Consider the following 115,343-nt stretch of genomic DNA (forward strand, 5'->3'; position numbering starts at 1 on the left):
AAGGCGAGGGCGCCGCGGCGCGGAGGCGACCGGGGACCTCGGGCGATCTGCTGGGAGTCCGTCCCTACCGTCGCGGCGATTCGCTCCGACGCGTCCACTGGCCCCAATCGGCCCGGCACGAAACGCTCATCGTCTGCGAACTGGAGTGCCGGGCGACCCCCGTGGTCCAGGTGGTGCTCGATCTCGACGCCGCCGCGCACGCCGGGACGGGGCCGGAGTCGTCCCGCGAATGGGCGATCCGCGTGGCCGCCAGCTACGCCGAGGACTGGATCGGGCAGGGGGCCGAGGTCGAGCTGATCTTCGGAGCGAAGATCGTCTCCGCCGGTCCGGGTTCGACCGTCGCCCGCCGGAATCGCGTCCTCGACGCGCTGGCGCGGATCGACGAGGAGCCCGCTCCGCCGCTCGGCGACCTGCTGCGGAGCCCGGCCTGTCGGGCTTTCGAGGGCGGGCTGCGGATCATCGTCGCGACCGACAGATCGGCCGCCGGGTCGGTGGCCCCGGAGCGACCCCGATCGGGCCCCCCCGAGCGGTTCATCATCATGAAGGCCGATGCGTTCGGACCCGACGAGGACGACGGACGAATGGTCTCGGCCCCCCCTGCGTGGTTCCGTCCCTGGCTCTTGCTGGACGACCCTGATCACGTGGCCGCCCGCCTGCGAGGCGGTTGGAAGGAGCTTCCGTCCCATGCCCTCTCGTGAATTCGAGGGTCCGAGGCTCGGGGCCGTTACGCTGGCCCTCGCGGGGCTGGCGGTCGCAGCCGCGGAACTCGCGATCGCCGAACCTGACGCCTCGCCTTACTGGTCGTTGACCAGGGCTTTCGCGTGGTCCGCGACCGCCATCCTCCTTTCCCTGGCGACCGCGCGTTCCTGCCGGGATGGACGCTCAGGGGCCCGTCACGGTCGATCCGCCGTGCCCGCCTGGTACGTCGTCGGGCTCGTCGCGGCCTTCGCATACCCGACGTTCCTGGCGATCTTTCGGGCGGCGTGGACCGGACGTCCGGGGCCGATGGAGCTGGCGCTGCTGGCCTCGCTCAGGAACCTGACGCTCGGCCTCGCCGCCATGTCGCATCGCGGGCCGTTCGCCCGACTCGCGGCGCTCACGAGCCTGTTCCTGATCCTGGCTTCCTCCTCGAAGGCCGAGGGGCCCCTGGTCGTGGGGCTGGTCGCGGGATATTCGGTCGCCGGGGCCGTCTGGTTGGTCCTCCTGGACTGGCGAGGATGCCTGACGCCGGTCGGCCCGGCCGGGCGACGCCCTTCGCCGGCCCTCGCGATCGTCTCGGCGTTCTCGATGATCGGGCTGGGGGTCGCGGTGGTGGCCGCCGGCCCGACGCGGGTGGCGGTAGCGCTGGCGGGCCTCTTTCCCAGCTCCGGCGGCACGGACTGGGATGATCCCGACGCCCTCGGCGGGGTCAACGACGGCGCGAACGAGGTGAAAGGATCCACGAAGCCCGAGAGCATCGGCTTCACCGACAGCGACGTCTATCTGAAGAGCGACCGCCCCAGCCTCTACGACGCCTTCAACGACATGTACGGCGAGCCGGTCAAGCCGAAGAAAGTCGACCGCATGGTCTCGATCGACAACAAGAACATCGCGTCCCAGAAGGAGGCCCCGGCCGAGAATCTCCGAGCCGGAAGGGAGTTCGCCGCGGTCCGTCGCCGCGAACAGCGCCAGGCGGATCGTCCCCCCGTCGCCCGCGAGGCCGACGCCCTGCTGTACGTCAAGGGGCCCACCCCGCTCCACCTGCCGCTCACGGCCTACGATCGTTTCGACGGCCGGGATTGGTCCGAGGCGCCGCCGAGGAATCTCTCGTGCCCCCTCGTCGCCGAGGACCGCGGAGGTCCCTGGTTCCGTCTCGATCGACCGATCACGGCGAGCTTCGCCGGGCCGGTCCACCATCAGATCAAGATCGGCAAGCTCGACTCCAGCCCGCTGCCGATGCCCCCCCATCTCGTGGCCTTCCGCGTCGGGGCCGTCAATCGAGCGGACTTCTTCGACTCCGCGACGGAGGGCCTGATCCGGATGGTCGGTCGGACGGTCCCGTCGGGAACCGTGATCGACACCGAGGCTCACGCGCTCGACCCGGAGCGGCTGCGGCGGTGCGGGTTCGCGCCATACGAGCCGACGGACGATGAGCCCCGCTGCGCGACGGCCCGCGACCTGGCCCGTCGCTGGACCGTGGACAGGCCCCAGGGTTGGCCTCGCGTCGAGGCGATCGTGAGAGGGTTGCGGCGCCACGCCGTCCTCGATCCGGACGCGACCGCCCCGGCCGATTGCCCGGACGTCGTCGAGCACTTCCTGACCTCGGGTCGCGGGCCCGACTACCTGTTCGCGAGCGCGGCCGTCGTGATGCTCCGGCAGACGGGGCAGCAGGCCCGCCTGGTCTCCGGGCTCTACGCCCGCCCCGCGGCCTACGACCCGCCCACCCGCCACACGCCCGTGACCGGCCAGGACGTGCACGTCTGGGCGGAAGCCCTGGGACCGGGCGGCGTCTGGATCACGGTCGAACCGACGCCCGGCTACGAAACCACGCCCCCCCCGCTGGACTTCCGTCGCGCCGTGATGGCGAGGCTGCGAGCCGCCTGGGAGCGCGTCGCCTCGCATCCGTGGACCTCGCTCCTGGCCGCTTCGTTGCTCCTGGCGGCTTTGCGTCATCGTCTTGAACTGGCCGATGCGGCGGCGACCTTCAGGTGGCGCATCGGTTCGCGGGGCGAGCCGCGCGACGTGGTCCTCAGGACGATCGGGCTCCTCGAAGCGAGGGCCCGGCTGGGAGGAGCGGCCAGTCCGAACGGCCAAACCCTGCGAGGGTGGTACGGCCCGATCGGCGTCACGTCCGACGGCCAGGACGGCGACCTGGCCCGGCTCATGGGGCTCGCGGACTGGGGGCTTTACGCTCCGGTGGACGCCGAGCCTCCGGAGGTCGGGGAGGGGGGGCCGCCGGCCGCCTGTCGCCGCGCCCTCCGCAACTGGACCCTGAAGCGTTTCCGGGCGCACGCCCGCTCGGTGGATGGCAGGAGGACCCGAGGATGATGATCTGGGCAACGATCCCCCACGCCCCGAGGAAACGGGACGAGGAACGATTCGATCGAGGCGCTCCGCCGCACGCTGAACGCCTCGCTGAGGGGCAAGGCCGAGGTCGTGGAGATGGTCGTCGCCTGCCTTCTGGCTCGCGGTCACCTCCTGATCGAGGATCTGCCCGGTCTGGGCAAGACCACCCTGGCGAAAACGCTCGCTTCCGCCGTGGGTGGCCGGTTCGCCCGCATCCAGTGCACGCCCGACCTGCTCCCCGGCGACGTCACCGGCTTCCGGGTCTTCGATCCCAAGACCCGCGACTTCGAGTTCCAGCCTGGCCCGGTCTTCGCCGAAGTGCTCCTGGCCGACGAGATCAACCGGGCGACGCCGCGAACGCAGAGCGCCTTGCTCGAAGCGATGGCCGAGCGTCAGGTGACGGTCGACGCGACGCCCCACGCGCTGGCGGCCAGTTCCTTCGTCATCGCGACCCAGAATCCGGTCGAACAGCACGGCGCTTACCCGCTCCCCGAAGCCCAGCTGGACCGCTTCGCGGTCAAGTTGAGGATCGGATACCCCGACCGCGAGGACGAGCGGGCGATGCTCGACGCAGCCGTCGGCCCGGCCTCGCGCGAGGCCGCCGCGACGGGACCGATCCTCGGCCCCTGCAAGCTTCAGGACCTCCAGCAGCGCGTCGCGAGGATCGCCGTGGACTCGTCGGTGCGCGACTACCTCGTGGACGTTGGCCGGGCGACGCGCGCCCATCGCCAGGTGGTGCTCGGGCTCAGCCGTCGTGGATTGCTGACCTGGCAACGCATGGCGCAGGCGCGGGCGTTCCTGGCCGGTCGCGAGTTCACGACTCCCGACGACGTGCGGGACGTGGCCGGGCCGGTGCTCGAGGTCCGACTCGGCGTCGAGGCCGAATGGGCCCCACGGGTCCTGGCCGAAGTCCTGGCGTCCGTCCCCGTCCCGGTCACCGTGGTCCCCGCGGGTCGGCGGACCTGACAGTCGCGTTCGGTTTATCCCGCCTCGGCCCCGGCCTTCCCATCCCCGTCCCACCCCCCAGACTCGTCGAGAGCCAGTCGATGAATTTCGCCGCAACCTTCTCGGCCGGGTTCGCGATCAAGGTCTTCGAGACCCTCGCGGACTCCTCGCTCTATCTGCTGCTCGGATTGATCGTCTCGGCCCTCCTGCGAGCGGCCGTCGGGCCGGCCCGGCTTCGAGCCTGGTTCGGCGACCACCGTTGGTCGGCCCTGCTGCGGGCCTGGGCCGCGGCCGTCGTTCTCCCGGTCTGTTCGCTCGGCGTGCTCCCGGTCCTTCACGAGCTGAAAAGGTCGGGGTCCGTCGCGACGCGTTGCTGACGTTCGCCGTGGCCGCTCCGCTGTTCAACCCGCTCACCCTGCTCTACGGCCTCTCCTACCTCGGCCCGGGATTGCTCTTGCAGATCGCGCTCGGCTCCACGGCGACGGCGATCCTGGCGGGAGCGGTCGTGGGGCGCGGGACGATCGATCCGAATCCTCCCGATGAAGCGCGACCGGCGGCCGGCGCGCCACGACTCGCGGCCGCGTCGGTCCAGGCGCTTCGCGCCGCCAGCGGTTCGCTCTGGATCGACCTGACCGTGGGGCTGGTCGGGGCGGGCCTGGTCGCCGCGACCGTCTCGCCGAGCTGGCTGGCCGAGGGGACGTCCTCCGGCGACCCCCGGGCCGTGCCGCTCCTCGCCGCGATCGCTCCCGGATCTTACGTCAGCCCCGAGACGGGTATGACCATGCTCCCCGAGATGCTCAAGTTCCGACAGTCGGCCGGGGCCATGTTCGTCCTTATGGTGCTGGGGGTCGGGATGACGATCGGCCACCTGAGCTGGATCGGGCGATCCTTCGGCGGCCCGGTTGCCGCGCGATGGCTCGCCGCCGCCGTCTTGCTTGGCGGCTTCGGGGCCGTCCTGATCGATCGTGCGCACTCTCCGGTCGGGGTGGTGAACCCGGATAACGACCATTTCGAGGCCTGGCCAATCCCGTGGCGTCGGGGGGCGGCGAGTTCATCGTGGCGGCCTTTCGTGCGGCGTGGGATGGGACGACCGGTCTGCATCGGATGACGCTCGCGGCCTTCGCGCTGACCGTCGTCCTCGGCCTGTTGCTCCGATCGGGCCGCCTGGGGGGCCGATCCCAGTTCGAGGACTGGGCCGACCCGAATCCGCCCAGCACCGGATTCCTGGAGGAATCGGAGGCCCCGAACCGGGGGCTCGTCGACCGCCCCGTTCCGGGCTGGATGCTCACCACGACCGGCCTCGCGGCCCTGGGCCTCGCCGCGTACGTCGCCGCGTGCGCCTACTCCCCCTCGCCGGAGGAGGTGTTCCGGGACATGGCCGTCATCAAGGCCGACTATTACGGGGAGATCGGCGCCGCCGCCCGGGAATCTCCGCTGCACCACCTCGATCTGTTGGAGCGTCAGACCGCGAGGCTTGGGATCGGCTCGGCACTCCGACTTCGATCCCCCGGCGCCGAGGCGCAGGAGAGCGCCTCAGCGTTGCGACGCGATCTACTCAGGCTCCGAGAAGCCACGGCCGTCCATGGCCCCGAAGACGCCCGCCGGGTGTTCCAGGAGGTCCAGACCACCTACGACCGCTGTAAGAAGGCCTATGGCGTCCATTGAGGGCGACCGCGGCGAGCGTCGAGATGGACCGGACGACCGAGGAGCGAATCCATCGGTCTGATGCAGGAGGGAGTGGAGACGAAGGGGATCGAACCCTCAACCTCCTGGTTGCAAACCAGGCGCTCTCCCAATTGAGCTACGTCCCCGGAGAGTCGAGCATCAACCTCGACGAGGGCATTTTATCGACGCGTCTGCGTTTTGGCTAGCTGGGATGAGGGCCCGGCGACTTGCGACGGGGGACGCTGGACTACTGCGAATGGATCCACTCCTGCACGGCGAGTGTCGCGCGGGCGCGGCTGGGGTAGGGCGAGGCTTGCCACGAGGGGAGGCCGGCGGCCGGGTTGGACATCTCGTCTATCCACTGCTTGATCAATTGCGGCGACTGGCTGACCATCGCGGCGCGACGGAGTCGGCCGTTGGGCAAGGGCTGCTCGAAAAGGACCGCGTAGTAGGGCATCGGATCGTAGCCCTTCTGCTTGGTCAGCCGGTTCAAGTAGGCGTGGATCGTCTTGTCCAGCTTCCCCAGGTCGTCGCCGAAGGCGTTGCGGAACTCGCGGACGTGATCGTCGGCCGACCTCGGCTCCAGGGGCGGCACGGCGGCCATGAGTCGGAGGAACCGCGTGAAGTCGTCGCTGCGCTTCATGGCCAGGTAGTGCGTGATCGACCAGGCCAGTGCGTATTCGGTTGGGGTGAGGTCGCGACGCCGGATCATCGCCTCGACCAACGGCTGGCCGGGTTTGCGGAAGAGCGACTTGGTATGGACGTCCTGCCCTCGCATCGAGAGCGAGACCGGATCTTCCACCTCGCGCAGGGTCGCCATGTGGAGGTTGTTGATCTGTCCGAGCCCGTCCCAGGCGGGGGGGCCTTTCCGCGAGGAGGCGGGTGTGGAGCAATACTCGGCCAGCCCCTCGACCAGCCAGGCGGGCCAGTTGCTGAGCCGAGGCTGGACTCCGATGTTCTGGAGGATCTGGTGCGTCCCCTCGTGGGCGACCATCTGGGGCTTGAGCAGGGCCGCGACCTCGGGACCCGGCCCGTCCCCCGAGGCCTGCTCGTAGAAGAGGATTCGGTTCGTGGCGATCTCGTAGTACGCCTGGACGTCGGGAGGGACTTCGCGATAGGCGCGGAACTCGTCTTCGGTCCGGAAGATGACGGCCACCAGCGGGAACTCCGCCTCGTGAACGGTCACCTCGTGCTTGCGGAAGGCTTCGATCAGCCGGCGATAGAGTTCTTCGAGCAGAAGGCCGTTGCTGATCGCGAAACCGGCGTCGGGCGACTGGTGGAGGATCAGGTAATGTTCGGTCCGATGGAGGCCGAACTCCGCGAAGGCTCCCGTCTGCAAGCCTTTCGCCATCTCGTCGGCCGTCATCGGCTGGAAAGGCTCGTCGGTGGGGACGAGCATCGACGGGATGCCGAGCCAGCCGTCCGGCAGCATCAGGAACGACTTCCCCTCGTGATGGCCGTGCAGCCGCGCCACGACCTGACGGCCGTCCTCGGCCCGAACGAGGAATCGCCGCTCCTCGGGGATCGGCCGTGAGGCGGCCAGCGCCTCCGTAGCTTTCGCGCCGAAATCGGGAGGAGTGAGCAAGGCGGGCTCGGCCGGCGCGGGCCTCGACGTGAGGTCGTCGAGTTCGGCGGCCCGAAACGCCAGGTCCTGGATGGCGAGCCACCACGGAGGGCCCGGAGGCTCCGGGCCCCGGATCGCGCTGAAGGCCCTACTGATCTCGGCCAGAAAAACGGGGGGGGATCCGGACGCCGCGACGGCGATTCGTCCGAGGACCGGCTCCATGCGACGGAGATTGCGGAGGGGGGCGAGCGATTCAGGAGCGTACATCAGGTCCGGCCGAGGCGCTGAAAGACCCGGCTCGACTCGCGAGAGAGCCGGCGTGGACGCCGTCGGCCAGGGGAGGGCGGGCGAGGCGGCCGAGGTCCAGGCCGCCGTCGACCAGACGGCGATCGGGGCGGCCAGCATGAGGAACGCCGTCAATTCCAGCAATCCCCTGGCGCCCACGAAGGCGCGACGGGATCGCGGCGCCGAGCACGACGCGTGCGACGTCGGGGCCTGGGACGTGGTCTCGCCAGAAGATTCGATTCGGACGCGGAGGGCCGGCAAGGGCGTCGCGCAGATCGGACAGACGCGCCGGCGTTCGACATCGGGACGTCGGATGCGGATGGCCTTGCCGCAACCGACGCAGGTCGTCACCACGGGTTCCATGGCCGTCGTCTCGCGGATCAACGGATCTGAATGAATTCGGCGAAGGGTGAAGGTCCAATCCTAGCACCGGGGTCGACGGCCGGGAAGCGTCTGTCCTCGGGTTTCGGCCGATTTCCTTACTAAGCTGATGTAGAGGGTTTCGGCGAGGTCTCGCGGCATCAGGCGAGGATCGACTTCACCACCTTGCCGTGGACGTCGGTGAGGCGGAAGTCTCGGCCCTGGAACTTGTAGGTCAGCCGGGTATGGTCGACGCCGAGCTGGTTGAGGATGGTGGCGTTGAGGTCGTAGACCTCGACGGGGTCCTCGACGATGTTGTAGGAAAAGTCGTCGGTCGTCCCGTGCACGATCCCCGGCTTGATCCCGCCGCCGGCCATCCAAATGCTGAAGCATCGCGGGTGGTGGTCGCGGCCGTAGTCGGTGGCCGTGAGGGCGCCTTGCGAGTAGATGGTGCGGCCGAACTCGCCGCCCCAGACCACCAGGGTGTCTTCGAGCAGGCCACGCTGCTTGAGGTCGGAGATCAGGGCGGCCGAGGCCTGGTCGGTGTCGCGGCACTGGGCCCGGATCTGGTTCGGCAGGTCGGAATGCTGGTCCCAGCCCATGTGGTAGAGCTGGATGAACCGCACCCCGCGCTCGGCGAGCCGGCGGGCCAGCAGGCAGTTGGCCGCGTAGCTCCCCGGGCGCTGGACGTCCGGGCCGTAGAGGTCGACGACCGACTTGGGCTCGCCGCTCAGGTCGGTCAGCTCGGGGACGGAGGACTGCATCCGGTAGGCCAGCTCGTACTGGGCGATCCGGGTGAGGATCTCGGGGTCGCCAGTCTCCTGGTGGCGGAGGCCGTTCAGCTCGCCGAGGTCGTCGAGCTGACGGCGGCGGAGTTCGGGCGTGCACCCGGAGGGGTTGGCGAGGAACAGCACCGGGTCCTTGCCGCCCCTCAGCTTGACCCCCTGATACCGCGAGGGGAGGAAGCCGCTGCCCCAGAGCCGGTCGTAGAGCGGTTGATCGGTGCGGCCTCGCGAGAGGAGGACCACGAACGACGGCAGGTCCTGGTTCATGCTCCCCAGGCCGTAGGCGACCCACGAGCCCATGCTCGGCCGCCCCGCGAGTTGGGATCCGGTCTGGACGAAGGTCACGGCCGGGTCGTGGTTGATCGCCTCGGTCTGGACCGATCGGATGATGCAGAGGTCGTCGACGACCTTCGCGGTGTGGGGGAGCAGCTCGCTGATCCAGGCCCCGCTCTCGCCGTGCTGGGCGAAGGGGAAGATCGAGGGCGCGACCGGGAAGTTCTTCTGGCCAGAGGTCATCGTGGTGATCCGCTGGCCCATGCGGATCGAGTCCGGCAGCTCCACGCCGCGGCGGTCGCGGATGGCCGGCTTGTAGTCGAACAGGTCCATCTGCGACGGAGCGCCGGACTGGAACAGGTAGATGACCCGCTTGGCCTTGGCGGGGAAATGCGGGAGGCCCGGCATGGCGCCGACGGCCCCGCCGCCGGCCGCTTCGGGCGTCGCGGCGTCCTTCCCCGAGGCGTCCCGGCCCAGGAGCGAGCCGAGGGCGACGGAGCCGAGGCCCAGCCCCGAGCGCGACAGGAACAGCCGGCGATTCATCTCTTGCGCGATCTGCAGCTCGTCCACGAGTCGTCCTTCCTTCGGCTCGCGCCGGTCATTCGAGCGTGATCGTCTCGTCCAGGTTCAGGATGACGCCGGCCGTCGCGGCGTAGGCGGCTAGTTCGACGGGGTCGATCGACGCCGGGATGGGCCGCTCGCCAAGCCGGATCAAGGCGTTCGCCGCAGCGGGGTCGGCGCGGAACGCCTCCAGGTAGTGCGTCAGGCCGGTCAGCAAAACCCGGCGCTCGTCCTGGTTCGGCTCTCTCGCGGTCGCGCGGCGGAACGCGTAGGCGATGCGATCTTCGGGGGCCGTGCCCCCCTTCTCGATCATCAGGGCGGCCAGGCTCCGCGCGGCCTCGACATACACCACGTCATTCAGGAGTTCGAGCGCCTGCAGCGGGGTGTTCGTTCGCGCCCTCTTGACCTGGCAGATTTCGCGGCTGGGGGCGTCGAACGTGGCCATCACGGGGTGGGGGACGGTCCGCTTGCGGTAGATGTAGAGGCTGCGGCGATAGAGCCCCTCGCCCTTGTCCTGGACATACGGGCCCTCGCCGGCGCCGCCGGCCAGCTCTTCCCACAGGCCCTCGGGCTGGTACGGCTTGACGGAGGCCCCGCCGAGACGATCCGCGAGCAGGCCGGAGACGGCGAGCACGTTGTCCCGAACGGCCTCGGCGCCGAGCCGGAACCGGGGCCCTCGGGCCAGGAGCCGATTCTCCGGGTCGCGCTGGACCAGCTGGGCAGGCGCCCGCGACGACTGCCGATACGTCGCGCTCGTGACGATCAGGCGATGGAGGTCCTTGAGGTCCCAGCCCATGCGGACGAACTCCGTCGCCAGCCAGTCGAGAAGCATCGGATGCGTGGGCGGCTCGCTCTGGAGGCCGAAGTTCTCCGACGACTTCACGAGCCCCTCGCCGAAATGACGCTGCCAGACTCGATTCACCGTGACCCGCGCGGTCAGCGGGTTTTCCGGGGAGACCAGCCAGCGGGCCAGGGCCAGCCGATCGTGCGCCACCCCTGCGGGCAGGGAGGGCAAGCTCGACGGGACGTCGGCCGTGAGCGACCGCGAGGTATCCGGCAGGTCGTACTGGCCGCGCTTGAGCGGGTGCAACGGCCGGGGGGTCGGGGCGTCCTCCATGATCATCACCGTCGGGACCGCCTTCTCGACCTCGGCCTTCTGCGCCTGGAGTGCGGCCAGGCGGGCGGTCAGGGGGGGCAGCTCCCGGTCGACGTGCTCGCGATAATAGCGAGCCAACAGCCCCTTGCGGGTGGCCGTGCGATCGGGATCCGCGCTGCGGGCGACGTCCAGGATGGTCGCCTGGAACAGCCGTCGCGCCTCCTCGGCGGGGACGTTCCGGCGGTCGAGGCGGACGTCGGCCAGCTCGCCCTTGAGCGGGAGGCTGGCCGATCGCCGGCCGATCCGCAGGGGTTGATCGGAGGCGAGGGTGTTCTTCAGGCCGTCGGCCTCGACCTCGGTCGCGGCAGGCTCGCCGTCGACGTAGACCTTGACCCCTTCGGCCTTGCCGGAGCCGTCATAGCTGACCACGACGTGCGACCAGGGTGCCCTCGGGAGGGCGTCCTTGGTCTTGACCTTGATGGCGTCGCCGGGCCAGGCGTGGATCAGGTGGACCGTGACCTTCCCTTCGAGGATGCAGACGTCGAAGCCGCGGAAGGCCGCCTGGTCGTCCATCTGGCTCAGGCAGGCCCCGTCGCCGAGGGGGCGGACCCAGAACGCGACGGCCAGCGGGTCGGCCGGTTCGAGCTTCCATCCCGGCCCGGCATCGACGTGCGACTCGGCCTGGCCGTCGAGCGCCAGGGCCCGTCCCGTCGGCCCGTCGACCCAGGTGGGCTCTCCCTGGCCGCGATAGGTCCCGCCCGACTTCAGGTCGCCGGCGAGCGGGAAGCGAAGCCCCCAGTCGGCCGAGTCCGCCGGGGCGGGCTCGCTTCGGAGCGTCTCCTCCCAGGCGGACCGCCTGGCGTCGAGGCCCGCTTCGGACTTCTGTACGGCGTCCGTCGCCTCGGCGACCTCCGCGTCGAGCCGCTTGATCCGCGCCTCCTGCTCCGCCGAGGGGACGGCGATCAGCGGGGGGACGTTGCCGCGGGTTTCGGTGTAGACACCCTTCTCGTTCACGTTGTTGAAGAAGCCGAGGAACTCGTAGAACTCGTCCTGGGTGACCGGGTCGTACTTGTGGTCGTGACATCGAGCGCAGCCCAAAGTCAGGCCCAGGAAAACGGTGGAGGTGGTCTCCACGCGGTCCACGGCGTTCTCGATGCGGTACTCCTCCTCGATCGAGCCAGCCTCGGTCACGGTGCGGTTGTTTCGGTTGAAGCCGGTGGCGACTTTCTGAGCCAGGGTCGCGCCCGGCAGGCGGTCGCCCGCGATCTGGTCGATGGTGAACTGGTCGAAGGGCTGATTGCGGTTGAACGCGGCGATGACCCAGTCGCGCCAGGGCCACATGGTGCGGGCGAAGTCGTTCTGGTAGCCGTTCGTATCGGCGTAGCGGGCCGCGTCGAGCCAGTCGCTGGCCATGGCCTCCCCGTATCGCGGCGAGGCCAGCAAGCGGTCGACGAGCTTCTCGTAGGCGTCCGCGGAGTGGTCGGCCAGGAAGGCGTCGACCTCGGCGGCGGTCGGCGGCAGGCCGGTCAGGTCGAGCGTCAGCCGCCGGACGAGCGTCGCGGGGTCCGCCTCGACGGCCGGATGCAGCCCTTCCCGCTCCAGGCGGGCCATGACGAAGCGGTCGATCGCGTTGCGGGCCCAGTCGGGACGTGCGACGGCCGGCGGTTCGGGCCGGACGGGGGCCTCGAAGGCCCAGTGCTTCCCCCACTTCGCGCCGTCGTCGACCCACTTCGTGAGGATGGCGATCTGCTCGGCCGTCAGCGCCTTGCCCGACTTGGCCGGGGGCATCTTCTCATCCGCGTCGTCGGTGGTGAGCCGGCGGATGAACTCGCTCTCGTCGGGATTCCCGGGCTCGATGATCGGGTCGTCGCGACGCAGGGCGCTCTCCGCGACGTCGAGGCGGAGGTCGGCCTTGCGGGTCCCGGCGTCGGGACCGTGGCAGAGGAGGCAGTTTTCCGAGAGAATGGGCAGGACGTCGCGGCTGAAGTTCGCCGAGGGGGGCTCAGCCCGCCCGGCGGGGGTCGCGAGGACCGCCAGCAGGCAGGACGAGGCCACGATAGATCGATACGGAGGCATGCGGGGAGGCGCTCCTCGGGTCGGTCTCGCATCGAGACGTTCGCATCGTTCGGCTCACGATTTCTTTCCATCGATTATGGCCGACTCATCAAGCCCGCGACAACCGAGGATCGACCCGACCGCCTTCGCCGCCCCCGGCGCTCTCATCATGGGGGACGTCGAGATCGGCCCGGATTCCAGCGTCTGGTATCACGCCGTGATCCGGGGCGACACCGAGGCGATCCGCATCGGCGCGTCGACCAACATCCAGGACCAGACGATGGTCCACGCCGACCCCGGGTTCCCCTGCGTCGTCGGCGACCGGGTCACGGTCGGCCACCGGGCGATCCTCCACGGGTGCCGCATCGAGGACGATTGCCTGATCGGCATGGGGGCGATCCTCCTGAACGGGGCGAAGGTCGGCGCTGGCTCGGTCGTCGGGGCGGGGGCCTTGCTGCTGGAGAACGCGGAGATCCCGCCCGGATCGCTGGTCGTCGGCTCGCCGGCCCGAGTCCTGCGGCTCCTCGCCGAATCGACACGGTCGAAGATCGAGCACTCCTGGCGGCACTACTGCGCGCTCGCTCGCCGCCACCGAGAGGGCGATTACCCCCCGTTCACGGCCGCGACCGAGCATCGCTGACGTTCTTCAGGACCCGCCGGCCAACCGTTTCTTCTCGACGCGGCGGGCGAAGCGGTCGGCGTCGATCACGCGGCGTTTGTGCAATCCCCGCGCGACCGGCTCGACCGCGTCGGACGCCTCGACATGGAAGGTGACGACCGGCCCGTCGACGTGGATCACGCGCGCCCGGCACGTCACCCGCCCGCCGATCGGGGTGGGGGCGAGGTGCTCGATGTCCACGAGCGTGCCCACGCTCCGCTCGTTCTCCTCCAGGCAGGCCGCGAGGGCGTCGCGCGCGACGTACTCCAGATAGGCCACGAGCCACGGCGTCGCCAGCACCGCGGGCATCCGGCCGTCGGCGAAGTTGATGCAATTCTCCTCGACGACCTCGACCACCATCTCGCCCGTGAGGCCCGTCCTCGGCGTGTGCTTCACGATCACTCTCCGCATTACATGGCCGGTCGGGAATCGAGAATGATTCTTGATTGGAGGGTCGCCGATAAGATATAAGAGTCCTGGCCGCGTGGCGAGCCCGGGCCGTTCGGAAATCGCTCGCCTGATAGCCGGGCCGGCCGTCCTCGCCACGACGATTCGGGGCGATCGGCCGCGGCTTTCGTATGCTCGGGAAGGACGGCGATGACGGCGTCTCTCGCTGGAAAACCCCGGAAGGTCGTCCCGAAGATCCTCGCGGTGATCCACGCCGACGGGTGCACCGGCTGCGAGGCTTGCCTGGAGATCTGCCCGGTCGATTGCATTTTCAAGGTCGCGGGCGAGGACCACCCGCGCTTGCAGGCCTTCTGCGACATCGACCTCGACCGCTGCATCGGCTGCCAGCACTGCCGGCAGATCTGCCCCCGGGACGCCATCGAGATGGTCCCCACCCCCGAGATCGCGGGTCACGTTGCGGCCAAGGGGGGCCCGCCCCGGTACGTCGACGAGACCTGGGACGCCCTGGTCGACCAGGCCCGTCGCAACGCCGAGGAGTATCTCGCGAAGAAGCACCGATGACGCGACGGCCGAGCCCCGAATTCGGCCCGGTCCGCGACGAGAAGACCGTTCGGCACCGCACCCCTCCCACCCGGAGTTCGTTCATGAAACTGACGCGATCGCGCCCGATCTGGATCCCCGGCCTCCTGCTGCTCGCGGGGTCGGCCCTCCTCTTCTACTCGATCACCCCGGTCCAGGGCGGCCCGCGCGTCCTCGCGATGCTGCAGGACGAGCCGAACAAGCCCCCCGACGAGGACCCGGCCAGCCCCGCCGAGTTCCTCTGGCAGCGCCCCGATCCCAGCCTGATCCAGGACGAGCCGCTCCAGGTGACGGTCCCCAAGGGCCTGCCCCCGCTCGCCCCCAAGAGCGTCGTGCCGGTCTCGAACCCGATCACCAAGGGCAAGTTCGAGCTGGGCCGCCAGCTCTACTTCGACCCCCGCATCTCGCTCGACGGCACCGTGAGCTGCGCCACCTGCCACAACCCCGACAAGGGCTGGAGCGACGGCGGCAAGACGGCCACCGGCATCGACGGCCAGCGCGGCAACCGCAACTCGCCGACCGTCTTCAACACGGCCTACGGCAAGAACATGTTCTGGGACGGCCGCTCCCCCAGCCTGGAAGGCCAGGCCCAGGGCCCGATGGTCAACCCGATCGAGATGGGCGAGCAGAAGCACGAGGACGTCGTCAAGCGGCTCCGCCGGATCCCGGCGTACCGCGAGCAGTTCCGCAAGGTCTTCGGCACCGACGTCACTCTCGACGGCATGGCCAAGGCCATCGCGACCTTTGAGCGGGTCGCCGCGCTCAGCGGCAACTCGAAGTACGACCGCTACATCAACGGCGAGTACGACGCCCTCAGCGAGAGCGAGAAGCGCGGCATGGTCCTCTTCGGCCTCCGTCTCGACCCGGAGGACGAGTACGAGCCGACCGTCGAGCTGCAGAAGGCGAAGTGCACGCTCTGCCACGTCGGCGCCAACTTCTCCGACGAGGAGTTCCACAACCTGGGCGTCGGCTGGGACGAGGCCAAGAAGAAGCACGCCGATCCCGGCCGCTGGGCCCCCGAGCCGATCGGCAACAAGACCGACCTCAGCCTGGGCTCGTTCAAGACCCCGACCGTCCGCAACGCCGAGCTGACCGGCCCTTATATGCACGACGGCAGCATGAAGACGCTCGAAGAGGTCATGGACCACTACAACAAGGGCGGCACCCCCAACCCGTCGCTCGACAAGGACATGGTCCCCCTGAAGCTGACTCCCGAGGAGGTCGCCGACGTGATCGCCTTCATGAAGGCCCTCACCGGCGAGGTCAAGACCACCGCCGAGCTGATCCCCAACAAGCTCCCCCCCGGCCCCGACGGCTCCACCCCGGACCCGGTCGCCGCGCTGACGCCCCCCGGGACGTGATCGGCCGGGAGCCCTTTCCCCCGCGATGACATCCGACGCCCGCCGCTCCCTCCTCGGGGCGGCGGGCGTTCGCACGCGCGGAGATCGGTCCGGATCGGTCGAGATGCGACGACACCCACGCCTCGTGGTAGGATAGCCTCGGACCGCCGGCAAATTCGCCCCCGCCCCTCGGGCCTCGAGACGCCTTCATGAACCGCGACTCCCTGCTCTCCAAGGCCCTGGTGTTCGGCTGCCTGGCCGCACTCCTTCTCGTCTGCTTCCACAGGGTCCTCTTCGAGGGCCACCAGTTCGCTTACCGGGACGCGGCCCACTACTACTATCCGCTCTACGAGCGCGTCCAGCGCGAGTGGAACGAGGGACGTTGGCCGCTCTGGGAGACCGAGGAGAACGCCGGTATGCCCCTGATGGGGAATCCCACGGCGGCCGTCCTCTATCCCGGTAAGATGGTCTACGCCGTCATGCCTTATGCCTGGGCCGCGCGGCTCTACATCGTCGGTCACGTCACCCTCGCGTTCGTCGCGGTGCTGATCCTGATGCGGTCCTGGAGGGTGAGCTGGACCGGCGCGGGCCTGAGCGCGCTTTCCTACGCGTTCTGCGGGCCGATCCTCTTCCAGTATTGCAACGTAATCTATCTGGTGGGCGCGGCGTGGCTGCCGCTGGGCTTCCTCGCGGTCGACCGCTGGGTGCGATGCGGCGGGAGGCTCGCGCTGGTGGGCCTGGCGATGGTGCTGGCGATGCAGACGCTGGGCGGGGATCCCCAGTCGGCCTACCTCCTCGGCCTGGGCGCCCTGGCCTATGCGGCCGCCTCCGCGTGCACCTCGGGGCGCGGCTTCAAGGAAGGAGAGGCGGTGCCCGCCGAGGCGCGTCCCGGGCTCCCCTGGCGCGTGATCCTGGTCGTCCTGGCCCTCGGGACGGCCTGGACGTTCGCGACGCTGGAGCTGGCGCGGATCCTTCCCGGGCTGCGGCCCCCCAAGCTCCCGGACAAGCCGACGCCGCCGCTCCCGTGGATGCTCTGGGCGCCCGTCGTGGTGCCGATCGTCTGGGGCGTGGTGCTGGCCCTCTATTTCGCCCGCAGGAAGCCGACCCCGGAACGACGGACCTTGCTGCGGCTGGCGATCGGCCTGGGGGCGGCGGGGATGCTCGCCGGGGCCCTCACCGCGGCGCAACTGATCCCGGTGGTCGAGTTCACCCAGCAGACGACACGGGCCGCGGCCGGCGGGCCGCACGAGATCTACCCTTTCAGCGTCGAGCCCTTCCGCCTGGTGGAGATGATCTGGCCCAACGTCTTCGGTTCCTACTTCAACGGCAATGCGAGCTGGGCCGACCTCATCAAGATCTCGGCGGATCGCAGCAAGGTGTGGGTCCCCTCACTCTACATGGGCGGCGTCGTCGTGCTGCTGGCGTCGGCCGCGACCGCCTTTCGCCGGGGCGCGGCGGCTCGGGTCTGGCTCTCCTGGATGGTGCTGGTCACGCTCGTGGGGAGCTTCGGCGAGTACAGCAGCCCGATCTGGGCCTCGCGGCTCCTGGAAACCCACATCGGCTTCGGCTATCCCGGGATCGGCCCGTTCGACCCGCCCAACGAGCCCCCCCTGCGCAAGGACGGCCGCCTCCGCGACGGCGACGGCGGCGTCTACTGGGCGATGACGACGTTCCTGCCGGGCTTCCGCCAGTTCCGCTTCCCCAGCAAGCTCATGACCTTCTCCATCCTGGGGATCGCCGCGCTGGCCGGCTTCGGCTGGGACGACCTGGAGCAAGGGCGGTCACGATGGGCTCGCCGGGCGTCCATAATGCTGCTGGTCCTCTCGATCGCGGGCGTCCTCGGCTGGTTCGCCGCGAGAGGCCCCGTCATGCGGGCGTTCGAGGCGGCCGAGCTGGCCAGCGGATTCGGGCCTTTCGACCCGGTCGCGGCCTATGCGGAGACTCGGACCGCCCTCGCCCAGGGAGCGGCCGTGTTCGCCGCGATGCTGGCGATCCTCGCGGTCCGGCCCCGGCGACCCGGACTTGCCTGCGCGGGGGTCCTGGTCCTCCTGACGATCGACCTCGGGGCCGCGAACCGTCGGATGATCGCCACCGCGCCTCAGGCCTGGTTCGAGGACCAGCCGGAGGTGCTCGCTCACATCAAGGCCGCCGAAGCGGCGAAGCCCGCCGACGGCCCGTATCGCATCCATCGGTCGCCCATCTGGAGCCCGCCCGGCTGGCCCACGACCCCGTCGGACGATCGCGTGGGCGAGTTCATGCAGTGGGAGCGCGCCACGATCCAGCCCAAGTACGGGATCACCCTGGGGGTCGATTACACGCACACGCTCGGCGTGGCCGAGCTGTACGACTACGAGTGGTACTTCGGCGGCTGGCTCTTCTCGACCTCGCCCGAGTTCGCCCGCAGCATCGGCATCGCGCCCGGCCAGAAGGTCGTCTATTTCCCGCGACGGTCGTTCGACATGTGGAACACGCGCTATTTCATCCTACCGTCGTACACGAACGACTGGCTCGACGAGAATCGGGGCTTCGCCGCGTTCCTCGCCGACACCGAGGTCGTCCACCCCAGGCCGGTCCAGCCGGAGACCCCGGAGTCGCGCGAGGCCGCCCGGCAATGGCTCATGACGAAGGACTACCAGATCCGCCGCAACCTGAAACAGTTCCCCCGCGCCTGGGTCGTGCGACGGACCCGAGGCCTTCCGCCGCTCCGAGGCATGTCGCCCGAGGCCCGGACCGGGCCGATGATGGAGATCATGTACGACGACCTCGACCCGATCTGGCGGGATCCGACGATGGTCTCCTATGACCCGAAGCAGATCGCCTGGATCGAGATCGACGACGGCGCGGCCCTCGCCCCGTTCACGCGCGGCGGCCCCGCCCGCCCATCGGAGAAGATCGAGGTCTCCTACCCGCGATCCGACCGCGTGCAACTCGACGTGACGCTCGACGCCCCCGGCCTCGTCGTCCTGGCCGACGTCTACTATCCCGGCTGGAAGCTGACGATCGACGACCGGCCCGCGCCGGTGTATCGCGTCAATCGCATGATGCGCGGGGCCGCCGTCGAGGCGGGGACGCATCGGCTTGTGTATCGCTATGAGCCGGAGTCGTTCCGGCTCGGCCTGATGATCTCGATCGCGGGGCTGGGCGCGACGCTCGGGCTCGCGGCGTACGCCTCGCGACGGCCTCGGACCGCCCTGCCGTGGAACGAGCCCGTCGCCGGAGAAGGAGGCTGAGACGATGACAAGGAAGCGATCGATCCGAACGGTCGCCGCGTGCGGTCTCGTCGCCGTGGCGAGCCTGGGGAGCGTCCGAGGCCAGACCCCGGCGCAGCCCAGGGTCGCGCCGGGGCCGAACGAGCCGGACTGGGTCGTGGTCTTGAAGGACCGCTACGGGTTGGCGATGTTCGACGACCTGCTCAACCCGGTCGTCGCCACGGCCGCCGAGACCCCCGGCCTGTTCCGCAAGGCCGGCGAAGGCCCGGTGACCTACCGGCCGATGATCGCCCTGGGGCTGGAGACCCGCAACCGAGGCGGCTGGTATCGACCGACTCCCGACGGCGCGCCCGCGAAGTCGGAGACGTGGACCTATACGTTCAAGAACACGACGAAGGACCTGGAGTCCGACGTCAACCTGCCGCCGCCGCTGGAACCAGGCGCGAGCCTGGAGTTCGACCCGGGCGACGCCCCGTTCGGAGTCTGGGTCTCCAACGACGGACTCGAAGACGGCGGGGTCTTCTCGGAGCCGGCCGTGGTGGCCCGCGTCAACCGGCGGCTCGCCTCGCAGCCGTACAAGGCGATGATCTATCCCAACAGGGACAAGGCCACCGGGAAGCGGATCCCCGACAGCTACCTGATCGGCTGGGAGTATTCGACCAACGACGACTTCCAGGACGTCGTCTGCCGGATCGACAACGTCGTGCTCGTCACGCCGACGAAGGCCGCCGAACCCGCTCGCTGACGGCTCGACGGCCTTCGCCCTCGGCATGTCGTCAGGGCTGCTTCGGCTGCTCCGGCTTCGGCTCCGCGGGCGCGGGGACCTCGACCGAGGGAGCCTCGACGGCGACGTCGGCCGGCTTGGGCTGCTCCTCGGCGGGAGCCGGCGTCGTGGCCGGGGCAGGGGCTGATGCATCATCCTTCTTCGGCGGGACGGGCTTGCCGAGCTTTTCCAGGTAGTAGGCGATCAGGGGCCGCACCGTGAGGTCGGGCGCGAGCTCCAGGGCCTTCGTGTAATGCTCGACGGCACGCTCGGGCTCGCCCGCTTCGAGCAGGCACTGACCCAGCTCAAACTCCCAGTCGGCCTCGCGGTTGATCATGCCGGGGGTCGACATCGCGTCGTTGGTCGCGGCCGTCAGCTCGCCCCGAAGGCTCCGGCCGGTGATGCCGAGCGCCTTCGCGCTGCGATCGTAGGCCACTCGGGGGATCGCCCGGCCCTGCCACAGCGAGGCAGCCGACGGGTAGTTCCCCCAGAGCTTGTAAACGAGGCCCTGCCGGTAGGCCGCCAGGTCGGGCTCGCCCAGGTTCGCGTCCTCGACGCCCGCAGACGAGAGCAGCTCCAGGGCGCGCTCGGGCTGGCCGGTCCCGCAGTAGAGGTCCAGCAGCTGCGGCTTGACGATCGTGGGGCTCATGTTGCCCCGTTCGGCGTCCTCGAACTGGATCATCGCCAGGCCCGCAGCCCCCTGGGAGAGCGCGAAGTTGCCCAGCTCGATCGGGCCCGCCTGGCGTTCGATCTGGAGATTGCTGAGCGCCTGGCTGATCTGCTCCACCTGCTGGTTGAGGGTCTCCAGCTGATTCTGATAGGCGACGCGGGCCTCGGGCTCCAGCTCGCCGGGCCGCGCCGCGTCCAGGAACGCGCGGAGCTGGTCGCGCGCCAGGTCGACGAAGCCGAGCTGACCATACGTCTCGAACAGCTCGAACTGGAGCGTCATCAGCTCGCGACGTTCGGCCTCGCTGCGCGGCGGCGGGGTCGTCTGGATGGCGTAGTTCAGCGAGGTCACGATCTGGCGGAGCCGGCCGCTCATGATCGCGCCGCCAGGCTTGATCGCGGCGATCCGGTCGCGATTCTCCGGGGTCAGCTCGATCCCGCTGATGAGCGCCGCCTCTTGCTGGGCCAGGCTGCGATAGGCGAGGACGAGCAGGCGATACGCGGAGTAGTCGTCCGGATTCTGGGCCAGGGCGGTGCGGGCCTCCCGGATCGCCAGCAGGCAGCGGGCGGGGTCGGGGGGGGCGGGGGCGCCGTCGGCGTCGATCCCGCCGCCCAGCCATCGCCTCGCGGCGTTCACGTGAGCCCTGGGGGGGGTCAACGCCCGGCTCTGGAACACGTCGTCGATCCAGTTGACGGGGGTCGGCGGGCGGTCGGGCGAGGGGGTCGGCGAGGCGACCTTGTACGCCCGCGACTCGGGGTCGAGCCGGTTCGCCCGGAAGGTCGCGACGTCGGGCTCGGCGGCGTCGGCCCGCCCGAACATGACGACGCGGCCGTCGTCGTAGAAGGGGATCCAGTTCGGGCTCTGCGAGAGTCGGCGATAGGTGTTGGTCGCGGTCGCCGAGTCGAGCATGACCGTCGAAATCCCGTATTCGTCGAAGACCGGCTTCCAGACCGAGGGGTCGTCGTCCCGCAGCGAGTTCAGCAGGTTCCGATGCTGCTCCAGGAGCGAGTCGGGGAACAGCCGCGAGCGGTTGTCGACGAACACCTTGCGGGCCGATCCGGCCTTCCAGAGCAAGGCGTCCCCCTGGCTCGCGCTCCAGTTGAAGACGTTGCCCTTGATGTCGTCGCGGGACGCCAGGTATTCGGCCGACTCGAACGCGAAATCGTTGGGGTCGAAGCCGAGCCCGAAGCGCGGGTCGCCGGGTAACTTGGTGTAGCCGGTGATCGAGATGCTGACGCAGAAGAAGAGCGCCGCCAAAGTCACGAGCCGGCCGCCGGTCGACCAGACCGTCCAGCCGCCTCCGACCCGTCCCGCCACGCCGAATCGCCGCTGGTACCACTCCTGGCCGTTCAGGGCCGCGGCGGCGGCCGCCACCACCGCGAACTCCGCGCTGTACCGCATATAGACGCCCCAGGCGACGGCGGCGAACGCGAAGGGGAGGAACCGCGCCCAGGAGAACGCGGCGGCGTTCAGGGCGAACGTCGACGCGGCCAGGACGACGACGGCGAGGTAATAGAGCGTCAGCAGCTGCCAGCCGCCGGGATACTGGGTGCGGATCGTCTTGCCGAAGTACGAGAGCTGGTCGAGAGTCGTCGGGGCCCCGCTGGTCGTGAACAGGCTCGTGACCGGCTCCAGCGCGGCCGGGTAGATCTTCACATGAGAGGGATTCAAGAGCACGATCGCCGCGCACGCCAGCAGGACCGAAGCCGCGAACCCGACGCCGACCGGCGGCCGGGCCTCTTCGTCCCGGTTCGGGCCCGGGGAGGAGCTGACCCGCGACCCGTCCAGGAGCTTGCCGAGGGTCGCGAAGGCGAGGATCCCCAGGCCCAGGATGAACGACTCGTCGACGTTCGCCCATACGAGGAACAGCGGCGGCAACGCGTAGAGGGCGCCGGCGCGATTCTGGCCGAAGGCCCTAAAGAGCCAGAGGGCTTCGAGGGCCAGGAACAGGACGCCCCACGTCGAGGGGCCGACCACCGCCGGCTGCGCCACGCCGCCGAGCATCAGGCCCGCCGGGCCGATCACCGCCCCCAGGGCCAGCGCCGTGCAGACGGCCGTCCACCAGAGGCCGGGGCCGCGATGGCGGACCCGGAGCAGGACGAGCGCCGAGGCCAGCCGCACAAGGGCCGTCAGCCCCACCAGGGCTCCGGTCGCGATCTGCTCGGCCGAGGCGCGGTTCGCGGTCGGGTCGTCCGGGGCCTCGGGGACCAGCCCGTAGACCAGGTTATAGAGCCCCGCGTGCGCCGCCTGGAAGAGCCAGGGGATGTTGACCCAGGTCCGCCCCGCCTCGGTGTAAGAGAACGAATCCGCGAGGATCGGCGTGCCTTTCGCGAGGATCTCTCGGCCCACGGTGAGGTTCGCCCAGAGCGGCGAATGACTCGTCCGGATGCACGAGGTGACTAGCGCCAGGAGGAGCACCGCCCCCATCACGTAGAGGTCGTAGTAGGCGTTCCATTCGGAGACCCGTTCGGGGGTCCAAGGCTCCGGCTCCGGCCCCGAATCGGCCTCCGAATCGTTCGGCTCGGGGGCCTCGTCGAGCAGCGGGTCGACGTCGTCGTGATCGCGCTTCTTGTCGGGAGCGGGGGAGGAGGCGTCGGGTCGTGTCATGAGATTCAGCCGGCAAGAGAATCCGAATGATCGCGAATTCGACCAAGGTCGAGCGACGGCGTCTTTCACGCCGGCCGACGAGGTGAGAATTCATGCTAGGAGCCGTCGCGGAGGGCGGTCAAGGGGGGTGGCCGTCGGCGGTCGTTGACTTCGCCTCCCCTTCACCTAGAATGCGTAGGTTCCGAACGGCGGCCTGCGAGCCATCCCCTTCACCTCGCCGGCCCCGCTCCCTCCAACACTCCTTGCGATACCTCGCCGATGAAACTCCTCACCGCCATCCCGGTCCACAATGAGGAGAAGTACCTGGAAGAGGTGCTTCGCCAGGTCCTCCAGTACGCCGGCGACGTCCTGGTCGTCGACGACGGCTCGACCGATCGGACCCCGGAGCTGCTCGGCCGCTTCCCCTCCGTCCAGGTCGTCCGTCATCCGACCAACCTCGGCTACGGCGCGGGCCTCCGGACGGCCTTCGCCCACGCCCTCGAAGGCGACTACGACGGCCTGGTGACGCTCGACTGCGACGGCCAGCACGAGCCCGCGCTCATCCCCTCCATCGGCGCGCGGCTCGACGGGGCCGACATCGTCTCCGGCAGCCGCTACCTCCAGGTGTTCGACCCCTCGCAGCGTCCGCCCGAGGAACGACGGAAGATCAACGTCGAGGTCACCCGCTGGCTGAACGAGTGCCTGGGGCTGAACCTGACCGACGCCTTCTGCGGCTTCAAGGCGTACAACCGCCGGGCTCTGGAGTGCTTCGAGGTCACCGACCTGGGCTACGCGATGCCGCTCCAGATCTGGGTCCAGGCCGTGCGTCACGGGCTCAGGATCGTCGAGGCCCCGGTGCCCCTGATCTACTTGGACGAGTCCCGGGCCTTCGGCGGCTCGCTCGACGATTCGAACTATCGGCTCAACCACTACCGCCAGGTGTTCGCCGACGCCCTCAAGGCCGCGGGCCTGGAAGTGGCCGGAGGCTGTCGCGGATGAAAGGCACCCGCCTGCGGGCTCCCTCGACCGACGGCGGCCTGCTGGCGACGCCCCCGCTCGATCAGGCCGCCGCGCTCGTCGACGCCAACCAAGCCTGGGCGTCCACGTGGCGGCACGATTTCCAGGGTCGGCCGGCCGACTGGCTCCGCCAACAGGTTCGAAGGCAGGCCGCCGCCGAGTCCCGCGCCTATCTCGCCGAGATCGGCGTGGAGCCTCCTGCCGCCCGCATCGAAGAGCCGGCGGGCCGCGGCGCCTGGATCGTCACGGGGCATCAGCCCGAGCTTTACCATCCCGGCGTCTGGGTCAAGAACTTCGCCGCCGCCGGCGTCGCTGCGGGTGAGGGGGCTTCCGCCCTGAATCTGATCATCGACGACGACATCCCCAAGTCCTCCTCGATCCGCGTTCCGGCGCTCAAGAACGGTCGCCTGAGCGTCCGACGGATCGAGTTCGACCGCTGGGAAGGCGAGGCGCCCTACGAGGACCTGCCCGTCCGGGACGAAGAGGCCTTCGCGTCGTTCCCGACCCGAGTCCGCGACGAGTTGGACGGCCTGATCGCCGACCCGCTGATCGACCGCTTCTGGACCGAGGTCGCGCGGTACCGCGAGAGCGGGCTCCCCCTGGGGCTGCGGTTGGCGGCGGCGCGGCGGCGTGTCGAGGCTTCCTGGGGGATCTCCAATTTCGAGGTTCCTTTCAGTCGAATCTGCCAAACCGAGGGCTTCGCCTGGTTCGCCTGCCACCTGCTGGCCCATCTCGCCCGATTCCAGACGATCCACAACCGGGCCCTGCTGGAGTACCGCGAGCTTTATAAGATCCGCAGCAAGAACCACCCGGTCTCGGCGCTCCGGCGTGAAGGGGACTGGATGGAGGCCCCTTTCTGGACCTGGCGGGCGGGCCGACCGAGGCGACGCCCCCTGATGGTCCGGCAGGACGCCCATTCGATGCAGCTGCGGATCGCCGATGAGGCCGAGCCCTTCCTGGAACTTCCGCTGTCCCCGGAACGCGAGGCATGCTGCGCCGTCGAGCGGCTCCTGGAACTTCCCGCGACCGGTGTCAGGCTTCGCACCCGGGCCCTGACCACGACGATGTTCAGCCGATACCTCCTCAGCGACCTGTTCATCCACGGCATCGGCGGGGCGAAGTACGATGAGCTGGGCGACGTGGTGGCGCGTCGCTTCTTCCAGGACGCCGAGCCCCCGGGCTTCCTCACCCTGTCTTTAACGGCCTGGCTCGGCCTGCCGGAGTCGCCCGCGACGCCTCGGTCGCTCGCCGAGATCGATCGCCAGATCAGGGACCTGGAGTACAACCCGGACCTCAACCTGTCCGGCCCCCAATCCGACGCCCACCGAGACCTGATCGCGGAGAAGCGGTCCGTGGTGGCCGCCGAGCCCCCGACGCATGAAGGGCGCGTCGCCCGGTTCCGCAAGATCCGGGCGATCAACGAGGCGCTCCGCCCCCTGGTCGCCGATCGCATCGAGGTTCTGAAGGGCGAACGGCTCGCGATGGTCGAGGAGTTGGAGGAAAACCGCCTGGCCCGGAGTCGCGAGTACGCGGTCGTCCTGCATTCGCAGGGTCGGCTGCGTCCCTTGCTCACCGATCTGGCGAGGCCTGCCACGGTCCCGGCTATCGAGGCCGTCGAATCCTGACAATCGTTCCGGTCCTCCTGGGGCGGGGAAAAACCGCCCTTCGTCGACGGTTTTTCCCTCGGTCCCCCTTTTCTCACGCCGTAGAATGGGGTATGCGCGGCGGCGCGTCGTGAGCAGCGATGCGCACGCCCATTCCACGGTTGACAGTCCCCGCCCCGGCGGCGCGTCCGAAAGATGGTCGACCCGATGAAAGCCTCCACACCGGAGACTCGGCTCCCGTTTCGTCGAGGATCGGTCGAATATTGCCTGGGGACCGAGGCCGACCACGAGGCGGTGTACCAGACGCTGCTCCACGTCTTCCACGGGCCGGACCGCGAGGCGTTCCTGGGCGCGCTCAGCGACCCCGCGTACCGCCCGGAACAGCGACTTCTGGTCAAGGTCGACGGCCGGATCGCCTGCCACGCCCACCTGACCGAGCGCGAGATCCGCTACGGATCGGTGACGCTGCGGATGAACGGCGTGGTCTGGGTCGGCACGCTCCCCGAGTATCGAGGCCTCGGCTTCGCCCAGAACCTGATGCGGCTGGCCGACGAGCGGACCCGGGCCACAGGGGCCGTGGTGCAGGCTCTGACGACCCGGATGCCGCGCTTCTACAAGCCCCTGGGCTGGGGCGTCTGCGGGCGGAGCACGTTCGGCCAGACCCTCAGCCGCAACCTCCCCCAGGCCGCCGACGGCGTGGTCGAAACGAAGGGAGGGGGGTGGCACGTCCGCCCCTGGAGGCAGGTCGAGCTGGGCGACCTGATGGCCCTCTACGACATGCAGTTCCAGACGACTACCGGGACCACCGTCCGCTCGGAAGAGTACTGGCGATGGTTGATCGGTCGGCGCTACGCCCACGTCATCTGGGTCGCATGCCAGGGCGACGCCGTGCGCGGCTACGCCTTCGTGAAAGACCACCGCATCCTCGAGATCGCGGCCGACCCGGCCTATCCCCAGGCGCTTCGGGCGCTGCTCGGCCGGGTCCGGGCGGAGGCGCTTGAGCGGGCGTACCCCGAGGTCACGATCAACGCCCCGATGGACCACCCGGCGCTCGACGCCTGCCGATCCGTCGGGGGTAAGGTTTTCGATCAGGACGCGGTCGATGGCTCCGTATCGATGTACCACGCCCCGGACGTCGGCCGATTTCTGCGGGCGATCCTGCCCGAGCTGAGCCGTCGAGTCCAGGATTCCGGCACCACCACCCCCGTTGAACTGGGCCTCACGGTGGACGATCACCGATGGCTGATCCATGCCGACGGCAAGGACTCGCGGGTCGAGCCCGACAAGCTGAGCCGTCGTCACCTCGCACTCAGCTCCGGGACGTTCGTCCGGCTCGCGATGGGCCACGTCGGGGTCGACGAGGCGGCCAACGAGGACGGATTCGTCGCCTCCACCGCCACGGCCCTCGACGCCGCCCGCATCCTCTTCCCGGTCCAGCCCATCTGGCGCAGCCCGCTCGACGCGGCGACGGCCTGAGTCGGCCCCGATCTCGGTTCGCCTGCGGATCGGCGCGGCCGCCTACGGGAAGAGTTGGCGTCGGGTGAAGTAGCGGCGGACGGGGGGCGAGTTCAGGTACGCCGCGAAGAGCGCGTAGATGATCATGAACGTCACGCCGTACATGATCCGCTGCTGGTCCAGGCGGTCCACGAGCGGCTTGTATTCGTAGTCCGCCAGTTCCCCGATCGTCCCGTCTTCGATGGGGGCCGTGGCCCGCGTCACCAGGTCGCTCTGCTCGGCGAAGTTGGCCTCGAAGATGGGCAGCCCGATCATCGCGATCACGTCGACGATCGCGCCCAGCGTCAGGGCCAGGATCAGCACCTTCACCGACTTCCCGCGCAGGAACTGGGCGGCCCCGTACACTCCGTAGCCGGCCACCACGGCCAGCATGAGCCAGCCGTACTGGTAGACTCCGGCCTCCACCCGGACGGACTGGATCAGGGAGAGGATCGCCAGGATCAGCCCCGCGAGCCCGCAGAGCATCCCGGGGATGGCGATGTGGAGCGGGATCCCCGAGGGGGGCGGGGGGGGCGGCGGGTACAGGTCGTCGTCGAGCCCGACGTGCATCCCGGTGTCCTGATCGGTCCCGCAGGTGGGGCAGATCGACATCCCCCGCGGCACCGAGCCGTGACAGCGGGTGCAGCGCCTGGCCTGGGCGCGCGCCTCCGCGCCGACCGGCTTCTTCTTGCGGCGGGGCTCGTCCTTGAAGAGGGCGGCGGCGTCGCCGATGGCCGCCGGCGGCGAGCCGACGCTCTTCTCCGCCTCGCCCGCCAGCATCGGCAGGTCGAAGGCGTCGCGAAGGTCCCCCTCGGCCCGGGGCGAGGGCAGGTCGTCCAGGTTCGGCAGACCTTTGGGAAGTTCGTATGTGGAAGTGTTCGCCGCGTCGGCCTCGCCGGGCCGCGTGGACGCCGAGTTGGCGTCCTTGGGCGTGACCGTGAACCTGTGCTGGCACTTCGGGCACTTCAGGCGCTTGCCCGCCGGCACCTGATCGGGCAGGTTCAGGACGGCTCGACATTGCTCGCAAGTAATCGTGCGCGGCATGATCCCATCGCCTATCGTTTCGATTGGCCCCGTCCTCTGGGTCTCCGCCGCCGCACCGTTGGGCGGGGGACGGGCGCACCGCCCCCAACCTTCGATCGAGCCGACCCCTCGAATTCTACCCTATCTACGTGCGACGCAAGAACAACTTAATCGAGAAGGCCAGGAGGGCCGCGACGAGGATTCGGCGGCCCCGGAACTCAGACAGGGGCCGGGTCGCGGCCGGCTTCGGCCTCGAAGGCGCGACGGACGACGTCGTGACGATAGGCGAACATCTTCCGCAGCCTGGACTCGATCATCGCTCCGCCGAACAGGGTGCCGAGCATCCCGAGGGGCGGCCGGTAATCGACGACGTCGCGGAGGATCGTCCCCCCATCGCCGTCGTCCAGGAACTCGTGACGATGGACCCAGGCCGCGAACGGGCCTTTCACCTGGCGGTCGACGAACAGCCGACCGGGGATGTACTCGATATGCTCGGCGACCCATTCGACGGGAAACGGCCCGACGTGCATGCGGATGACCGCGCGGGCGCCCACGTCGAGCGACTTCGGGGTCTCGACCACCTCGACCGGCTCGCCGGGGGGGAGGAGCCGTTCAAACGCGTCGGGGCGTTCGAAGAACGCGAACACGGCCTCCGGGCTCGCCGGGATCCGGGATTCCTTGATGAAGCGCTGCATCGACTTCGACGCCCTCGGCCACGCCCGTCCTCGCCGCTCGTAACAAGCTATGGGATTTTTAACGATCTGTAAATATGGAAGACCTAGCCGACGCTTACGGGTCGTCCCGACGATTCGAAGGCCGCGCGGGGACCTCCGCGCGGGTCGACGGTCGGTCGTGGGGTAGACTCGTGTCGGGACGTTCCAGGCCGCCGATCACGCCCTTCCCGGCGTCGGCGAGTCCTTGACTGGGCGGCTCGGCCAGGGTTAGCCTTGAGGTCGAACCGTCGGCCGAGAACGTCGCCGCGCCCCGCCCGATCGCGAGCCCGCGTCCCGCGTCGCCTCGCCCCGCCGGGCCGATCGCTCGCGGCCGTCCCCTCCGCCCCTTGTCCCGAGCACCGGAGACTTCTCGAATGCAGAACAAACCGCTGGTGAACCGTCGCACCTTCATGGAGACGGCCGGAGCCGCGACCGGCGCCGCGATGGCCGCCGGGACCTTCGCCCATCCCGCCGTCGGCGCCGTCAAGGGCGCCAACGAGCGGATCAACGCCGCCATCCTCGGCCCCGGCGGCCGCGCCCAGGAGCACATCCGCATCCTGAACGCCCTGAAGGAAGAGACCAAGCTGGTCGACATCATCGGCCTCTGCGACGTCTGGGACGGCAACGACGACATCAAGCGGGGGCTCTACCCCTCGGCCAAGAAGTGCGGCCTCGACCCCGAGGGCAAGGACAAGGACCGCATCACCAAGGACTACCGCAAGCTCCTCGACAACAAGGACATCGACGTCGTCCTGGTGGCCACCCCGGACCACTGGCACGCCAAGATGTCGAGCGACGCCATGGAGGCGGGCAAGGACGTCTTCTGCGAAAAGCCGATGACGCACACGATCGAGGAGGCCCGCAAGCTCGTCGAGACCGTGAACCGGACCAAGCAGGTCTTCACCGTCGGCGTCCAGTCCACCGCCGACCCCCGCTGGCGCGAGGCCAACGCGCTGATCACCGAGGGCAAGATCGGCAAGGTCATGCAGGGGCAGACCTCGTACTACCGCAACAGTAACGTCGGCCAGTGGCGGTACTACAAGCTCTCGAAGGACATGACCCCCAAGACGGTCGACTGGAAGATGTTCCTCGGGACCGACTTCGGCCTGGCCCCGGACCAGCCGTTCGACCGCGCCCGCTACGCCCAGTGGCGCTGCTACTGGGACTTCGGCGGCGGCATGTACACCGACCTGTTCGTCCACCAGCTCACCCACCTGATCCTGGCGATGGGCGTCCGCCTGCCGCGCCGGGTCGTGGGTGCCGGCGGCCTCTACCTGGAGTATGACGGCCGCGACGTGCCCGACGTCGCCACCGTGGTCGCCGACTACGACGAGGGCTGCCAGGTCCTCATCTCGGCCACCATGGCGAACGACGTGCAGCTCCCCGAGGTCATCCGCGGGCACACCGCGACCGTCCGCTTCGACCCCACCCCCAAGGGCGGCTACTCGGTCGTCCAGCAGAAGCTGGAAGGCCGCCCGGCCCCTCCGGGCGCCAACCAGGGCGAAGGCGGCGACAAGTTCACCCCCGAGCAGCCCCGCGAAGACACCCGCGCCCTGTGGGAGCACTTCCTGGAGTGCACCCGCTCGCGCAACCCCGAGACCCTCTGCCCGGTCGAGCTCGGCTACGCCGCGATCGCCACGGTCAACCTCGGCGTCAAGTCGTACCGCGAGGGCAAGGCCTTCTACATCAACAAGGAGAACGGCGAGGTCGTCGACGCCGACTCCGCCTGGGCCGCCCGCTGGGAAGAGCGCAGCAAGCTCCGCGGCAAGCCCAACCAGGTCATCGGCTGGAAGGCCGGCGACACCGGCTCTCTCCTCGAAGCCCCCGAGTACCAGAAGCTCGGCGGCGAGTGGATCGACGGCCGCGACCCGTCCGAGAGCGCCTGATCCAGGCCGGAGCTCCGCCGCGCCGGCCCAAGCCGGCGCGGCCTCCCCGCTTCATCGGAAGCCCCGAAGGTTCGGCTCGCAGGCCGGCCCCTCGGGGCTTTCTTCGTTCCCCGAAGCGACGAAGCCTCGCCTCAGTCGGTCCGGTCGAACCACTCCCCGCCGACGCAGCTCTTCTCCAGCGCCAGCAGTCCGCGACCCTGACGACGAAGGACGACCAGGTCGGCGGGCTCGCCGACGGCCAGCTTCGGCTCGGGACGGCGCAGCAGGCGGGCCGGATTGACCGTCACCGTGTCGAGCAAGGGCCGGGGGAAGCTCGGAATCACCTCGTCGAGCACGCGAAGCCCGGTCTCCAGGCCCTGGGTCGAGCCGGCGAGATACGGCGTGCCGGCGAGCACGATCTTCCCCGAAGGATCGACGTCCCACGCCCCGTAGTTGCCGGCGGGGAGCCCGGCCAACCAGCCGGCGTCGCTGACCAGGATCAGCCGCTCCCAGCCCTTGGCGCGGGCCAGCACGCGGAGGACCTCGCGGTCCAGGTGGTGGCCGTCGGCGATGAGCGAGGCGAAGAGCCGGTCCTCGGCCGCCTGCAGCCAGATCGGGTTGGGATGCCGAGGAAGCTCGGACGCGATCCCGTTCCCCAGGTGCGTGCTCAAGGTCGCCCCGGCGTCGACCGCCTCGCGGATCGCCTCGCGATCGGCGGCCGTGTGGCCGAGTGCGATCACGACGCCCGAGGCCACCGCCCGGCGGACGAACTCCGCCGATCCCGGACGCTCGGGCGCGAGGGTCATCAGCACCACGCGCCCGCCGGAGGCCTCCTGGAACTCCTCGAACAGGGCCCACTCCGGGTCACGCATAGCCTCGGCCGGGTGCGTCCCCTTGTAGCCGGTCCGGTCGGACAGGAACGGGCCTTCGAGATGGACGCCGACGACCATTCGGTCGACGTCCGGGTTCGCCTCGCAGGCCTCGGCGACCGTTCTTAGTCCGTGCAGGGTGCCCGCCACGGGCGCGGTGATCAACGTCGGGCAGATTCGGGCCGCCCCCAGCCCGCGCTGGGCGCGGATGACGGCGACGACCTGCTCGACCGTGATCGACGGGCTGGAGAACGAATGCCCCCAACGGCCGTTGGTCTGGATGTCCCAGAACGCCGGGGCGAGGACCGGTTCGTCAGCCGAGCCGGCGGGGCTTTCGCACTCCTCCACCCGCTCGATGATTCCGTCGCGGATCTCGACTTCGATCTGTCGCGGCGCGTCCCAGTCGCGTCCGGTCAAGATCATGGGGTCGGAGCCTTGGCCGAAGCGCCGTCGATCCCCGTCGTGCGACCGGTCTCGCGGCGGTTCAGGGCGGCGCCGATGAAGTCGCGGAAGAGCGGGTGGGGTTCCGTCGGCTTGGACTTGAATTCGGGATGGAACTGCACGGCGACGAACCAGGGGTGATCGGCCAGCTCGACGATCTCGACGATCTGGCCGTCCGGGCTCTTGCCCGAGGCCACCAGGCCGGCCTTCTCCATCGCGTCGCGGTAGGTGTTGTTGAACTCGTAGCGGTGGCGGTGACGCTCGGAGATCTGTTCCACGCCGTAGGCCTTCCGGGCAAGCCGGTCGGGCTCCAGGGAGCAAGGCCAGGCGCCGAGCCGCATCGTGCCGCCACGCTTCGTGACCCCGTGCTGGTCTTCCATGAGGGCGATCACGGGATGGTCGCAGTCCTTCTCGAACTCGGTGCTGTTGGCGTCTTCCAGCTCCAGCACGCTGCGGGCGAACTCGATCACCGCGCACTGCATGCCGAGGCAGATGCCGAAAAACGGGATGCCGCGGGTCCGGGCGTAGCGGATCGCCTCGATCTTCCCCTCGATCCCCCGCATGCCGAACCCTCCGGGAACCAGGACGCCGTCGACGCCCCCCAGCAGCGCGTCGGCCCCGCGTGCGCCGACCTCCTCCGCCTCGATTCGGACGACCGAGACCCGCGAGCGGTGGGCGATCCCCGCGTGGTCGAGCGACTCGTACACCGACTTGTAGGCGTCGCGATGCTTCATGTACTTGCCGACGACCGCGATCCGGACCTCGTGCTTCGGGTTGATGACCCGGTCCACCATGTCGGTCCAGGCGGTCAGGTCGAGCGGGCTGGCCTTGAGGGCGAGCCGCTTGACCAGCAGGCTGTCGAGGCCGTTCTTGACGAAGCTGAGCGGCACCTCGTAGATGCTGTACTGCTTGTCGCGCTCCTCGATGACCGCCTTCTTGTCGACGTTGCAGAACAGCGCGATCTTGTCCTTGTCGTCGGCCGGCAAGGGCTGCTCGGTGCGGCAGATGAGGAAGTCGGGCTGAATGCCGATCTGTCGGAGGGCGCCGACGGAGTGCTGCGTCGGCTTGGTCTTCAGCTCGGCCGCCGCCTTGAGATAGGGGACGAGCGTCAGGTGGATGTACACGCAGTTCTCGCGGCCGACGTCGATCGCGAACTGGCGGATCGCCTCCAGGAACGGCAGGCTCTCGATGTCGCCGACGGTCCCGCCGATCTCGGTGATGACCACGTCCACGTCGTCGGTCGCGAGCTGATGGATGGCGGCCTTGATCTCGTCGGTCACGTGGGGGATGACCTGCACGGTCTTCCCCTCGTAGTACCGCCCCTCGCGCTCCTTCTGGATCACGGAGAGGTAGATCTTGCCGGTCGTGTAGTTGCAGTCCTTGGTGAGCGTCGCGTGGGTGAACCGCTCGTAGTGGCCCAGGTCGAGATCGGTCTCCGAACCGTCGTCGAGGACGTAAACCTCGCCGTGCTGGTACGGGCTCATCGTGCCCGGGTCGACGTTGATGTAGGGATCGAACTTCTGGAGCCGCACCCGCAAGCCGCGCTGTTCCAGAATCATGCCGATCGAGGCGCAGGTGAGCCCCTTGCCGAGCGAGCTGACCACGCCGCCCGTCACGAAGATGTGCTTGGACATCGCCTAACCTTGTGGATGAGCTTGTGCCCGGTGGGTAAAAGCTAAGTATACCGGGCGTTCCCCAAGGACGCGACGCCGCCCGCGCCGGATTCCCTTCCAGCGGGCCCGACGGTGCGGGTGGCGTCGCATCGGGGACGAGACCCCTTCAATCCGCGGGGGGCCGGGCGTCCTTCACGCAGCGGAAGCCCAGGTGCGACATGCCGGAATCGGTCGCGGTGCCTCGGCGGGCGCTGGGACGGTAGTTGGAGCAGTAGTTGCCGCTGCAGAGGAACGAACCGCCCCGGGTCACGCGCTTGGGCTGGAACGGCTCGTCGGGGTCGTAGCTCTTCTCGGGGCCCTTCGGGTCGACCGTCAGCGGCGAGTCGCCGGCCAGGCGATAGGTGTCCGGCCGATACCAGTCCGAGCACCACTCCCAGACGTTGCCGATGGTGTCGTAAAGGCCGTAGGAGTTGGGCGGGAACGACTTCACTGGGGCGATGCGCGGGTAACCGTCCTGGTCCTCGACCACCTCGGGGAAGCGGCCCTGCCAGGTGTTGGCCATCCGCTTGCCTTCAGGAGCGAAGACGTCTCCCCAGGCGAACTTGGATCCGTCCACGCCCCCACGCGAGGCCCGCTCCCACTCGGCCTCGGTCGGCAGCCGCCTGCCGGCCCACTTCGCGTAGGCCTCGGCGTCCTCGAACGAGACGTGGACGACGGGGTGGTCGTCCTTCCCGTCGATCGAGTCGTCCGGACCTTCGGGATGCTTCCAGTCGGCGCCCAGGACCCACCGCCACCAGTTGGACAGGTCGTCGAGCCCGCCGGGGGGGAGGGCGCCGACGGGGGGGGTGAAGACCAGCGAGCCGGCGCCGAGCTGTTCGTCCGGGGGCTTGGGCGTCCCCGGCGGGAGTTGGAGTTTCATCACCTCCCAGTCGACGGGGCGCTCGGCGGTCGTCCTGTAGCCTGTCGCCTCGACGAACTTGCGGAACCGGGCGTTGGTGACCTCGGCCTCGTCGATCCAGTATCCGCCGACCTGCACGCGGTGAGCGGGACGCTCGGAGTCATGGGCGTCGGCGTCGTTCGTCCCCATCGTGAACTCGCCGCCGGGGATCCAGACCATCCCCTCGGGGGCCGGCCCGGCGGGCGTCGATTCGGGCTTCGGTTCGACCGTCGCGACGGGAGCGGTCGCGTCCGCTCCCGGCTCGACCGCGACCGACGAAGGCCCGCCGAGGGAGCCCCCGCCCGAGGGACTCGGCGCCTCGTCCCGTCCGCACCCGCAGACCGAGCCGAGCAGCGACAGGGCGACGAGCGGGGCGAGCGAGGCGGCCTGAATCCTGAGTGATCGCGTCATGATTTTCCGGGGTCTTCGGGCCAGCCGGACGCCCGGCCCTTGTTCTCGGCTTCGAGCCATTCCTGGAGCGGTTCAAAGTACGCAACGAGGGGTCGCGCGGTCAAACCCTCGCCGGTCGCCTCGCGAAGCACGGCGTTCCAGTCGCGGGTGGCGCCGAGTTCCAGGATGCTCCGCAGGAACGCGCCGACCTTGGCGTTGCCGTAGTAATTGCACTCGCGCGGATCCTGCTTGAGGATCTCGCGGGCGATGTGGTCGTGGAGCTGGAACTTCAGGACGGTGCCGATCGCGTAGTCGTAATATTGCCCGGGGTCGTCGTTGATGTGGGTCTTCGTCGCGGCGTCGCAGAGGGTCTCGGGACGCTCGCCGGGAGGGGCGATCCCCTGGTACTTGCCGACGCGCTCCCACCAGCCGGCGTTGAGCGAGTCGTCGGCGATCTTCCCCGCGTAGAAGTCGCGCTCGAACCGGGTCATCACGCCGGCCGCCCACGGCAGGAAGACGATCGACGAGCCCTCGAGGGCCGAGCTGAGCAGGAACGTCGACGCCGGGGCGGCCTCGGCCTCGGGGGCCAGCAGGCCCACCTGCTTCAGATAGGGCCGCTGGCCCGCCGCCAGGCCGATCAGGTCGCCGACGCCTTCGTGGAACGCGCGGTTGGCTCCCTGGCGGAGCAGGGGAGGGACCTTCGGCGTGGAGTAGCTCAGGAAATAGTAGATGTGCCCCAGTTCGTGGTGGGCGGTGTCGAACCACTGGTTGTCGGGCTCGATCGACATCAGGCTGCGGACGTCGTGGTCCAGGTCGACGTGCCATGCGCTGGCGTGGCTGTTCTTCTTGCGCCCGGAGGCGGGGTCGGCCGGGTACAGGTCGGACTTCGTCCAGAAGCTCGGCGGCAGCTTGGCGAAGCCGAGCGACGTGTAGAACCGCTCGGCCTGCTCGGTGATGAACTCGGGCGGCTTGCCTTTGAAGGGGGCGTCCATGTCGACCCCCTCGACGAACCCCGGCCAGTTCTGGCCCCATCGGTTCGAGAGCCAGTGGGCGGGGATCGCGCCCGGCGGGGCGTCGACGCCGTAACGCTTCGCGAGTTGATGCTTGGCCCAGGTGTGGAGCTGGGCGTACAGCGGCCGGACGTCGGCGACGATCCGGTCGCAGAGCCCGATCATCTCGTCGACCCCCATCCCGTAATCGGCGACCTGAAGCTCGAAGAAGTCCGCGAATCCCAGGCCCCGCGCCACCTGGTTGCGGAGGTCGCGGAGCTTCAGCAGCCCCTCGCGCAGCGGGGCCCCGATTTCCTTGGACGTCTCCCAGTACGCCTTCCGCTCTTCCAGGTCCTTCGACGTGAGCAACACCTGGTCGATCCGGTTTGCCGAGGGGTTCTCGGCCGAGCCGTCCGACTTCTTGAGGGTGTAGACGAAGCCGTCCTGCCGGGCCGACTGGTCCGCCTCGGCCTGGACGCGGGCCTTCACCACGTCGGGGAGGGTGCCGGGGGCCTCGGCCGCGCGGAGGCGGACCTTTTCGAGCTGGCGCACCTGCAACTCGGTCAGCCGGTCCTTCTCGCCGAGGAACCGGGCGACCTTCTCGATCACCTCGGGCGCGCCGACGACCTGGTTGACCGCCTGGTTCGCCGTCACCTGCGCGGCCGTGTGGGCCTCGGAAACGTCCGTCGAGGCTTCCCACGCGGCCTGACCGGCCTTCGTCTCCAGGGGGAGCCAACGCGCGACGTGTTCGTTGAGGAAAGCGTCGACCTCTTCCTGGATGTCCGGCGCCCGGGACCCGAAAGCCTCGGTTCGCCCCGGCAGCGTCCCCGCCGCCGCGACGGCCGCCGCCTTCAAGAAATCGCGACGCCCGCCGAGTCCCCGGCCCACCCCTCGCGTCTCGTCTCGATCCACGGTCGATCGCTCCTCTCCGGTCCAGCCCCGATCGTCCACCCGGAACGTCGGCACAGGATACCGCATCCGCATTGTCCGATCCTACCCCCGGCCCGGCCCGAAGCACGCCCGACAGGGCCTTGCATCGATCCCAACGGGCGACCATCCTGGTTAGGATCAGTCCCCCCTGGCGAGGAGTCGCGGAATCGGGTCCTTCCGCGCCGCCGAACTCCCCACGACGAGGCGAGGCCGCCCATGTTCCCTCTCCGCCGCACGACCGCCTGCATCGCGCTCGCGATCGGCCTGCTCGCATCCGCCCAGGCCGAGGAAGGCCGCCGCCCGACCGACGCCGCCGGACGGCCGCTGAACCTCGACTTCGAGACCGGCGACCTCCGCGACTGGACCGCCCAGGGCGAGGCCTTCCAGGGCCAGCCGCTCGAGGGCGACGCGATTGCGGCGCGACGGTCGGACATGAAGAGCGGCCACGCCGGCCGATTCTGGGTCGGCTCGTACGAGCGCGGCGGCGACCGGCCTCGCGGCACCTTGACCTCGGTCCCCTTCCGCCTGGACCGGCCGTTCGCACGCTTCCTGATCGGAGCGGGGCCTCGGGAGTCGACCCGACTGGAGATCGTCCGGGCCGACGACCAGACAGTGATCCACCGCGCGGCCGGGGACGGAGTGGAGGATCTCAAACCCGTCGTCGCCGACCTCTCGGCCCACGTCGGCAAGGATGTCTTCCTGCGGCTGGTGGACGACGACTCCGACGGCTGGGGCCACCTCAATTTCGACGACTTCACCCTCTGGGATGCGAAGCCCCCCGGCGAGGTCCGGACGAGCCTGCCGTCGGCGGACGCGTTCGTCCACGCGGGGCTCTCCCCGCAGGAGGCCGCCAAGGCCATGACGGTCGCGCCGGGCTTCCGCGTCGACCTGATCGCCGGCGAGCCCGACGTGGTCCAGCCGATCGCCTTCACGATCGACGATCGGGGCCGGCTCTGGGTGGTCGAGTCCTACACGTATCCGATCCGCCTGCCCGAAGGGGAGGGCAAGGACCGGATCCTGATCTTCGAGGACACGAACGGCGACGGCTCGTTCGACTCCCGCAAGGTCTTCTGCGAGAAGCTCAACCTCGCCAGCGGAATCGAGGTCGGCTTCGGCGGCGTCTGGGTCGGCGCGGCCCCGCACTTCCTGTTCATCCCCGACAAGGACGGCGACGACGCCCCCGACGGCGAGCCCGTCGTGCTGCTCGACGGCTGGGGCTACCAGGACACCCACGAGACGCTGAACTCGTTCAACTGGGGCCCCGACGGCTGGCTCTACGGCTGCCACGGCGTCTTCACCCACTCCCGCGTCGGCAAGCCCGGCACGCCCGACGATCGGCGCGTCCCGATCAACGCCGGCATCTGGCGATACCACCCGACGCGGCACGTCTTCGAGGTCTTCGCCCACGGCACGAGCAATCCCTGGGGCGTGGACTTCGACGCCGACGGACGGGCCTTCTTGACTTCGTGCGTCATCCCCCACCTCTATCAGGTGATCCAGGGGGCGCGCTACGAGCGGCAGGCGGGGGCCGATTTCAACCCGTACTCCTACGAACTCATCAAAACGATCGCCGACCACCGCCACTACCTCGGCGGCAACCCCCACGGCGCCAACGGCAGGTCAGACCTGGCCGGGGGCGGCCACGCGCACGCCGGCGCACTCATCTACCAGGGCGACGCCTGGCCCCGCGAGTACGTCGGCTCGATCTTCATGAACAACATCCACGGCGCGCGGCTGAACCGAGACTTGCTGTTTCCCGCCGGTTCGGGGTTCGTCGGCCGCCACGGGCCCGACTTTCTGATGGCCAACGACCGCTGGTCGCAGATCATCAGCCTGAAGTCCGGCCCGGACGGCCAGATGTACATGATCGACTGGTACGACGAGAACCAGTGCCACCTGACCGACCCCACCGCCCACGACCGCACCAACGGCCGGATCTTCCGCGTGGCCCACGGCGCCCGCCCCGGCCCTTCGCGGGCCATCGACCCGGCGAAGGTCGGCAACGACGAGCTGCTGGCGATGCTCGCCCACCCCAACGACTGGCACGTCCGCCACGCCCGCCGTCTGCTGCAAGAGCGGGCCGGCGCGATGGACGAGACGGCGCGAGGCGGGCTGGCGGCGTCGCTCGCGGAGAAGGCCTTCGACGGGCCGGATCCCAAGACCCGGCTGAACGCCCTGTGGGCTCTGCACGCCGTCGGCGGGCTCGACGAGGCCGCGACCCTGAAGGCTCTGGCTTCTCCCGAGCCCGCGTTCCGGGGCTGGGCCGTGCAGCTCGTCACGGAGTCGGACGTCCCGTCCGCCAGGGTGCTCGACGCCTTCGCACGGATGTCGCGCCGGGACGGCTCGCCGGTGCTCCGCCTCTACCTCGCCGCCGCGCTCCAGCGATTGCCGATCCCCGCGCGTCGGCCGATCCTGGAGGGGCTCGTCGGCCACGTCGAGGACGTCGACGACCACAACCTCCCGCTGATGGTCTGGTACGGCATGGAGCCCGCCGCGGCCGAAGGACCGGAGGCGGCTCTGGACCTGGCGCTCCAGGCGAAGCTGCCGGGCATCCTCCGCTACACGGTGCGCCGGGTGGCGGCGATCGGCACGCCCGAGGCGTTCGACCTGATCGTCGCCGCGCTCGACCGGGCCGCGACCGACCGCGCCCGGCTGGCGATCCTCCAGGCCGTCAACCAGTCGCTCCAGGGCCGCCGCACGGTGGAGATGCCCGCCGCCTGGCCGGACGCCTACCGCAAGCTCGCGGAGAGCGAGGACGCAGACCTCCGTTCGCAGGCCACGACCCTGGCCGTGACCTTCGGCGACCCGTCGGCGCTCGCCTCGTTCCGAACCCTGCTCGCGAACTCAGACCAGCCGCTCCCAGCGCGTCGGGACGCCCTGACCGCCCTGCTCAAGGCGCGCGACCCGGGCCTGGCCCCGGTGCTGCGGGCCCTCCTCTCCGAGACGAGCCTCCGCGCCGAGGCGATCCGCGGGCTGGCGGCCTACGACGACCCCGAGAGCGCCCCGGTCGTCCTGGGCCTCTACGCTTCGCTCACCCCGCAGGAGCGTCGCGACGCCCTCAACACGCTGGCGGCGCGGGTCGCCTCGTCCAGGGCGCTCATGGCGGCGGTCGCCGAGGGTCGGGTGGCGGCGAACGACCTGGCGGCGGACCTCGTTCGGCAGCTCCGCAACCACAAGGACGCCGAGGTCGACGCCCTCATCGCGAAGTCGTGGGGCGCCGCGCGGGAGACCACGGCCGACAAATCGAAGCTCATCGAGAAGTACCGCAAGCTCTTCAGCGCCGGCTACACCCGCAGGCCCGACGTCGAGCTGGGCCGCGCCGTGTTCGCCCGCACCTGCCAGCAGTGCCACGTGCTCTTCGGCGTGGGCGGGGCGATCGGCCCGGACCTGACGGGGTCGAACCGCGCGGACCTGGACTACCTGCTGGCCAACGTGCTCGACCCCTCGGCCTTGATCGGCAAGGACTACCTCGCGCACGTGGTCGCCACGTCGGACGGCCGCGTCCTGACCGGCCTGATCAAGTCGGAAGACAAGGACTCCTTGACCTTGCAGACCGCCAACGAGCTGCTCGTCGTCCCGATCGGCGACGTCGAGGAGCGGCGGCCCAGCGAGCTTTCGATGATGCCCGACGACCTCTGGACGCCGTTGTCCGACTTCGAGGTCCGCTCGCTGGCCGCCTACCTGGCGAGCCCCGCCCAGACGCCGATGCTGGCGACGCCCGAGAACCTCTCGGGCTTCTTCAACGGCAAGGACCTGACCGGCTGGGTCGGCGACCCGGCCCTCTGGTCGGTCGAGGACGGCGAGATCGTCGGCAAGACCACGGGCCTGGCGCACAACGCGTTCCTCCGCAGCGAGATGAGCGCCCGCGACTTCAAGCTGACCTTCCAGGTCAAGCTCGTCCGCAACGAGGGGAACAGCGGCGTCCAGTTCCGCAGCGAGCCGCTGGCCGACGGCGAGATGAAGGGCCCCCAGGCCGACGTTGGCGCCGACTGGTGGGGCAAGCTCTACGAGGAGAACGGCCGCGGCCTCCTCTGGCCGAAATCCGCCGAGGACGCGGTCAAGCCGGGCGACTGGAACACTTATGAAATCGTCGCAGTCGGCGGCTCGATCCGGACCCGGATCAACGGAAAGGCGGCCGTCGTCCTCGACGATCCCCAGATCGCACGCCGCGGCGTCTTCGGCCTCCAGCTCCACTCCGGAGGCGCGACCGAGGTCCGCTTCAAGGACCTGAAGCTCGAACTGAACCCAACTCTCGAACCCGCGACGGCGACCCCATGACGCACACCGAATATGCTCCCGGCGTCTGCAACATCGGCGGGGCCGAGGTCCGCCTGCGAAGGCTCCTCGGCTGGGCCGGGCTGGTCGGGGCCGTCGCGCTCTGGGGCTGCTTCATCTGGGCCAAGGTCCCGCCCGCCACCCGGCTGTGGGTGGGCGGCCCGGCCCTGATGTCGGCCCTGGGATTCCTGCAGGCCCGCCGGGGCTTCTGCGTGAACTACGGCTTCGGCGGCGTCTCCAGCTTCGGCCCCCGGGCCGGCTCGACCGAGACCGTCGAGGACGCCGAGGCCCGCGCGCTGGACCGCCGGACCTCGTGGCGGATCGTCGGGGCCTCGGTCGCGATCGCCGCCGCCGTCGCCGTCGCGGCCTACCTTATCCCGGCCTGAGCGATGAATCGCTTCCGGACACTGTTCGAAGCCGAGACCCCCATCATCCTCGACGGCGGCTGGGCGACCGAACTCCAGAAGCGTGGGCTCGCACTGGGCGAATCCCCCGACGCCTGGAACCTCTCGCGGCCCGACGACGTGCTGGCCGTCGCCCGTTCCTACATCGAGGCCGGTGCCCGCGCCATCCTCACGAACACCTTCCAGGCGAGCCCGACGGCGCTCGCCCGGCTCGGCCTGTCGGCCGAGGCGCGTCGGATCAACCGGGAGGGCGCGCGGCTGTCCCGCCTGGCCGCCGAGGGGACCTCCGTCCGCGTGCTCGGCTCGATCGGCCCTTCCGGCGCGCGAGGGGACGGCGCGGCCGCCGCCTTCGCGCTCCAGTCCGAGGCCCTGGCCGAGGGCGGGGCGGACGCCCTGGTACTCGAAACGTTCCTCGGGATCGAAGAGGCCCGCCTCGCCGTCAACACGGCCCGGACCGTGGGGCTGCCGGTGGTCGCCTCGTTCTTTTTCAACACGTCGACCGGCGATCCGACGACGCCCGACGGCTCGCGCCCCGAGGAGGTCGCCCGGGCGATGGCCGACGCGGGCGCCGACGCCGTGGGCGCCAACTGCGGCGCGGGGATCGCCGAGTTCATCGCCCTCGCGCGACGCCTCCACGCCGCGTGCGATCTCCCCGTCTGGATCAAGCCCAACGCCGGCCATCCCGCCGTCGAGGACGGCCGGGCGGTCTACGCGATGAGCCCGGAGGCTTTCGCCGCGCACCTGGGCCCGCTCGTGGAGGCCGGCGCGACGTTCGTCGGCGGCTGCTGCGGGACCACGCCCGAGTTCATCAAGGCGCTGCGAGACGAGGCGAGCGGGCTCGATCACGATCAGCGGGCTTCCGGGCGCGATCTGTCCCAGAGGTAGACGACCCCGTCGTCGCCGGCGGAGGCGAGGAATCGGCCGCCGGCGTCGAAAGCGACCGCGCGGACGCGGCCGCCGTGGGCCAGGAGCGTCTCCTCCTCGTCGCCAGTCCCGCCGTCCCAGACCCGGACCGAGCGATCGCCGCCGGCCGTTGCCACGCTCCGCCCGTCCTCGCTGAGCGCCACGCCCCAGATCCGGCTGACGTGGCCGCGGAGCACCGTGCAGGTCCCCTCGCGCAGGTCCCAAACCCGCCCGGTCCAGTCGTGGCTGACCGAGGCCAGGCGGCGGCCGTCGCGGCTGAACGCGACGCCGTTGATCTGGCGTTCGTGGCCCAGCAGGCGTCGGGAAGGCGACCAACCTTGGGGCCTCCTCGTCCAGAGCGTGATGCCGTCTTCCTCGTCGGGCCCCGCCGAGGCCAGGCTGACGCCGTCCGGGCTGAACGCGAGGCAATACACCTCGTCGTCGATTGCGGTGGACTCGTGTCGATTCGATCCGTCGACCGACCAGAAATGGATCCGCCGATCGACGCCCCCGGTGGCGAGGGTGCGGCCGTCGGGGCTGAACGCCAGCGTGATGCAACGGCCCTCGTGGCTCCCCATCAGGCGGCCGGCCGGCTCCGCGTCCGGGTCCGACAGGTCCCAGACGCGGACCTCGCCGTCGCGGCAGACCGAGGCCAGCCGCCGCGAGTCGGGGCTGTAGGCCAGGGCGGCGACCTTCTTGACGTGGCCGCGAAGCGTCCGCTTGAGCGTCCCGCTCGGCTCGTCCCACAGCCGGACCGCGCCGTCGGCCCCGGCGGTGGCGATCTCGAGGCCGTCGCCCCGGACGGCCAGGCCGGCCACGGAGCCGAGCCTGGCGTCGAGCCCGCGAGGGCGGGCGGAGGCCGTCTCGACCCACGGCCGGGCGTCCCAGAGCATCACCGAACGGTCGCCTCCGCCCGAGGCCAGCGTCAGGCCGTCGTCGCTGAACGCCAGGGCCTCCACGGCGTCCTTGTGGCCCCGACGCGAGAGGACCTTCTCCAACGAGGCGACGTCCCAGAACGTCACCGTGCCGTCCGAATCGGCCGAGGCCAACCGCTTCTCGTCGGGGCTGAATACGACCGAGTTCACCGCGTCGAAGTGCCCTTTCAGCTCGCGCGGGCGGTTCGGCGCGTCGGCGTCCCAGACCGTCACCGCGCCGTCGGCCCCGCCCACGGCCGTGAATCGGCCGCTGGGAGAGACAGCCACCGCCAGCGACGCCTCCTCCGGCCGGCCCGAGCGGGGCGATGCCGTCGACCGACCCGAATCCAGGTCCCACGTGCGCGGCGGCTGGTCCTCCCCCACGCTCACGAGGCGATCGCCCGACGGATCGAACGCCAGGCCCAGGATCGCCGGTCCTCCCAGGGCCAGGGTGAGGATGGGCTGGTCGGGGCCGCCGGTCGAGTCCCACACAAGGAGCCGCCCGTCGTCCCCGCCGGTCGCCAGCCGCCGGCCGTCGCGCGAGACCGCCAGCGCGTCCACGCCCCCCTGATGGCCCCGCAGTTCGCGAGGCGTCCCCCACTCGTCGCTCGATCGAGTCCAGAGCCGCACGCAGCCGTCGCTGCAGGTCGCCGCGATCCGCTCGGCCCCTTCGGCCGTGCGGCACCAGGCCAGGTCGTACACGGTCGCCGTCGGGGGGAGCCCCGCCAGTTCGCCGACCTTACGGCCCTTCGCCACGTCCCAGATCCAGGGCGCGCCTCGACGGCCGCCGGCCGCGAGCAGGCCCCCGCCGGGACGGAAGGCCAGGCCGTAGATCGTCCCCGGATAGCCCCCCAGCACCGGCGGCTTGCGATGCCGAAGCCGGTCCAGGTACCGCCACTCCCAGTCGCGGAAGGCGATGGGGCATTCCTGCAGGCGGTCCCTCGCGTCGAAGACCCGGCCGGCGTCGAGCGCTCCCGAGGCCAGCGCCAGCCGGTTCAGATAGGCCTGGTATTCCAGCCTAGCGAGCGCCTCCCGGGCCCTCCTCAGCTGAATCGTCGTCGAGACCAGGCCCAGGATCACCGAGGCGACGACCGCCAGCATGAGCGCCGCGATCGACGGCCGCGCCCGCACCCAGTCGACGGCCGTCTCCAGGAAGGTCGGCCGCTGGGTCTCGATCGGCACGCCCTTGACGAACCGGGCGAGTTCGTCGGCCAGCTCCTCGGCCGACTTGAAACGCCTAGCCGGGTCCTTGTCGAGGCAGCGGACGCAGATGCGATCCAACGCGTCGGGCACGTCCGGATTCAACCGCTGCGGGGGCGTGAGCGGGTCGTTGAGGACGCGAAGGACCACAGACATGGAGTCGTCGCCGGTGAACGGCGGCCGGCCGGTTAGCATCTCGTAGAGCGTCGCGCCCAAACTGTAGACGTCGCTGCGCGGGCCCACGCGGGAGGCGTCGCGGACCTGCTCGGGCGAGATGTACTGCGGCGTCCCCATCAAGACGTCCTTGGACGTCAGCGTCCGCGACATCGACTGCTCGAACATCTTCGCCAGGCCGAAGTCCGTCAGGTACGGTTTGCCCTCCGAGTCGATGATGATGTTGCTCGGCTTGATGTCGCGGTGGACCACCCCCTTTGCGTGCGCATGGCCCGCGGCGCGGACGATCGGCTCCAGCAGGGAGGCGGCCTCGACGGGCGCCATGCGTCCCGACTTCAGGCGGGCCGACAGGCTCACGCCTTCGATCAGCATCATCACGTAATAGGGGAAGCCCTCGTGCAGGCCGGCGTTGAGGACCGGGACGACGTGCTCGTCGCGGATCATCGCGGCGGCCCGCATCTCGACGTAGAACCGATCGACCAGCCGGCTGGAATCGCTGTCGCGGGCCTCGGCGTCCCAGATCGAGCGCCGGATCAGCTTGAGGGCGACGAGTTGGCCGAGGGCCGTCAGGCGATGACGGGCCCGGTAGACCTCGCCCATGCCCCCCCAGCCGATGAGGTCGATGATCTCGTAGCCGTCGACGAACGCCCCCGGAGACACGCAGCCCTTGTAACGAAACGTCCGATCGCCGACGGGCGACTCGGCCGAATCGGGGCTGACCGGGGGGAAGAACGTCGCAAACCCGAGCGACTCGGCGACGGCGTGGGAGTCGGCCGCGAAGTCGAGGATCGTCGAGGGAGGCGACTCGCCCGCCGGCGGAACGGGTCCCGGCGGAGCCTCGACCGGATCGACGAGCGTCGAGCCGAAGCCGTCGAAGACCCCGGCGAGGTCGCGATCCAGGTCGTCTCCCAGGGTCGCGTCGGGGTCGTCCCCTGGTTTTGGGATCGCGCGGTCCGGTTCCGTGGTCGGTTCGTCGCGATCGTCCGGGTCGACCGCCGAGCCAGCCATGACGCTCTCCTGACGGCGTCGCGCGGCTCGGCGACGTCCCCCTCGACCGATGGCATCCCCGCCCCGCCCGGCCCGGATGACGCCCGGCCCTACGACGAAGCTTCGTCGCAATCAGTCTAGGGGACGTGCAAGCTCCCGGCAAAGGAAAAAGACCGATCACGACACGTCCGCGACATCGGAAGACGCCGCTTTCGTCATGGCTCGAACGTATAAGTGCCGTCCGCATTCTGCTTGTACGAGCTGATGATCCGGAAGGCGATGACTTGCTTGTCGACCGCATTCCAGTAGTAGAGCGCGGCCGGGCTCAGCGCCGGGAGCACCTCGACGTCGTGGGCGCAGCAGGTGCACGGCAGCTTGAGGAAGCATTCGGGGAAGCACGCGCCGCAGCCCTCCTTCGGCATCTCCACGCCGTGCTCGTGCCCTTCATGGGCGTCCTTCGCGTCCGGCGGCGGACTCGCCTGGGGAGCGGCCTGGGGTGCCTGCGGGCTGGCCGTCGGCGCGGCCTTCGAAGGGGGCGGCGGGGGCCGGTAGCACGGCCGGATCGGGTTCGGGACGATCGCGTACGCCGAGACCTTCACCCACTGATACTGGGGCGCCGGCGCGGCGTACCAGACGTATCGCCAGACCCCGTCCGAATAGAGCCGCCATTCCCCGGTCGCCGCGGGAGTCTGCGCCGCCGCCACCGGGACCCATTTGTAAACCTCCAGCGGGACGACCAGGATCCCGTTCGCTTGGGCCCGCCCCTGACCCGCCGTCAACATCGCAAGGACCGCCACCGTCAGCATCAGCGTGCGTCTCATCGGAAGTGGCTCCAGAACGGAGACTGACATGCCAGGTCATGAAGAACGAGTGGCAATAAAACCCAACGAATCACTCTACGGGAAATAGGAGGCTTAGGAAACACATTCCGACGAAAACAAGCTTTTTCGTCCTCGACCGGCCGCTCGGCTGGGATCGGGGCTTCAACCTCCGGTTTGGGCTCGCACCCAGTGGATGAAGTCGGTCTCGGCGGGCGTCCCCCCGGCGGCCCGGACGAGCATGGCCACCTGGCCGCGATGGTAGGAGGAATGGCCGAAGAGCTGGGCGAGCATGTCCTCCACCACGTCCGTGCAGTCGACCCCGGTCAAGGTCTTGTAAGCCACGATGCGTGCGAGGTCCGAATCGCTCAGTCCAGACAGGCAGTCCCGCCAGCGCCGCTCGACGTCGGCCCAGTCCGCCTTCACGTCGTCGAGCCGGGCGTCCGTGGGGAACCGGGGGCCGGGGAAGGGGTCCGAACCTTCGATCCTGGCCAGCCAGATCCCGCGGGCCGCGATGAGATGGCCCATGAGGTCGACGGCCCGTCGATACTCGGCCGAGTCGCGGCGCTCGGGCGGGACCGTCTCCAGAGAATCGAAGACGCGGGCGTGCGCGTCGCATTCGTACTGGAACCAGCGTCGGAATCGGTCGGCGACGGGATCGGGCATGGTTCGGGGTCCGGATTTCGGGTGACGGAAGGGGTCAGGACTCGACGACATGGACACGGGACCGCCGAACCGTGTTCAGGGCGGGGGCTCGTGGGAAAACCCGCCCGCTGGCTGTTATCATGGGCCCTCACCGCAACGGGGCGATCGAGGAAGGATCATGCAGGACCGCCGTCTCGACGACAAGCCGACCGATGGAGCAGGGGGGGGCGGAGACCTTCCGGAGCCCTCGCGGCCGAGCCCCCTCCGCACCTGGACCTGGGCCGCCACGGCGGCGGTCTTCCTCGCGGCGCTGGTCGCGTTGGTCCCCACGGCCGGCGATTTCGGCGTGACCTGGGACGAGCCGGCGTACCGGTACAGCCAGGTGATCTCGGCGCAATGGTGGAGTCAGTGGGCCTCGGCGCGGTCGTGGGAAGACCTCCAGGCGCAGGTCGATCCCGACGCGCTCCTGTATTACTGGCCGTACGCCCGGTTCGGCATCAACTTCCACCCGCCGTTCGCGGGGCAGGTGAGCCTCGCGGCCCGCGCGGCGCTCGGCGGCGGGATGAAGGACGTGCCGTCGCGAAGGCTGGGGTCGATCCTCCAGTTCGCGCTCACGATCACGATCGGCTGCCACTTCCTGTCGCGGCGCTACGGCCCGGCCGTCGGCCTGGTGATGGCCGGATCCCTCTTGCTCACGCCCCGGCTCTACGGTCAGGCGCACCTGCTGGACACGGACATCCCCGGACTCTTCCTCTGGATCTGCGCCGCGCTCGCCTTCTGGAAGGGCCTGCACGAGCCCGACGCCCGGCGATGGCGGGTGCTCGTCGGGGTGCTGCTCGGGCTCGCTTTCCTGGAGAAGATGGCGGCGGTCGGGGTCCTGCTGCCCCTGATGCTCTGGCTGACGGTCGCCTACCTCCCGTCCGCCTTCACGCGACGATTCGGCCGCGCCGGCTGGATCGACGCGGCGGTCACGCTGGGGCTGATGCTGCTGCCGCTCGGCCTGGCTTTCGTGGAGATCCAGCTCCTCCAGCGTCGACTCCCCCCGCCGGCCCAGGCCGACCTCTTCTTCCAGACCACGCCCCGACCCCAGACCTGGATCCCCGGGGCGATCCTGGCCGTCCCCTCGCTGGTCTGGGTGCTCCGACGGATGCTCGGCCGATGGCGGCCGAAAAGCCCGATCTGGGGCGTGGAGCGGCCGGCCCTGGAGACGCTGGCCGCGATCCTGGCGTTCGCGCCCGTCGTGGGCTGGCTCGGCAACCCCGCCTGGTGGCGCGAGACGATCGTCAGGATGACCCACTACTACACGCTGAGCAACGATCGTCAGGGGGCCTTGCCGGACATCCTGATCCTGTACTTCGGCCAGATCTACAAGTACAGCCTCCCCTGGCACAACGCCTGGGTTCTGACGGCGATCACCGTGCCGCCGACGATCCTCGCCGCCGCCCTCGTCGGCGTCGCCTGGGGGCTGAGGCGGATTCGGACCGACCGGATCCCCCTCTACTTCCTGCTCCACATGACGACGCTCCCCGCCCTGCGGATGCTCCCGACGCCGGCGCACGACGGGGTCCGTCTGTTCCTGCCGACCTTCTTCTTCCTGGCCGCCTTCGCCGGCTGGGGGACGGCCTGGATCGGCGCGGCGGTCACCCGGCGGTTCCGATGGGGCCTCCTCGCGACGGCGGCCATCGTCCTGGCGCCCGCGCTCGTCTCCCTGGTGAGGATCCATCCCTATGAGCTTTCGTACTACAACATCCTGGTCGGCGGCCCGACGGGGGCCTGGAGCCGTGGGTTCGAGCTGACCTACTGGTACGACGCCTACACGCCCGAGGTGATCGCCGACCTGAACCGGGTGCTCCCCCCCGACGCCGAGGTGGACCATCTGAACGACAAGACGAACACGGCGATGCAGGTCTTCAACGACCAGCAGGCGCTCGGGCACCTGCGTCCCGACATCAAGCTCGTGCGACGCAGCGGCGATCGCTTCCCCTACGTCGTGCTGCTGACTCAGGACTCGAAGGCGACGGCGTTCACGCGCCTGCTGTTCGTCATGAAGCCCTGGTACGCGTCGGAGCCGTCGCAGCTCGGCGGCCTTCGGGTCGTCACGGTGGCCGACCCGGTGGCGGTCTCACGGGCCTGGGCCCTGAGCCTGCTGGTCGACGACGCCGACCGGCTCCCTGCCGACCCTGCGGCCTCGCCCGCCTGGGTCCGGTCGCACGCACCGATCCTCCAGCGGTTCTGGGGCGACGGGCTCCAGAAGGACAATCGGCTCGGCTTCAATGCGGAGCTCGTCGCCTGGGCACGCGACGAGCCCGAGACTTTGAAGGCCGCGGCCGCGCGGATCGCCGGGAAAGAGACGATCCAGGGCGACGCCGACGCCGAACGCCTCTCTCGCCTCCTCGTGCCGACCGTCGAGGGTCGCGCCCAAATCGTCCGGAAAGAACTCCTCGACCAGCTCCTCCGCGCCCGCCCAGAGGGACTGACAGAGGCCGTGGCGATCCTGATCGACCATCCCGACGCCGTGCTGGGAGCCCTTACCCGTTACGGCTACACCGACCCAGCCTCGATCGGGGGCTACCTCGACCGGGACATGACGACACCGTCGACCGCCCGACCTTGACCGCACTTCGCCGATTCGCTCCCAGGCTCGCTGATCGGTGGTATTGTCAAGGTGCCCTCATTGCGCGCCGAGGTTTCCAGCCGGGAAGGCCCCTCGGTGGTTCCCCGATCGGAATCGGGCACCGAGCCCCCGCCCGCGACCGCGGGGCGATTCGCGCCGAACGAAGCCAATTTTCACAGCCGTTTTCACTGGGTAATTCATTTACAGGAAACCACTTGCGTCCGATGGGTTAGATTTGCGGTTCGGGCGAACGAACCCAATCGTCGGAGACTTCAGCCGAGTCTTCCCGAACCCCTCAGGGAACGTTCTCAGATCATCCGCCGTCGTCGACTTTCAGGTGTCGCCATCGCGACAGGTCTGGTCGAGTGTGCCCACGAAGCGCGTCGAACGAACCCAATCCAGGCCCCAGCTTTCGCAACATAAGTCCCTTGGATCGAGGTCTTTGCGTCCGATGCGTTCGTTTCCCCGGCCTGCGAACGAAGCCAATTCCGGCGGACTCATCGGCAACGCGGCTTTCTGCACATGCGATCAGGTCCTAGAATGAAGAATCGGCGAACGGGGCGAAGCGGCCGGGGAGGTGGGAGATGGGCGTGATCCGGGTGTTGCCGCCGTCGGTCGTGAACCAGATCGCCGCGGGCGAGGTCGTGGAGCGACCGGCCTCGGTGGTCAAGGAGATGATGGAGAACGCGATCGACGCCGGGGCGCGCCGCCTGGAGGTGAGCGTCGAGCGCGGGGGGAAAGACCTCATCCGGATCGCCGACGATGGCCAGGGGATTGGTGCCGAGGATCTGATCCTGGCCTTCCAGCCCCACGCCACCAGCAAGCTCGAAAGCGCCGAGGACCTCCACCGGGTGCGCACCCTCGGGTTCCGGGGCGAGGCCCTTGCGGCCATCGCGGAGATCTCCAAGGTCCGCTGCCAGACCCGCCGGGCCGACGCCGACGAGGGGTCGGAGATCCTGATCGAAGGGGGCGTGGCCGGCCCTATCAAGAGCTGCGGCTGCCCCCCCGGGACGGTCATGGAGGTCCGCAACCTCTTCTTCAACACGCCCGTCCGGCGGACCTTCCTGAAGTCCGATTCGACCGAGGCCGGCCACGTCGCCGAGACCTTCTCGCGGATCGCCCTGGCGCATCCCGAGGTCCACATGACCTTTCGGTCGGCGGGCAAGATCGTCCACGACCTGCCGGCGGTGGCCGGGGTCCGCGAGCGGATCGCCACCTTCTTCGGGCGCGAGCTGGCCGAGTCGCTCCTCTGGGTCGAGGGGAAGCTGGATCAGGTTGGCCTGTGGGGATACGTCGGCCACCCCTCGCAGAGCCGGTCGAGCACCAAGGGCCAGTACCTCTTCCTCGCCGGCCGCTACGTCCGCGACCGGAGCCTCAGCCACGCCCTCAACGAGGCGTATCGCGGCCTGCTGATGGTCGGCCGCAACCCCGTGGCGTTCCTCAACCTGGAGATCCCGCCCGAGGAGGTCGACGTCAACGTCCACCCGACCAAGATCGAGGTCCGGTTCCGCGACCCCCAACGCATCTACAGCCACCTCCTCTCCACGCTCCGCCAGACCTTCCTGTCGAGCGACCTGCACAGCCGGCTGCAGCCCGTGCCCGGCGGCGGTCGGCCCGTCGAGGCGTCACCCTCGCCCTCGCCGAGCTACCCACCCGCGACCGTCTGGTCCCCCGGCGGCCCCTCGGTCGCGGTGCCGAACCCGAGCCGCCCCGAGCCCTCCTACGGCCTGGAGTCCGAGTTCGCCGACCGCCAGGCGGTGGCCTCGTGGTTCGAGCCCTCCCGGCCCCGCGCCGAGCCGCCCCACATCCCCGACTCGGTCGGCCAGGTTCAGCCGCCCGAATGGTCGCGGTCGCTCCCCGGCAAGTTCGAGTTCGCAGAGGCCGGGTCCTTCGACGAGTTCACCCGACCCTCCGAAGGGGCCGAGCCGCTCGCGACCCAGGCCGTCCCCCCGTTACTCCCGGCCGCCGAGCCGACCCGGGCCGCGTCCCGCGTCGCGGCTGAGCCGGTCCTGCATTCGAAGGCCATCCAGGTGCACGACAGCTACCTCATCGCCGAGACGAGCGAGGGGATGATGGTCATCGACCAACACGCGCTCCACGAGCGGATCCTCTACGAGGAGCTTCGGAAGCGAGTGGCCGAAGGCCGGGTCGAGTCCCAGGGCCTCCTCGTGCCCGAGCCCGTCCACATGGCGGCCGACGAGGCGGCGACCCTCTTGGAGCACGCCGGACTGCTCGCGGAGTTAGGGCTGGAGGTGGAGGGATTCGGCGGCGACACGGTGCTGGTCCGAGGCACCCCGGTGATGCTCTCGCAGCTCCAGCCCGAGCGGCTGGTGCGCGACCTGGCCGAGCACCTGGCCACGCAGCCCCTGCCGCCGACCCGCGACGGCCTCGTCGCCGAGCTGCTCCACATGGTCTCGTGCAAGGCGGCCGTGAAGGCCGGGCAGAAGCTGAACGCGGACGAGATCGACGCCTTGCTCGCCCGTCGCGAGCTGGCGGCCGACGCCCACCACTGCCCCCACGGCCGGCCGACGGCCCTGATCTTCACCAAGAGCGAGCTGGAGAAGCAGTTCGGTCGAATCTGAGCGACATCGGAAGGCCCCGTCGCGACGCGCGTCGGCTTCCTCTATCATCGCCCCGCCCGGCTCGCGTAGAATCGGCGGCAGGGAGCGCCAGGCGAGCCGTAAGGGTCGAACGGGCAAGCGAATAACGGTCCTCCCGAAGCGGGGAGTCATCCGGCGATGGCGAAGATTTGCGCGACGATCGGGCGGGGGCGGCACTCCTCCGTCATCGAGGAATGGCAGGCGGCGGCGAAGGCCGGGGCCGATCTGGTCGAGCTTCGCGTCGACTGCCTCCGGCGCGAGCCGGACCTCAAGCGGCTCCTCAAGGATCGCTTCACCCCTCTGGTCTTCACCGTGCGGCGGGGGGTCGACGGCGGCATGTGGCGCGGCGACGAGGAGAAGCGGCAGCAGATCCTCCGCGAGGCCATCGTCCTCGGGGTCGATTACGTCGACCTGGAGAACGACATCGCGGGCAAGATCCGCCGATTCGGGAAGACGCAGCGGATCGTCAGCCACCACAACCTCAAGAAGACCCCCGAGGACCTCGGCGAGATCGTCGCCGCCTGCCACGAGTGCGACCCCGACGTCGTCAAGGTCGCGGCGATGCCCGCCAACCTCGCCGACGCCTCGCGGATCCTCAAGCTCGGCCTCGACGCCTCGAAGCCGACCATCGCCATCGCCATGGGCGACCTCGGCAAGTTCACGCGCGTCCTGAACGCCAAGTACGGCTCGCCGTTCACCTACGCCGGCTTCAACCGGGAGCGGGTCTTCGCCGCCGGCATGCCCTACCTGAACGAGCTGAAGAAGGACTACTTCTACGACCAGATCGACGCCGAGACCGAGGTGTACGGCGTGGTGGGCGACCCGATCGAGCACAGCCTCAGCCCCGCCATCCACAACGCCGCGTTCCGCCACCTGGGGATGAACAAGGTCCTGGTCCCGTTCCAGGTGCCGAAGGGACAGCTCGAAACCTTCTTCGGGGAGCTGGCCTGGGTGGGTCTCAAGGGTTGCAGCGTCACCATCCCCCACAAGGAAGACCTCATCCCCCTGCTGGCGAGCAAGGAGGGCTCGGTCGAGCGGACCGGCTCCTGCAACACGGTCACGATCGACGCCGAGGGATCCCGGGTCGGATTCAACACCGACTACCGCGCGGCGATGGACTCGCTGGAAGACGTGATGGGGAAGACCGACGAGCCGGACGCCCCCAGCCCCCTGCTGGACAAGCAGGTGCTCTTGCTGGGCGCGGGGGGCGTCGCGCGGTCGATCGCCTTCGGCCTGCTGCGTCGGGGGGCCAGCGTCACGATCGTCAACCGCCACGACGAGCGGGCGACCAAGCTGGCCGAGGAGGTCGGCTGTCGGTCCGCGAACTGGGGCCTGCGGGCGACCCTGCTGGCGGACGTGGTCGTCAATTGCACCCCCGTCGGGATGCACCCCAACGTCGACGACACGCCGCTGCCGCCGTCGGCGTTCCAGCGTTCGGGGACGGTGGTTTTCGACACGATCTACCACCCCGAAAACACGATGATGCTCAAGCTGGCCCGGGAGCGCAAGTGCACGACCCTGACGGGCGTGGACATGTTCCTGCGGCAGGCGGCCCTGCAGTTCAAGATCTACACCGGACAGGACGCCCCCGTCGAGGTGATGCGGGCGGCCCTGAAACGGAAGCTGGGACCCCTGAAGGACGAATGAGCCGCGAACCGATGAGCGAGACGAACGGCGGGGGCCTGGCGCTGGTGGGCTATCGAGGCACGGGGAAGTCCACGGTCGGCCGGCTCCTGGCCGAGCGGACCGGCCGGACGTTCGTGGACGTCGACGACGCGATCGTCGCTCGGGCGGGCCGGACGATCCGGGCCATCTTCGAGGAGTCGGGGGAGCCAGCCTTCCGCGAGATCGAGGAGGCGGTCGTCCGCGACCTGATCGCCGCGCACCCCGACGGCATCCTCGGCACCGGGGGCGGGACGATCGTCCGCGAGGCGAACCGGCGGGCCATCCGCGGCCACGGCTTCGTCGCCTGGCTGCAAGCCGACGCCGACGAGCTGGCCCGCCGGCTGGAGGCCGACTCGGCCACCCGCGAGACCCGCCCCTCGCTGACCTCCAAGGGCGCCTTGGCCGAGATCGCCGAGGTTCTGGAGTACCGGACGCCCTTCTACCGGGAGGTCGCCCACCTCGTCGTCGACGCCCAGTCGCGAGGCCCGGCCGAGGTCGCTGACCTCATCCTGGAGCATTGGACGCGCGCCCGAGGCGTCCCGAAACCGGGAGTGACCCCGCCGTGTTCGTGAGCTGGCCGATCCTGGCGTTCCTGGGCTTCGGCGTCTTCTGCATCGGGGCGGTGGTCGGCAGCTTCCTGAACGTCTGCATCTACCGCATCCCCTGGCAGAAGAGCGTCATCTGGCCGGCCTCGCACTGCCCGCGATGCTTCGGCGCCATCTCGGCCTCGGACAACGTGCCGATCCTCGGCTGGCTGGCCCTGCGGGGCGAGTGCCGGTCTTGCGGCCTCCCCATCTCGGCCCGGTATCCCCTGATCGAGGCCCTGGTGGGGTTCTTGTTCCTGGGGCTCTACGTCGTCGACGTCCTCCTGGCCCCCCGCGACGCCTTCGGCCAGATCCCCGTCGCTTCCCTCGCCACCCTGGCCTACCACGCCCTGTTCGTGGCGCTCCTGGTCGCGGCGACGTTCATCGACTACGACCTGCTCATCATCCCGGACGAGGTCACGGTGACCGGCATGGTGCTCGGCCTCGGACTGGGCGCGGTCGCGCCCTGGGTCCGCCCCGAGCCCTCGGCGGCCTCGACGATCCTGGGCGGCCTGGGGGTGGGGGTCGTCGGCTTGCTCGTCGGCTCGGGCCTGACGGCGGGGGTGCGGTCGAGCTTCTCCTTCCTCCTGGGCCGAGAGGCCATGGGCTTCGGCGACGTCACCCTGATGGCGATGATCGGCGCGTTCCTGGGCTGGCAGGCGGCCGTCCTGACCTTCTTCCTCTTCCCGTTCTTCGGCCTGGCCCATGCGCTCTGGAAGTTGACGAAATATGTGGGGAAACGCCTGGCGGGGGTCGAATCCTCGAGCGCGGACCGCGAAATACCCGCGGGGCCCTACCTGAGCATGGCCGCCGTGTTCCTGCTCTTCTCCTGGCGATGGCTCTGGCCGAACTGGGCGGAGGGGCTGTTCGAGATGCTCCACGCGATCTTCTGGTGGCTGCTCGGCGTGAACGTCGGCCCCCTCCGCTAGGCCTATGGCCGCCCGGAGCCCCGCGGCGCGGCCCCCCGAATTCCGGGGGGACGCGAATCACGATCCCGGCTAGAATCCGGCACGACCGGTGCGAGGTCGGGTATCGGGGAGGACTTGGCCATGGCGTACCAGTACAAGCGACGGCGGCCGTCGATCATCCGAAACTTCTGGGTCTACCGCAGGCTGATCGGGACCGCCGTCCTGCTCGGCCTGATGCTCTGGTTCATCTGGGCCAACGACGCGGCGGTCACCGTCGCGTTCCCGTTCCGCCTGGGCACCTACCAGAGCACGGTGGGGGTCATCATCCTGCTGAGCGCCCTCTGCGGCTCGATCCTGACGATCCTGGGGATGACCGTCTTCTTCGCCCTGCGGAAGATGCGTGGCTCGCACGGGACTTCGGGTCCGGTCGAGACGACCGAAGATGTCGATGATCGGCCCCCGCCCGACTACGCTTCGAAAACCAAGGAGGGGTTTCCCGATTCCGGCTGGTGAAACGGCCGATAAAGGAGACTATCTCCAATCTCGTCCCCCATTCGGAAGGACGTCGTGGCCCGCGATACGGCAGCGAACTACCCCTGGATTGAACGCGAAGGCGGCCCCGCCGTCGGCCGCCCCTGCGCGGCCCGATGGGCCCGGATGGCCCTGCTCCTCGTGGCGAGCGGCCTCGCCGGCTGCTCGGGGCGGGGCACCTACATCACCGGGGGTCCGTCCACGGGGCAGCTCAAGTCCAGCCTGAGCCACCTGGAGTTCGAGAACGACCAGCTCAAGACGCAGGTCGCCCGTCTCAAGGAGGAGAATCGCCAGTTCGAGGACAAGCTCGTCCAGGAGCGCCTGCACAGCGACGTCCTGGTCACCAAGCTGGACAACGCCCGCAACCTGCTGCGAGATCAGGGATACGACTCCGGCTCCGACCCGGACCTCGACGCCCCATTGTCCCGCTCTCGGACGCTCCCCGCCGGCCGAACCACGCCCCCCAAGCGGAAATCCCCCGCCGCCCAGATCTCCCGAGCCAGCGACCTCGACGAGATCCCCCCCATCCGGATCGACGACGGGTCACGCCCCCGCTCCTCCACCCGGCCGGCCGGATCCCGGCCCGCGTCCAGTCGAACTTCGGAAGACGAGACGCTCGGGCTCAATACTGAGGACCTGCGCTGGGTCCCGATCGCCCGCGGCGAGGATGCGACGGCCTCGCCGAAGCGCTGAGCGGGATCGAGCCGGCGCCGAACCCCGCGACCTCCGCTGTCGTCCATCCCGACGGGCTGGTACGATCGTGGTCCAGCGAGGTCCGATCCGAACACCGAGGCGCGGCATGATCGTCATCATCGACTACGGCATGGGGAACCTGAGGAGCGTGCAGAAGGCCTTCGAGTCGGTCGGCCACGACGCCGAGATCGCGACCGACCCCGATCGGATCCGCCGGGCCTCGCACGTCGTCCTGCCCGGAGTCGGGGCGTTCGCCGACGCCATGACCGAGCTGCGCCAGTCGGGCATGGACCAGGCCTTCACCGAGGCCGTCCGCGCCGGAAAGCCTTGCCTGGGGGTCTGCCTGGGTCTCCAACTCCTCCTGACCACCAGCGAGGAAGACGGCGAGTACGCCGGGCTCAACCTGATCCCCGGCCGAGTCGTCCGATTCGCCCCCCGACCGGGGCTGAAGATCCCCCACATGGGCTGGAATACGCTGGAGGTCCGCCGGCCCATCCCGCTCCTGGAAGGTATCGGCCCGGAGCCCTCGGTCTACTTCGTCCACTCCTACCACGCCGTCGCCGAGGACCCGGCCGACGTCGCCGCGGTCTCTGCTTACCCCGAGCCGTTCACGGCCGTCGTCAACCGCGAGAACCTGACCGCCTGCCAGTTCCACCCCGAGAAGAGCCAGCACGTCGGCTTGGCGATGTACGCCAACTTCGCCCGCCAGTGATCCGGGGCGGACAACCCGGTCCACCCCCACGTCCGACAGGACCGCTCCGCCGACTACCGGGAAATTCCCCGTCCGCGGAATTCCGCCGGCTATGTTCCCTTCGATGGACCGCGCGCGGCGCGGGGGAGGTCGAGGGATCGACCCGGCAAGGAATGCCTGATCGTCGGAGGACGGATCCATGGGGAAGCACGTGCGCGGGCGTCGCCTGCGGCCTTTGCTGGAGTCCCTCGACGACCGTACCCTGCCGTCGGGGTTCACCCCGTCGCAGATCGCCGGGGCCTACGGACTGTCCTCGATCGCCCTGACCACGCCGAGCGGCGAGACGGTCCGGGGCGACGGGACGGGGCAGACCATCGCGATCGTCGGCGCCTATCACAACCCGACCCTGCTGTCGGACCTGAAGGTGTTCAACGACGCCTTCCGACTTCCGGAGGCCGACGTGACCGTCGTGAGCCTGGGCGGCGACGCGACCGACGCGACCTGGGCGTCGGAGTCGGCGATGGACGTCCAGTGGGCGCACGCCCTCGCGCCCGGGGCCTCGATCCTCATGGTCGAGGCCAGGTCCGACTCGGCCGACGACATCCTGGCGGCGGTGGACGTGGCGCGCAACACGCCCGGGGTCGTAGCGGTCTCCATGAGCTTCGGCTTCACGGAGACGGCCGGCCAGCACGTGTACGACCACCTCTTCACGACCCCGGCCGGACGCGCCGGGATCACCTTCATCGCCGCGAGCGGCGACCACGGCCCCGAGGGGGGGGCGATGTATCCCGCCAGTTCGCCCAACGTTCTGGGGGTGGGCGGCACCTCGCTCACGCTCGACGCCGCCGGCGCGGTCCAGTCCGAGGCGGTCTGGTCCGGGAGCGGCTCGGGCCAAGCTCGATTCGCCGCCCGGCCGAGCTTCCAGCAGACGTTCCAGCAGGGGGCCAGGAGGAGCACGCCGGACGTCTCGTTCCTCGGCGACCCCTCGACGGGCGTGAGCGTCTTCCACACGAGGCCGGGCGAGTCCCAGGGCGACTGGCGGGTCGTCGCCGGTACGAGCCTCGGTGCCCCGGCCTGGGCGGCCGTCGTGGCGATCGTCGCCCAGGGTCGGGAGTTGAATGGGCAGGGGAGCCTCGACGGCCCCTCCCAGACGCTGCCGATGCTCTACGCGCTGGCCGGCAAGGGTTTCCGCGGCGTCGCCAACCCGGTCTCGGCGACGGCCGCCGGCCTCGGCGTGCCGAACGGCCAGGCCCTGATCCCGGCGATGGTCCAGGGATCGTCGGTCGCCCCGGCCGTCAGGACGGACTTGCCCTCTCCCGCCCTCCCGGCGAAGGGGCCGACGATCCGTCGGCCGCCGGCGTTCCGGAGGGAGCGCGTGGCCCCGACGCCTCCCGTCCGCGTCGTTCGTCAGCCGATCCGGGCGCCGCGTCAGGCGGCCGCGATCCGGCGCGCCGGGGTCCGGGCCTGACCAGTTCCGGGGGATCGGATCGACGCGCCGCAGGACCCGATTTCCCCGCCATGCGGGGGACCGCTCGGTGCTTGCGAGCCCCCCCGGCGACGGCTAGAGTTGAGTCGTAGTTCAGACCGTTTCTCGGATTTGGTGAAGCTCCATGCAAGTGATCCCGGCCATCGACCTGAGGGGCGGACTGTGCGTCCGCCTGCAGCAGGGGGACTACGACCGCGAAACCGTCTTCGGGGACGATCCCGCGGCGATGGCCGGGCGATGGGTGTCGGAAGGAGCGGCGCGGATCCATCTCGTCGACCTCGACGGCGCGAAGGCCGGCAAGCCGGTCAACGTGCAGGCCGTCCGGTCGGTGGTGGAATCGGTGTCGGTCCCCTGTCAACTGGGTGGGGGCGTGCGAGACGAGGCCACCATCGCGACCTGGCTCGACGCCGGGCTCGATCGGGTGATCGTCGGCACGCAGGCCCTCCGCGACCCCTCCTGGTTCCGGTCGATGGCCGAGAAGTTCCCGGGCCGGCTCGTCCTGGGGCTCGACGCGCGCGACGGCATGGTCGCCACCGATGGCTGGCTCGAAACGTCGAACGTGTCCGCGGCCGTCCTGGCGGAGCGGTTCGACGACCTGCCGCTGGCGGCGATCGTGTATACGGACATCGCGCGGGACGGCACCCTGGAAGGCCCCAATCTTGACGCGACGGCGGCGCTTTGCCGCCACGTCAAGACCCCGGTGATCGCCTCCGGAGGCGTCGGCCAGCTCGCCGACGTCGAACGCCTGGCGACCCTCCCGGTGATCGGCTGCATCGTCGGCCGGGCTCTTTACGACGGCAAGTTCTCCCTGTCGGACGCCGTGGAACGCGCGGGACGGGCTCCGACCCGGTCCTGAGCGAAGGCTCCCTGTTCGCGCCTCGATCCGTGGCGTCGCGAAAGATGACCGAAAGGTCCCGGCGGTCCCCGTCCCCCGGACGGCGGACCTCTCGCCCCACGCCCTTCGCTTACGCGGATCTTCGTGCGTTTCACGGACCTCTCTCAAGGACACTCGCCATGACCACGACCTATCACGTCGCCGACATCAGGAACCTTGCGCTGGCTGGACATGGGGCGTCCGGCAAGACCAGCCTTGCCGACGCCCTCCTCTTCGCCGCCGGGGCGACCCCGCGCAAGGGTTCGGTCGACGACGGCACCAGCACGCTGGATTTCGACGACGAGGAGAAGCGCCGGCACTTCACGATCGACTGCCACCTCGGCCATCTGGAGTGGAACGGCAAGCAGGTCCACCTGATCGACTCGCCCGGCTATCCCGACTTCATCGGCAACGCCCTGAGTGCCCTGGCGGCGGTCGAGAACGTCGTCCTGGCCGTCTCCGGCCCGGCCGGGATCGAGGTCAACACCCGCCGGCTGTTCAACGAGGCCCGCCGCCTGGGGCTCGGCCGGTTCGTCGCCGTCACCAAGATGGACGCCGAGAACGTCGACTACCGCGCCGACCTGGAGGCCATCCGCGAGACGTTCGGCACCGCGTGCGTGCCGTTCAACGTCCCGATCGGCCAGGGCGCGACCTTCGCCGGGGTGATCGACGTCCTCCAGTCCCACGACGAGGACCCGGCCGGCTGCCCTCTGCCGCCGACCGAGGCCTATCAGATGGTCGTGGAGCAGATCGTGGAGAGCGACGAGTCCTTGATGAACCGCTACCTCGAAGGCGAGGAGATCGGCGTCGAGGAGCTTCGCAAGGCGGCCCACGACGCCATCGCGGCGGGAAAGCTCGTCCCGGTCCTCTGCGTCTGCACCAAGAAGGACCTGGGCGTCAAGGAACTGCTCGACCTGGTCGCGGCCTGCGGCCTGAGCCCCGAGGACGTCCATCGCTTCGGCACCCGGAACGATGAGGCCGAGGCCGGACAGGAAGAGATCCTGCCCTCCGAGGACGGGACCCTCGTGGCCCAGGTTTTCAAGACCGCCAACGACCAGTTCATGGGCAAGCTCAGCTTCCTGCGCATCCTGACGGGCAAGATCACGCCCGACACCACGCTCGTCAACCTGCGGAGCGGCAAGACCGCCAAGGCGGGGCACGTCTACATCCTCCAGGGCAAGGCCCAGGAGGAAGTCGCGGAGGCCATCGCCGGCGACCTCGTGGCCATCGCCAAGTTCGACGACCTGCACGTCTCGGACACCGTCAGCAACGTGGGCGGCAACACCAGCGTCGCCAGGCTCCAGGCCGCCCCGATCAGCTTCCCCGCCCCGATGGTCCCCCGCGCCGTGGTCCCGAAGGCCCGAGAGGACGAAGCGAAGATCTCCGCCGGCCTGACGAAGATCGCCGACGAGGACCCGACCTTCACCATCCGTCGCGACGCCCAGACCCACGAGCTGGTCATCTCGGGCATGAGCGACCTGCACCTGGACGTGATCCAGCAACGGCTCAAGAACCGCTACAAGCTGGAGATGTCCACCCACATCCCCCACGTCCCGTACCTGGAGACGATCTCCGCCCCCGCCGAGGCCGACCATCGCCACAAGAAGCAGACCGGCGGCAGGGGCCAGTTCGCCGAGGTCCACCTCCGCGTCCGCCCCGTCGAGCGCGGGAAGGGCTTCGCCTTCACCGATGCCGTGAAGGGGGGGACCATCCCCAATCAATACATCCCGGCGGTCGAGAAGGGGGTGCGGGAACGCCTCGAGAAAGGCGTGATCTCCGGGAACCAGGTCGTCGACGTGGAGGTCGAGGTCTACTTCGGCAAGGACCACCCGGTCGACAGCTCGGAGCAGGCGTTCAAGACGGCCGCCGCCAACGCCTTCCGCAAGGCCTTCGAGAAGGCCTACCCGGTGCTGTTGGAGCCGATCGTCTCGGTCGACGTCACCGCGCCGTCGAGCTATTTCGGCGACATCTCGGCCGACATGTCGACCCGTCGCGGCCACATCCACGGGATGGAGGCCCAGCCGGGGGGCCTGCAGTCGATCCAGGCCGTCGTGCCGCTCGCGGAGATGCTCTCCTACGCTTCGACGCTCAAGAGCATGACGTCGGGGCAGGGCTCGTTCGCGATGGAGATGCGGGGCTACGAGCCGGTCCCGCCCAACATCCAGCAGCAGATCGTGGAACGCTACCAGAAGACCCGGGCGGGCGTCGAGGAGGAATGACGTCCAGGATCACCGAGGCGGCGTCGCTGGCCGACGCCGCCTCGTCCGGACGCTCTCACCAAAAACCGCCGAAGCCGCCGACTCCGAAGCCCATCCCCCAGGCGGGGCGGGCGTAGCTGTCGATGCTGCGCTGGATGGAGTTGTACCGTTGGGTCCCGGCGTTGTAGGCCGCGATCTGCTCGGCCCGGTCCGGGGCCCCGCCCCCCTGATCGAACTTCGCCCGCTGGACGGGGTCGCGTGCGGTTCGGTCGTGGAAATCGTCCCCCGCCGAGTAATACTCCGCGTATCGCCCGCGTCCGCCGGGATTCCGGAACCCGCCCTGCTGATCCCCGTGGTAATACTCGGGGTACGGGTAGGGATTGTGGTGCACGATGCTCCGACGCTGCTGCGGATAGTGCGCCGGCGGCCGGACGTGGGCCGGGTAAGGGGCCTCTCCCTGGCCGGCATCGGCCGCGTCGATAGCTGGCGGGGGGGGAGTCGCGTCCTGCGAGACGGCGAAGCCGGAGAACGCCGCACAGGCCGCGAAGGACGCGGCTGACAACGTGGCGAGCCGGAGACGTTTAAGCATTGGTGGAAGATCCCAGGAAGGAGCGGGCGCGGGCCGAACGCCTCGGACGCGATCATCTCCTGAATTCTAGGAGACGTGCGCGCCGAGAGCTTCGGAAATCCAGGAAAACCGAGACCGGGGGACGGTCGCCCGCCCCCTCGCTCAGTCGGGATCGTAAGAGAGGTTCGGGGCCAGCCAGCGTTCGACCACCGACAGCGGCAGCCCCTTGCGCGACGCGTAGTCCTCCGTCTGATCGCGCTGGATGAAGTCGACGGCGAAGTAGCGGGCCTGGGGATGGGCGAAGTAGAGCCCGCTGACCGACGCCCCGGGGTGCATCGCGTACGACTCGGTCAGCCGGATGCCGGTGGCGTCCTCGGCGTCCAGCAACTTCCAGAGCGTCCCCTTCTCGGTATGATCCGGGCAGGCGGGGTAGCCGGCCGCCGGGCGGATGCCGCGGTACTTCTCGGCGATCAGGTCGGCGGGCGAGAGCTGCTCCTCGCCGCCATAGCCCCAGTCGCGGCGCGCCTGCTGGTGGAGGGACTCGGCGAAAGCCTCGGCCAGCCGGTCGGCCAGGGCCTCGGCCATGATCGCGTTGTAGTCGTCCAGCTCGTCCTTGAACTTCTTCACGAGGGCGTCCGATCCGACGCCGGCCGTCACCGCGAAGGCGCCCAGGTAGTCGGCCTTGCCCGACTCGACCGGGGCGACGAAGTCCGCGAGGCAGCGGAACTCGGCCTGGCCCTGCCGCTCCCACTGCTGGCGCAGGAAGTGGAACCGGGTCAATTCCTCGGTGCGGGACTCGTCGGTGTACACCACCACGTCGTCGCCGACGGAATTGGCCGGGAAGAAACCGTAGACTCCACGCGCCTTGAGCGAACCGTCGGCGACGATCCGACCGAGCAGGGCCACGGCCTTCTCGTGCAGTTCGCGGGCGACCTCGCCGACGGTCGGGTCGTCAAGGATCGCCGGATACTTCCCCTTCAGCTCCCAGGTCGAGAAGAACGGCGACCAGTCGATGAACGGGATCAGCTTTTCGAGCGGGTAGTCGTCCAGGCGACGGGCCCCCGTGAACGACGGCGCGGCGAGCGGCGAGGCCTCCCAGTCGATTCGCGAGCGTCGGGCGCGGGCGTCGGCCAGGCTCGACAGGTTCCGCTCGCGACGGCCGGCGAAGGCCTGCCGCTCGCGCTCCTGCATCTCGCGATTCTGCCTGTCCATCTCCTCCCGAGCGTCGGGCCGATTCAGCCGATCCACGACGCCGACGGACCGCGAGGCGTCCTTGACGTGCAGCACCGGGCCGGAGTACTGGGGGGCGATCTTGACGGCCGTGTGCTTGACGCTCGTCGTCGCCCCGCCGATCAGCAGGGGGGTGGTGAAACCCTCGCGCTTCATCTCGCGGGCGACGTGGACCATCTCGTCCAGCGACGGCGTGATCAGCCCGGACAGGCCGATGACGTCGACCTCGTGCTCCTTCGCCTTCTTGAGGATGTCCTCGCAGGGGATCATCACACCGAGGTCGATGACCTCGTAGTCGTTGCAGGCGAGGACGACGCCGACGATGTTCTTGCCGATGTCGTGGACGTCGCCTTTGACCGTCGCCATGAGGATCTTGCCCCGCGCCCTGTGGCCCGACGAAGACTCGCCGGCGGCGAGCGCGCGGGCCTTCTCGGCCTCCATCATAGGGGTCAGGTGGGCGACGGCCTTCTTCATCACGCGGGCGCTCTTGACGACCTGCGGCAGGAACATCTTGCCAGCGCCGAAGAGGTCGCCGACGACGTTCATGCCGTCCATCAGCGGCCCTTCGATGATCGAGAGCGGCCGGGGATACTCCTTCAGGGCGGCGTCGACGTCCTCCTCGACGAAGTCGACCGTCCCGGTGATGAGCGCGTGCTTGAGCCGCTCGGCGACCGGCTGCTCGCGCCAGGCGAGGTCCTTCCCCTTGTCCTTCTTGCCGCCGGCCTTGACCGTCTCGGCGAACTCGGTGAGCCGGTCGGCCGCGTCGGGGCGACGGTTGAGCAGCACGTCCTCGACCCGCTCCAGCAGGTCCTTGGGGATCTCCTCGTAGACTTCGAGCTGGCCGGCGTTGACGATGCCCATGTCCAGGCCGGCCTTGATGGCGTGGTAGAGAAACGCCGCGTTCATCGCCTCGCGCACCACGTCGTTGCCGCGGTACGAGAACGAGACGTTGCTGACGCCGCCGGAAGTCTTCGACTTCGGGAACAGCCGCTTCAACTCGCGGACGGCCTCGATGAACTCGACGGCGTAGTTGTTGTGCTCCTCGATGCCGGTGCCGACCGTCAGGATGTTGCAATCGAAGATGATGTCTTCGGGCGAGAAGCCGATCTCTTCGGTGAGGATTTTGTAGGCTCGTTTGCAGATCGCGACCTTGTGGTCGCGCGTGACGGCCTGTCCCGTTTCGTCGAAAGCCATCACGACCACGGCCGCCCCATAGCGGCGGACCAAGCGGGCTTCCCGTTTGAACTTCGCGAGGTCATCCTTAATGGCGATCGAGTTGACGACCGACTTCCCCTGCACGCACTTCAGGCCCGCCTCGATCACCTCCCACTTGGAGGAGTCGATCATGATCGGGACCTTGGCGATGGCCGGGTCGGCCGAGACCAGGTTGAGGAACCGGGTCATGGCCGCGACGCCGTCGATGAGGCCCTCGTCCATGTTGACGTCGACGATGTTGGCGCCCGACTCCACCTGGTCGCGCGCCACGGCGAGGGCCGCCTCGTAGTCGCCGCTCTTGATCAGCCGGGCGAACTTCTTGGAGCCGGTGATGTTGGTCCGCTCGCCGACCATGATGAAGTTGGTCTCGGGGCGGACGACCAGCGGCTCCATGCCGCTGTAGGTGGAGTAGCCGGGTAGGTCGGGGGTCTTCCGCGGGGCGACCCCTTCAACTTCCTTGGCGATCGCGGCGATCCATTCGGGCGTGGTGCCGCAGCAGCCGCCGACGAGGTTGAGCCAGCCGTTGCGGGCGAACTCGCCGAGGGTCCTCGCGGTGCGGTCGCGGTCGCCGTTGAAGCCGCCGAAGCCGTCGGGCATCCCGGCGTTCGGGTAGCAGCTCACGCGCGTCTTGCAGATCTCGGACAGGGCCTCGATCGACGAGCGCATCTGCTCCACGCCCACCGCGCAGTTCAATCCCACGCTCAGCGCCGGGTAGTGCGAGACGGAATAATAAAAGGCGTCGACCGGCTGGGCGGAGAGGGTCCGGTGGCTGTCGAAGATCGTGCCGGAGATCATCACCGGCAGTCGCCGGCCGATCTCCTCGAAGTAGGAGTCGATCGCGAACAGGCACGACTTCATCACCAGCGTGTCGAATGAAGTCTCGGGCAAGAGCAGGTCGACGCCGGCCTCGACGAGGGCGGCGATCTGGACCTTGTAGTTGGCGACCATCTCGTCGAAGGTCACGTCGCGGCGGCCGGGGTCCTCGACGTGGATGCCCATCGAGAGCTGCTTCTTCGTGGGCCCGATGCTGCCGGCGACGAACCGGGGCTTGCCCGGATTGCGCCGGGTGTAGTCGTCCGCCGCCTTGCGGGCGATCTCCACGGCGCGGATGTTCAACTCCCGGACGTGCTCCTCGAGGCCGAATTCCTCCAGGGAGAGGGGGTTGTTGTTGAACGTATCGGTCTCGATAATATCAGCGCCGGCTTCGAGGTACGCCCGATGGATGTCCTCGATCATCTTGGGCTGCGAGAGCACCAGGATCTCGGTGCAATTCTTGAGCTGGATGGGATGGTTCGCGAACCGGGCGCCGCGGTAGTCTTCCTCGGTGGGCTGATATGAATAGATGACCGAACCCATGGCCCCGTCGAGGACGAGGATCCGTTCCGCGAGCAACTCCTCAAGTCGTGACGACGCGACGGGGATGTCCTTATTCACGAGCAAGCGTCCAGTCGGAGAGGGGCGGCCGGGCTCCGGCGCCCATCGGAGACTTCGACGGGGGGCCGGGCGGGCGAGCCCGATGGCGGGTGCGGATGACGAGCCTCTGCCGTTAGGCATGGAATTATCCGGGCGATTTCGCACGAGTGTCAAGCGGAGTTCCGCGGCACGACGGCCTCCAGCCTCCTCGCCCGCCCACTCCCGCGATCCGGCGACGAAGGTGGACCATGACCCCGTTCGATCCCGATCTCGACACGATGACCCGGCCGACGACGGTCGCGCCCGGCGAGGTGGCGGACTTCCAGCGTCTGATCGCCAACCCCCTGCTGGCGGTTATGGCATTGCTGGGCGTCTGGGTCCTCTTCCGCTACTCCCTGGAGTCGCGGAACCTCGCCCTGTTCCTGGCGACCCTCTTCGCGGCGGCCGTCTGCCCGCTCCTCATCCAGTATCATTGTCTGGACTGCGGCCGGACCGACCTGGCGCTGCGATCGAGGGCGCACGCCTGCGCCGCGGTCGTGCATCGTCGTCGCGCCGACGAGGACGCTCCCTTCTTCCCCCCGACGTTGCGATCTCAGGTTAAGGCCTGGGCCCTGACCTCGGTACTGGCGGGGTTGCTCTACGCCATCTTCCGGCACCACTCCTGAGCCCGCATCGGTCCGGACCCTCAGCGGGGCTCGACCAGGGGTTCGGCCTTCGACGACGCGGCGTAGCCCCGCCCTTTCCAGCGGCTGGGGCGCCCCAGGATCTTGCGGGCGAACGAATACCACTGGATCGCCACCAGCAGCGCGACGCCCACGGGGTGAAGCAAGGCCCCGGCTAGCGACTGCCGAAATCGTCGAACCCCGATCATCCGAGGTGCCCACGCGGCCGCCACGGCGACGCCGAGCGCCCCCAGTTCGAGCCCCGTCCACGGCCGGGGCCAGGACGACGCGGCCGCGACGGCCAGCGCGAACGGGGCGACCTGGCCCATCAGGAGGATGATGGACATGGGGACGATCAGCCCCGGCGACGCCAACGCCTCGCCCGCGTTTTTGGCGAGGCCGTGCCAGACTTCGCCCGCGTTGCGGTACATCCGGCAGGTCGCCACGTCGGTCGCGTCGAACAGGTCGTTCCGCAGGCCCGCCGCCCGGAAGGCGCGGGGTAGCTTGATGCCGTCGTGGAGGGATTCGCGGATCGCCGCGTGGCCCCCGGCCTGGAAATAGCCCTCGCGGCGGGCGACGAAGAGTTGCCCGCAGCCCGCCGAGAGGGACGGCAACTGCGTCCGCCTCATGCTCACGATCGACAGGAATCCGAGCATCACGAAGTGGATCAGCGGGATCAGCAGCCGTTCCATCAGGCTTCCCGTCACTTGCCTCGGGATCCCGCTCGCGAGGTCGACGCCCGACTCGTCCATGAATCGACCCATCCGGGAGAGGGCGTCGGGCTTCAGGATGACGTCCGCGTCCAGGAAGACGAACAGGTCGTGACGCGCCTCCTGGGCCAGCAGCCAGCAGGCCCGTTGCTTGCCGCACCAGCCCGGCGGCGGGCCCTCCCCCGAGATCAGCCTTACGCGGTCGTCGCGCGCGGCGATCGCCCGCACGACGTCGGCCGTGGCGTCGTCGGAGTCGTCGTCGAGGACCACGACCTCGATCGGCCCGCCGGCGTTCGCGAGGATCGACTCGACGGCCCAGCCGATCGCCCGCTCCTCGTTCCGCGCCGGGATCAGGACGGAGACGGCCGGAAAGTCCTGGGGAGCCTCCGGTAGCCGCCGATAAGCTCGAAGATTCCCGACGAAGACGACCGCCGGCGGGATGGCGAAGGCCAGGCAGGCGAGGAGAAGGGAGGTCATGAGGGTGGACCGTCGGAGTACTGGTGGACCTGGTGTTCGCTCGTGAATCGCTGGCCCCGGAGCGCGTACCGGAGCCGGCGTCCGAATTCATAGACCCCGCCGACGCCCGCGGAACCCCGGACCAGGGTGTCGAAAGGCCCTTCTTCCCGCGTCAGCGAGGCGGCCGCCAGCCCATCTTGCGCCTCGACGAGGGCGGCTTCCAGCCTCCGCGTCCAGGAATCGGCCGATTCGGCCCCTCCGTCGACGACCGGGATCCAGGCACCGAAGCGGACGAGGATCTCGGGCCGCCGGTCGTTCCAGAACGGATACTCGATGGCGAGCGGGACGACCGAGGCGTGGGACGTGCGATGGAGGAGCCGGCCGAGTCCTTCTTTGAAGCGGACGGGCCGGTCCCGGACGTCGACGAAGCGGCCCTGTGGAGTGATCCACAGAACCGACTCCGGCTGCGAGAGGATCGCCGAGCATCGGCGGAGGAACGCGAGGCCGCCTCGCGCGGTCTCCAGTTCGATGCCGAAGATCCCGACCCTTTCCAGGACCCGATATTGATTCACGCCCCCCGCATCCATCGGCGCGTAGTGGAGGCGCGATGGGCCGAACGACTCGCTCAAGATCAGGGCGACCATCGGGTCCCACCAGGACGCGTGGTTCATGACCACGATCAGCGGGCCGGGCGGCGGGGGCTGGAGGTTCCCGAGCCGATCGACGCGAAGCGCGTGGAAGTTCTTCGCGACGAACCGTCGGCAATACTTGCGGAACCCTTTGAAGAACCACGGGTAGCTCGGGGGGAGGGCGGAGGGCGCCTCCCCCCGAGCCTTGGAGGCTCGGGCGGCGCGCGGCATCAGGAGACGCCCACCGGCGGCCCCGAGGCCCGCTTGGCGAGCGGCTCCCGAGTCGGCTCGACCAGGCCGTCGGAGTCGAGGGCGTCGGCGGCGATCCAGCCCGACATCAGGACCATCGGCATGCCCGGCCCCGGATGCGCCGCGCCTCCCGCGAGGTAGAGCCCGGGGACGTCCGGGCTGCGATTGGCCGGCTTGAATCCGCCGCTCAGCCGGCCGTGACTCGCGAGCCCGTAGATCGCGCCGTTCAGGACGCGGTAACGGTCGTGGATGTCCTGCGGCGTCAACCACCGCTCGAACTTGATGTGCTTCTCCAGGTCGGTCAGGCCCGCCGTCCGTTCGAGCTTGTCGAGGATCGTCTTGCGGTAGGTCGGATAGAGGGTCGACCAGTCGTGGTGCGGGCGGAGGTAGGGCGTGTGCACCAGGACGTAGAGGGCCTCGCCGCCCGGCGGTGCCGTCTCGGGCTCCGTCCCGGCCGTCGCGCAGACGTAGCAGGTCGGGTCCGGCGCGGGCTCGCCCTTGTTGTAGATGAAGTCAAACTCCTCGTGCGGGTCTCGCGAGAAGACGAAGTCGTGATGCCGCAGGTGCTCGTAGCGACGGTCCAGACCCAGGTACATGACGACGCCCGAGCAGGCCGGCTCGTACTTCCGACGCCCTTCGAACTTCTTCGCGGCCTTCTGATCCGTCAGCAATTCCCGATGGGTGCGGACGGCGTCGGAATTGGAGACGACGGCCGCGAGCGGGACCTGCCGCCCGTCGGACAGCAGGACGCCCGAAACCTTCCCCTTCGCATCGGTCTGGATCGACTCGACCGAGGCCCCGGGGACCAACTCGACGCCCAACTCGCCCGCCAGCTTGACGAGGGCCTCGGCCACGGCGCGGGTTCCGCCGCGGGGGTACCAGACCCCCTCGCCGGTCTGCATCTGCGCGATGCCGCAGAGGATCGCCGGGGAGAGGTCGGGCGACGAGCCGACGTACTGCGTAAAGTGGTCGAGCATCTGCGCGACCCGGTCGTCCTTGACGAAGTTCCGGACGGTCCGGCCGACCGTGCTCCAGGGTCGCATCCGCAGGACGTCGGCCAGCATCGCCACGTTGAAAGTAGCGGACGGGTCGAACATGTCGCGGACGGAGCCGATCGACTTCCAGAAGTAGAACCGCTGCGAGATCTCCTCCAGCTTCTTCGAGAAGTCGAGGAAACGGCCGTACTGACCGGACGCGTCGCCGCCGGGAGTGAAGGCGTCGAGCGCCTCGGCCATCCGAGCGCGGTCGGCGTGTAGGTCGAGGACCGTGCCGTCGTCGAAGAACGAGCGCCACTGGGGGTCGAGGTTGATCAGGTCCAGCTCGTCCTTCACGTCGCGGCCGGCCTCCGCGAAGATCTTCGCCAGGACCGAGGGCATCAGGAGGATCGTCGGCCCCATGTCGAACCGATATCCGGCCTCGGCCAGCACGGCCGCCTTGCCGCCGAGCCAGGGATTCTTGTCGAACAGGACGACGTCGTAGCCCCGCGCGCCCAGGACGCAGGCCGAAGCCAGCCCGGCCAGCCCGCCGCCGACGACGCCGATGCGTTCCGATTTGCTCATAAGATCAGATTCCTTCATGATTCAGACGACCCCGGCGAGGGGCGGGAGCGGGACGTCGTCGGAGTCGACCGGGACCGAAACGCCCAGGTCGCGGCCCACGAGCTTCGACGTGATCCGGGCGGATTCGAAGATGACGGGGAGTCCGCTCCCCGGGTGCGTCCCCCCGCCGACGAGGTAGACCGACCGGAGGTCCTCGAAGCGATTCCGGGGCCGCAGGTAGAGCATCTGCCGCAGGTTATGGGACAGGTTGAAGGTCGCCCCGAGATGGATCTCGTAGTCCTGATCCCAGTCGGCCGGCGTGACCTGACGCTCGAACACGATCCGCGACGCCACGTCCTTCAGGCCGAGCTTGCCGAGCTGGCGGACGGCCAGATCCCGGAACGCCGGGGCCTCGCGGGCCCAGTCGACGTTGTCGTGCTGGTGCGTGACCGGGAGGAGGACGTACAGCGTGCTCTTGCCGTCGGGAGCCAGGGACGGGTCGGTGACGCACGCGTTCTGGACGTAGAACGACGGGTCGCGCGACAGGACGTGTCGCTTCTCGATGTCGTCCAGATTCGCGATGTAGTCCTCGGCCAGGTAGATCGTGTGGTGGGCGAGGTCGTCGTAACGGCCCTCGATCCCCAGGTAGAGCATGTACGTCGAGCAGGAGAACCGCTTGCGGGCGATCTTCCGATCCGACCAGCGGGGCCGCAGCTCGTCCGGCACCAGCCGGCTCATCGCCCTCGCGAAGTCGGCGTTGATGACGAGGGCGTCGCACTCATGGACGCCCGACCGCGAGCGTACTCCCACGGCCTTGCGACCCTCGAACAGGATCTCCTCGACTTCGTCGTCCAGCGAGATCGTCGCTCCCAGGTCCTGCGCCACGCGGGACATCGCCTCGGAGACCGCGCCGCAGCCGCCGATCGGGTGGAACACTCCGTACTCATACTCAAGGAATGACAGTATCGAGAACAGGCTGGGGCAATTGAACGGCGACATCCCCAGGTACTTCGACTGGAAGGTCATCGCCAGCCGGATGCGGGGGTCGTGGAAGTAGCGCTTCAATTCGCCGTCGAGCGACAGCCAGGGGCGGAGCAGGGGAAGCATCCGGGCGAGCTTCGGCGAGAGCAGGTCGCGGAACCGCAGGAAGGGCGATTCCAAGACGGTCCGGAACTGGTCCATCTTGACCCGGTTGTCGGCCATGAACCGCCTGAGTTGCGCGGCGTCGTGAGGCGAGAAGGCAGCGATCTCCCGTTCCATCCGCTCGACGTCGGGCGTGGCCTTCAGCTCGCCGCCGCCGCCGAAGACCAGGTGGTACTGCGGATCGAGTCGTACCATCCGGGTCTCCGCGTGGAGGTCGCGTCCCACGGCGGAGAAGATCGATTCCAGGACCCTCGGATAGAGGAAGAAGGTGGGCCCCAAGTCGAACCGGAAGCCATCCGACTCAAACGTCGACGTCCGGCCGCCGACCTGGGACTGACGCTCGAGCACGGTGACGGAGCATCCTGCCGACGCGAGGAGCATGGCGGCCGCCAACCCCCCGGGCCCCGCCCCGATGACGACGACTCGTTTCTTGCGACTCATCGGCCGTCTGTATCTCCGTAAATCGGCGTCCCGGCGCCGGCCGTCGTCCCAGCCTCTCCCACCTCGGAGCGATCCTGCAGGCGTTGATCTCGGCGAAACGGCCGACATCTGCGGGACTATCTGAAATTACGACAAATTCTGTTCAGAGATCAAGCGGGCGATCGGACGAGTCCCCGGCGTGTGCTCCAGGATGATCTTGAAGATCACGGTCAAGGGGACGGCCAGGACAAGGCCGACGAAGCCCCAGAGCAAGCTCCAGAAGGCCAGACCGATGAGGACGACCAGCGGGTTGAGCCCGAGGGCCTTGCCCGTCATGGCCGGCTCGATGAGATTCGCGGTGACCCCGTGGATGGTCAGCAGGATCCCGGCGAACGCCAGCGGGGGCCAGACGTTCGGGAACTCCAGGAACGCGATCGCCAGCGGCGGGATGACGGAGATGAGCGGCCCGATGTACGGCAGGAAGTTCCCGAAGAACGTGAGGACGCCCCACGTCGCCCCCCCGGTGATCCCGAACGCCATGCACAGCGCCCAGACCGGGATGGCCACGAGCAGGCTCGCCTTGACCTTCACCAACAGGTATTCCGAGACCGCCTCGTTGATCGACTCGACGATCTCCAGGATCCTCCCCGCCCGCGCCGAGGAGAAGCTCGATCGGATGCGCGCCGGGACCGTCGAGGCCGATTGCAGCAGGAAGATCATGTAAAACGCGATCACGACGGACTCCAGCGCCATCGACATGAAGGCCGAGGCGGCCCCCCGGACGAGGCGCTGCGACATCTCGGCCGTCAACGAGTCCTCCTCGGTCGTCTCGTCCCGGACCGTGCCGTCCCCCGCGAACGCTGGGGTGACCGAGGCGACCGCCCGTCGCACGGCTCGCTCCAGTTCCGCCTCGCGTTCCTGGTACCGGGCGCGGCTCTGGTCGATGCTCACGATGTCGTGATAGACCATCCGTCCGAGCGCGAGGATGCCGAGCGTGAATCCGAAGGTGATGAGCAGGAAGGCGAAGACGGGCCGGACTCGCCGACGCAAACGATTGTAGAAGGGCAGGAAGAGATAGCAGAGGAGGACCGCGATCAAGAGCGGACGGAGGACCGGTTCGAGACGTTCCAGCAGGTAGAGGCTGGTCGCGACGCTGATCAGCGTGAACGCCAAGGAGCGCGAGCCCCCCAGCTCCGACGCCTTTTCCAGGATGGAACCCGCCGCCTCCAACTCCGGCGAGGCGTCGGGAGCCGCCGACGGGGGGGACTCGAAGGAGGAGGGCGGGAGGCCCGGATAATCGCCTGTGTGTGCATCCATCGTAAACGCGCTCCTCAGTGTCGAAGGGCACCGTCATTAGTCCAGGGAATCGCGGACTCAACCCAGTCGAGAAGCTCCGTGGGGTCGAGTTTCGCAGCGAAGTCGGCGAGGGCGTTGCCCAACGGGCAGCCGAATCCGGCCCAGAATCCTTCCAGCGGGTCGATCCGGAGGCCGGAATTCCGAGGCCGCGGCACACCCTGCCCGACCTCGCCGGCGGGCATGGCCGAGATCGGAACCGCGTCGAAACCGAAGGCTCGGACGATCGGCCGAGCCCACGTCGGCCTGTCCATCACCTCGGGGCCGACGACGTTGATCAGCCCGGAGACCGCCGTCCCGTCCAGGCGGACCACGGCGCGATCGACGTTCAGGCGGTGGGTAGGGCCGCTCGGGATGGTGGGAGGCTCGCGCCGGCTCATCGTACGGATGAGCTGGCAGGCGAAATTCTCGCCCTGTCGCTCCGGCCCGAAGGCTGGGCAAGTTCGAGACGTCGTGAGGCGATCCCCCAACGTGCGTTCGAGCACGGCCCCGGCGTGGTGATCGTCGCAACCGCGAATCCAGAGCGGATTGGTCGGCGACTCCTGGGATGGGGGCCCATGGGGACGGTCGAAGACGTCGGTCGAGGTGGGAGTCGGTCGAGAAGCCGACGAAAGGGCTGACGGACTGGGCGTCGCGGAGCGCCTTCCAGGGCTCCTTGGCGCCGGCGTCCTCGGATGACAGAACGTCGGGTCGCGCGACCGTGAGCGGTGACGACATCCCGGATCCGCTCCTTCCCAGATGCCGCGCCAGGCGCGGCCGCCTCGTCGGCCTGGCCGATCCGAGCGACATCATAAGGCTGGCGGGATCGGGAAGGAAGCGTGGGGTAGATGGATTCGGATCGGGGTCGGACTGTCGCGCCGCGGGCCCCTCGCTCGCGGAAGGGCCGCGCGGAGCGTTTCCCTCGTCCGTCAGCTGTTCCGGGTGCCGAACACGCCACCCCGAGGGCCGAACGCCGCGACGTACGAAGGCAGGATGCCGAGCGTGCCGTTCGTCCCCCCCGCGAGGGTGACGAATCGGACGCGCTGCATGTTGCTGGCGAGTTCGGCGCGGTCCGCGGCGGTGCCGATGGCGTTCTCCATCAGTTCGGCGACGGAGAGATCGCCCTCCGACGTCCCGTCGAGGGCGGGGTTGGCGCTCGTCAGGGCCGTGCGATTGGAGAGACCGACCCCTCCCGTCGGGTTCCCGGCGCCTAGGCCTCGTCCGTAAGGGAGCTTGACCTCCAGGGCGGCCAGCCGGGAGTCGAGGCTCGCCAGGCCCGTCCCGGCGCGATAGAGGTACGGCTGCGAGCCCTGCCCGTAGGTGCCGACCCCCACCTTGTCGTAGAAGCGAGCGGTGAAGCCCCCCTCGCGATCGTAGAGCGTCAGGACGTTGCGCGAGAAGTTGTTGATCGCCACGTCCACCGACCGCTGGACGTTCTCGTAGGTCCGGCTGGTCAGCACGAAGGCGCCTTTCAGGCCCAAGGTGTTCGATCCTCCCCACGCGGCCGGGAACCGGAAGCCGCTCAGGAGGGCGCGGGCTTCCATCGGGTTCGGCTGCTCCGGCACGAACTGGTGCTTCTTCATCGAGTGTTCTCCCTGGAATGCCTGATGAGTCTCGGCGCGTCCACCGGGGCGCGGAATTGCCCATCGGCGACTCCCAGGCCGCCGTGCTCTCGCCCGCACGAGGATCGCAGGAATCCCTCCCGCTCCACGGCCGACGGCGCATCGTCGGATCGGGCGATCGGCTCGTTTTGAATCCGCCGAGGCAAATCTCGTGTGAAGACCGAGCGTCTCATCGACCGGGGATACGGCGAACTTTCCCGAATCTTACGAACGATTTAGCGACAAAAGAAGGCGGCCGATCGCGCGACGCGGCGGGCAGGGAGCCTGGAACAGGGGGTCTCGGAAGTCCCGAGATCGTTCGCAAAGCTGGGGATGCGCTGAGATGGAGGGATCAGGGTTTGGGGTCGTCGACCTTCTCGGCGGCCTTGAGTGCGGCGTCGAGGAGTTCGGCCTCGGCCCTCCTCATGTTGGGCCCCTCGACCTTCGCGCCTTCGGCGCCGGTCGGGCTGCCCTGGGAGAGCCAGATCTCGTAGGCTCGGGCCTCGACCTCTTTTCGGACCTGCTCCTCGGCCTTGAACCAGTTGGCGGTGCTGACCTCGTCACCCTCCTCGCCTTCGGGAGAGCCTTGCGCCACCCAGAGCTCATGGGCGCGCATGCTGGTCAGGCGGCGAAACTCGGCGGAAGGTCCGGGGGCGTCTTCCGGGACGCCTTGGGCCGCGAGGACCTCTTGAGGAGGGACCTCGCGAGCGGGGAGGACGCTATACACCAAAGCCGCCGCCGCGAGGAGCGTCAGGGCGACCAAGCCGGTCGCGATCAAGGGGCGGGAAGAGGGAAGGGAATCGGTGGCCAGCCCCCGGTCCAGGTCGGCCAGGAAATCCTCCAGGCGGGCGTAGCGACTTTCGGGGTCGAGGGAAAGGGCCTTCATGAGCACCCCGTCCAGTCGCTTGTCGAGCGTCGGCTCGACGGTCGAGGGGGGCTTGAAATTGCCCACCGGGCGTTTTCCCGTCGCCATCTCGTAGGCCACGGCCGCGAGCGAATACTGGTCGGACCGGGCGTCGACCGGACCGCCGTTCTGCTGCTCGGGCGACGCGTAGACGAGAGTGCCGATGCCCCGGTTGGTCCGCGTCAGGTCGCCGCGCTCGGACAGGAGGACCGCCAGCCCGAAATCGGCGACCTTCACCAGGGAGTCGGTCGGCGTCAGGATGTTCTCCGGCTTCAGGTCCCGATGGAGGATGCCCTTGGCGTGGAGATGCACCAGGGCCTGGCCGATCTGGGCGAGGATGGCCCGGCGTTTGGCGGCGGGGACGGCGCGGCCGCTCCGCAGGAACTTGCGGAGGTCGCCGTTCTCGATGTATTCGGTCACCAGGAACGGCTCGCCGGTCTCCGGGAGCGTGCCGAAATCGAGGACGGTCAGCACGTGGGGGTGCGACACCATCGCCAGGATTTTCGCCTCGCGTCGGAACCGCTCGCGACGCTCCGAGGCGTGCTCGGCGTCGGGGGCGGTGAGGAGCTTCACGCAGACGGCCCGCCCCAGGTTGAGCTGCCGCGCCAGGTAGACGCGGCCCATGCCGCCGCGGCCGATCTCGCGCACGACCTCATATCCGGGGACGTCGGGGACGGTCTCGGGATTTACATCGCTCCGCGGCATGGCCGTTCCTCCCGGATGCGGGGGCCGAAGGCGGATCGCCCGCCTCGACCCGGACGCTGTCGGAGACGTCGGACGGACCGGGGTGGAAGATTCGCAGGCCTCGCATCCCGCGGGACCCCCTGTATCGATTTGAACAGATGTCTTCACGTCTTTCAAGCCCGACGTCCCGGCGGGGACCGGCGTGCGCGACGACCGGGGTCGGACGCTTCCTCCAACCTGCGATGGCGTCTGGCGTGCTCGGACGAGGCCGATTACACTCGTCGCAGGTCCGTCGGGGCGAGGCCGATCGAGGGGCGTGGGACGCCCCCGGCCTACCATGCCCGGGAGGGCCCGCGAGGCGGTGGATTGATGGACTCGTTCGGCCCCCCTTGGATCTGGGCCCAGGCGACCGGGTTCGCCGCGCCGGCCAACCCCGCCGCCACCGCCTACCTGGCGCTCCGACGTTGGTGCGGCGGCCTGACCCTTTCGCCATCCCGCCCGGCACCGGAGTGGGACGTCTTCCTGATCCTCGGCGCGGCGCCGCTGGTGCTCGCCGTCGCGGCCTCTCTGTTCCAGGGTCCCGGGACGACGTTCCGGCAGGTGGTGGACGTCTTTGGCCACGCCAGGCTCTTCCGCGAGGCGGTGACGCGCATCTGGCAGGCCGGTCGCATGGTGACGATCCTCCTGACCTGCACTGTCCTCTCGTGGACCGGGAGTCAGAGCCTCGCCTTCTTCTCGGGTGACGCCGAACGGGGAAGGTCGGACCTGCTGCTGCTGGAACGGAGCCGGGGGCCGGTCGAACTCATCCTGGAGCATGGAGCGGCCGCGGCGACCACCCCGCTCCGCGACGTGGCCGGGCTGGGGGACTACCTGCCGCTCCTCGTCGCCGCCGTCGTGATCGTCTACTCGTCCGCCAGGAGTCGCTCGTCGTCCCCGAAGCCGGGCCGGGGATACGCCGCGGAGGGCGATGCTGGATCGTTCGACGACGCCTCCGGGTGGCGAAGCGCCGTCGGTGCCTGCGCGATCCTCTACGTCCTCTACCGGCTCTTCGCCAGGGCCGCGGGGGGGGGCGAGCTTCCCGTCGGGAATTGCCTCCTCCTGGAGGTGCTCATCATCCCCGCGCTGATGCTGGCCTGCGACGGCTTCCTCCTGGCCTGGATCCTCGCCGAGCTTCGAGACGGCGGCTCGGCGGACGACCAGGCCGGCGCGATCGACGCCCGGCCGGCAATCGGCCTGATGCCCGCGGCGTGCGTCGTGTGCCTCGCCGTCCTCCCGGCTCGCTACGCGGCGACCCTGATCCTCCTGGCGTCGCAGCATCTCCCCGCGACGTGGATGGCGGGCGAGGCGGGGCGAGCCGTCCGCTGGTCGCTCGGGCCAGGTCTGCTCATGCTCCAGGCGGGCTCGTTGGTGGTGATGGGGATCGCGGGACCGGCGGCCTGGGGACGGGGGTCGATCCGCGAAGCCGTCCGCGGCCTCGGCCGACTGCTGACCCGTGAGGGAGGGAGGCTCGTCGTGGTGGCCGTCGTGGCGGCGCTCGGTTGCGGGTGCCTCTCGGCGCTGGCGTATGCGGTCCTGTTCCTGCTGCCGCCCGCCGGGTGGGTGTTGCCGGCGGCCGACGCCTACGCCCACTATGTGAGCCTTCCCGTCGGACTCTGGACGCTCTCCGCCCTGGTCCAGCTCGGCGAACAGAGCCTGCCGACGGCCCGCCTGGCCCGCGACCCCAACGAAGTCGAACCCGAGATCGTCCCGATCCGCGGGCAAGGCGACGCGGCCGCCGAGGGCTCGGCCCTGACCCTCGGCTGATCGACGCGAACTTTCGGCTCTGCGGCGCCCTCCGAAGGGGAGGCGGGCGATCGACGCCGGGCGAACCCGGCGCGGGCGTAGTCGCAGGGCGCGGTACCCGGCGACGCGATGCGCGGAGTGGGAAAAAATGCCGGAAAGCTTCGCCCGGAACGTCCACGACGTACGTACTGGAGTCGGCGGCGCCGTCGGGGCACCGCGGCGATCCGTGAGAGGCTGGGGCTTCCGGTTCGCTTGACAGATTCGCGACGGCGGGGTTGTAATGGCGATCGACGACTCCAGACCACCAACGTGTCACCCGTCGTCGAGAGCGGCTTGCCCTGGGAGACCCATTCGTCCGCCTTCCGGACCCCTCGCTCGCTTCGCCGACCTTCGCGGGATCCCTCGCCAGGTCCAGCCCTCCCCTTTCGCCTCGCAATCGTCCCGTTGGCAATACGGTCGCGCCTTGAGCCGGAGCGGGGCGTCGCGCGCCTTTCCCGCACCGGCCGAATCGGGATCCTCTCCTCTCCGAGCGACCGATTCGCCGACTCGATCTCCTCTCGGTGGGCAAACAGCCTGAAACAACGACCTACAGGAGGATCCTAGTCATGTCCGCAGGATCGGATCTCATCACCCTGGTCGCCCGTCGCCAGAACCCCGACGAGTACAAGCAGAAGCACTGGACCGGCACGTTCGCGGAATATCTCGATCTCGTCCGCCAGGACCCCAGCGTTACGCGCACGGCCTATCAGCGGCTGTACGACATGATCATCAGCAAGGGGACTTCGGAGATCGTCGTCAATAAAGACAAGCTCGTCCGCTACAACTTCTTCGACGACCCCGACGAGGGGGGCCAGGACGCCATCTTCGGGCTCGAACGGACGATGATCAGCCTGGTCAACGTCCTCAAAAGCGCCGCGCACGGTTACGGCACGGAACGCCGCGTCCTCCTGCTCCACGGCCCGGTCGGGAGTTCCAAGAGCACCCTGGCGCGGCTGCTGAAGAAGGGCCTCGAACGCTATTCCCGCTCGGAGGAAGGCCGACTCTTCAGCTTCGGCTGGAGGGACGTGGGCCCCGAGGGGGAGGAGACGTTCCTCGAATGCCCGATGCACGAGGAGCCGTTGCATCTCGTCCCTCAGGACGTCCGAGCGGAGGTCATGGCCCGTCTCGCCGAGGGGAGGACCCTGACCTACGACCTGAACGTCGTCGGCGACCTCTGCCCGTTCTGCCGGCAGATGTTCAACGATCGGATGGAGCGGCACGCCGGCGACTGGGCGGAGGTGGTGCAGGACGTGCGGGTCCGCCGACTGATCCTCTCCGAGCAGGACCGGATCGGCATCGGGACGTTCCAGCCCAAGGACGAGAAGAACCAGGACGCCACCGAGCTGACCGGCGACATCAACTACCGGAAGATCGCCGAATACGGCACCGAGAGCGACCCGCGGGCGTTCAATTTCGACGGCGAGTTCAACATCTCCAATCGCGGCATCATCGAATTCATCGAGGTCCTGAAGCTCGACGTCGCCTTCCTCTACGACCTCCTGGGCGCGAGCCAGGAGCACAAGATCAAGCCCAAGAAATTCGCCCAGACGGACATCGACGAGGTGATCGTCGGCCACACCAATGAGCCCGAGTACAAGAAGCTGCAGTCCAACGAGTTCATGGAGGCCCTGCGCGACCGGACCGTCAAGATCGACGTACCGTACGTCACCCGTCTAAACGACGAGATCCAGATCTACCAGAAGGACTACAACGAGCGGAAGGTCCGCGGCAAGCGGCTGGCCCCCCACACACTGGAGGTCGCGGCCATGTGGGCCGTGCTCACCCGGCTGGAGGAGCCCAAAAACGCCGGACTGACGCTGATGCAGAAGCTCAAGCTGTACAACGGGAAGACGCTCCCCGGCTTCACCGAGGACAACATCAAGGAGCTTCGCGAGGAGTCCGAGCGCGAAGGGATGCTGGGCATCAGCCCCCGTTACGTCCAGGACAAGATCTCCAACGCCCTCGTCGCCCACCCGACCGAGCGCTCGATCAACCCGTTCATGGTGCTCAACGAGCTGGAGTCGGGCCTCAAGCACCACTCCCTGATCAACAGCGAGGAGACCCGGAAGCATTACCGGCACCTGCTCGCGCTGGTCAAGGAGGAGTATGAGGACATCGTCAAGAACGAGGTCCAGCGGGCCATCGCCGCCGACGAGGACGCCCTCACCCGCCTCTGCGGCAACTACATCGACAACGTGAAGGCCTACACCCAGCGTGAGAAGGTCCGGAACAAGTACACCGGCCAGGCCGAGGAGCCCGACGAGCGCCTGATGCGGTCGATCGAGGAGAAGATCGACATCCCCGAGAGCCGCAAGGACGACTTCCGACGGGAGATCATGAACTACATCGGGGCCCTCTCGCTGGACGGCCGGAAGTTCGACTACCGAACCAACGAGCGGCTCCAGAAGGCTCTGGAGCTGAAGCTGTTCCAGGACCAGAAGGACACGATCAAGCTCACGAGCCTCGTGTCCAGCGTGGTCGACAAGGACACCCAGGAAAAGATCGACATCGTCAAGGCCCGCCTCATCCGGAGCTACGGCTACGACGAAGATTCCGCGACCGACGTCCTGAACTACGTCGCGAGCATCTTCGCCCGCGGCGACGTGAAGCGGGGCGGCCATTGAGGACTCGCCGCGAGCCCCTGGAGCCGCGCCGGGCTTTCGTCCGGCCGGTTCGAGGGGCCGAGACCGGTAGAGAGGTCGCGTCGCCCCGCCCGCGAGGCAGGCATGGGCAGCCTGCGTTCCGGGCAGGGCGAGGCGAAGTGACATCGCTCGATCCCGCGAAACCGACGATTCCGCGGGCCGGCTTGATGACCGAGGGATGCCCGGCCTACAATTTGCCGTTGAGACGTCGATCGATCCTTCGACCCGGGAAGCCGGATCTCGCCGATCGTTGCGAGCCGCGATCTCAACCCACCTCCATCGTCACCCGGCCGCTACGCCTCGACCCGTCCCGGATTTCCACCCTCGAACGTTTCAACCTGCTCTTTGCCAAACGGATTCCGGCGGATCTCTGATCTATCCGGAGTATTCGTCGTTTCGTCCGCGTCGGGGCCGTCGCGGCGGGACGGCCGCGTCCCCGGCCGGGATGCGAATCAACAAACCTGCGAGCGGCGGGGGCTCGAGAGCCGTGGTGCGAAAAATCGATCGCGACGCCAATCGTTTCAAGCAGATCGTCCGGGGCAAGATCAAGTCCGACCTGCGGAAGTACATCACGCACGGCGAACTGATCGGCAAGACCGGCGGCGAGTTCGTCTCCATCCCGCTCCCCCAGATCGAGATCCCCGAATTCCGTTACGGGGACAAGAATCGAGGGGGCGTGGGGCAGGGGCCCGGCGACGTCGGCACGCCCATCGGACGCTCCGGCGAGGGCGAATCCGGCCCCGGCGCGGGCGAGGCCCCGGGCCAGCACATCCTCGAGGTCGAGCTGACCATGGACGACCTGGCCCAGATCCTCGGCGAGGAACTGGCCCTGCCGCGCATCGAGCCCAAGGGGCGGGCGAACATCATCGAGGAGAAGGACAAGTACACGGGCATCCGCCAGGCCGGCCCCGAAAGCCTGCGGCACTTCAAGCGGACCTACAAGAAGGCCCTGAAGCGCCAGATCGCCTCCAGCCAGTACAATCCCCGCGACCCCCTGGTGATCCCGATCCGCGAGGACAAGCTCTACCGATCGTGGAACCCGATCACCTCTCCCCAGTTCAACGCCGTGGTCCTCTACCTGATGGACGTCTCCGGGTCGATGACCGACGACCAGAAGGAAATCGTCCGGACCGAAGCGTTCTGGATCGACACCTGGCTCAAGAGCCAGTACGACGGCGTGACGACCCGCTACATCATCCACGACGCGGTCGCCAGGGAGGTCGACGAGCACACCTTCTACCACACCCGCGAGAGCGGCGGCACACGCATCAGCTCGGCCTACAACCTGGCGAACAAGATCATCGAGGAATCCCACTCGCCGATGGACTGGAACATCTACGTCCTCCACTTTTCCGACGGCGACAACTGGGGCGAGGACAACCGCCAGTGCATCGGCCTCCTGCGCGACCAGCTCCTGCCCAAGTGCAACCTCTTCGGCTATGGGCAGGTCGAGAGCCCCTACGGCTCCGGAGAGTTCTACCGCGAGCTTGAGGAGGCCTTCGAGGCGGTCCCGAACATGGCGCTCTCCGAGATCCGGAACAAGGAGGGCATCTACGAGTCGATCAAGGAATTCCTGGGCCGCGGACGCTGAGCAGGGCCGGGGAAGGAGGCCCAGCGGGCCGCCCCGAACCGACCACCGACGAATCGAGGGAGGGGCCGGAACCATGTCGATCGCCAACACCCACGACCTGCCCGCCGACCTTCGGGCCATCCAGCTCGAAACCGAAGGCCACGCCCGCGACTACGGGCTCGACTTCTACGAGACGATCTTCGAGGTCCTGGACTACGACGAGATCTCGGAGATCGCCGCGTTCGGCGGCTTCCCGACCCGCTATCCCCACTGGCGGTTCGGGATGGAGTACCAGCAGCTCTCCAAGGGCTACCGCTACGGGCTCCAGAAGATCTACGAGATGGTGATCAACAACGACCCCTGCTACGCCTATCTCCTGCGGTGCAACCAACTCGTCGACCAGAAGCTCGTGATGGCCCACGTCTACGGGCACAACGACTTCTTCAAGAACAACATCTGGTTCAGCCAGACGAATCGCAAAATGATGGACGAGACGGCGAACCACGGCACCCGGATCCGATCCTACATGGAGCGCTTCGGCGAGGACGCCGTCGAGAGCTTCATCGACTCGTGCCTCTCGCTCGAGAACCTGATCGACGTCTACTCGCCCCACATCAAGCGCCGCGAGCCCGTCGATCGATACGACTTCCAAGAGGGCGAGGAGGCCGATCCTCAGACGTCGAAGTTCCAGAGCAAGGCCTACATGGACGGCTTCATCAACCCTCCAAGCGTCCTGAAGGAGGCCCAGCTCCAGCAGGAGGCCGAGCGTCAGAAGGCCAAGCCCTCCGCGTTCCCCGAGCAGCCCGAGCGTGACGTCCTTCTATTCCTGCTGGAGCACGCCCCGCTCAAGACCTGGCAGCACGACGTGCTTGCGATCATCCGCGAGGAGGCCTACTACTTCGCCCCGCAGGGCCAGACCAAGATCATGAACGAGGGCTGGGCCTCCTTCTGGCACTCCACGATCATGACCCAGAAGATCCTCCACCCGTCCGAACTGCTCGACTACGCCGACCACCACTCGGGCACCATGGCCACGCAGCCCGGACGCCTGAATCCATACAAGCTCGGCATCGAGCTGCTGCGCGACGTCGAGGAGCGCTGGAACAAGGGCCAGTTCGGCCCCGAGTGGGAAGAGTGCGACGACTACGAGACCAAGCGACGCTGGGACACCCAGGCGGGCCTAGGGCGAAAGAAGATCTTCGAAGTCCGCTGCATCCACAACGACGTGACCTTCATCGACACCTTCTTGACGCAGGACTTCTGCAAGCGCTATCAGCTCTTCAGCTTCAAGCACAACGATCAGAACGAGCTCTACGAGATCGAGAGCCGCGAGTTCAAGAAGATCAAGGAGCGATTGCTCTTCAACCTGACGAACTTCGGCCAGCCCATCATCCGAGTCAGGGACGGGAACTATCGAAATCGAGGGGAACTCTACCTCGGCCAGGAGCACTTCGGCGTCGACTTACGCCTGGATTACGCCCAGGACACCATTCGTCATCTTCACCGCCTCTGGACGCGTCCGGTCCACCTGGAAACGACCGTCGACGGGCGGCCGACCTTACTATCGTTTGACGGAACCGATCACTCGATCCGCCCTTTGGGAGGTGTTTCCCATGACGCTGAGCCGAAAGATCGCCGCCGCGCTTGACGAGAACACGAGGGCCTACAACCTCCCCTGCGTCGTCACGCTCGACGACGGGCCCGACCGGATCAACCTGGAGATCACGTCGCTCGACTCGGTGGGCGTCGCCCTGGACGCCCTGGAGTACGTCGCTTCGGATCGCAAGGAATGGACGCCTGAGGCCCTGAACGCCTGGGGCGAAAAGCTGTCGAAGAGCGTCTCCTACCTCCTGGAACCCCTCAAGGTTCTGGAGGTCGACGGCGGCGCGGGGCTGGCGCAACTCCGAAGCGCGTCCCCGACCGTTCGCGGCGACGTCCGCGGGTACTACGAGGTTCGACTCGATCGGCAAGGGATCTGCCGGTTCGAACGGTACGTCGTCGACCCCGGCGGACGCGGCCGCCGACGCACGCCATGCCACCTGACCCGCGAGGTGGTCGAGCGACTCGCCGACGACATCGCAGCCGGTTCGAGCTAAGGCCGGGCTCCGTCCGGCCATCGATTTCGCACACGCCGGCGGATCTTCAGAGCGCCGCCGGCTCTCCATTTCGAATGTGATCCCCCCGCGTCATCTCGATCGGGTCCGCCGGCGAATGGCAGCTCGACCGCGTTCGGACCACCTTCGCCGCGACGTGATAACCGCCGCATCGAGGGCATCGATAGACGCTCAAGCGACGATTTCCCAGGTCGCGACCGGTGGCGCGGTTCCAGATCTCCATCGCCACGAGCTGCCCCTGCGCCCCCTGCCGATCGGCATGGAAGAGGCGTCGGCAGGCCGGATCGAACATGGGGAGGATCATTTGAGGCGACATGACCGCGAATCTCCTGAGTCGATAGGGTTCCCCGCGCCTCCCTGCCGCCGCGAGCCCGATCCGCGTCCCCCGTCGAGGGGCGGAAAAATCGACCGGCGCCCGCACCCATGAATGCCGCACCGAGTGCATCGTTCTAACGCGGGCCCCCTATTCCGGTGACTCGATTCGCATCGACCTTCGCGACGCCAGGTTTTCCAGGAGTCGTGAGCCTGGCGAGAAGCTTCCCATGAAGCGCCCAAAGTCACTCATCGGGAGGGTTTCTTGAGGGCCCGACGTCGAGGGGGTACAGTAGGGTGGGCCCGGGGAACATGCGTCGTTTTTTTGCAGACCGTCCGCCTGGGCGGTTCAGGATCCGGCATGCTCGATCCGAAGACATCGCGATTCTGGAAAGCGGGGCTGCAGAGCGGGCTGCTCGACGTCGAGTCACTCGCCCGGTGCTGGGAAGCCATCCCGCCCGAGAAGCGGCACGCATCGGAGCACCTCGACCGCAGGTTGGGCCGGCAGGCCGTCCAGCTCGGCCTGCTGACCCTGTGGCAGGCCCAGCAGCTCCTCGCCGGCCGCGTCACCGGATTTCTGGTCGATCGCTACGTCTTGCAGGACCTGATCGGCCAGGGAGGCATGGGTCGCGTGTACCTCGCCAGGGACAAGCGATTGAATCGCCAGGTTGCGTTGAAAATCCTCTCGCCCGAGCGGATGAACAACCCCCGCGCGATCGCCCGATTCCAGCGCGAGGCGAAGGTCGGCGCCCAACTTCAGCACGAGAACCTGGTCCGCCTGTACGACTTCGGAGAATCCAACGGGCGACACTTCCTGGTGATGGAGTTCATCGAGGGCCGAAGCCTTGGCTTCTTCATCGCCACGGAGGGGCGGATCCCATACGCGCTGGCCGCTCGGTTCTGCCAGCAAGTCGCCCTGGGGCTGGACCATGCGCACCGCAAAGGTCTGATCCACCGCGACGTGAACCCGTATAACGTCATCGTGACGAACGAGGGGGTCGCGAAGCTGGCGGACATGGGACTGGCGATCGATTTGGCCGATGAGGGGCAGGTCACGCGGGACGGCGCCACCGTCGGCACGTTCGATTACGTCGCGCCGGAGCAGGCCCGCCATTCGCACTCGGCCGACATCCGGAGCGACATCTATTCGCTCGGCTGCAGCCTGTATCACATGATCTCCGGCCAGGTGCCGTTCCCGCACCCCAGCCTGGCGGAGAAGCTGTTCGCCCACCAATCCCAGGATCCGGCCCCGCTCTCCGCCATGACCCCCGACCTGCCGCAGGGGCTGGTCGAGGTCGTCGCCAAGATGATGCGAAAGAAGCCCGAGGAACGCTACCAGACGCCACTGGAACTGGCCGCCGCGCTTCGGCCCTTCGCGGAAAAGACGACGTCCGACCGCGAACCCGTCCTGACGGCGATCGTCGCGGAGGTCGGGCAGGCCGAGGCGAGACCCGAGATCGCGCCTCCGGAGGTGCCGACGAGTACGACAGGGGGCGGCGACGGAGGCGCCGGGACTTCCGGAGAGTTTTCGCTCGGCCTGGAAATCCCTCCCGAGCCTTTGCTCACCGACGTTTCTCGAACGTCCAAGCCCTGGTTCGGTTCGAGCGGAGGCCGAACGTCCTCCTCCGGCAGCGGGACGAGTTCAAGCGGATCTGCCTCGACATCGGGCGTCTCGGCCTGGCACCTCGCCACGGCGGCCTCGACCGGACGAGGTCGCTGGATCGCGGCGGCGACCCTGGTGTCGGTCCTCGGGCTTTATGTGGGGACTTCCGCCATCCGGAGGTGGTGGCCGATCTCATCGGACGATTCGACTCCGCTCCGCAAGTCGGCGTCCTCGGCCGTCGGGAAGGATTCCGGGCGTGCGAGCCCCCCGGAGTTCTCCTGGGGAAAAGCGTCGATCGCCGTCCTCGGGGTCGACGGGAAGATGAAGGCGGCACCCGACCTCCTCAGGGCGATGGAGACGGCCCTTGGGGGCAAGGGCGTCGTGGTGTTCAAGAGGGGGGAGCCGATCGAATTCCAGGCGGACGCGGGCCTGAGCCTGTCAGGTCGCGGGAGCTTGCAGCTGCAGGGGGAGGGCGGGACGCCCACGGTCCTGAAGATCCGCCTGGACGGGAAGAAGCCTTTCCTGTCGCTGGGGTCGAGCGTCAACCTGGTGTTGAAGAACCTGACTCTGGAAGTCCACCGAAGCGGCGCCACGGAGGGAGCCGCCGCGACGCCGCCGCTAATCATGACCGCCGGCAAGTGCGAGCTCGATCACTGCGAACTGCGGGCCGCGCCGGCGGGCGGCTATCCCGGCTCCTGCGCCGTCCGGACGGATGGGAGCGGGATGAAGATCGATCATTGCTGGTTCGAGGGCTTTGAAACCGCCTTCGAGATCCACGCCCTGGCCGGCGCGACCCACGTGATTCGCGAATCCATGTTCGTCCCGGGGGGTACGCCGTCCGAGGCGGTGAAGGCCGGGAAATCGGTCCGGACGGGGTGGGCAGGCAAGATCCGTTTCGAGGGGGGCGGCTTGAGAGACGGATCGCGGTCGCTCCGGCTGGAACGCTGCACGGTTTCGGGCGAGGGATTGCTGCAACTGGTGGATTTCCCGGATCGCTCGAGGCTCGACCTGGAGGTCGTTTCGTGCGCAGTGAAGGTGGACCGGCTCCTGGATTGGAAACCTGCCACGCCCGAGGTTCCGCTCACCCGAGACGTGGTAGCCTGGAAAGGAGTGGAGAATCAGCTCGACGTGGTGGGCAATTCCTGGGTCTCGGGCCCGTCGAGCGTCCCTCCGATCGCCGGGCTCGACGAATGGTCCGCGCTCTTCTCCGAGACGCGACCGATCCGTTCGGCGATCCAGTTCGCGATGGGGCCGACGACGCCCGAGGGGCGCCTCTCCTCGCGAGCGTACGCGATCCTCAACGCGGACGCCTCCTCGCCGGGCGCCGACGCCGAAGACGTCGGCCCGCGGCCCTGAGCCCCGGCGTCAAGGATTGTCGTCGCCGAGCAGGTGCTCGCTGGATCGAAGGATGCGCTGCTGGCGGGTGACGGATGCGATGGCGGCGGAGGGCGTCACGCTCTGGGCCTCGAGGTCCGCGAGGTTCGCCTGGCAGAAGGGGCACTCGACGACCTCCAGATGGAACTGGAAGTACGCGCCCAGGTCGGGATCGAGCGCGTCGAGCAGATAGCTCCCCAGCTGCTGGCGGGTCGGGCAGGTCAGCCGGGACCGGCGCCAGATGGCCCCCAGGGAATGGAGGTGGAAGTCGTCGCGATCGTTGCGGACGTCTTCCAGGCGTGCCCGGAGCGAGGCCGATTCGCGAAGGGCTTTCTCGACGCGGGCCATCAGTTCGGGCGGCAGTCGATCGGCCAGGTAGGCGCGGAGCGTCTCTTCTTCGATCGCGGCCGGGCCTTGGGTCGGATCTTCACGACTCATCACGCCGTCACCCTTCGTTGAGTTCGTCGAAACTCATCCCCGCGCGGCGGGCCATGTCCTTGAGCCGGGCGATCGTCTGGAACTTGTAGCTGGCCACGGCCTGCTCGGTGAGGCCCAGCCGGCGGGCCACGTCCTTGTTGGCCCAGCCCTTCACGATCAGCAGCTCCATGCAGCGGATTCGGTCGAAGTCGCCCCGCCCGAGCCATTCGCGGACGAGGCGTCCCATCGATTCGCTGAGGAGCTGTTCCTCCTCGCGTCGACGTTCGCCGCTGCGGGCGATGCTCGACGCGGCGCGGGCGCCGCCGGCCACCTCGTCGAGGGGCCGGCCGTGGTCGTCCGAGCCGAATTGGTCGATAGGCCGCCGTCCTTGCTTCCGGAGATGGTCGGTCAGCTTGTGGGCGGCGATCGAGAACAGGTAGGCTTCGATGTCGCGCTTTTCGTCGTAGTGCGGCAGGCTCGTGAGGAAGCCGATGAACGTCTCCTGCACGACGTCCTCGCTCGCCGCGCGATCCCGCAGGCGGCTGTCGACGAAGGCGAGGAGCCTGCCCTCGAAACGCTCGATGAGTTGCCGCCAGGCCAGGGCCTTTCCCGATCGGACTTGTCGGACGATCAGGGCGTCGGATTCGGACGTCGCCATCGGAGGAGGTGTCTCGCCTGGAGGTCGCTCGGTTGCCGCCGATCCGCGCCCGGCCTCTCGGGATTCTAACTCCGCCGACGGCCCCTTGGCTATCGAAACCCTCGCGGACGGCGGGGAACGCCGACACGTCGTGAGATTCGATCAGCTGAGCATTTGGTAGATTAGCACGCCCGAGGCCCCCACAACGGCGGCCGCGGCCAGGCGGAGGCGGCTGGTGTAGTAGCCCTTGGTCGCCTCGTCCGCCCGGATGTATCCGGAGGTGGACGCCAGGCAGACCAGAAGGAAGCCGAACAGGGCCCCGAGCTTCAAGATCCGCTCGTGTACCACGTCGCCCTGGTAGGCGGCGATCAAGCGATCGCGTCGAGCGGCGTCGAACTCCGCGTCCAGGGCGGCGGTGTAGACCGTCCCGTAGGGCTTCTCCTCGGGGGTCACCCGGGTCTCGACGACGAGATCGTCGACGAGGTGCCCCGGAGGGAGCCAGGACATCGGGACCTGTGGATCGAGCCAGGAACGCACCTCTTCCACGAGCTGGCGGCGGGCGTCGGCCTTGGCGCGCTCCTCGGTGGCGGATACCTGGCCCAGAACCTGACGCACCGTCCCTTCGTGATCGCTCGCGACGGTCCTGATGGATCGAGGCTCGCCGGCGTCGCGAGCGAATCGTGTGGTCAGGGCGCGGACGGCCCGGTCGATCCCCCCGTCAGGTCGCGAGACTTCAACTCGCGTCACCGAGACGAAAGAGAGCAGGATCAGGCCGACCCCGAGGAACAGCAGGAGTTGCAGCAGGCGTTTCATGAGACTGATTCCCTATCGGCTACGGGGTACGAGCAGGACTGATACGCCCCGGAGTCACGCGGCCCGCGTCCGCCCCCCGGCCTTATCAAGGGTCTTCACGTATTCGGCGTATCGCGCGGCCTTCTCGCTCCAGGGGCTGACGAGCTGCACCGCGCCGGCGATCATCATGGCGATCGCGGGCCCCTCCGCCTCGTGATGGGGCCAGAGCGGGAGCAGGGCTACGCTGACGAGGAGCGTCCACGCGAAGGGCAGGAGCCGGAACCGTTTCTTCCGATCGCGGACGGCCTGACCGTACCACCCCGAAGTCCCCGCGTAGAGGGCCGCGAAATAGGCGGGGGTGAGCGTCGCGGTGCGGGGGTCCATCAGGAGCCCCCGCGACAGAAGGTAGGCGCCGCCCCCCACGCCCGCCCCGAGCAGGGCCGACGCGAGGCGACGACCGATCGGGTCGACTCCCCGAGCTTCCAGAACCTTGTTCATCACGAGGGCGCCCCAGGCGCCGAGGAGGGTGGTCCCGTAGAGAAAGACCAGCCGGGTCGTCTCATGCGCCGGATCGACGCCGAGGGCGGCGGCCGCCGGCAGGATGAGCATGCCCACCAGGAGGGCCGACCAGAGCATGGAGGCGGTCGCCTCAGCGACGCACGCCCTCCCCGTCGGGGCCTGGGGGGGCTCGGGGGGTTGATACGCGGGCCGGAAGCCGCGATCGGCGGCGCCCGCCGGTTCGTCGAGCACCTGTCGCTCGAAGCCCGCTTGCCGGAAAGGCGCCGCGGGCCGCCGACGCGCCGAGGCTCCGTCGCGCATCCGTCGCCAGTCGGCGGCGAGCCGCTGGTGAAGAGCATTCGCCTTCCCCGGAGGCAGGGTGTCGGGGCCGATGTAGAAGACGGGCTCCTCGTCGTCGATCCGATGGACTTCCACGGGGTCGGGCGTGGGCGTCGCCGTCGAGGCGGCCGCGGCCCCCCTGTTCCCGATGATGCGGATCTCGGGGGCCCGGGGGGCGTCGCCGGGGAGAAGCAGGTCGTAGATCCGCGAGGGACGCTGGTTGGGGTCCTTCGCGAGGGCCCGCGAGACGATCTTGCGGTATTCCTCCGGCAGCGCCGCCACGTCCGGCCGCGCCGTCAGGTGCTTCATCAGGATCTCGTTGACGGTCTCGCCGTCGAAGGGGACCCGGCCGAGGAGCATCTCATAGAGGATCACCCCGACGGCGTAGACGTCGATCGGCTTGTTGTACTTCCCGGAGCCGATCTCCGGCGCCATGTAATGGCACGTCCCGATGCTCTCGGAGTGCTCGCTGCCGTGGCTCGCGGTGATCAGCTTGGCGAGGCCGTAGTCGCCGATCTTGACCACGCCCTCTTCCATGAAGAGGTTCGCCGGCTTGAGGTCGCGGTGGACGACGCCGTGGTCGTGCAGGTAGGCGACGCCCTCGACGAGGCCCCGCAGCCAGTGCCGGACCTCGTCCGGTGGGAGGCCGCCGGGGTTCTCGCGGAGGACCTGCGCCAGGCTCGGGCCGGCGACGTATTCCATGACGACGAACGCGTCCCCCCCCTCGGTCGTCTTCAGGTCGAAGATCGTCAGGAGGTTCGGGTGCTTGAGGTTCATGCACTGGACCACGCCCCGGCGCTCGACGTCGAGGTTGCGGAGGATCAGCTTGAGGGCGACCTCCCTGCCGGAATCCGAGGTCGCGTAGTAGACCTCGCCGAACCCCCCCCGGCCGACGGCTCGCTTGATCGTGTAGCCTTCGAGCGGGCGGTCGCCGGAGCCGAAGGCGTAACGACCGCCGGGCTGCCGCATGGACGTGGAATCAAGCATGGGGACGTTTCCCGTCGGCTTTCCGGAGAGGAAGCCGGACGCCTCCTCTTCGTGATAGTGGACCGTCTCGTCGAGGTGGTCTTCGACCCGGTTCGCGGCCGTCGCGCCCATCGGTTGCTCCGCTCCAGGGTCCGGTAACTGTTCGCGTCGAGCCACGGTTCTGTCCTTCCGGCCCATCGTCAGTTCGCCGGGGATGAGGGAATGTTGATCGCCGACGGCGGATTTCGCCCACTTCCGGGATCCTTGCAGGCGCCGCTCCGAAGTGGTCGCGGGTCGATCAGACTCGGTTCGGGGCCAGCGGCTCCAGGCTGAATGAAAAGCCCTCGCCCAGCACGCTGGAGTTCATGGTCAGGGGCGCCCGCGACATGCATGGGCGGCCGTCGACCTCGAATCCACCCTTCGCCCGGCACCAGAGGGCGTCCCCCTGTCGATAGAGCACCACCGGGTCCCGGAGCGTCGCCGCCGAGATGTGCGCGTGGCTTTCCGGGCCCACGATGCAGGTTTCCGCCATCAGCAGGACGCCGTCGACCGCGAGGGGGAGGCGATGCCGGCTGACGATCGCGAGTCGGGCCGTGGCGCTGAACGGGCTGGGCTGCCGGAACTCCAGCTCGACCGTCGACCCCAGGCGGACGACGTCGCCGTTGCGGAGGACCGTCGGCTCGATCACGCGACGACCGTTCACGTACGACTCCTGGTGGGGCTCCAGCATGTAGCTCTCGCTCCCCCGGACCAGGGTCGCGTGCCTCCGCGACAGGTCCCCCATCAGGGGGACGTCGGCAGGGCCGTCCGGGCCGGCGCGGCCGAGCACGACGCGGTCGTCCAGGCAAACGAGGTAGCCGCCCACGGCGTCCGCCCAGAGCAGGAACCGGCCGGTGAGGCCATCGGTCGCGGCGAGCGCCAGCGGTCGGTCCGGCGCGGGTTCGAATCGGCGAGGGGCGATGGGATCCTGAAGCTTCGGGAAGAGGCGGCGTTCCACGTCCTTCCGAGGGGGATGGGGCTCGCCCTCGGGGCCGTTGTCCGGCTCCTCGGACCTGGTGATCGGGACGACTCGCGGGGGATCGGGCTTGCGACGGGCCCACTGCGAGCCGCTGGAAGGCCCGATCGCCGCGATCTTCTGCCAGGCCTTCGCTCGCGCCTGGCGGGCGGCCGGATGTTCGGGAACGGTGGCGACCAGGGCTTCGGCGGCCGCGAGGATCTTCGGCCACTCCCCGTCGGAGAGCGCCGTGTAGAGCGCCTCGACCAGGGGGGCCGAGGCCTTCTGACGGGCTTCGAGTTCACCCCGGGCCGTCGCGACGGCGTTCTGGATGGTGATGGCTCCGGCTCCGGCGGCGAGCCGTTCTGCCCGGTCGAGGTGCTCGTGGGCGTGACCGAACTCGCCCCGGCGGGCGTCGCTCGCTGACTGTCGCCAGGCGTCGGCGATCTCGCGAAACCGTCGGAGCGAAGGCCCGGAGATCCTGTCCCGGGCCAGGGCCTCGACGCGGTCGAGGGCCCGGATCGGCTCGCCGACCTCGAGGTCGCCGCGAATCTCGTCGGCCATGAGGTCCGCCAGGCTCATCCGGGCCGCCGCGAGCGAGTCGGGAGGGCCCCCCAGGCGTTCGGCCAGCCTGAGGTCCTCGACGGCCCCGGCGAGGTCGTCGGCCGCTCCGCGCCGCGCCGCCCGGGCGATCAGGTCGAGGCCCAACCGCGATCGAAATTGGACCGCCTGATGATGATCGGCGACGTCGGGCCGACCCGCGAGGGCGTAGGCTTCCTCGAACCGCCCGGCCCGCGCGGCCTCTTCGGCCTGTCGCAGCACGATCCGCCATTGGCCCATCATGGTTGATTCGCCGCCCGGAGTGACCATGGGTTCTCACTCTCCGCCATCTTACGCTGGGTATCTGACGCCGCTCAACACGTCGAACGGGGCGTCGTGGGGGCCGAGATCCGTCCTCCGCCTGAGGCGACGTCGGCCGGTGTGGGGGCGGGGATGGCGGGCGGGACCGCCGGGCCGTCTCGCCGTGCGGAAACCGGAAGAAGCCGCCCGGCCGCCGCGTCATCGGGCGGCCGGACGGCCTCGGGTGTCCGCTGTCCGCGGGTGGGCTCAGAGGCTCTTCCCGCCGGTCTTGGCCTCGGTGCCGGGGGCCGACGCGGGGGTGAACTCGGCGTCGATCTCCTGCACCACGTCGCGGGTCGGGTTGACCTCGACGGGGACGCCGGACTCGGCGTAGCGACCTTCCATCTCGGCCTTGCGGGCCATCACTTCGAGCTTCTTCTCCAGGTCGGCGACCGTCTCACGGGCGTGCGACAGGGCGCCGCCGTCGAGCTGGAACTCGTTGGAGGTCTGGGTGGCCTCGATCTGGCGGAGGCGGGCCTCGATCTCGTCGAGCTTCGTGGTCAGCGTCTTCTTCTGGGCCATCATGGTGACGAGCTGCTTGCGGAAGGCGACGATCTCGCTCTGTTTGGCCTTGATCGTGGACTCCTTGGCTTCCAGGATCTTCTTCACGTTGTTGTAGGAGTCGTAGCGGCGGGCCAGGTCGTTCTTGACCTCGTCCTCGGTGTAGGCGACCCGGCTGTGGCCGGCGAGGCGGTAGTCGCCCGTCTTGAGGCTCTCGCGGAGCGTGAGCATGGCGGTCTTCTCGACGTCCATGTTCGTCCGGATGGCCGCGACTTCCTTGTCGAGGTGCTCGACGTCCACCTCGGCGCGGGCGAGCTTCTCGATGTTCTCGCGGATCGCCGGCTCCAGGCTGGCGATCTCCTCGCGAGCCCGATCGATGTCGAAGGGCAGGGGCACCATGTCCTTGGCGTCCCGACGGACCTTGTGGAAGGCGGTCTTCACGTAGCTGGGGGCGTGCGTGCCGAACACCAGGAACAACGTCCCGGCTCCGAGGGCCGCACCGACGACCGACTTCTTGACCAATGAGCAGGCCATGCTGAGTCTCCTGAAACCGGGAACCTGGATGTTCGTCCGCGTCCGATTCTGCGTCCACGAACCTGATCGGCGGCGGCCACTTCTCGACCCGTCCCGCCATACACAGGTAATTCGACGCCCCGCCGGGTTTATTGGAGGTCCTGCATTTCCGTGAGCCGGTATCCCCGAAGAGCACCTGGAGCCATGGCGGCCGAGCCTCGGCGAGTCCGGCCGTTGTGACTTACATTGTAAGTTTTTACTCCTAGCGGCATTCGAGAAGGGCCTTCGCGGCCCTACCACCGTCAGGATCGATCCAGCCGCAACCTGATTTCCCATAATAATCTGCGTCACGGCTTCGGCACACGTCTTGCTCTAGGAGCGTTCGTCTTCGGAAAGGGCCGCCGTCGCCGCATGGCGGATTCAATCGGCCCGGCCATACCGCCTCGCTCGCCTTGATTTCCTCCGGCTCATCCGACCTCCGACGCTTTCGACTCCCCCTTAAGGCCACGCCTCCGCCCGCCTTCTCGGCTCGCGGCGTGGGTGCCGAAGCGTCCCCGGTGCGCCTTGTCGAGATTACATCCCGAGAAAGGGCAGGATATCCATGACGAAGCTCCAGTCCCCCTGGATCCTGATGCTCCTCTTCGCCGCCGCCCCCGCTTCGGCCCAGGAAGCCTCGGAGGGACCGATCTCGCGATTCGTCGGTCGCTTCCGCCAACCCTCGCATCAGCACCATCACGTGCACGTTCAGCCGGCCGCCCCGGTCTATGATTACACCTATGCCCAGGTCCAGCCGGCCGTCGCCCAGGAGCCCCAGCCGGAGGTCCCGGATGCAACGCCCGGAACGGAATCAACCGACGAAGTCGCCCCGCATGCCGAGGCTGTGGCCACGGAGGCGCCTCCCGTTCCCCAGGACGCTGCGGAGGTCGCTCAGGCGGAGCCCACCTACGAATACTCGTCGGGATGCGATCCTTACGGATTCATGCACGTCCTGAACCGCATCCGGTCCTCGGCCGGCCTCCATCCGCTCGAATACGATCCCAATCTGTCCTCGTGGGCGCATCAGAATAACGCGGAGCAGTGCCGCCGCGGGCTGGGCCACCACGTCAATCCTTCGGGCATCCAGAACTGCGCGTACAACTACACGGACGCCGACTCGGCTGCGGCCGGCTGGATGAATTCGCCCGGGCACCGCCGGAACATGCTCTCGCCTTCCGCCACCCGCTTCGGCATCGCCTTCGGTCCCGGCCCCTACTGGACGCTCAACGCTCGCTGAGGAAAATTCCAGGGTTTCGAAACGCGAACGGCCCTCCCCCAGATTTCGGGGAGGGCCGTTCGCGTTTGTGAAAGGGCTCCAAACCTAATCCGGATTCAGGGTGCCGGAGTTACCGCGGCGGAGGGCAAGATGAGTCGTTGCCCCACACGGGGGCGGCCTTCGGGCGTCAGGACGTCGCGATTGAGTGCGATGATCTCCAGGGCCTTCCGCTCATCGCCGCACTTCTCCCGGGCGATGATCCGAAGCGTGTCCTCGGGCCGAACCACGTGGACCGCGAATCCACCGGTCCCCGACGCCTCCTGGACGGGCGGCGTCGGCTCGACGTAGGAGGCCCGGACCATCTCCGGATCGCGTCGCGGAGTCGACCTTCTCGGAGCCGGCGATGCACCGATCGGGGTCGGCGACTCGGTCATGACCATCTTCGGGTCGAGCTTACCCAACGCAGGGACCGCGATCGACTTGCCGGGAGTTAATGCGTCAGGCCAGGCGATCCGGTCGCGATTGGCCCACCAGAGGGCCCACGCATAGCGAGAATCGCCATAAAAGCGATGAGCAAGAGCCCCGAACGTCTCCTCCTCGCTCACGATGTGCATCTCCGGCCCAGCGTTCTGCTCCGACTTAGCGGTGTAATCGGCGCGGAAAGCTTGCGGGTCGCGGGATGGCTCGGGACTGGGTCCGGCCGCCGTCGGGGCCGGCCAGGGTGATCGGATGGATCCGTCGATAATGGGGCCGCCGCTCGCGAGGGATTCGAATCGATCCCCCGCCGTCAAGCCGAGTGAGCCCTCAGGGCCACCCACCCCCCTGAGCGGCCGAGGTTCCGACAGCGTTCGTGACGGATCGACGGGCTCCGAAACAATCGACGGACGACGGGAAGGGGCCGAGTCGATCCTCTCCACCCGCGACGCCCGCGACGCTTCTGGGTCTTCGGCATGCTTCACGACGCCCAGAAGCCGGCCGAGGGCCGCGAGGCGCGGGAACTCCGAGGCCAGTGGCCGGGACGGGCCAGCGACCTTCTGGACCTGTCGAAAGGTCGGGGCTCCAACCTTACTAGCCGAGTCGATCACGAGTTTAGGATCGCCGGGCGAGCCGGGCTTCGTGACTGTGAGGGTGTCCTGACTCCCGCTCACGACCATGGCCGGTTGGCCGTCGCGATCCGCTGAGGACACGATATGGATGACCCCATCCACCTTCTCGATGGCGCTCACGAGCTTGAGGAGTTCGGCGATCGTGACCTTGTCGAAATCGACAGTGATCGTGCCGTGCACCTTGATCTGGGTGGATGGAGCCGAGTCATCTCGACCGAGCATGGCCCCGTCCGCGGATGGGGCGGACGACTCCGAATCCACGGCGAAGGCCGGCCGTCCCAGGGTGCCGAACGCCAACAACAGCCCCAAGGAGAAGAGGGAGAAGCTCCCGCCTGGATGTCGCTTCCGTGCCAGGTTCAAGGTTTCGTCCTCGCCGATAGGGGCCTCTCGCAGCCCAGGCCTCGGCCGAGTCGGCTCAAGGCGTCGAGCGATCGTTCGCGCCGGCGGTCCGCATCGAATCGATGCCGCAACCACCTCCGCACGTCTGGGGCGCGGCGTGGGCTTCCATCCCAGATTTCGGCATGGACAGGGCGGGAGCTTGAGGATTGCGAGCCTGGTGCGGATCCGCCGCATCGGATCGATCGCCCGGCCTGGCCGACCGTAAGATTGGCGGATTTTAAGTTTTCGATGAACTTGACCGTTGGATCAATGCGATCTATTGTTGATGTAGGAAGACGAGGGTTTCGGAAATCGAACAAGCTCCGATCCTCCCATCTCCCTCCTTGCTCCTAGACGAGTTTCGATCGACCACACCGGAAAACTTCTCGGTGGCTCCGGGTGTTCCGGTTCGTTCAGCCCTCGCTTGGGGCGGCTTCAGTTGTTCTGTCGGAAAGGCCTGCTATTCCGAGCCGATAGAGACTGGATGCCTCGCGAGGTACAACGGGCGGGGGAGATTACTCTCCCCCGCCCGTTTTTTGTTGGTGCGGTCTTCAGGAAGCACGGCCCCGGATCGGGGCGGGGGACGACCCCGGCGTGAACGTGTGCGCCGGGATCCTGACAGGCGGGCGGATCAGACGATGCAGAGTTCAACGGCCTCGGCCAGGCTCTTCAGCGGCTCGCGGACCGGGATGAACTCGTGGGCGAAGAAGACCTCGTCCTTCAGGTCGGCGATGGCGCGTGCGATGGCCTTGTAGTTCAGCTCTTGCGACTCGTCGATCTCGTGACGGCCAGGGTTCCCGCCGGTGTGATAGTGGCCGAAGGCGGCGTGATCCTTCTCGATCGTGCGGATGACGTCCCCCTCCATGATCTGCATGTGGTAGATGTCGTACAGCAGCTTGAAGTTGTCCGACCCCACCCGCTTGACCAGCTCGACGCCCCACCTGGTGTTGTCGCACATGTAGTCGGCGTGGTCGACCTTGCTGTTGAGCAGCTCCATGTTGAGGACGACGTTGGCCTTCTCGGCGACCGGAACGATCTTCCTGAGCGCCTTGACGCAGTTGTCCATCCCCACCTTGTCGTCGATGCCGCGGCGATTGCCCGAAAAGCAGATGACGTTCCGCCATACCTCCTTCGAGGTCGCCTCGATCGCGGCGTTCATCATCTCCAGAGACTTCTCGTGGAACTTCGGGTCGCAGAGGCCGTCGCTCAGGGGATGGGAGCCGACCATCGTGCAGACGAGGCCGTGCTTCTTGATCGTTTCAAAATCGGGGGGTGACAACAGGTCGATTCCGACGAGGCCTATCTGCTTGGCGGCCGAGCAGAGCTCGTCGAGCGAGATCTTCCCGTAGCACCACCGACAGACGGACTGCTTCAGCCGGCCTTCGGCGGCCGACTTCCGGGCGCCGGCGGCGAAAGCCGTGGACGTCGCGGAGCCGAGCGTCGCGCCGGCGGCGACGGCCGCCGTGGCGGCCCGGAAGAGATCGCGTCGGGTGTTTTCCGGCTTGGGAGAGAGCGGCATGTTCGGCTCCTTGATTCGGATCGGGACTGTCGGCTGATCATGACGCGGGGACGCTTCGCTCAGCTCGAGGTTTCGGCCGGGTGGGTCCAGGGCCCGCGATACGGACGCTTGAGCAGCGCATTGGCCTCGTCGTCGCCGACGATCTGGTGGTTCTCGGCATCCCAGGCGAGGGAACGGCCGAGCTTCTGCGACATGTTCGCCAGGATGCACGCGGTCGTCGAGAGGTAGCCCTGCTCGATGTCCGCCACCGGCCTGCTGCGGTTGGCGATCGCCGACAGGAAGTCCAGCATGTGGTAACGAACCGCCGGCGCGACCTGGCGTTCCAGGTCTTTCTCGGTCTTGTCGACCGGATACTGATCCAGCTCCATCGTCACGTCGCGGTGCACGGGCGGCCCCTCGTTGGGGATGAAATCGTAGCCGTTGATGCTGAACTTCAACGTCCCCTTGTCGCCGTAAAGCGTTCCGCCCCAGGGGTACTTCGGGTCGGGTGACGAGCCCCAGGTACGATGCTGCCAGACGACGTCCAGGCCGTCGAACTCGAAAGTGGCGACCTGGGTGTCGGTCGTGTTGCTGGAGCCTCCCTTCCCCATCACGATTCCACCCGCCGACGCGACCGATTTGGGGGCTCCCAGGTCCAGCATCCAGCGAACGGTGTCGAGCATGTGGATGCACATGTCGCCGATGATCCCGTTGCTGAACTCCATGTAGCCTCGCCAGCCTCGAGGGTGGATGCTGGGGTTGTAAGCCCGCATTGGTGCGGGGCCGACGAACATCTCCCAGTCCAGATACTCCGGCGCGGGCCCCTCCGGGGGCGAGCCGTTGCTCCGCATGTGGTAGTAGCAGTAGACCTCGGCGAACCCGACCTTCCCGAGCTTGCCCGCCTTGACGATCTCGTCCCGAGCCTCGATCAGGTGGGGGGTGCTCCGGCGCTGGGTGCCCACCTGGACGACCCGGTTGTGCTTGCGCGCGGCGCGGAGCATCGCGGTCCCTTCGGCGACGTCGACGCTGATCGGCTTCTGGACGTAGACGTCGGCGCCGGCCTCGACCGCCGCGATCATGGAGAGCGCGTGCCAGTGGTCCGGAGTGGCGACCAGGACGATGTCCAGGTCCTTCTCCTTGAGCATCTCGCGGTAGTCGCCGTAGGTCCGCGGGGTCTTTCCGGACGCCTGTCGGCTCGCGACGATCTCGGCCGCCTCGCCGAGCATCCGCTTGTCGACGTCGGCCATCGAGACCACCTCGACCGGGGCGACCTGGATCAGCCGGAGGAGGTCGACCTTGCCGTACCAGCCCGGGCCGATGATCCCCACCCGTTTGACCGGCTGATCGGCGACTTCCTCGGCTTTCGCGCGGTAGGCCGCCGGCAGCGTCAGGCCCATGGCCCCCGTCTTCAGAAATCCACGACGATCCATGACACGACCCCTCTCGACTGGTCCACCGACGGATTGCCGCCGCTCGCACTCGCCCCAATGTATTCCCTTCCTCGAGGCTTCGCGAGAGTCTAGACGAGAAGCCTCGCGATCGAGATTCACCCATGCTGAACCTCTTGCGAAGGCCTGTGTCCGGTGGACGTGGCGGCTTTCGGAGGTTCGCAAGCGGTGAGCACGATCCAGAGATTGACGGATGCGGGCCTGGTCCGGCCGCCGAGATGGCTCCCCGGCAACGTCCAGTACGAGACGATCATGGGGAGCGTTGCGTACGGCGTCTCCTCCGACACGAGCGACGTCGACGTCTACGGCTGGGCGATGCCCCCCAAGGACGACGTCTTCCCTCACCTTCGCGGCGAGATCCTCGGCTTCGGGACGCACAGGAAGCGATTCGAGGTCTTCCAGGAGCACCACATCCGCGACGCCGACGCGCTCGGGGGAAGCGGTCGGACGTACGACGTCACCCTGTTCAGCATCGTCCGATTTTTCGATCTGGCGATGCAGAACAACCCGAACGTCCTTGACTCGCTCTTCACGCCGATCAACTGCGTCCTGCACTGCACCCGGGTCGGGAACCTCGTCCGCGAGAACCGACGCCTCTTCCTCCACGAGGGAGCGTGGGCCAAGTTCAAGGGATACGCCTATTCGCAACTCCACAAGATCGCCACCAAGAAGCCCGAGGGCCGCCGCGCCGAGCTCGTCGAGAGGCACGGCTACGACGTGAAGTTCGCCTACCACGTCGTCCGTCTCATCGGCGAGGTGGAACAGATCCTCACCGAGGGGGACGTCGACCTTCAGCGCGACAACGAGAGGCTCAAGGCGATCCGGAGGGGCGAGTGGACCGAGGAACGGCTCCGCTCCTGGTTCGCCGAGAAGGAGACGCAACTCGAAGCCGCCTGCGCCGCGAGCGATCTCCCCGCGACGCCCGACGAATCGCGTATCAAGGACCTTTTGATGCGATGCCTCGAGGAACACTACGGCAGCCTCGACGCATGCATCGTCGATCCCGAGCGAGCCGTCGTCGCGCTCCGCGAGATCCAGGCGAGTCTGGATCGGGTCAAGGATCTACTCTGAGGTGCAAATCGCCATGAACGCCCAGCAACGCCTGGAAGCCGCGGCCGCCGCGCATCCCTTTCCGCTCCTGTTCGCCACGATCAGCGGCGCGCATCTCTACGGTTTCGCCTCGCCCGATTCCGACTACGACCTGCGAGGTTGTCATGTGCTGCCCGCAGACGAGATCTTCAAGCTCGATCCCGGCCCGTGGACGGTCCAGACCGATCGACGCGAGGCCGACGGCTTCGAACTGGACCTGGTGACCCACGACGCCCTCAAGTTCTTCGGGCTGATGCTCAAGAAGAACGGGTACGTCCTGGAGCAGCTCCATTCGCCGCTGATCGTCGCAACCACGCCCGAGCATGAGGAGTTGAAGTCCATCGCCCGCCTCTGCATCACCCGTCATCACGCCCACCATTACCTGGGCTTCGCCGAGACCCAATGGCGACTCTTCGACAAGGAGCGGCCCCGTCGCGTCAAGCCGCTCCTTTACGTCTATCGAGTGCTCCTGACCGGCATCCACCTGATGCAGACCGGCGATATCGAGGCCAACCTGGCCAGGTTGAACGAAACGGCCCGTCTGCCGCACGTCGCGGACCTCATCGCCCGCAAAATCGACGGCCCCGAACGTGCGACGCTGGAAGACGCCGACATCGAGAGGCACCGCCGCGAGTTCGAACGCCTGCGATCCGAGCTTGAGACGGCGAGTCGATCGAGCGAACTCCCCGAGCGTCCCACCGCGAGGGCGGCCCTGGACGACCTGCTGATCCGCCTCCGACGACAGGCCGGATGAAGCCACAGGGTCTGACCATCCCACGAGTCAGGAGATCGAGTCGATGCTGGAAGATCGAAACGCCGCCGGTCTCGCGTTCCTGGATGAGGCTCGGGTCCGCATCGAGGAAAGCGTCGGACTGATCCATCACTGCGTCGAGCAGATCGACGACGAGCAGATCTGGTGGCGTCCCCGAGGTGAGATGAACAGCATCGGGAACTTGCTGCTTCATGTCGCGGGAAATCTGCGTCAGCGGTTCCGGTCCGACATCGGCGGGGAAGCCGACGCTCGCGATCGCTTCGCGGAGTTCACCGAGCGAAGACACATCCCGATCGTCGACTTGCTGGCGACCTTCGACGCGTCCGTGGCCGACGCCCTGGCTCGGCTTCAGGCCCTGGGCCCCGAGGCCCTCGCCGAGACGAGAAGCACGAGGAGACTCGGCGGCGAGGCGGAGAAGAGCGTGCTCGCGATCGCTTTCCAGGCGATCAATCACCTGAGCGGACATGCCCAGGAGATTCTTCACATGACGCGGATGCAACTGGGGGGGAGCTATCGGTTTCGCAATCCGGGCGACGTCCCCCCCGAGATGCGTACCCCAGGTTGATCGACGACATGACGGAGGATGCATGGGCAAAACCTATCCAGAGATCGACGAACGTTTGGCCGAGTTCATCGCCAGGCAGCACCTCTTCTTCGTCGGGACGGCGCCGACGAGCCTCGACGGCCGTCTCAACATCTCGCCCAAGGGTCTCGACACTTTCCGGATCCTGGGGCCGACGACGGTGGCGTATCTCGACCTGACCGGGAGCGGCGTGGAGACGATCGCGCACCTGCGTGAGAACGGCCGCATGACGATCCTCTTCTGCGCGTTCGAAGGTCGCCCGCTCATCCTCCGGCTCCAGGGCCGGGGACGAGTCGTGGAGTTCGCCGACGCCGAATGGTCGGATATCGCGAACCGATTCCCCAACACGCCGGGAGCGCGCGCCGTGATCGTCCTGGATATCGACCGAATCGCCGACTCGTGCGGATTCGCCGTGCCGCTTTACGAATACCAGGGTGAAAGGACGCAACTCGTCGATTTCGCCCGCAAGCAGGGTGCGGAGGGGCTGGAGGTCTATCGACGACGGAAGAACTCGCGGAGCATCGACGGGCTCCCCGGCCTGGCGATGGGTGGAGCGCAGATCGATGAAGGATGAACGAAGCAGGGCGATCATCCTCCGGGAGGCGGTCGGCCGGGAGGACCTGGACAGAGTCCGTCGACTCCTGATCGATTACGCGGCGGAGTTCGCCCCCGCCATCCGCGAGTGCCTCGCACGGCAGGGCTTCGAAGCGGAGATGGAGGGACTTCCCGGTCGGTACGCCGCACCTGGGGGAGTCCTCTACCTGGCGATGATCGCGGAGACACCTGCGGGCTGCGTGGCGTTCCGAAAGGTCGGCGACAGCGACTGCGAGATGAAGCGTCTCTACGTCGCCCCTGGGTTCCGGTCGATGGGGTTGGGAGCACGCCTCATCGAGGCCGCGATCGAACATGCCGTTCGGCTCGGCTATCACCGCCTGGTCCTCGACTCGACACCCGAGATGTCCCGCGCCGTGGCCTTGTATCGATCGTTCGGCTTCGAGGAGGTCCAGCCCCATATCGCCGGTGATCATGCCCTGTACTTCGTCAAGCGACTCTCTGCCCGTGACTGAGCAAGCGTCAGAACGGAAGCAGCCTACGCAAGCCGTGGGCGAGTACGACCGGATAAAGCGCCAGGTTGCGGGACAGGGCGTGGACGGTCGAGTAGGAAGGCGTGGGTTCGACGACCCCCTGGGCACGAGCCGCCAGACACTCGCCCAAAGCCCTCAGATGGGACGGACCGAAAGGTCCGTCGTGAATGCGACCGAGCAAAGACGCCGGGAGTTTCTCGGGGCCGTGCAGCGCCCCGAGCCATGCGCCGAGGATGGCGGCGATGGAATCCGTGTCGCCCCCGGCGTGGATGGCTTCGGTCAGGGTCGCCATCGGCTCGTCGCCGAAACGCGCGAAGCAGAAGGCTGCGAAGGCCAGGGTGTGAACGACGTAGCCGGATGTGCCGCACGCCCGCGCCGCGTCCTCCGTCGTGCGAGCTGTCGTCGCAAGCTCGATCGCCCGTTCGAGGGCTGCCAAAAGGGTGCCATCCTCGACGACGTGGCAGGCTTCGCGAAGGATGGCGAGTCGTGAAACATCTCCAGGTCCAAGGGCGGCGAGGGCCGCCGTCTCGGCGACGAACACCGCCCCGTCGACGGCCCGAGGATCCCGGTGCGTGACTTCGGCCAGTGCACGAGCGAGTTCCCGGCGTCGATCCGGACGATCTCGCAGGAAGCCTCCCACGATCGCCGCCCGCATCGCCGCACCGTTTCCGGCCGACCGTACCCCCGTGGGTCGCAGCCCGAGACCGATTCGAAGACAGGAGAGGACCGTCGCCTTGCCGACCCCCCAGGGGAGGCGGCAGAACCAACCGAGCAGGGCTCTTCGGAAGTCCCGGACGCACGCATCGAAGTCGTCAGGATGGCGGGCGAGACTTTGGGCGACGAGAGCGGACTGCTCGGTGTCGTCGGAAACGAATCCTAGGGAACCGAGGAGCCGAAACCGATCCACCGTCCCGAACCGCCTCGCGATGGATCGGGCGGACATCCCCTCGCACGGCAATCCAAGCGCGTCGCCGAGCGCCGTGCCCAGGAGGATGCCCACGAGTCGATCGTCCGCGGGATAGGCCATTCTAATGCTCCTCGCCCTGTCCTACGACATTTGAAAGACGTCGTGACTGAGGCGTCTGGAAGGCCTGGTAATCGACCCGTCCTTGACTTACCATCGGCCCGTCCTCCTCAGCCCTCCCTCCCCAAGGAGCACGCCGATGTCGTCGAGACGAAACTTCCTGGAGACTTTCGGTGCCGGATCGTTGACCCTTGCCGCCGTGAGCAACGTCGGCGGATCCGCTCGGGCCCAGCAGCCGCCGGGGGCGGAGATCCTCGGCGCGGAAGGCGTGAAGACCTCGGCGAAGTCGGCGAAGGTCTGGAAGCCCATCTCCGACCGCAAGATTCGAGTCGGGATCATCGGCTACGGCGTCTGCCAATTCGGGGCCGCGTTCGGCTTCCAGGATCACCCCAACGTCACGATCACGGCCGTCAGCGACCTCTTTCCCGACCGTTGCGCCGGACTCGCCAAGGCGTGTCGGTGCGACAAGACCTACCCGTCGCTTGAGGAACTCGTCAAGGACGACTCGATCGAGGCGGTCTTCATCGCGACCGACGCTCCAAGCCATGCCCGACATGCGATCGAGGCCCTGAAGCACGGCAAGCACGTGGCCTCCGCGGTCCCCGCCGTCTTCGGCTCCCTGGACGAGGCGCATGCCCTGTACGAGGCCGTGAAAGCGAGCGGCCTCACGTACATGATGTTCGAGACCTCCGCCTTCCACGAGGACCTGCACGCCATGCGCCAGGCGTATCGAGCCGGAGCGTTCGGGAAGCTCGTCTACACGGAAGGCGAATATTATCACCACAGCGTCGAACAGATCCCTTCCTATCGCGAGTGGCGGGTCGGCCTGCCCCCGCAGTGGTATCCGACCCACGCGACGGCCTACTACGTCGCCGTCACGGGCGGGAGCTTCACCGAGGTGACGTGCAAGGCGATGCCGAGCGTTATGAAGAAGTTCCAGCCCGGAGCCAACAAGTACGGCAACCCGTTCGGCACCGAGATCGCGCTCCTCCGCACGAGCGAGGGCGGGGTGGCGAGGATGGGCGTGAGTTGGGACACCTTCGTACCAGGGAGCGAGACCGGCCGCATCTACGGCCAGCGCGGCTTCATGACCGGCCTGAGCTACCAGGGCGAGGAGAAGTCGCTCCCGGACCTGGCGAGGCCCGCGCTGCCCCCCGAGGTCGCCTCGGGCGGCCACGGCGGCTCGCACGGCTATTTGACCGATGAGTTCGTGTCGGCCATCCTGGAGAATCGCCGCCCGCTGGTCGATGTCGCGTCGGCACTCAACATGACCGTGGCGGGCGTGGTCGCCCATCAGTCGGCGCTGCAGGACGGCGAATCCCTCAAGATCCCCCAGTTCGCCTGAGCCTGGGACGGGCATCGGACCTCTCATGCGGGACGAGTTCGATCATGAGCTTTCGCGCGGTCCTCTTCGACCTCGACGGGACCCTCCTGGACACGCTGGAAGATATCGGGCGTTCGGCCAATCAGGCGCTCCAGGAGGGGGGATTCCCGCTCCATCCGATCGACTCGTATCGGCGGTTCATCGGCGACGGCGTGGCCATGCTCTTTCAGCGGGCGCTCCCTCCAGACGCGGCGCTCGACCAGGTCGCCGTGTCAACCTGCGTCGCGGCGTTCGGTCGCTTCTACGGAGACGGCTGGAACGTCGCGACTCGGCTCTATCCGGGGATCGCGGGTCTCCTGGACGCGCTCGCCGCCCGCTCGATCCCGACCGCCGTCCTATCGAATAAGCCCGATCACTTCACGCGGCGATGCGTGTCGCACCATCTCGCCGACTGGCCGTTCGCGGTCGTGCTGGGACAGCGGGAGGGGACGCCTCGCAAGCCCGACCCGGCCGGAGCGCACGAGATCGCCGAAGCCCTCGGCCTGGATCCCGCCGAGATCTTGTATCTCGGGGACTCCTCGGTCGACATGACGACGGCGAATCGAGCCGGCATGTTCGCCGTGGGAGCCTGTTGGGGATTTCGCGGCGTCGAGGAGTTGAGGGTCCACGGGGCCGTGGCGACCATCGCCGCGCCGGGAGAGCTTCTCCGACTGCTGGGGTAGCCGTGCGGCGAAGGCACACGAGTTGCACCGGGTGGGGCTTAGAGAATCACCAAGATTGACACCCACGCGGAGCCGATGACATGCCGCCCTATGAAGCCGTCCTTCTCGATGTGGACGGAACGCTCGTCGACAGCAACGACGCGCATGCCGAAGCCTGGGTCGTCGCCTTCCGCGACCACGGTTTCGAGGTCCCCTTCGAGAAAGTTCGCGAACGGATCGGCAAGGGCGGCGACAAGGTCCTGAGCGAGCTGGCCGATCTGAATGAGGCCGACCCCCAGGCCAAGGCCGTCCAGGAAGCTCGCTCCCGTCTCTTCCTCCAGGAATACGCACCGAAGCTGAAGGCGTTCCCGAAGGTCCGGGAACTGGTCCTCCGGCTCAAAGAGGCTGGCCTCAAAGTCGTCGTCGCCAGTTCAGCCCAGGAGAAGGAGCTTGAGAATCTCCTCAAGATCGCCGGGGTGGACGACCTGATCGAGGCCCAGACATCGTCCGACGACGCCGAGAACTCGAAGCCGGACCCCGACATCGTCCTCGCCGCCGTGGAGCAGACCGGCAAACCGGCGTCCAAGGTCGTGATGCTCGGGGACACGCCGTACGACGTCCAGGCGGCCGCCAAGGCCGGCGTCGACGTCATCGCGGTCCGCGCGGGCGGTTGGAACGACGAGGATCTGAAAGGAGCCGTCGCCGTCTACGACGATGTCGCCGACCTTCTGGCGCACTACGAGGATTCCCCCCTCGGGGCCGCGACTCAATCGGCTACGTCGCGTTGAACCGGGGCCGGCACGCCCACGCCTCGGAGGCGCGGCGGACCGCCCCCGATTCAGTCGCTCAGCAGCGTCTGGATCGCCTCCATCAGCACCTGTTCGACCTGCGGGGCGACAAGCGAGACGTGATGCGAGGTCTCGTATCCGCCCTGCGGATACGCCTCCTCGACGCCGATGTAGCCGGGCCCATAGTCACCGTAGGCGGCCATGGCGACGAAGAGGTCGGGACGGCGCTTCTGAGCCGCGAGTTGATACTCGACGAACAATTCGCCCGGCATCAAGAGCACGCGTCCCTTGCCGAGCTTGAGGCACGAGATATCGATGGTCTCACCGGCCTTGCAGCGGCGTACCCAGGCCAACTCACACGCGGCCTTCCAACGCTGCCTGCCCGGCAGGGCCTTGTCGGAGACGATCTCCGCCAGCTTGGCTTCATCCAGCTCGGGATCGACGGGCAGTGCGGTTTTGAGCGTACTCCACGCCAGATCGCCAGACGTGATCGGGGTCCTGACGGTGGCGGTCCAGGCCTTGTTCATGCCCTCTGCAACACGGTCGGCCAGGATCTGCCGATTCTCCGTCGAACCATCGTTGTACTTGCCCGCGGTGATGTTGCCGCCGGCGCCGTCGAAGTGGACGTGGAAGACCCCGGTGGCCTCCTGGCGTTGGTCTCGGGCGATGCCGGGGAAGTCGGGATTGGCGAGGCCCGTGCGGTAGTAGCTCTGAGGATGGGTCGCATAGAAGGTGAGGACCGCGACCGGATCCTCGCCGTCCCAGAGGCTGATCATCTTCAGCGCCGGATCGATGAGGCCCTCGGGCTTATCCCGGACTTTGGGATCCTTGGAGGCGGAATAGCGGACGTGCTCGACCTTCTTGCCGGAGGCGTCAAGGACGCGACGGTTCGACGCGACCTTTTCGACGACGCCCTCGCCCAGGCCGATGTGAGAGATCGGCCGCGCCTCGGCCACGGCCTTCTTGACCGCCTCGGCGGTCCGGGCGATGACGTCGCGGGCCAGGGCTGAATCGAAGTACTCGCCGTTGATCCCCTGTCCCGCGAGGATCGCATCCGAAGTGAAATCACAGATCGGGGCGTCGTGCTGGTGGAGGGTGTGGACCTGGACGCGCTCGACCGAGGTCCCCGCGGCCTTCGCGAGCGCCTCGCGGAACTCCCGCTGCCCGTCATTGGCCACGCCGATCCAGTCCAGGGCGCAGAGGACGACGGGCCCGCCCTCGCCGACGACCACGACGCCCTTGCAACTCAGCGGGTGGGCGACGCCCTTCGTCGGATCATAGGTCAAGGGGCTCCCCACCGGGGGCGTGGCGTCGACCGCGAAGACGCCCGCCTTCAGGGGCTGCGCGGCGACCGCCCGGGCGACGTTCGACGCGAGCATCACGGCCGACAGCGTGCCCAGCAGAGCGATCCGATAAGTCCATCGAAGCATGTGCGAAAGATCCTTGATAACGGTCAGGCGGAGTCGAGGATTTCTCGGACCACGCGGGCCTCGCGGCCGTCGATGAGGCGTTGGGCCCGTCCGCTCGACTGATAGGCGAGGCGATCGTGATCGAGGCCGAACAGGTGGAGGACGGTCGCCTGGAAGTCGTTCGGCGTGACGACGTTCTCGACCGCGCGGTGGCCGACCTCGTCGGTCGCGCCGAACGTCATCCCGGGCTTGACGCCGCCCCCCGCCATCCAGATCGTGAAGCCCTGCCCATTGTGGTCGCGCCCGGCGTTGGCGTCGAGGGCCCCCTCGACGACCGGGAGTCGGCCGATCTCCCCCCCCCAGTGGACGAGGGTGGTGTCCAGCAGGCCCCGCTGCTTGAGGTCCTTGACCAGGGCCGCGGAGGGTTTGTCGGTCCTTCGGCAGATCGCGGGCAGGCCCGACTGGATCCCGCCGTGGTTGTCCCAGGGCTGCCCGCCGAGGAAGATCTGGACGAAGCGCACGCCTCGCTCGACGAGCCGGCGTGCGATCAGGCACCGGGTCCCGTAGTCGCGAGTCGCGTCGTCGTCCAGGCCGTAGAGTTTCTGGATGGACCGCGGCTCCCGCGAGACGTCGAGGGCCTCCTTGGCGGCCACCTGCATCCGGGCGGCGAGTTCGAAGCTCTGGATCCGGGATTCCAGGTCCGCCTCGCCCGGATGCCGCGCCAGATGGCCTCGGTTCAGCCGGTCGAGGAATGCCAGATTCTGCTCCTGGAGGGATCCCTTCAGTTTCGGTGGCGGGTCGAGGTTCAGGATCCGCGGCTCCTCGGGTCGGAGCACCGTCCCTTGATAGAGGGGCGGCATGAAACCGCTCGACCAGTTTACTGGCCCGTCCACGGGATGGCCCCCCGGGTCGGAGAGGACCATGTAGGCGGGTAGTTCGCGAGACTCGCTGCCGAGCCCGTAGACGAGCCAGCTCCCCAGGGTCGGCCGGCCGGTCTGCGCCGGGATCCCGCCGTGGAAGAACCGTATCGAGACCTCATGGCCGTTGTGCCCGGTGTGCATCGAGCGGATCACGCACAGGTCGTCGACGCAATCGGCGATGTGCGGCAGGAGGGAGGACACCTCGGTCCCGGACTCGCCGTGCTTGGCGAATTTCCAGGGGCTCCCGAATAGCTTCTTGCTGGCCCGGTTGACGAAGCTGAAGCCGACCTCGCCCTCGTAATCGGTCCCGTGCTTCCGGGTCAGCTCCTCCTTGGGATCGAAGAGGTCGACGTGGGAGGGGCCGCCGTGCATGAAGAGGGAGATCATGGCGTTCGCCCGGGGGGCGAAGTGTGGCGGGCGCGGTGCCAGGCTCAGAGGATGGTTCTCGGGGACGAGCTTGCCCGGATCGGCGAGCAGGCCTTCCTCGCGGAGCAGCTGCGCCAGGGCCACGGCGCCCACCCCGAACGCCGAATTCGCCAGGAACGACCGGCGGGTTGAGAAGCGTTGGTCAGTCGACATACAAGAACTCATTCGAGTTGAGGAGCTGCTGGCAAAGGTTCGCGAGCGACGCCCGTTCGGGGTCCTTCCGGTTCGGGTCGCGTGCGAGTTCGACCCGCTGGGCGGCGAGGAAGTCGCGGGACGCCGCCACCTCCTCGTCCGAGGGTGGGCGTCGATAGATCGCCCGCCAGGCGGCGGCGATGCGACGATCCCGGGCGGACGGCTCCTCGCCCGGCGTCTCGTCCACGAGCCTCCCCGCGAGCGACTCGGCGTGCTTCAGGACGAACTCCCCGTTCATCAGCATGAGCGCCTGGGGAGCCGACGTCGCCTCGATCCTTCGTTCGCAGTTCACGCTCATGACGGGCGCGTCGAAGGTCGTCAGGAACGAGATCGGTCGGGAGCGTCGCGATTGGAGATAGACGCTGCGGCGCGGCGAGTCTCCCATCGCGTTCACGAGGCCGACGGAGTCCTCGACGACCGAAATGGATGGGCCGAAGAGTTGCCGATCGAGGCGTCCGGAAGTCTGCAACACCGCGTCTCGGATCGACTCCGCGTCGAGCCTGCGGACCGGGAAGCGACTGAGGAGTGCGGCGTCGCCGTCCAGCCGGTCCCGGAGCGAGTCGCGGAGGGAGGACTGGCGATAGACGCTCGAAGTCATGATCAGCCGATGGACCTTCTTCAGGCTCCACCCCGAGTCGGCCAGCTCGGACGCCAGCCAATCGAGAAGCTCGGGATGCGTCGGCTTGCCGCCTAGGGCGCCGAAATCGCCGGGCGTCTCCACGATCCCGCGGCCGAAGTGGTGCATCCAGATCCGGTTGGCGAGCGTGCGGCCCGTCAACGGGTGTCGGCCGCTCGTCACATGGCGTGCGAAGGCCAGGCGGCGGCCGGTGCTGGCGGCGTCGGGAACGGCGTCGACGATCTCGAATCGGGCCCCTTCCGGGGCCGCGATGGTGAGATCGCCCGGGGTCACCGATCGGGTCGGCTGACGGTGGTCGCCGCGGTGGAAGACCTTCGTCTCCGGCCGAACGCCCGACGTTTCGTCGAGAACGCCGACGAAGTCCTCGACCGGCTTCTCGGCTCGCTTCGCCGCCACGACCTCGTTGTCCTTTTTCAGCTCCTCGGCCGCCTTGGCGTTGTATTGATAAAGGACCCCGGCGGTGATGTTCAGGCTGGGGTTGCTTGCGATCAGGGCCTTCTGCTCGTCGCTACGCTTTTCCTCGGGGGTCGAGAGCGTTTCCCGGAGGCGGGCCTGAAGCGGCTCGGCGAACTTCTTCAGCTCGACCTCGAGCGCCTCGGCGAGGAATTTGTCCGTCTTCTCCTGCACGGCCTTCTGGAGGACGGCGGCTTCCGCCTCGACGGTCGCGGCCCTCTCGCGGTCGGCCGCCGTATAGAGCGAGACCAGACGTTGACCGGGACGACGCCAGTGGGCCGGGTCCAGGGCCGGTTCGAAGACGGCGCGGAGGCGGTAGTAATCCTCCTGGGAGATGGGATCGTAGCGGTGATCATGACACTGGGCGCAGCCGACGGTCAGGCCCAGGATAGTCGAGGCGACGACCTTGAGCGCATCGGCGACGACCTGATTCGAGGCCAATTCGAGATCACCGCCGCCGTTCGAGGTCCCGTCCGCGACCATTCGCAGAAAGCCGGTGGCGGCGAGGATCTCGATCTCGTCGGCCGACAGGCCGTCGCGGCGGTCGACGAGTTCGTCGCCGGCGAGCTGCTCTACGATGAACCGATCGAGGGGCTTGTCGGCGTTGAGCGAACGGATCACGTAATCGCGATATTTGTACGCGTAGGGCCGAGGCGTGTCGGCGCTGCCGTCGCCGTCGGAGTCGGAATAGCCGACGACGTCCAGCCAGTGACGCCCCCATCGTTCCCCGTAATGGGGGCTGGCGAGGAGTCGATCGATGAGCCGATCGTAGGCGTCGTCGTTCGGATCGTCGAGGAACGCCTGCACTTCCTCGGTCGTGGGCGGCAGCCCCGTGAGATCGAAGGTCGCCCGCCGGATCAAGGTCCTGCGGTCGGCTTCGGGGGAGAGATCGAGTCCCTTCTCGCGAAGCTTGGCAAGGATGAAGGCGTCGATCGAGGTTCGCGCGGGGGTCGCTTCTGCGGGTCGCGGAGGGGTCGGTTTGCGGATCGGCTGGTAGGCCCAGACCGCGCGATCCTCGGGCGTGATCGGGAGCCCCGGCGGGAGCTGGTCCGGCTCCTCGCGGATCGTGGGCGCCCCGGCGGCGATCCAACGCTCGATGACGGCGATCTGCTCGGCGGGGACTTTCTTCTCCCCGGGGGGCATCTCGCCCTCCTGCATCCGGACGAGGAGGTAGCTCGCGTCGGGATCTCCGGCGACCATGGCCGGGCCGCTCGTCCCGCCCTTCTCGGCGAACCGCCTGAGCCGAAGGTCGAGCTCCCCCTTCGTCGCCTCGCCTCCGTGACAGTCCAGGCAGTAGGTCCTCAGGATGGGCCGGACGTCTTTCTCGAAGGTCGAAGGTTCCTCACACCGTCCGGGCGCGCCCGCCAAGGTGGAGAGAATCACGGCCAAACCCATTGAACTCGCACTTCCAACGCGCGCCATGATGTTTCCTCGGGCTGGCAGGGCCACATCAACTTCGCGGTGAGGACCATGCTACGCAGGGACTCGTTGAATTATTGTTCAACGGAGCGTCCGGCACAACCCCTGGTCTTGCGGCTCGCTCACCGTCGTCAGTCGTTCGAGCGAGCCAGCTCACGGGCTCCGGAGGTTCGGGGGCCGAGGACCGCATTGACGGAGTGGCTTCGGATGGATGGGAAGTACCGGAAACGAGGGCCGGAGCGGCGTGGGTTGGAGATTGGTCGGGGCGTGGTAAAGCGAAAGCCCCTCGGCGCGAGAGCCGAGGGGCTTGGGGCAAGGCGTTCGACGATCAGCCGGCGCCGCCGGCCGCGGCGGACGCCCGGGGACGCTTGAGGCTGGCCTTCAGGTAATCGCGATTGAGCCTCGCGATGAAGGCCATGCTGATCTCCTTGGGGCAGACGGCCTCGCACTCGCCGTGGTTGGTGCAGTTACCAAAGCCTTCGCCGTCGGCCTGGTCGATCATCGCCAGGACCCGGGAGTCCTTCTCGGGGGCCCCTTGGGGCAGCAGGTTGAGGTGCTCGGCCTTGGCCGCGACGAAGAGCATCGCCGAGGCGTTCGGGCAGGCGGCCACGCAGGCGCCGCAGCCGATGCACGCGGCCGCGTCCATCGACAGGTCGGCGTCGTACTTGGGCACGGGGATGTTGTTGGCCTCCGGGGCGTTGCCGGTGCGGACGGAGATGTAACCGCCCGCGGCGACGATGCGGTCGAAGGCGCTCCGGTCGACCATCAGGTCTTTGACCACCGGGAAGGCCGAGGCTCGCCACGGCTCGATCGTCAAGGAGTCCCCGTCCTGGAAGCTCCGCATGTGGAGCTGGCAGGCGGTGGTGGCCTTGCGCGGGCCGTGCGGGCTGCCGTTGACGACCACGCCGCACTGTCCGCAGATGCCCTCGCGACAGTCGTGGTCGAAGGCGATCGGCTCGCGACCCGACTTGATCAGCCGCTCGTTGACGACGTCGAGCATCTCCAGGAACGACATGTCGGTGCTGATGTCGCGGGCTTCGTCTTTATAGGTCTCGAACCGGCCCGCGTCGCCCCGATTCCTCTGCCGCCACACGTTCAGGGTCAGGTTCAGGAGCTTCTCTTCGCCATGTCCGGCCATCGCGGATCCTCTCGGAGAAATCGCGGGTGAGAATGGAGTTCGCCACGATCCGGCGCCCCGTTACTTGTAGCTGCGCGTCTGCAGGTGGACGTTCTCGAACGTCAACGGCTCGACGTGGCGGACCGGCGTCGAGTCTTCTCCGGTGTATTCCCAGGCGGCGACATGGCAGAAATTCTCGTCGTCGCGACGGGCCTCGTGGTCCGGGGTCTGGTATTCCTCGCGGAAGTGGGCTCCGCAGGATTCCCGACGCTCCAGTGCGTCGAGGCAGAGGAGCTGGCCGAGCTCGATCAGGTCGGCCACGCGTCCCGCCTTCTCCAGCGACTGATTGATCTCACCGTCCGTGCCAGGGACCCGGACCCCCTTCCAGAACTCCTCCTTGAGCGCGGGCAGCTCGACCAGGGCCTTCTTCAGGCCCTCCTCGGAGCGTCCCATGCCGCTGTAGTTCCACATGATCTTGCCGAGTTCGCGGTGGAAGTCGTCGGCCGTCCGATCGCCGTTGATCCCCAGCAGCCGCTTCGAGCGTTCAGCGACCTCGGCCCGAGCCTCCTGGAACGCGGGGTGATCGATCCCCACCTTGTCAAAGGTCCGAACGGTGCCGAAGTAGTTGCCTAGCGTGTAGGGGATGACGAAGTAGCCGTCGGCGAGCCCTTGCATGAGCGCGCTGGCGCCCAGGCGATTCGCGCCGTGGTCGGAGAAGTTGGCCTCCCCGAGCACGAACAGACCTTCGATCGTGCTCATGAGGTGGTAGTCCACCCACAGGCCGCCCATCGTATAGTGCGACGCGGGATAGATCCGCATCGGCGACTTGTATGGGTCCTCGTCGGTGATCCGCTCGTACATGTCGAACAGGTTGCCGTACCGCTCGCGGATCGTGTCGACGCCGAGGCGATTGATCGCGTCGGCGAAGTCGAGATAGACGCCGAAGCCCGTCTTGCCGACCCCGCGTCCCTCGTCGCAGACCTCCTTGGCGGCGCGCGAGGAGATGTCTCGGGGCGAGAGGTTGCCGAAGGCCGGATACTTGCGCTCCAGGTAGTAGTCCCGCTCGTCCTCGGGGATCTGGT

Annotated in this window: 84 protein-coding genes and 1 tRNA gene (1 of these 85 running past the window's edge); 45 read left to right on the forward strand and 40 right to left on the reverse strand. The window is 68.4% G+C overall.

The window, feature by feature from the left end:
* From G6O68_RS17705 to G6O68_RS17730, 6 genes are all read left to right on the forward strand, one after another.
* Positions 1-698 (forward strand): DUF58 domain-containing protein (locus tag G6O68_RS17705; RefSeq protein WP_165249969.1); only part of this gene is annotated, 698 nt, incomplete at its 5' end.
* Between the two features lie 211 nt (positions 699-909).
* A complete protein-coding gene (locus G6O68_RS17710; RefSeq protein ID WP_165249970.1) occupies positions 910-3,027 on the forward strand; it encodes a transglutaminase-like domain-containing protein in 2,118 nt (705 codons plus the stop codon).
* Positions 3,028-3,081: 54 nt separating this feature from the next.
* On the forward strand, positions 3,082-4,011 hold the full coding sequence (locus tag G6O68_RS17715) for an AAA family ATPase (protein WP_261345602.1): 930 nt from the start codon (positions 3,082-3,084) through the stop codon (positions 4,009-4,011).
* An 80-nt stretch (positions 4,012-4,091) separates the two neighbouring features.
* Entirely contained in the window at positions 4,092-4,367 is a 276-nt protein-coding gene (locus G6O68_RS17720; RefSeq protein ID WP_165249972.1) for a hypothetical protein, read from the forward strand.
* The gene (locus G6O68_RS17725) at positions 4,361-5,098 is read left to right on the forward strand and encodes a hypothetical protein (protein WP_165249973.1); all 738 of its coding nucleotides are present in this window, start codon (positions 4,361-4,363) and stop codon (positions 5,096-5,098) included. The genes G6O68_RS17720 and G6O68_RS17725 overlap by 7 nt, the downstream gene beginning before the upstream one ends.
* On the forward strand, positions 5,095-5,655 hold the full coding sequence (locus G6O68_RS17730) for a hypothetical protein (RefSeq protein ID WP_165249974.1): 561 nt from the start codon (positions 5,095-5,097) through the stop codon (positions 5,653-5,655). Before G6O68_RS17725 ends, G6O68_RS17730 begins: the two co-directional genes overlap by 4 nt.
* A 73-nt stretch (positions 5,656-5,728) precedes the next feature.
* Here G6O68_RS17730 and G6O68_RS17735 read toward each other — a convergent pair.
* From G6O68_RS17735 to G6O68_RS17750, 4 genes are all read right to left on the reverse strand, one after another.
* Positions 5,729-5,801 (reverse strand) — tRNA-Ala (locus tag G6O68_RS17735).
* Positions 5,802-5,902: 101 nt separating this feature from the next.
* A complete protein-coding gene (locus tag G6O68_RS17740) occupies positions 5,903-7,639 on the reverse strand; it encodes a DUF1570 domain-containing protein (RefSeq protein WP_165249975.1) in 1,737 nt (578 codons plus the stop codon).
* A gap of 386 nt (positions 7,640-8,025) precedes the next feature.
* Positions 8,026-9,465 carry a DUF1501 domain-containing protein gene (locus G6O68_RS17745; protein ID WP_165250103.1) on the reverse strand — a complete coding sequence of 480 codons (1,440 nt, stop codon included), beginning with the start codon at positions 9,463-9,465 and terminating at the stop codon, positions 8,026-8,028.
* A 55-nt stretch (positions 9,466-9,520) separates the two neighbouring features.
* Entirely contained in the window at positions 9,521-12,655 is a 3,135-nt protein-coding gene (locus G6O68_RS17750) for a DUF1553 domain-containing protein (protein ID WP_165249976.1), read from the reverse strand.
* 148 nt (positions 12,656-12,803) lie between these two features.
* Here G6O68_RS17750 and G6O68_RS17755 point away from each other — a divergent pair, with 148 nt between their 5' ends.
* Positions 12,804-13,274, forward strand: coding sequence for a gamma carbonic anhydrase family protein (locus G6O68_RS17755; protein WP_240911370.1), 471 nt, complete (start codon positions 12,804-12,806; stop codon positions 13,272-13,274).
* Positions 13,275-13,280: 6 nt separating this feature from the next.
* On the opposite strand, the gene G6O68_RS17760 is transcribed toward G6O68_RS17755, so the two are convergent.
* Positions 13,281-13,688: a thioesterase family protein gene (locus G6O68_RS17760; RefSeq protein WP_240911371.1), complete on the reverse strand. Its 408-nt coding sequence runs from the start codon at positions 13,686-13,688 to the stop codon at positions 13,281-13,283.
* 201 nt (positions 13,689-13,889) lie between these two features.
* On the opposite strand from G6O68_RS17760, the gene G6O68_RS17765 reads away from it, so the two are divergent.
* From G6O68_RS17765 to G6O68_RS17780, 4 genes are all read left to right on the forward strand, one after another.
* On the forward strand, positions 13,890-14,261 hold the full coding sequence (locus G6O68_RS17765) for a 4Fe-4S binding protein (RefSeq protein ID WP_165249979.1): 372 nt from the start codon (positions 13,890-13,892) through the stop codon (positions 14,259-14,261).
* Positions 14,262-14,344: 83 nt separating this feature from the next.
* Positions 14,345-15,640 carry a cytochrome-c peroxidase gene (locus tag G6O68_RS17770; protein WP_240911372.1) on the forward strand — a complete coding sequence of 432 codons (1,296 nt, stop codon included), beginning with the start codon at positions 14,345-14,347 and terminating at the stop codon, positions 15,638-15,640.
* 188 nt (positions 15,641-15,828) lie between these two features.
* Positions 15,829-18,849 (forward strand): YfhO family protein, encoded by a 3,021-nt coding sequence (locus G6O68_RS17775; protein ID WP_165249981.1) that lies wholly within the window; start codon positions 15,829-15,831, stop codon positions 18,847-18,849.
* 4 nt (positions 18,850-18,853) lie between these two features.
* Positions 18,854-19,573, forward strand: a complete 720-nt coding sequence (locus G6O68_RS17780; protein WP_240911373.1) for a hypothetical protein — start codon at positions 18,854-18,856, stop codon at positions 19,571-19,573.
* 31 nt (positions 19,574-19,604) lie between these two features.
* Here the strand turns inward: G6O68_RS17780 and G6O68_RS17785 are convergent, their stop codons facing one another.
* Positions 19,605-22,865, reverse strand: coding sequence for a tetratricopeptide repeat protein (locus G6O68_RS17785; RefSeq protein WP_165249982.1), 3,261 nt, complete (start codon positions 22,863-22,865; stop codon positions 19,605-19,607).
* Positions 22,866-23,123: 258 nt separating this feature from the next.
* On the opposite strand from G6O68_RS17785, the gene G6O68_RS17790 reads away from it, so the two are divergent.
* The 3 genes from G6O68_RS17790 (at position 23,124) to G6O68_RS17800 (ending at position 26,941) form a co-directional block, all read left to right on the forward strand.
* A complete protein-coding gene (locus G6O68_RS17790; RefSeq protein ID WP_165249983.1) occupies positions 23,124-23,843 on the forward strand; it encodes a glycosyltransferase family 2 protein in 720 nt (239 codons plus the stop codon).
* Positions 23,840-25,486 (forward strand): hypothetical protein, encoded by a 1,647-nt coding sequence (locus G6O68_RS17795; protein WP_165249984.1) that lies wholly within the window; start codon positions 23,840-23,842, stop codon positions 25,484-25,486. The genes G6O68_RS17790 and G6O68_RS17795 overlap by 4 nt, the downstream gene beginning before the upstream one ends.
* A gap of 186 nt (positions 25,487-25,672) precedes the next feature.
* A complete protein-coding gene (locus G6O68_RS17800; protein WP_240911375.1) occupies positions 25,673-26,941 on the forward strand; it encodes a GNAT family N-acetyltransferase in 1,269 nt (422 codons plus the stop codon).
* A gap of 42 nt (positions 26,942-26,983) precedes the next feature.
* On the opposite strand, the gene G6O68_RS17805 is transcribed toward G6O68_RS17800, so the two are convergent.
* Positions 26,984-28,003, reverse strand: a complete 1,020-nt coding sequence (locus G6O68_RS17805; RefSeq protein WP_165249986.1) for a zinc-ribbon domain-containing protein — start codon at positions 28,001-28,003, stop codon at positions 26,984-26,986.
* A 197-nt stretch (positions 28,004-28,200) separates the two neighbouring features.
* Entirely contained in the window at positions 28,201-28,677 is a 477-nt protein-coding gene (locus G6O68_RS17810) for an SRPBCC family protein (protein WP_165249987.1), read from the reverse strand.
* Between the two features lie 392 nt (positions 28,678-29,069).
* On the opposite strand from G6O68_RS17810, the gene G6O68_RS17815 reads away from it, so the two are divergent.
* A complete protein-coding gene (locus G6O68_RS17815; RefSeq protein ID WP_165249988.1) occupies positions 29,070-30,581 on the forward strand; it encodes a Gfo/Idh/MocA family protein in 1,512 nt (503 codons plus the stop codon).
* A 131-nt stretch (positions 30,582-30,712) separates the two neighbouring features.
* On the opposite strand, the gene G6O68_RS17820 is transcribed toward G6O68_RS17815, so the two are convergent.
* The 4 genes from G6O68_RS17820 to G6O68_RS17835 form a co-directional block, all read right to left on the reverse strand.
* On the reverse strand, positions 30,713-31,852 hold the full coding sequence (locus tag G6O68_RS17820) for an N-acetylglucosamine-6-phosphate deacetylase (protein ID WP_165249989.1): 1,140 nt from the start codon (positions 31,850-31,852) through the stop codon (positions 30,713-30,715).
* Positions 31,849-33,504, reverse strand: coding sequence for a CTP synthase (locus tag G6O68_RS17825; protein WP_165249990.1), 1,656 nt, complete (start codon positions 33,502-33,504; stop codon positions 31,849-31,851). Before G6O68_RS17825 ends, G6O68_RS17820 begins: the two co-directional genes overlap by 4 nt.
* 145 nt (positions 33,505-33,649) lie before the next feature.
* Positions 33,650-34,831 (reverse strand): formylglycine-generating enzyme family protein, encoded by a 1,182-nt coding sequence (locus G6O68_RS17830; RefSeq protein ID WP_165249991.1) that lies wholly within the window; start codon positions 34,829-34,831, stop codon positions 33,650-33,652.
* Complete coding sequence (locus G6O68_RS17835; RefSeq protein ID WP_165249992.1) at positions 34,828-36,711, reverse strand: M2 family metallopeptidase; 1,884 nt, start codon at positions 36,709-36,711, stop codon at positions 34,828-34,830. The genes G6O68_RS17830 and G6O68_RS17835 overlap by 4 nt, the downstream gene beginning before the upstream one ends.
* A gap of 234 nt (positions 36,712-36,945) precedes the next feature.
* On the opposite strand from G6O68_RS17835, the gene G6O68_RS17840 reads away from it, so the two are divergent.
* Genes G6O68_RS17840 through G6O68_RS17850 form a run of 3 tightly spaced genes read left to right on the forward strand, consistent with a single transcriptional unit; the run spans position 36,946 to position 42,293 of the window.
* Positions 36,946-41,007 (forward strand): PVC-type heme-binding CxxCH protein, encoded by a 4,062-nt coding sequence (locus tag G6O68_RS17840; RefSeq protein ID WP_165249993.1) that lies wholly within the window; start codon positions 36,946-36,948, stop codon positions 41,005-41,007.
* Positions 41,004-41,390 (forward strand): hypothetical protein, encoded by a 387-nt coding sequence (locus G6O68_RS17845; RefSeq protein WP_165249994.1) that lies wholly within the window; start codon positions 41,004-41,006, stop codon positions 41,388-41,390. The genes G6O68_RS17840 and G6O68_RS17845 overlap by 4 nt, the downstream gene beginning before the upstream one ends.
* A 3-nt stretch (positions 41,391-41,393) precedes the next feature.
* Complete coding sequence (locus G6O68_RS17850) at positions 41,394-42,293, forward strand: homocysteine S-methyltransferase family protein (protein ID WP_165249995.1); 900 nt, start codon at positions 41,394-41,396, stop codon at positions 42,291-42,293.
* Here G6O68_RS17850 and G6O68_RS17855 read toward each other — a convergent pair.
* The 3 genes from G6O68_RS17855 to G6O68_RS17865 all read right to left on the reverse strand — a co-directional run bounded on the left by G6O68_RS17855 (position 42,257) and on the right by G6O68_RS17865 (position 47,070).
* Positions 42,257-45,607 carry a WD40 repeat domain-containing serine/threonine protein kinase gene (locus G6O68_RS17855; protein ID WP_165249996.1) on the reverse strand — a complete coding sequence of 1,117 codons (3,351 nt, stop codon included), beginning with the start codon at positions 45,605-45,607 and terminating at the stop codon, positions 42,257-42,259. The two genes, G6O68_RS17850 and G6O68_RS17855, sit on opposite strands and share 37 nt — an antisense overlap.
* A gap of 194 nt (positions 45,608-45,801) precedes the next feature.
* A complete protein-coding gene (locus G6O68_RS17860; protein WP_165249997.1) occupies positions 45,802-46,407 on the reverse strand; it encodes a hypothetical protein in 606 nt (201 codons plus the stop codon).
* A 162-nt stretch (positions 46,408-46,569) separates the two neighbouring features.
* On the reverse strand, positions 46,570-47,070 hold the full coding sequence (locus G6O68_RS17865; protein WP_165249998.1) for a DinB family protein: 501 nt from the start codon (positions 47,068-47,070) through the stop codon (positions 46,570-46,572).
* 157 nt (positions 47,071-47,227) lie between these two features.
* Here G6O68_RS17865 and G6O68_RS17870 point away from each other — a divergent pair, with 157 nt between their 5' ends.
* From G6O68_RS17870 to fusA, 11 genes are all read left to right on the forward strand, one after another.
* A complete protein-coding gene (locus G6O68_RS17870; RefSeq protein WP_165249999.1) occupies positions 47,228-49,663 on the forward strand; it encodes an ArnT family glycosyltransferase in 2,436 nt (811 codons plus the stop codon).
* A gap of 584 nt (positions 49,664-50,247) precedes the next feature.
* Entirely contained in the window at positions 50,248-52,245 is a 1,998-nt protein-coding gene (mutL, locus tag G6O68_RS17875; RefSeq protein ID WP_165250000.1) for a DNA mismatch repair endonuclease MutL, read from the forward strand.
* A gap of 156 nt (positions 52,246-52,401) precedes the next feature.
* Positions 52,402-53,910 (forward strand): shikimate dehydrogenase, encoded by a 1,509-nt coding sequence (gene aroE, locus G6O68_RS17880; protein ID WP_165250001.1) that lies wholly within the window; start codon positions 52,402-52,404, stop codon positions 53,908-53,910.
* An 11-nt stretch (positions 53,911-53,921) separates the two neighbouring features.
* Positions 53,922-54,500 carry a shikimate kinase gene (locus tag G6O68_RS17885; RefSeq protein WP_165250002.1) on the forward strand — a complete coding sequence of 193 codons (579 nt, stop codon included), beginning with the start codon at positions 53,922-53,924 and terminating at the stop codon, positions 54,498-54,500.
* A complete protein-coding gene (locus G6O68_RS17890; RefSeq protein WP_165250003.1) occupies positions 54,491-55,441 on the forward strand; it encodes a prepilin peptidase in 951 nt (316 codons plus the stop codon). The genes G6O68_RS17885 and G6O68_RS17890 overlap by 10 nt, the downstream gene beginning before the upstream one ends.
* A 120-nt stretch (positions 55,442-55,561) precedes the next feature.
* Positions 55,562-55,933 (forward strand): DUF1049 domain-containing protein, encoded by a 372-nt coding sequence (locus tag G6O68_RS17895; RefSeq protein WP_165250004.1) that lies wholly within the window; start codon positions 55,562-55,564, stop codon positions 55,931-55,933.
* Positions 55,934-55,987: 54 nt separating this feature from the next.
* The gene (locus G6O68_RS17900) at positions 55,988-56,644 is read left to right on the forward strand and encodes a cell division protein ZapB (RefSeq protein WP_165250005.1); all 657 of its coding nucleotides are present in this window, start codon (positions 55,988-55,990) and stop codon (positions 56,642-56,644) included.
* A gap of 106 nt (positions 56,645-56,750) precedes the next feature.
* Positions 56,751-57,356 carry an imidazole glycerol phosphate synthase subunit HisH gene (gene hisH / locus G6O68_RS17905; RefSeq protein ID WP_165250006.1) on the forward strand — a complete coding sequence of 202 codons (606 nt, stop codon included), beginning with the start codon at positions 56,751-56,753 and terminating at the stop codon, positions 57,354-57,356.
* A gap of 178 nt (positions 57,357-57,534) precedes the next feature.
* Complete coding sequence (locus G6O68_RS17910) at positions 57,535-58,803, forward strand: S53 family peptidase (RefSeq protein WP_165250007.1); 1,269 nt, start codon at positions 57,535-57,537, stop codon at positions 58,801-58,803.
* Between the two features lie 142 nt (positions 58,804-58,945).
* Positions 58,946-59,677, forward strand: a complete 732-nt coding sequence (hisA, locus tag G6O68_RS17915; RefSeq protein WP_165250008.1) for a 1-(5-phosphoribosyl)-5-[(5-phosphoribosylamino)methylideneamino]imidazole-4-carboxamide isomerase — start codon at positions 58,946-58,948, stop codon at positions 59,675-59,677.
* 158 nt (positions 59,678-59,835) lie between these two features.
* On the forward strand, positions 59,836-61,914 hold the full coding sequence (gene fusA, locus G6O68_RS17920; protein ID WP_165250009.1) for an elongation factor G: 2,079 nt from the start codon (positions 59,836-59,838) through the stop codon (positions 61,912-61,914).
* Positions 61,915-61,969: 55 nt separating this feature from the next.
* Here the strand turns inward: fusA and G6O68_RS17925 are convergent, their stop codons facing one another.
* Both G6O68_RS17925 and metH read right to left on the reverse strand, forming a co-directional pair.
* Positions 61,970-62,482 (reverse strand): hypothetical protein, encoded by a 513-nt coding sequence (locus G6O68_RS17925; protein WP_165250010.1) that lies wholly within the window; start codon positions 62,480-62,482, stop codon positions 61,970-61,972.
* 141 nt (positions 62,483-62,623) lie between these two features.
* Complete coding sequence (metH, locus tag G6O68_RS17930; RefSeq protein ID WP_240911377.1) at positions 62,624-66,340, reverse strand: methionine synthase; 3,717 nt, start codon at positions 66,338-66,340, stop codon at positions 62,624-62,626.
* A gap of 227 nt (positions 66,341-66,567) precedes the next feature.
* On the opposite strand from metH, the gene G6O68_RS17935 reads away from it, so the two are divergent.
* A complete protein-coding gene (locus G6O68_RS17935; protein WP_165250012.1) occupies positions 66,568-66,984 on the forward strand; it encodes a hypothetical protein in 417 nt (138 codons plus the stop codon).
* 20 nt (positions 66,985-67,004) lie between these two features.
* Here the strand turns inward: G6O68_RS17935 and G6O68_RS17940 are convergent, their stop codons facing one another.
* The 7 genes from G6O68_RS17940 to G6O68_RS17970 form a co-directional block, all read right to left on the reverse strand.
* Complete coding sequence (locus G6O68_RS17940) at positions 67,005-68,168, reverse strand: glycosyltransferase family 2 protein (RefSeq protein ID WP_165250013.1); 1,164 nt, start codon at positions 68,166-68,168, stop codon at positions 67,005-67,007.
* On the reverse strand, positions 68,165-69,007 hold the full coding sequence (locus G6O68_RS17945) for a lysophospholipid acyltransferase family protein (protein ID WP_165250014.1): 843 nt from the start codon (positions 69,005-69,007) through the stop codon (positions 68,165-68,167). Before G6O68_RS17945 ends, G6O68_RS17940 begins: the two co-directional genes overlap by 4 nt.
* Positions 69,007-70,584, reverse strand: coding sequence for a phytoene desaturase family protein (locus G6O68_RS17950; RefSeq protein ID WP_165250015.1), 1,578 nt, complete (start codon positions 70,582-70,584; stop codon positions 69,007-69,009). Before G6O68_RS17950 ends, G6O68_RS17945 begins: the two co-directional genes overlap by 1 nt.
* Positions 70,585-70,605: 21 nt before the next feature.
* Positions 70,606-72,147, reverse strand: a complete 1,542-nt coding sequence (crtI, locus tag G6O68_RS17955) for a phytoene desaturase family protein (protein WP_165250016.1) — start codon at positions 72,145-72,147, stop codon at positions 70,606-70,608.
* A 126-nt stretch (positions 72,148-72,273) separates the two neighbouring features.
* Positions 72,274-73,443 carry an AI-2E family transporter gene (locus G6O68_RS17960; protein WP_165250017.1) on the reverse strand — a complete coding sequence of 390 codons (1,170 nt, stop codon included), beginning with the start codon at positions 73,441-73,443 and terminating at the stop codon, positions 72,274-72,276.
* Positions 73,444-74,387: 944 nt separating this feature from the next.
* Complete coding sequence (locus G6O68_RS17965; protein WP_165250018.1) at positions 74,388-75,041, reverse strand: hypothetical protein; 654 nt, start codon at positions 75,039-75,041, stop codon at positions 74,388-74,390.
* A gap of 370 nt (positions 75,042-75,411) precedes the next feature.
* Positions 75,412-76,668 (reverse strand): serine/threonine-protein kinase, encoded by a 1,257-nt coding sequence (locus G6O68_RS17970; RefSeq protein WP_165250019.1) that lies wholly within the window; start codon positions 76,666-76,668, stop codon positions 75,412-75,414.
* Between the two features lie 348 nt (positions 76,669-77,016).
* Here G6O68_RS17970 and G6O68_RS17975 point away from each other — a divergent pair, with 348 nt between their 5' ends.
* The 5 genes from G6O68_RS17975 (at position 77,017) to G6O68_RS17995 (ending at position 84,776) form a co-directional block, all read left to right on the forward strand.
* The gene (locus G6O68_RS17975) at positions 77,017-78,450 is read left to right on the forward strand and encodes a hypothetical protein (RefSeq protein ID WP_165250020.1); all 1,434 of its coding nucleotides are present in this window, start codon (positions 77,017-77,019) and stop codon (positions 78,448-78,450) included.
* 584 nt (positions 78,451-79,034) lie between these two features.
* Complete coding sequence (locus G6O68_RS17980; protein ID WP_165250021.1) at positions 79,035-81,092, forward strand: PrkA family serine protein kinase; 2,058 nt, start codon at positions 79,035-79,037, stop codon at positions 81,090-81,092.
* Between the two features lie 505 nt (positions 81,093-81,597).
* Positions 81,598-82,701, forward strand: coding sequence for a DUF444 family protein (locus tag G6O68_RS17985; protein WP_165250022.1), 1,104 nt, complete (start codon positions 81,598-81,600; stop codon positions 82,699-82,701).
* 73 nt (positions 82,702-82,774) lie between these two features.
* Positions 82,775-84,328: a SpoVR family protein gene (locus G6O68_RS17990; protein ID WP_165250023.1), complete on the forward strand. Its 1,554-nt coding sequence runs from the start codon at positions 82,775-82,777 to the stop codon at positions 84,326-84,328.
* Positions 84,294-84,776, forward strand: coding sequence for a hypothetical protein (locus G6O68_RS17995; protein ID WP_165250024.1), 483 nt, complete (start codon positions 84,294-84,296; stop codon positions 84,774-84,776). Before G6O68_RS17990 ends, G6O68_RS17995 begins: the two co-directional genes overlap by 35 nt.
* Positions 84,777-84,822: 46 nt before the next feature.
* Here G6O68_RS17995 and G6O68_RS18000 read toward each other — a convergent pair whose 3' ends face one another.
* Positions 84,823-85,110 (reverse strand): hypothetical protein, encoded by a 288-nt coding sequence (locus G6O68_RS18000; RefSeq protein WP_165250025.1) that lies wholly within the window; start codon positions 85,108-85,110, stop codon positions 84,823-84,825.
* A 261-nt stretch (positions 85,111-85,371) separates the two neighbouring features.
* On the opposite strand from G6O68_RS18000, the gene G6O68_RS18005 reads away from it, so the two are divergent.
* The gene (locus G6O68_RS18005) at positions 85,372-88,065 is read left to right on the forward strand and encodes a serine/threonine-protein kinase (RefSeq protein WP_240911380.1); all 2,694 of its coding nucleotides are present in this window, start codon (positions 85,372-85,374) and stop codon (positions 88,063-88,065) included.
* A gap of 9 nt (positions 88,066-88,074) precedes the next feature.
* Here the strand turns inward: G6O68_RS18005 and G6O68_RS18010 are convergent, their stop codons facing one another.
* The 6 genes from G6O68_RS18010 to G6O68_RS18035 form a co-directional block, all read right to left on the reverse strand.
* On the reverse strand, positions 88,075-88,521 hold the full coding sequence (locus G6O68_RS18010; RefSeq protein WP_165250026.1) for a hypothetical protein: 447 nt from the start codon (positions 88,519-88,521) through the stop codon (positions 88,075-88,077).
* Positions 88,522-88,528: 7 nt separating this feature from the next.
* On the reverse strand, positions 88,529-89,158 hold the full coding sequence (locus G6O68_RS18015) for an RNA polymerase sigma factor (RefSeq protein WP_165250027.1): 630 nt from the start codon (positions 89,156-89,158) through the stop codon (positions 88,529-88,531).
* A 141-nt stretch (positions 89,159-89,299) separates the two neighbouring features.
* Positions 89,300-89,950 (reverse strand): hypothetical protein, encoded by a 651-nt coding sequence (locus G6O68_RS18020; RefSeq protein WP_165250028.1) that lies wholly within the window; start codon positions 89,948-89,950, stop codon positions 89,300-89,302.
* 54 nt (positions 89,951-90,004) lie between these two features.
* On the reverse strand, positions 90,005-91,864 hold the full coding sequence (locus tag G6O68_RS18025) for a serine/threonine-protein kinase (protein ID WP_165250029.1): 1,860 nt from the start codon (positions 91,862-91,864) through the stop codon (positions 90,005-90,007).
* 166 nt (positions 91,865-92,030) lie between these two features.
* Positions 92,031-93,569, reverse strand: coding sequence for an FHA domain-containing protein (locus G6O68_RS18030; RefSeq protein ID WP_165250030.1), 1,539 nt, complete (start codon positions 93,567-93,569; stop codon positions 92,031-92,033).
* A gap of 264 nt (positions 93,570-93,833) precedes the next feature.
* Positions 93,834-94,661: a hypothetical protein gene (locus tag G6O68_RS18035; protein ID WP_165250031.1), complete on the reverse strand. Its 828-nt coding sequence runs from the start codon at positions 94,659-94,661 to the stop codon at positions 93,834-93,836.
* Positions 94,662-95,241: 580 nt separating this feature from the next.
* On the opposite strand from G6O68_RS18035, the gene G6O68_RS18040 reads away from it, so the two are divergent.
* Positions 95,242-95,913 (forward strand): CAP domain-containing protein, encoded by a 672-nt coding sequence (locus G6O68_RS18040; protein WP_165250032.1) that lies wholly within the window; start codon positions 95,242-95,244, stop codon positions 95,911-95,913.
* A 95-nt stretch (positions 95,914-96,008) separates the two neighbouring features.
* Here the strand turns inward: G6O68_RS18040 and G6O68_RS18045 are convergent, their stop codons facing one another.
* From G6O68_RS18045 to G6O68_RS18055, 3 genes are all read right to left on the reverse strand, one after another.
* Complete coding sequence (locus G6O68_RS18045) at positions 96,009-97,358, reverse strand: LysM peptidoglycan-binding domain-containing protein (RefSeq protein WP_165250033.1); 1,350 nt, start codon at positions 97,356-97,358, stop codon at positions 96,009-96,011.
* 649 nt (positions 97,359-98,007) lie between these two features.
* Positions 98,008-98,895 (reverse strand): hydroxypyruvate isomerase family protein, encoded by an 888-nt coding sequence (locus tag G6O68_RS18050; protein WP_165250034.1) that lies wholly within the window; start codon positions 98,893-98,895, stop codon positions 98,008-98,010.
* Positions 98,896-98,954: 59 nt separating this feature from the next.
* A complete protein-coding gene (locus G6O68_RS18055; RefSeq protein WP_165250035.1) occupies positions 98,955-100,304 on the reverse strand; it encodes a Gfo/Idh/MocA family protein in 1,350 nt (449 codons plus the stop codon).
* Between the two features lie 186 nt (positions 100,305-100,490).
* Between G6O68_RS18055 and G6O68_RS18060 the strand changes: the two genes are divergently transcribed.
* Genes G6O68_RS18060 through G6O68_RS18080 form a run of 5 tightly spaced genes read left to right on the forward strand, consistent with a single transcriptional unit; the run spans position 100,491 to position 103,833 of the window.
* Complete coding sequence (locus tag G6O68_RS18060; protein ID WP_165250036.1) at positions 100,491-101,393, forward strand: nucleotidyltransferase domain-containing protein; 903 nt, start codon at positions 100,491-100,493, stop codon at positions 101,391-101,393.
* A gap of 13 nt (positions 101,394-101,406) precedes the next feature.
* Complete coding sequence (locus G6O68_RS18065; protein WP_165250106.1) at positions 101,407-102,165, forward strand: nucleotidyltransferase domain-containing protein; 759 nt, start codon at positions 101,407-101,409, stop codon at positions 102,163-102,165.
* A gap of 43 nt (positions 102,166-102,208) precedes the next feature.
* A complete protein-coding gene (locus G6O68_RS18070; protein ID WP_165250037.1) occupies positions 102,209-102,748 on the forward strand; it encodes a DUF1572 family protein in 540 nt (179 codons plus the stop codon).
* 22 nt (positions 102,749-102,770) lie between these two features.
* Positions 102,771-103,340 carry a pyridoxamine 5'-phosphate oxidase family protein gene (locus G6O68_RS18075; protein ID WP_165250038.1) on the forward strand — a complete coding sequence of 190 codons (570 nt, stop codon included), beginning with the start codon at positions 102,771-102,773 and terminating at the stop codon, positions 103,338-103,340.
* Positions 103,315-103,833 (forward strand): GNAT family N-acetyltransferase, encoded by a 519-nt coding sequence (locus G6O68_RS18080; RefSeq protein ID WP_165250039.1) that lies wholly within the window; start codon positions 103,315-103,317, stop codon positions 103,831-103,833. Before G6O68_RS18075 ends, G6O68_RS18080 begins: the two co-directional genes overlap by 26 nt.
* Positions 103,834-103,840: 7 nt before the next feature.
* Here G6O68_RS18080 and G6O68_RS18085 read toward each other — a convergent pair whose 3' ends face one another.
* Complete coding sequence (locus tag G6O68_RS18085) at positions 103,841-104,878, reverse strand: ADP-ribosylglycohydrolase family protein (RefSeq protein ID WP_165250040.1); 1,038 nt, start codon at positions 104,876-104,878, stop codon at positions 103,841-103,843.
* A gap of 136 nt (positions 104,879-105,014) precedes the next feature.
* Between G6O68_RS18085 and G6O68_RS18090 the strand changes: the two genes are divergently transcribed.
* The 3 genes from G6O68_RS18090 to G6O68_RS18100 all read left to right on the forward strand — a co-directional run bounded on the left by G6O68_RS18090 (position 105,015) and on the right by G6O68_RS18100 (position 107,688).
* Positions 105,015-106,220, forward strand: a complete 1,206-nt coding sequence (locus tag G6O68_RS18090; protein WP_165250041.1) for a Gfo/Idh/MocA family protein — start codon at positions 105,015-105,017, stop codon at positions 106,218-106,220.
* Between the two features lie 44 nt (positions 106,221-106,264).
* Positions 106,265-106,921: an HAD family hydrolase gene (locus G6O68_RS18095; RefSeq protein WP_165250042.1), complete on the forward strand. Its 657-nt coding sequence runs from the start codon at positions 106,265-106,267 to the stop codon at positions 106,919-106,921.
* A gap of 80 nt (positions 106,922-107,001) precedes the next feature.
* A complete protein-coding gene (locus G6O68_RS18100; protein WP_165250043.1) occupies positions 107,002-107,688 on the forward strand; it encodes an HAD family hydrolase in 687 nt (228 codons plus the stop codon).
* A gap of 50 nt (positions 107,689-107,738) precedes the next feature.
* On the opposite strand, the gene G6O68_RS18105 is transcribed toward G6O68_RS18100, so the two are convergent.
* The 5 genes from G6O68_RS18105 to G6O68_RS18125 form a co-directional block, all read right to left on the reverse strand.
* Positions 107,739-109,118, reverse strand: a complete 1,380-nt coding sequence (locus G6O68_RS18105) for a hypothetical protein (RefSeq protein ID WP_165250044.1) — start codon at positions 109,116-109,118, stop codon at positions 107,739-107,741.
* A 23-nt stretch (positions 109,119-109,141) separates the two neighbouring features.
* Positions 109,142-110,596 carry a DUF1501 domain-containing protein gene (locus G6O68_RS18110; protein ID WP_165250045.1) on the reverse strand — a complete coding sequence of 485 codons (1,455 nt, stop codon included), beginning with the start codon at positions 110,594-110,596 and terminating at the stop codon, positions 109,142-109,144.
* Entirely contained in the window at positions 110,586-113,108 is a 2,523-nt protein-coding gene (locus tag G6O68_RS18115; protein WP_206108127.1) for a PSD1 and planctomycete cytochrome C domain-containing protein, read from the reverse strand. The genes G6O68_RS18110 and G6O68_RS18115 overlap by 11 nt, the downstream gene beginning before the upstream one ends.
* A 364-nt stretch (positions 113,109-113,472) precedes the next feature.
* Entirely contained in the window at positions 113,473-114,282 is an 810-nt protein-coding gene (locus tag G6O68_RS18120; RefSeq protein WP_206108128.1) for a succinate dehydrogenase/fumarate reductase iron-sulfur subunit, read from the reverse strand.
* 60 nt (positions 114,283-114,342) lie between these two features.
* Positions 114,343-115,343, reverse strand: the 3' portion of a protein-coding gene (locus tag G6O68_RS18125; RefSeq protein ID WP_165250047.1) for a fumarate reductase/succinate dehydrogenase flavoprotein subunit. The gene runs 916 nt beyond the window's last position; 1,001 of the gene's 1,917 nt are visible here — the last part of the coding sequence; the start codon falls outside the window, past its right edge — the gene reads right to left on this strand; the stop codon is at positions 114,343-114,345.

Source organism: Paludisphaera soli (assembly GCF_011064595.1).
GTDB lineage: Bacteria > Planctomycetota > Planctomycetia > Isosphaerales > Isosphaeraceae > Paludisphaera > Paludisphaera soli.

Coding starts and splice junctions, on each gene's coding strand:
- G6O68_RS17975 (WP_165250020.1), top strand. CDS start 77,017: ATGGACTCGTTCGGCCCCCCTTGGATCTGGGCCCAGGCGACCGGGTTC.
- mutL (WP_165250000.1), top strand. CDS start 50,248: ATGGGCGTGATCCGGGTGTTGCCGCCGTCGGTCGTGAACCAGATCGCC.
- G6O68_RS18050 (WP_165250034.1), bottom strand. CDS start 98,895: ATGCCGCTCTCTCCCAAGCCGGAAAACACCCGACGCGATCTCTTCCGG.
- G6O68_RS17830 (WP_165249991.1), bottom strand. CDS start 34,831: ATGACGCGATCACTCAGGATTCAGGCCGCCTCGCTCGCCCCGCTCGTC.
- G6O68_RS17720 (WP_165249972.1), top strand. CDS start 4,092: ATGAATTTCGCCGCAACCTTCTCGGCCGGGTTCGCGATCAAGGTCTTC.
- G6O68_RS18030 (WP_165250030.1), bottom strand. CDS start 93,569: ATGATGGGCCAATGGCGGATCGTGCTGCGACAGGCCGAAGAGGCCGCG.
- G6O68_RS17755 (WP_240911370.1), top strand. CDS start 12,804: ATGGGGGACGTCGAGATCGGCCCGGATTCCAGCGTCTGGTATCACGCC.
- G6O68_RS17865 (WP_165249998.1), bottom strand. CDS start 47,070: ATGCCCGATCCCGTCGCCGACCGATTCCGACGCTGGTTCCAGTACGAA.
- G6O68_RS17750 (WP_165249976.1), bottom strand. CDS start 12,655: ATGCCTCCGTATCGATCTATCGTGGCCTCGTCCTGCCTGCTGGCGGTC.
- G6O68_RS17910 (WP_165250007.1), top strand. CDS start 57,535: ATGGGGAAGCACGTGCGCGGGCGTCGCCTGCGGCCTTTGCTGGAGTCC.
- G6O68_RS18055 (WP_165250035.1), bottom strand. CDS start 100,304: ATGGATCGTCGTGGATTTCTGAAGACGGGGGCCATGGGCCTGACGCTG.
- G6O68_RS17965 (WP_165250018.1), bottom strand. CDS start 75,041: ATGAAGAAGCACCAGTTCGTGCCGGAGCAGCCGAACCCGATGGAAGCC.
- G6O68_RS17730 (WP_165249974.1), top strand. CDS start 5,095: ATGACGCTCGCGGCCTTCGCGCTGACCGTCGTCCTCGGCCTGTTGCTC.
- G6O68_RS17970 (WP_165250019.1), bottom strand. CDS start 76,668: ATGCCGCGGAGCGATGTAAATCCCGAGACCGTCCCCGACGTCCCCGGA.
- G6O68_RS17980 (WP_165250021.1), top strand. CDS start 79,035: ATGTCCGCAGGATCGGATCTCATCACCCTGGTCGCCCGTCGCCAGAAC.
- G6O68_RS18070 (WP_165250037.1), top strand. CDS start 102,209: ATGCTGGAAGATCGAAACGCCGCCGGTCTCGCGTTCCTGGATGAGGCT.
- G6O68_RS17855 (WP_165249996.1), bottom strand. CDS start 45,607: ATGGCTGGCTCGGCGGTCGACCCGGACGATCGCGACGAACCGACCACG.
- G6O68_RS17795 (WP_165249984.1), top strand. CDS start 23,840: ATGAAAGGCACCCGCCTGCGGGCTCCCTCGACCGACGGCGGCCTGCTG.
- G6O68_RS18040 (WP_165250032.1), top strand. CDS start 95,242: ATGACGAAGCTCCAGTCCCCCTGGATCCTGATGCTCCTCTTCGCCGCC.
- G6O68_RS18090 (WP_165250041.1), top strand. CDS start 105,015: ATGTCGTCGAGACGAAACTTCCTGGAGACTTTCGGTGCCGGATCGTTG.
- G6O68_RS17765 (WP_165249979.1), top strand. CDS start 13,890: ATGACGGCGTCTCTCGCTGGAAAACCCCGGAAGGTCGTCCCGAAGATC.
- aroE (WP_165250001.1), top strand. CDS start 52,402: ATGGCGAAGATTTGCGCGACGATCGGGCGGGGGCGGCACTCCTCCGTC.
- G6O68_RS17940 (WP_165250013.1), bottom strand. CDS start 68,168: ATGACCTCCCTTCTCCTCGCCTGCCTGGCCTTCGCCATCCCGCCGGCG.
- G6O68_RS18105 (WP_165250044.1), bottom strand. CDS start 109,118: ATGCTTCGATGGACTTATCGGATCGCTCTGCTGGGCACGCTGTCGGCC.
- G6O68_RS17775 (WP_165249981.1), top strand. CDS start 15,829: ATGAACCGCGACTCCCTGCTCTCCAAGGCCCTGGTGTTCGGCTGCCTG.
- G6O68_RS18010 (WP_165250026.1), bottom strand. CDS start 88,521: ATGAGTCGTGAAGATCCGACCCAAGGCCCGGCCGCGATCGAAGAAGAG.
- G6O68_RS17790 (WP_165249983.1), top strand. CDS start 23,124: ATGAAACTCCTCACCGCCATCCCGGTCCACAATGAGGAGAAGTACCTG.
- G6O68_RS17770 (WP_240911372.1), top strand. CDS start 14,345: ATGAAACTGACGCGATCGCGCCCGATCTGGATCCCCGGCCTCCTGCTG.
- G6O68_RS17885 (WP_165250002.1), top strand. CDS start 53,922: ATGAGCGAGACGAACGGCGGGGGCCTGGCGCTGGTGGGCTATCGAGGC.
- G6O68_RS17995 (WP_165250024.1), top strand. CDS start 84,294: ATGACGCTGAGCCGAAAGATCGCCGCCGCGCTTGACGAGAACACGAGG.
- G6O68_RS17745 (WP_165250103.1), bottom strand. CDS start 9,465: ATGAATCGCCGGCTGTTCCTGTCGCGCTCGGGGCTGGGCCTCGGCTCC.
- G6O68_RS17845 (WP_165249994.1), top strand. CDS start 41,004: ATGACGCACACCGAATATGCTCCCGGCGTCTGCAACATCGGCGGGGCC.
- G6O68_RS18110 (WP_165250045.1), bottom strand. CDS start 110,596: ATGTCGACTGACCAACGCTTCTCAACCCGCCGGTCGTTCCTGGCGAAT.
- G6O68_RS18100 (WP_165250043.1), top strand. CDS start 107,002: ATGCCGCCCTATGAAGCCGTCCTTCTCGATGTGGACGGAACGCTCGTC.
- G6O68_RS18065 (WP_165250106.1), top strand. CDS start 101,407: ATGAACGCCCAGCAACGCCTGGAAGCCGCGGCCGCCGCGCATCCCTTT.
- G6O68_RS17925 (WP_165250010.1), bottom strand. CDS start 62,482: ATGCTTAAACGTCTCCGGCTCGCCACGTTGTCAGCCGCGTCCTTCGCG.
- G6O68_RS17840 (WP_165249993.1), top strand. CDS start 36,946: ATGTTCCCTCTCCGCCGCACGACCGCCTGCATCGCGCTCGCGATCGGC.
- G6O68_RS17815 (WP_165249988.1), top strand. CDS start 29,070: ATGCAGAACAAACCGCTGGTGAACCGTCGCACCTTCATGGAGACGGCC.
- G6O68_RS18095 (WP_165250042.1), top strand. CDS start 106,265: ATGAGCTTTCGCGCGGTCCTCTTCGACCTCGACGGGACCCTCCTGGAC.
- G6O68_RS17960 (WP_165250017.1), bottom strand. CDS start 73,443: ATGGATGCACACACAGGCGATTATCCGGGCCTCCCGCCCTCCTCCTTC.
- G6O68_RS17785 (WP_165249982.1), bottom strand. CDS start 22,865: ATGACACGACCCGACGCCTCCTCCCCCGCTCCCGACAAGAAGCGCGAT.
- G6O68_RS17825 (WP_165249990.1), bottom strand. CDS start 33,504: ATGTCCAAGCACATCTTCGTGACGGGCGGCGTGGTCAGCTCGCTCGGC.
- G6O68_RS17990 (WP_165250023.1), top strand. CDS start 82,775: ATGTCGATCGCCAACACCCACGACCTGCCCGCCGACCTTCGGGCCATC.
- G6O68_RS18075 (WP_165250038.1), top strand. CDS start 102,771: ATGGGCAAAACCTATCCAGAGATCGACGAACGTTTGGCCGAGTTCATC.
- G6O68_RS18000 (WP_165250025.1), bottom strand. CDS start 85,110: ATGTCGCCTCAAATGATCCTCCCCATGTTCGATCCGGCCTGCCGACGC.
- G6O68_RS17935 (WP_165250012.1), top strand. CDS start 66,568: ATGACCCCGTTCGATCCCGATCTCGACACGATGACCCGGCCGACGACG.
- G6O68_RS17895 (WP_165250004.1), top strand. CDS start 55,562: ATGGCGTACCAGTACAAGCGACGGCGGCCGTCGATCATCCGAAACTTC.
- G6O68_RS17860 (WP_165249997.1), bottom strand. CDS start 46,407: ATGAGACGCACGCTGATGCTGACGGTGGCGGTCCTTGCGATGTTGACG.
- hisA (WP_165250008.1), top strand. CDS start 58,946: ATGCAAGTGATCCCGGCCATCGACCTGAGGGGCGGACTGTGCGTCCGC.
- G6O68_RS17820 (WP_165249989.1), bottom strand. CDS start 31,852: ATGATCTTGACCGGACGCGACTGGGACGCGCCGCGACAGATCGAAGTC.
- G6O68_RS17805 (WP_165249986.1), bottom strand. CDS start 28,003: ATGCCGCGCACGATTACTTGCGAGCAATGTCGAGCCGTCCTGAACCTG.
- G6O68_RS18035 (WP_165250031.1), bottom strand. CDS start 94,661: ATGGCCTGCTCATTGGTCAAGAAGTCGGTCGTCGGTGCGGCCCTCGGA.
- hisH (WP_165250006.1), top strand. CDS start 56,751: ATGATCGTCATCATCGACTACGGCATGGGGAACCTGAGGAGCGTGCAG.
- G6O68_RS18020 (WP_165250028.1), bottom strand. CDS start 89,950: ATGAAACGCCTGCTGCAACTCCTGCTGTTCCTCGGGGTCGGCCTGATC.
- G6O68_RS17850 (WP_165249995.1), top strand. CDS start 41,394: ATGAATCGCTTCCGGACACTGTTCGAAGCCGAGACCCCCATCATCCTC.
- G6O68_RS17870 (WP_165249999.1), top strand. CDS start 47,228: ATGCAGGACCGCCGTCTCGACGACAAGCCGACCGATGGAGCAGGGGGG.
- G6O68_RS17810 (WP_165249987.1), bottom strand. CDS start 28,677: ATGCAGCGCTTCATCAAGGAATCCCGGATCCCGGCGAGCCCGGAGGCC.
- crtI (WP_165250016.1), bottom strand. CDS start 72,147: ATGAGTCGCAAGAAACGAGTCGTCGTCATCGGGGCGGGGCCCGGGGGG.
- G6O68_RS17800 (WP_240911375.1), top strand. CDS start 25,673: ATGAAAGCCTCCACACCGGAGACTCGGCTCCCGTTTCGTCGAGGATCG.
- G6O68_RS18085 (WP_165250040.1), bottom strand. CDS start 104,878: ATGGCCTATCCCGCGGACGATCGACTCGTGGGCATCCTCCTGGGCACG.
- G6O68_RS18120 (WP_206108128.1), bottom strand. CDS start 114,282: ATGGCCGGACATGGCGAAGAGAAGCTCCTGAACCTGACCCTGAACGTG.
- G6O68_RS18015 (WP_165250027.1), bottom strand. CDS start 89,158: ATGGCGACGTCCGAATCCGACGCCCTGATCGTCCGACAAGTCCGATCG.
- G6O68_RS17950 (WP_165250015.1), bottom strand. CDS start 70,584: ATGAGCAAATCGGAACGCATCGGCGTCGTCGGCGGCGGGCTGGCCGGG.
- fusA (WP_165250009.1), top strand. CDS start 59,836: ATGACCACGACCTATCACGTCGCCGACATCAGGAACCTTGCGCTGGCT.
- G6O68_RS17945 (WP_165250014.1), bottom strand. CDS start 69,007: ATGCCGCGCGCCGCCCGAGCCTCCAAGGCTCGGGGGGAGGCGCCCTCC.
- G6O68_RS17780 (WP_240911373.1), top strand. CDS start 18,854: ATGACAAGGAAGCGATCGATCCGAACGGTCGCCGCGTGCGGTCTCGTC.
- G6O68_RS18025 (WP_165250029.1), bottom strand. CDS start 91,864: ATGGGCGCGACGGCCGCGAACCGGGTCGAAGACCACCTCGACGAGACG.